The following is a 115,343-nucleotide window of genomic DNA, read 5'->3' as shown; positions in this document are numbered from 1 at the left end:
CGCCCCAATGTGATCGGGCGGCGTATTTATATCCAATACATCGGGGCTGTGCCCAAACAGGCGAGTATTGGGCGCGTGGGTTACCAGAGCGCGACCATCAATGCCGATCTGATGATCGATCCAGTCTTGCCTCTTGTGGGGCGTTATTTGTCCATGGGGTTTTTGCTGGGCATTGGGGTGGGTGTGGTCAGTCAGGGCGTTAATACCAACTCTTTTTTTGGCATGATGCTCAATACCGGGATTGCTTTTAGTGTCTTTGGGCATAACCGCGTGGAATTGGCCTTTAAGTTACTCGCCAATAAAGATGTGTCTTGGTGGGGCGGGATCGTAAATGTAGGTTACCAATATGTCTTTTAAGTTAGCCAAAGGGCTTTTATGGGGTATTTTGTTGGCCAATCTGTGCTTGGGCACAGCTGCACCTGACCCCCAAAAGCGCACCCTTCTTCAAGAAAAACAATTCCAAATCTACATGCTCAAGGGGCAATTATACGAAGTTGAGCAAGCCCAGCTAGACAAACAAGTTGCCAAGCGCAAGAGTGGGGTTTTTGTGGGCGTGGTCTTGACTGAATTGAATTTAAAGGTCGATGGGGTGAGCAATGGGAATTTTCCGCTTTTATATGGGGTGCGTGCCGGTTACCAACAATACCTCAAAGGCGGGGTTGGGGGTTTGCGCTACTATGGGGAGTATTTGGGGGGCGTGGCAGGGAGTGTTTTAAAAGACAACCAATCTAGCTCCTATCAGATTGCCAGCTTGAATGTGGATTTGGTGATGGACAAACCCATTGATGCGGAGAGAAAATACGCCGTAGGGGTTTTTGGGGGGCTGGGCTTGGGCTGGAATGGGTATAAAGATTACCCCAAAGCCACCAGAAACCCCAATGGTTTTGGGGTGATTGTGAATTTTGGGGTGGCCATCACACTCAACACCAAGCACCGCATTGAATTAGCCTTGAAAATCCCGCCTTTAAAATCCACCCATGCTTTTTCTTATTCCTTGACAAGCGGGAACATCTACTACATTAGTTATAACTTTTTACTCTAGGGAATATGATGAAGTCTTTGTTGGGTGTGGCTTTGGTGTTAGCAAGTTTGGGAGCCAATAGCGCACCAGACCAAGAGGGTGCTTTGGATCAAGAGATCAAGCGACTCCAAGAGCAGATTAAAGAAATGGGGATTACACCAGATACCCAGCGCACCTACCCCAAAGAATACGATGACTATTCAAAAAGCACCAAACCTTCCAAAAAGGCAAAGAAAATCAAGGACTACCAAATTGCCCAAGAAAAAAGCGGGTTTTTCATGGGGGGTGGGTATGCTTTGGGGCTCTTAAATGAGTCTTATAGCGGTTCGCAAGTAATGGATAGTCAGTTGGGGATTAAAGTGCCCAATGATGTTTTTAAGGGGGTTGTGGCTCTGCAAGGTTGGGCTAATATGCTCAATTTGGAGCTAGGCTACCAGCGTTTTTTTAACCCCTATTTTGGGACACGGCTTTATGGGGATTTGCTCTTTGAACCCGGACTAGGGAAACTCACATCTAAAAATAACCCTAAAGCTAAGGGGGGGCAATTTTTCTACGCACTAGGCTCATTGGACATGGACGCGCTCTTTGATGCTCCTTTAGATCGCCAAAGAAAGAATTTTTTGGGCGGGTATTTGGGCTTTGGAGTGGGCTTGATGTTGCTCAATGATAAGGGGCGTGGGGTCTTGCAACAGATGTTGCAAAATGGCTATGTGAGCCAAAATGCTCTTTGGAAAATGCTAATGCAAGTGGATTACACGATTAATTTTGGCATAGCCTTCACCTATAAACGGCATTGGCGCTTTGAGCTGGGGACTAAAATCCCTTTAACTTACTTGCGCTTAGGATTTGAAACACCCGCCACTTATAGCAACACACAAGGGAGTCGCACCCTCATTAGCGGGAATACGGGTTTTAAACGGAGCAGTTTTCTGGTGATGAATGTGTTGTATGTGTTTTAAGGATTATCTATGTTATTGCGTTTGATTTTAATCGTATTGGTTATGGGCGGGGGGTATTTGAGTTATAACTACGCGATTAGCCAAAAAAATGGGGCTGAAATTAGCCTCACCTTGCAAGTTCCAGCCAACCACAAGGCAGCCACCAAACAAGAATACATCTCCAACCCGACACATTGGAATCTCCAATATCCCCTGATTCTAACCCTCACCTCTAAGGTTAAAATCCGCTCTTACCACATCAAAGCCCTAACCAGCGATCACCTCGTTGTCTATGATCAGGAACAAATTGTTTTAGATGAGCCCACAACGCTGAGTTTCCAGCTCCCCAAGCCCAATATTAAGCTCAATAACCAAACCCGCTTACGCTATGAAATTGCCGTGCGTGATTGGAGTTATGCGAATTTTTTTAATGGCAACATCACGACTAAGAGTTTTGAAATCACCCTAGACACCACAGAGCCCAAAATCTACACCCTCGCCCAATCCAGTAGCATTAACTATGGCGGAAGTGCTTTGGTGATCTTCAAGGTCGAAGATGAATCGCTTAATCGTGTGTGGCTGAGTAATGGGCATCAGAGCTTTAAAGCCTTCCCCTTTATTAAAGACAAACATTATGTGGCTATTCTGCCATGGTCGATCTTGGAACGCACTTTCACCCCCCAAATCATTGCACAGGATAAAGCCTATAATGTCCATATCCTAACCTTAAAATTGATTAAAAACACCAAAGTCTATTATCCCAAGCGCACGATCGATTTGAGCAAGGAATATTCTAATAAAGAAATTGCCTTAAAAGACATAGGGATTTTGTTAGACTTAGAGAGAGCAGACGCGCGATCTGGCGTGCGTAAAATTATCCAAGATGATTTGAGAAACGTAGTCGCCTATAATACCTTCCAATTCCAACCCTTTAATCCCTTGAATAAAAAATCTAGGGTGTTGCTTGCCTTTGGGACTCAAAGGCAGTTTGTGTTCAAACGTGAAAAGGTGGAGCAACACCTGCATTTGGGGGTGGATTTAGCAGGCAAAAAATCTAAAGTTTATGCGAGTAATAGTGGCAAGGTGATCTTAGAAGAAGAGGTGGGTGGCTATGGCAAGAGCGTGTTGATCTCCAATGGCTTGGGGGTTTATGCACTCTATGGGAGCTTGTCAGAATTTAAGGCGAATATGGGAGATTTGCTAGAGCCTCAAGGCATGTTTGGGATCAGCGGGCATAATCTCACCAACAAACGCGACCATGTGCACTTTGAAATTCTGATCCAAGGCGTGGCGGTGCGCCCTTCTGAATGGATGGATAAAAGGTTTATACAAAAATTTAATGCTATTATACATGAGGCAGAACGCAAAATCCAAGCCGGTCAGGAGTGATGGGTTGTTAAGAACGCGGCAAAAACAGGTGCGCTGTTTTGAGCTAGGTGTCGCTAGTAGTGAGCAGTATTTGACTTTTATCCATAAGAATGCCCTGCTTTTGCAAGATTACTTGTTGTTGTTTAGAGCCCCTATAGATAGCGAAGTGTTAGGCATTTTGCAACATTACCAGTTAGCTTATAGCGTGAGTGCTAAAGAGCTCAAGGGTAGACCCAGCGATCAGGTCGTGGTCTATGAGGCACTGGATTTAGCTCCACCCCCCAAACCCCCCACCCCGACAAAGACAATGATCGATCGGGTACAGATTTTTGAGCGCAACATCCGGAGCGGGGAGGAGATTGATAGTGCTTTTAGTTTGGTGTTTTTGGGCAATATCAACCATGGGGCTAAAATCTATTCGGATCAAAATATTAGTGTCTATGGGCGTTGTGAGGGGATCATTATTTGCATGGGCGTGTGTATGATTATCAGAAATGTCCATTCTTCCCACATTGCTTTTCAGGGCGAGGTGCTCGATCCTGCCAAGTTGGCGCGCATCAACGAAAACACCAAATTAAAATTGATTACCAAGAATGACGATATGATCACCATAAAGGATATACTATGAGACAAAGAACAATCGCAAGAAGTGTAGAGTTAATCGGAATTGGCTTGCATAAGGGTGTGCCGGTGAAAATGGTACTAGAGCCCTTAGGGGTTGGTGCTGGCATCGTGTTTGAACGCGCCGATTTGGGTGTGCAGATCCCCTTAAATAGCCAAAATGTGTTGGACACTAAAATGGCGACCACGCTAGGCTTAAAAGAACGCCCCGAAGCGCGGATTTCCACCGTGGAGCATTTGCTTTCAGCCGTGAGCGCATATGGAATCGATAACCTTAAAATCTCTGTGGATAATGAGGAGATTCCCATTATGGATGGCTCATCCATTGCCCATTGTATGTTGCTTGATGAGGCGGGCATTGCCGAGCTAGAAGCCCCTAAGTCTTTCATGCGCATCACTAAAGAAGTCCAAGTTCAAGAAGGGCAAAAGTTTGCTAAACTTAGCCCCAGCACGCGTCTTTCCTTTGATTTTACAATCTCTTTCCCCCACCCAGTCATCAAGGAACAGCATTATCGCTTTGATTTTTCACGCCACCAGTATAAGGAGCAAGTGGCTAAAGCTAGGACTTTTGGCTTTCTTCAAGAGGTCAATTATTTGCGCTCTATTGGGTTGGCCAAGGGGGGGAATCTCAATAACTGCATTGTTTTAGATGAACATGGCATTGTGAATAAGGAGGGTTTGCGTTATGAAGAGGAATTTGTGCGCCATAAAATCTTAGATGCAATGGGAGATTTGGTCTTTTTGGGCATGTCCTTGATTGGGGATTACCAATCTTACATGGGGAGTCATAAGCTCAATGCCATGCTCGTTCAGGAAGTCTTAGCCACAGAGGCTTTTGAAGTGATCCACCTAGCTCCTAAAAATCAAGAGAGCGAAAAATCTTTAGAAATGGTCTTAGCTTATCACTAGTTGATGCGCGGGTGCTGTATATTGGTGTTGGCTTTGCAAAGTCCCATAAAAGTGGGTGTTTATGATCATCGGGGTTCTTTTTTACACGCCTTCCAGTCCTCCAAACAAGCTAGTTTTGCGTTGGTAGAAGTCTTTGATGCCCTCTTGGCTTGGACCAAGGATCACCAACTCGCCTTGCAGGCGATCTATTATGCCAAGGGTCCGGGGAGTTTAATGGCGATGAAGCTTACCCATGTATTTTTGCACACCCTTAGTCTAGCGCGATCCCTTGAACTCTATTCGGCTTTGGGTTTTGCCTTCAACAACAACGCCCCTATTAAGGCGTTTGGGAAGATGGGCTATGTGCTTAAAGGCGATCAAATGCACTTGGTGCCCTGTGATTCAGAACTGCCCCCCTTAGATTTGCCTGCCCATTTGGATCGCTCCGTTTTTACGCAAGACAACCAGCCCATTTATCTTTTACCGCCCGTTTAAAGTGAGTGTTTATAATTGGACACAATGGTAAAATATAGGAAGCCGATTGGTTGTTAGCGTACCTGCCACAAGTGCGAACTTAGGACCGGGTTTTGATTGCTTGGGGCTTAGTTTGAATCTGCGGAATCGTTTTAGTGTGATCCCCTCCGTCTATACCAGCATTAAAATACAGGGTGAGGGTGAGGGCTTTTCAAAGTTCTTGGTGGATAATATCTTTGTCAAGCTCTTTAAAGAGGCGTTGCAAGCAAAGGGCATCCAAGAGAATTTTGAATTTTCATTCACCAATGCTATCCCCATTTCTCGGGGGCTAGGGAGTAGTTCGGCGATCATTGTCGGAGCTTTGAGTGCCATTGACTATTATTTAACCCACACACTGGATAAAGAAGAGATTTTGCATGCGAGTTTGGTGCATGAGTCTCACCCAGACAACATCACACCCGCTGTCTTTGGGGGGTTTAATGTGGTAGCTGTTGAGAGTTTGCCCTATAAAGAAAACAAACAAAGGCGCAAGCAAATTTACCACCTCAAAACCTCCATACCAAAAAATTTAAAGGCAGTGGTGGTGATTCCTTCACACTCCATTTCTACCAAGTTCTCGCGCATGGCATTACCCAAACGCTATGGCAGTGCCGATGTGATCTACAATCTATCCCGCGTGGGCTTGATGAGCATGATTTTTATGCAAGAAAAATGGGAGCTTTTAAAGGCGATCTCTAAGGATCGCTTACACCAAGATCGGCGCATGAAGCTCTACCCTGTGCTCTACGGGGTGCAAAAATTAGCTTTAGAAAATGGGGCGTTGATGAGCACTTTGTCGGGGAGTGGGTCGTCTTTTTTTAACATGTGCTATGCAGAGGATGCGGCGCGTTTGCAAGCAAAATTGCAAAAAAAATATTATAATTTTAGGGTTTTGATCTTAGACTTTGATAACCAAGGAGTGCAGATTGAGGAGTAATGCCTTTTTTTCTAAAAAAGCCGTGCGCATGTGTGTGTGTTGTCGGGAGCGTTTCTTGCAAGAAAAACTCTTGCGTTTTAGTGTTTTGGATAATGTGATCATCACCTTTCAGGGGAGCGGGCGGAGTTTTTATTTATGCCATGCGTGCTTAAAAAGCAAGCATGTCACTAAACAGGTGCTTAAAACCAAGAATACCCCTAATAACAAACACTATATTGAGGCATGGTTAGAGGAGATCAAGGCATGAGTGATTTGACGACATTGAAGGATTTTACCCTAGAATTGGGCTTAAAGGACACCAAGAAGGTGATCGAAGCGGGTAAAGAAATCGGGCTAAATCTCAAAAGCAATTCCAAGCTAGACCCCGAAACAGCGCATACGCTGTATGAGTACATCATCAATAAAGTCAAGCCCGCCACAAAACCTCCCAAGAGCAAAGAAAGCAAGAGCAAGGAGACTCCCAAAAAGGACACACCCCCAGCCAAGAGCCAAGAGCCCCAAGCAGAGCCCCAAAAATCCACCCCTACAGATTGCCCAGCCCCTAGCATGCCCACTAAACCCGTTGTCAAAAAGTGTAACATTGAGATTATCAGCACAGGAGAAAAAGAAGCCCCTAAGCCCAAAAAACCAGAGACACCCAAAGCCCCACCCAAACTAGAGCCCAAACCCACACCTCTCCCCACTCCTATTGTAGCGACACCTCCTCAACCCCAAGCCTCACCAACTAGTACGCTTAGCACGCGCACACGTGGGATTCGCATTGTCCGGCGCACCGATCAAGAAGAGGCGGCTTTGGCAAGAGCCCTAGAGGCAAGCAAGAGCATAGATACCCCAGAAAATAAGGAGGAAAAAAAGCCCAAAAAGGTCCCTAAACAAAAAAGTGTCCAAAAACCCAGCCCTAAAAACCGCACCCATAAGCTAGACTTCTCCCATAGCCGGGATTTTAATGACATCTATGAGGACGAACAAGATGAGGTGATGCTCTTTGATTTCCATAGCCAAGATTTGGAAGAAAACCCGCCTGAAGAAAGCATGCCCAAAATGATCACCGATCGGGTCAAAATCCAAAAGAAAACGCCTTGGATGAGCGAGGGGGGTATTCGGCGCTCGAGCCGTAAAAAGCGCGTATATCGTAATGAGAATACCCAAAAAAGCGTGCAGAGTGTCATTAGCGTCTCTGAAGAAGTGCGGGTTTATGAGTTTGCGCAGAGTGCTAATCTCAACCTAGCCGATGTGATCAAAACCCTTTTTAATCTGGGTTTAATGGTTACCAAAAACGACTTTTTGGATCGCGATGCCATTGAGATTTTGGCGGCTGAATTTGGTTTAGAAGTCTCCATTGAAAGCACGCAGGTGTTTGTGGAGGAGACTCAAGAGGAAGAGAACCAAGTTTTGAGCGAACGCCCGCCCGTGGTAACGATCATGGGGCATGTCGATCATGGTAAAACCTCTTTGCTGGATAAAATCCGCAACCAACGCGTGGCAGGCAGCGAGGCAGGGGGGATCACCCAGCACATCGGGGCTTACATGGTGCAAAAAAACGATAAGTGGATTTCCTTTATTGACACACCCGGGCATGAGGCGTTCAAACAAATGCGCGAGCGGGGAGCCAAGGTTACTGATATTGCGATCATCGTGATCGCCGCTGACGATGGGGTCAAACCCCAAACCATTGAGGCACTCAAACAAGCCAAAGATGCGGGTGTGCAAATCATTGTAGCGATGAATAAGATCGATAAAGAAAATGCCAATGTGGATAAGCTCAAGGCCGAATGTGCGGAATTGGGCTTTAATGCACGTGATTGGGGCGGGGAATATGAGTTCATCCCCATTTCAGCAAAAACGGGTCAAGGTATCGACACGCTTTTAGAAACGATTTTGATCCAAGCAGAGATTATGGAATTGCGCGCGGGTGTAGAGGGGAATGGGCGTGCGGTGGTCTTAGAGGGGAGCGTGGAAAAAGGGCGCGGGGCGGTGGCGACCATTATTGTGCAAAATGGTACCATCAAAGTGGGGGATGCGGTGGTGGCCGATGTGGCATTTGGGAAAGTGCGCACCATGAGTGATGATCAAGGTAAGAGTATCCAAAGCTTAAGACCCTCTCAAGTTGCGCTCATCACCGGACTTAGTGAAGTGCCCATGGCGGGCTCGAGTCTTATGGTGGTGGAAAATGAGAACACTGCTAGGAGCTTGGCGCATAAAAAGGCAACCTACCTGCGCCAAAAGGCGTTGAGCAAGAGCACCAAGGTGCATATTGACGAACTCTCTTCCATGGTCGCCAACAAAGAGTTCAAAAATATCCCGCTGGTATTGAAAGCCGACACACAGGGTAGTTTAGAGGCGATCAAACACAGCTTACTAGGCTTGAATAATGACGAGGTGGGCGTGCAGATTTTGGGTGCAGGCGTGGGGGCAATTAGTGAAAATGATTTGAGTTTGGTGGCTAATAACTCCCATGCCTTGGTGCTAGGTTTTAATATCCGCCCAACAGGCAATGTGCGCAGCAAGGCTAAGGAATTGTGCGTGGAGATTAAGACTTATAGCGTGATTTACGCGCTTTTAGATGACATGAAAGCCTTGATGGGTGGACTGATGAGCCCAATTGTTGAGGAAGAGGATACCGGTCAAGCCCAAGTGCGCGAAACCTTTGTGATCCCCAAAGTGGGCACGATCGCTGGGTGCATGGTGGTCGATGGGGTGATCAACAAGGGGATCAAGGTGCGCTTGATTCGCGATGGAGTCGTGGTGCATGTGGGTAAAATCGTGTCCTTGAAACGCTTTAAAGATGATGCCCAAGAGGTTTCTAAGGGTTATGAGTGCGGGATCATGCTCGATCATTACAATGATGTGCGCGTGGGCGATGTGTTTGAGAGTTTTAAAGAAATCCAAAAAAGTCGGGTGTTATGATGGACAATATCCATGCGATGCGCTTAGATGCGGTGTTGTTGGAGTATTTACAAGAGTGTTTGGGCATGTTGGGCGATGTGCGCTTAAATGGGCTAGCCTTTAGCCGTGTGCATTGCTCTAAGGGCAAGCACCATGCCCATGTCTATATCGATGCGCAATCTATCGAGCCCAACACGCAACAAGAGGTGCTGGGGGCTCTTAAAAAAGCCACGCCCTTACTAAGAGCTTATGTTTTGCAGGTGAGCGGATGGTTTAAATGCCCCCATTTTAGTTTTCATATCGATACCGCCCTAGAGCAAGAACAACGGCTACAAAAAATCTTAGAGAGTCTGTGATGGATTTACAGAAATTAGAAAGTCTCTTAGAAAACACACTTAAAAGCATTGGTTGCGCGCTCTATGATGTGGCTTTGCTCAAGGAAAACCAACAAGACATTTTACGTATCAGCATAAAAGCCCTGCAGGGTCCCACTAGCCTAGAGGTCTGCGAACAAGCCAGCTTGCTTATCTCCCCGCTTTTAGATGTGCATGATTTTATGCCCAGCTCCTATACCCTAGAGGTCAGCTCAATGGGCTTGGAACGTACGCTCACCAAACCTAGGCATTTTGAACTCTCTATGGGGGATTTAGTCGAGGTGCGCACGCTGGAGAAAGAGAGATTTAAAGGATTGATCGCCGGTTTAGAGGGTGAAAATGTGATTTTAAACATAGAAGGGACGCTCAAAAGTTTACCTCTCAGCCAGCTTAAAAAAGTCAAAAGCGTGTTTGAATTGGGGAAGTGGGGGGGTGCAAAGGGCAACTTTAAACAAAATTAAAGAAGTCTTAGTCTATCGTCTTATAAGTAATTTTAATCTGAGGATCGACTGTGTGTGATACTCCTTTTATCTCTCCCCCCAAGGAATAGCACAGAATTAGGGGGCTTTAATGCCATAAAATAACAAGATCGCTCCTATTAAGGAAGCAACAGAAAACTCCCTCTTTTTCATTGGGCAAACAAATTGTTGCGTTGTGGTTGCTCACCATCGTTGATGGCAACCACCCTCTTGCTCTTTGTGCATAATAATAAGGAATCTGTCCAGCGCGTGGATAAATTGGTCGGCACAGATTTGAACGCCATGTTGGGTGAAAAGCTCAAGCTATCTGTGGATGCGATGAGTTTTGTCCTCTCCAATGCGATCAAAAACGCCCCCACCCTTGAAGCCAAAAAGCAGATGATTGAGCACTTGCTTAAAGGTTTTCGCTTTGAAGAAGATCACTCAAGTTATTTTTTCGTCTATGATCTTTACACCGCTATCTCTACGGGCAACCCCAAATTCCATGTGGGCACAAACATGGAAAACTTTCACGATAAAAATGGGGTGTATTATGTTAAAGAACTCTACAGGGTGGCCATGGCGGGGGGCAGATTTGTTTATTATATCGTGCCCAAACCCCTCCCAGATGAGAGTACTCGCCCCGTGCAAAAGATTTCCTATGCACAAAAAATCGAAGGGGTGCCCAATTTGTGGATTGCAACAGGGTGTATATGGACAATGTGCAACAACGCACACACATGATCACCTCCGATATTAAACACGATTTGAGTCAAAAATTTTACCTCTATGTCTTGATCATTGCAATCTTTTTGCTAGTAGTGGTCATGCCCCTATATTACCTCTTTTACCACAAAATCACGGGGAATATCCGCGCGCTTAACAAGGGGTTAAAAGACTTCTTTGCTTTTGTGAATCACAAAAATCAAGAAGCCCCCCAAGCAATTGTTTTGCGTTCCAAAGATGGGCTAGGCGAGATGGCGCGCGCGCTCAACCACAATATCCAAGAGGCACTAGAGCACTTCCAAGCCGATCAAACCCTCTCTAAAGAAGCGTTGGTGGTCCTCAATGGGGCGCGCACAGGGGATTTTACCCAAAATATCCAAGCCCAAGCGATCAACCCCGCACTCCAGCACTTGGGGAGCAATCTCAACGATTTTTCCCATTTTCTAAATTCCATTTTCCGCAACATTTCCAACACCATTGAAACCTATTCGCACAATGACTTTAGGGGCAATATGGACACCTCCCAGTTGCAAGGGGGTTTTTTACAGCTGGAATCCTTAGAACAAACAACCAGCGCGCTAGATAAGATCACCAAGTCGATGCAAAATGTCAATACCAAGAGTCAGGGGGTGATCGAGCAGTCTAAGGGCATTTCTAATATTGTCGTGATCATCGATGAGATTGCCGAGCAGATTGGTTTGTTGGCCCTAAATGCCACTATTGAGGCCGCCCGAGCGGGCGAACACGGGCGGGGCTTTGTGGTGGTGGCTGATGGAGTGCGCAAACTGGCTGAACGCACCCAAAAGTCTTTGAACGAGATTGAGGTGAATATCTCCGCGCTCGCCCAGTCCATCAACCAAACCGCTACGATGATTGAGGAGCAGACCGAAAACATTGCCCAAATCAACATGGCGATGGAATCTTTAGAAAAAACAATGGCGCACAACACCCAGATAGCCCAAACTTCTTCCACCATTAGCCAGAATGTCCAACGCATCGCCCAAAACATCTTGGATGAGGCTAACAGCAAGAAATTTTAGGGGCATCACTAGCGGTTAGGACCTTGATTTTTAGAGAAGTCTTGTTGCCCTTGATGGGGGGTTCTCATATCTGGGTGAAAACCGCTTTGGGGTCCAAAATGGGCTTGGGGGTTAAAGTGCTGGGGCATGGGGTGGAAACCAAAAGGCACAAAACCCATCACAAACATGCCAAAGTATGGGAATGGGGTAAAACCAAAGGGCATGCCCCAAGGCCCATAACTACCATTGAATCCACAAGACGTATTAAAAGGGTGTTGTCCAGCAAAACCGCCCGCTTGGGGACCAAAATATCCCTGATGTCCCCAGTTCCCCGGATTCCCTTGAGGGCCAAACGAACCTTGAGCTCCCGATCCAAAATGGTTTTGTTGGTGTTGGTTTTCTGTATGGCAAGATTGATAAGAATCGGAGACATTAGAGGCATCTGGACCTAAAAGGGCGATGAGCGCATCGCGGATTCCCTCAAAGCTATCAAGTGGGTAGGGGAAGGCTAATCTAAAGACCTCTTGTTTGCCCTCTTTAGTGTAAGCAATTTCCATTTCGCTGAGACTAATGTCTTGCACATGCACATTACTAGCCCATTGCACCGATGCGTATTTCTCAAATAGTTTTAGCACATTATCAAGCTGTTTGCTATTTAAAATGTCCAACGCATGCTGTTTATCCATAAAGACTCCTTATTCTGGGTATTTGTCCTAAAGACATAGAGAGTCCAGCGGTTTTAAACTGAATTAGAACTTAATCTATATATTTTTTTGTAAAAAAGTTGATAGTATCATTGATAACTTTATTAAAAATATAAAAATAAGTTAGAAAATATGAGCCTACTAGACTAATATTTTATGGTATTAGTTATGGTGGGGTTAGAGACTCACACTTGCGTTTTAATTTGGGTACATTTATTGTATAATCAGTCTCTCCCTTAGTCTAAATTTTGTCTGTTTGTGAGGATGGTGCTTGAAACTCTCTTTTCAAAGCGTGGTTTTTCAAATTTTATGTGTGGGCTTGTCTTGTTTGCATGCCTTTGATTACCAGCTAGGGGGCAAGGTGGGTTCTTTTTCACGCATTGGTTTTAACAACGCGCCCATTAATTCCCAAAAGGGGCTTTACCCCACAGGGAGCTATGTTACTGCTGTGGGGGCTTTGCAAATTGATGCCAATTTGTTACCCAAGTGGGTGAGCAATCACAAGCTAAGGGCGGGCATTGGGGGCGAGCTGGGCGGGTTGGCTTACGATTCAACCAAAACTTTAAGAGATACTAGCGGGGTAGATCCGGGTTACCAGCCAGCCAACTGGTATTATATGGGGCGTTGGGAGGGGTATTTGATGGACGCGCCTTGGACCAAAACGCCCTATGCACGCTACCAAGATTCTGTACATGCCAAAAATTACATTCTGTATAATCTCTATTTGGATTATAGCTACAAGGATATTTTTGGGATCAAGCTGGGGCGTTATAAGAGCAATGCGTTGTTTTTGCGGGGTTATAATCAGGGCTTTGAAGCATTTTTCAAGTTGTCTCATTTTAAGTTCGAGTGGTTTAGTACCTATGGGAGGGGGTTAGCCAATATCCAATTCATCAGAGAGTTTTATGCGCCTGTGAGTTATGAGTTTGCCAGCGGGAGGCGAGTCAATTATGGCATGCATGCTTTTAGTGTAACTTGGAAATCCAAGCATTTTTTGCTCATGCCCTTTATTTGGTTTTATCCTAAAAACTTCAATGCGCCCGGATTCCAAGCCAATGTAGGCTTTGCCTTTTCTAATTGGAGTGTTTCAACCCAAGTCTATGCGTGGTTCCCCATTTATAGTGCCACTCTGGCTAAAACCTATTATCGGGGGAATTTGGTTGGCAGGGACACCGCAAGCTTATTAGTGCGGCAACGCTTTGATATTAAAGATTACCATGTGGGTTGGTTGGTGTATAAGAATTTTGGCAATGCCAATGCCCAACTGGGCTGGAATGGCTCACCCGTGCCCTTTGATACCACCGATGACACCCCCTATGAAGATGCTTATACTAATCTTTACAATGCTAATTCGGTAACCATTGCGGGCATTGTTGGGGGGAAAATCAAACAATTTTCATGGCAACTTTTAGGCAAATTGATCTATTCGCCTAGGGCTAATTCGCAAAGTTTGGGTTTGACCCTAGAATACCATTGGAGCAAACGCATTAATCTGATGCTCCGCATTAATGGCTATGAAGTTTCTATGCATAGGGGTTATAAGGTGGGGTATTTCCACGCTGGCTATAACCCTAAATTTGCCCCCACCACTCAAGATCGCAGTTACTTAATGACTTCCATGAGTTATGATTTATAGATTATAATAGCGCATTTAAAAGGACATTTATGATCATCATTCCCGCTAGATTGCAATCGGTGCGTTTCCCACGCAAATTATTAGCCACCATCCACCAAGTCCCCATGATTGTCGCCACCGCACGCAACGCCCAAAAGGTTGATGAAGTGGTGGTCGCCTGTGATGATGCGCTCTTGCTTAAAGTCTGTGAGGATTTTGCGATCCCAGCGATTTTAACGGATAAAACCCACACCAGCGGGACCGATCGTTGTGCGCAAGCCTGCCAAATCCTCCAACTAGACCCGCAAATGCCCGTTGTGAATTTACAAGGCGATGAGCCCTTTTTAGAACATGAAGTGATCGCCACTCTGCTAAAAGCCTCTCAAGATACCCCCTTCATGCACACATGCGCTAAGATCATCACCCAACAAGAAGCCAGCGACCCTAACTGGGTAAAGGTGGTTTTGGGTGATGAAAACCGCGCCCTTTATTTCTCCCGAGCACCCATTCCCTACGATCGCGATCAAAAGGGGCACCCTTTTTTAGGGCACATTGGCATTTATGGTTTCCAAGTCCATCATCTGTTGGAATTTTGTAGCTTGCCCAAAAGCCCTCTAGAGGAGATCGAAAAGCTCGAACAACTCCGGGCACTCTACCACCAAAAGCCCATCCAAGTAAGTTTGGTGCAAAGCCATAGTCTAGGGATTGACACGCCACAGGATTTAGAAAATGCCTTGAAGCGATGCTAGAGTTTAGCACCCACAAAGTCTTAAAAGCCCAAATTGACACCCTACGCCCCTATTTAGAAAGCGGGATTACTGAGCTTATTAGCAACACCCCAAAAGAGTTGTGGCTTTATCGCCTAGATGGCACGCGCGCGCGTGTCTGTGATGGGAGTTTGGATCAAGAGTTTTTATTGCGCTTTTGTGAACAATTAGCCAGCTATTACGCCCTACCCTTTGGCTTGCAAGCCCCTACGCTAAATTGCTCTTTACCCTTTAGCCGTTACCGTGTGAGTGCTAATCATTTTAGCATCACGACCAATAACCAAATTAGTCTGAATATCCGTGTGCCTAGCACACGCAAATTCGAGCTAGAGGAATTTAGCCTATTGCCCACTTGCAAGCTTGACTATGAGGGGATCAAGGCTTTAGCGCATGAAGAATATAATATTTTAATTAGTGGAGGTACGGCTAGTGGTAAAACTAGTCTGTTAAATACGTTGTTAGGTTATATACCCAAGCAAAGCCGTATTGTGAGCGTGGAGGATAGCTTGGAGTTGGATTTACGCGCCTTTGGCAATAGTGTGGGGTTATTGGTGGGTAAGGGGGAGCGGGGTTATTTTAGCTATGAAGATGCCTTGAACATGGCGATGCGCATGAGCCCGGATCGCTTGATGGTGGGTGAGATCGACACACGCAACGCCCTTTTATTTTTAAGATTTGGCAATACCGGACATAAGGGCATGATCTCTACCTTGCACGCTAATAGCGTCCATCAAGTTTTAGAGGCAATCGCCCTTAATATTGAGATGAGCCAAAAAAGCCAACTAGATTTGGCTTTGGTGGCGCGCTATTTTAAAAGTGCCATTGATGTGGTGATTCAAATGGGACAGAAGAGCCAAAAAGAAGCGTGTATCCAAGAGGTAGTTTTTACACGGGATTTTGGGGGATGGGAGAAGATGAGGGTTCTGGGCTAGGCTCTTTGGGCTCTGGGTCTTCCTCGATTTTAGGCTTGAGGCTAGCACTCACAAAAATATCTTTGGATTTTAAAAAGGCTTGTAAAACTTGCAAGGAGATAACCGAGCGCAAAGGCAAGGCATTGTAGGCATCGGCAAGATAAGAGATAAACAAACGCATCCCGTCTTTTTCAGGCATGATAAAGACTTTAGGGCTGGCATCCACATTGCGGAAGGCGTATTTGGTGCGCATTTTGCTAAATTGGGCTTGTGCCATTTGGCTATAGGTTTGCGCGCAGGTGGTGGCAATCTGTGTAGCGATCTCTACTGCCTTTTGGTGGTTGGAATCAAAGGTTAAAAAGAACTCTAGGCTATCCCAAATGGTTTTGCTCCCCAAATGGCTACAATTAGACAAAAGCCCGGTGAAGATGTAGTTATTGGGTACAAAAATAATCCGCCCCGCACGCCCATTGTTTTTAAGATAGGTCATCATGGTCACATCTTCAAAAATGGTGATGTAGAGCATGGAAATATCCAAGACATCGCCCACATAGGTATTCCCATCTTTAGAGACTTGCACGCGATCGCCCACATGCAAATTGCCCCTTAAAATCAAGGTCATCCAGCCTAAAACACTCATAAAAAGGTCGCGCATCGCAATGGCAAAACCCGCACCCATAAAACCGATAGCCGTAACAAGATAGGAGACGTTTTCTAGGTAGGAAAACAAGAAGATCAAAACAATCACATTGGCATTAACAAAGTTAATCGCCTTATTAATACTATAAGATCGTTCATCATCGTATAAATACTTGTGGCTGAGTTTTTTGAGTCCCCAAGCCAATAACACGCTACACAACGCCCCTAACAAGACATATAAAAGTTTGAAAAGCTGATCTTTGATTTGGGTTTTGATGCTTTGATCGGCTTCTTGGATGTCTTTGGCGTAAGTGTCTAGGCTGGCTTTTAAAAGACTTTGGGCATTTGAAAACTCAATGATTCTGATTTGCTCCTGGTAGAGCGGAGTCGCCCATTTTTTGGGTTGCAAGGCTTGTAATTCCTTGAGAATCTCTAATTCTTGGGCGAGTAACTCTAAGACTTGGTGCAAGCTCTTTTGATGCCCTTGCATGGTGGTGTATTTGATCTTTAAAGATTTGATAAAGGAGAGCGCACCGATGATTCCAAAAGGGCTAGTAACATTGGGCATGTTGGTGATGGTGGGTTTTTCAACCAAATCTTTAAAGGGGTGGGTTTTGTAGAGATCTAAAAGTTTCTCTTGGTGCTGGAGGGCTTGGAGGCTATGCTTAAGCGCGCTGATCTCTAAGGGGTCGCCTTTTTCCTCTTGGAGTTTCTTTAATCTCTCTTGGATTTTCTGAATCTCCACAGAAATCTTGCCATAGCTCTCAAAATTCTTAAACTTTTTGAGCCAAATATTATCGCTGGTTTCTAGCTGGTGTTGGAGATGGGAGAGTTTGGTTTGCAAATCGGCTATATTTTCTGCCTCCAGCATGCCCAAAAAAATCCCCACAACCAAAAGTCCTCTTAGCATTAACTCCATGTTTTTAAAACCTCCATAACCATGTTTTGTGGAATATCCTCTATGAGCCTAAAGTCCCCTATTCTTGTAGGCAACACAAATCTAGGGCGATCCATATTTTTTTTATCCATACATAAAATTTTGTAAAAAGCCTCTATATTGGGCACTTGGTAGTCAAAGCGCAGATCGTAAATCTCTAGCAGGGCATCAATTTGCTCGCTGGCATGTGTATCTAGTAGCCCCAATTTCACTGCTAGGGCATTGGCCATTTGCATCCCCACCGCCACCGCCTCACCATGCAAAAAGCCTTGATAGTTTTGTTCTTTCTCAATGGCATGCCCAAAGGTGTGTCCGTAATTGAGCCCCATACGCAAATGCGCTTCTTTTTCATCTTGGGCGACCACTTGTGCCTTGATCGCCACGCTTTTAGCGATGCCTAACTCTAGGTGTTGATCTAGGGGGTAGGTTCTGAGCCACTCAAAATAATCTCGATCAAAGCACACCGCTTTTTTAATCATCTCAGCAATGCCCGCTTTAAACTCCCTTGTGGGTAGAGTTTGTAAAAAATTGGGGTCAATATAAACCGCCTTGGGGGGGTGGAACGCCCCGATTAAATTTTTGCCATAGGCGTTATTAATGCCCGTCTTGCCCCCGATGCTCGCATCCACTTGGGCTAAAAGCGTGGTGGGGACAATCTCAAAGCTAATCCCCCGTTTATAAATGGCACCCGCAAAGCCCGCTAAATCGCTCACCACACCCCCACCCAAAGCCAACATGCAATCAGCACGACTCAAATTGGCCTCAAAGGCGGATTCTAAAACGCCCTCTAGGGTGGCTTGGTTTTTATGCACCTCGCCAGCGGGGATCACATGGCTAAAAACTTGAGATGCGTTGATTTTTTCTAGGAGTTTGTCTAAATACAAGGGGGCGACCACGCTATCACTCACCACCAAAACCTTACCCGTATGCGTGATTGGGGGCAAAGCACCGATATAAATGGGATAATTAAGGGTGTTGATCAACATCATTCCACCACCGGGATAAACATTTGGGGATGTGCATCACTTAAGAATGCAATCTGTTCAACTTTGGTTGAGAACATCCAAAAGAGATGGTTTTGGGCAATGCAAGATTCAAAGGGCAAAAAATGCACAACGGGGGTTTCCAGCTTGTTGAGAAAAAGCACGGGATTTCTAGTGTAAGTGCGGATCACCTTAATTTTACAGTTGTAAATATGCGAGAGATGTTCATAATTTTTAATTACTTCGGTTTTGTAGCGTTTGTCGGGGTCAAAATCGTATAAGAGCATGTCTAAATTCATCTGCCCACATACGTCAAACATCACCGAAGAGATGTCCTCATTTTGCTCCATATCTTCATTTAAAACCACCATGCTTTTTTCCACGCCTTTAAGTCCTCTAGCATTGGTTTTAAAAACCGGTGTGGCGATCTCAAAAAGAGCCCTACGCCTATGGCGGCAACTAAAAAGTTCTTTGCCCACAACGGCTAGACCAATTTTTTTTTGGCTATCAGCATGGAGCTTCTCAATAAAATGCATGCCCTTAAAATCCACCACCACGCGGATATCTTGGCATTCAATATTGCGGATTTCTTGCATGGCGATCCCATCTGTGGGGTTGAGCACTTGGATATAAAGCATGGCACTCTTGAGCTTTTCATGCAAGATGAGGGCTTGATCGATGTCGCGTTTAAGGGCGTGCGTGTCTTGCAAACCCATATCCACATACAAATAAATATCCCGCCCAAAGGGTACAGGGAATTGCCCTACATTGCTTTTAACCTGCAGATACAAACTATTGAGCGCATCGGGATTGCCCACGACCAAGAGTTGATCGCGAGGTTGAATCACCATGGAGGAATGGCTGAGGTGGAACTCGTTTTTACGATAAACACCCACGATCTTATAATCTTTTTGGCGCAACGATCCCAAGTGTCGGTAGGCAAAGACACTCCCAAAGGGCACGCCAATTTCCATCACCTCACCTTGTCCTAGCCCAAAGCCTTGTGGGACACTGGGGACATTGGGTAATTTGGCGATGAATTTTTGGGCAATAAACTGGGTGCGATCGATCACCAAGAGGCGATCGTCCTTGATGTCCTTAAATGCGTTGCTATCTTCCAAACTCAAAATCATGCGGATTTCTTTGGTTTTATTGCGGATGATTTCATAGAGCGCGCGCTGTTCTTTGACATCTTCCATCACAATCAAAATATCATTCACATTGGCATCTAAAAAGGGATAGAGCTTGTAGGCTGAGGTGGGGTCAAACAAATGCACCTCAAACGTGCTCGGCAAGCTAGCAGGCAGACAAGTTTGATCTTTGGTGATCACTAAGTAAAAATTATTGCTAAAATACTTAGAAACCACCACTTCCATAAACTTTTTGGCCACCTTGCCCTCTAAAATCAACGCAACTTTCTTCATGCCTTTTCCATGCTATGATCTCTAGCTTTATTATATAGTAAAAAAGGTGATCCAATGGATTTTTGCTTAAAGGGGCAAGAGGGGTGTGCGCGCGCGGGCACTTTGAAACTAGCACATGGCATTGTGCAAACCCCCATTTTTATGCCCGTAGGCACGCAAGCTAGCGTGAAAAGTCTAGATGCACGAGACTTACAAGTGCATTTAAAAGCCTCCATTATCTTGGGCAACACCTACCATTTATATTTGCGGCCCGGAGCCAGCGTCATTAAAAATCTAGGCGGACTGCATGGTTTTAGTGGCTTTCAAGGTAATTTTTTAACCGATAGTGGCGGATTTCAAGCATTTTCTTTACACACACACACCAAAGAGCACTCTAAGGGTATTGTCTTTAAATCCCACATTGATGGGAGCACCCATCTTTTCACCCCCCAAAAAGTCCTAGACACCCAATACGCCCTTAATAGCGATATTTGCATGGTGCTAGATGATTTGGTGGGCTTGCCCGCCCCACTTGAACGCTTAAAGTTGGCGGTGCAAAAAACCACAGAGTGGGCTAAAGAGAGCCTTACACACCATAAAAGCCACGCGGGGGCGACAAATTATATTTTTGCCATCGTGCAAGGGGGGATCAGCCATGAATTGCGTAAAATCAGTGCGCTGGATTTATGCGCTTTGGATTTTGATGGGTATGCCATTGGGGGGTTAGCCGTAGGCGAGAGTGCCCAAGAGATGTATGAAATGATCAGCTACACCACAGAGTTTTTGCCCACCCACAAACCCCGTTATTTAATGGGTGTGGGCACACCCCAAGATTTGTTAGAGGCTATCGAGCGGGGCGTGGATATGTTTGATTGTGTGATGCCCACAAGAAACGCGCGCAACGGCACGCTTTTTACTAGTTGTGGCAAAATCTCGATTAAAGCGCAAGCGCATAAAGAGAGTGAAGAGCCTTTAGATAAAAATTGCGCGTGCTACACCTGCCAGCACCACTCTAAAGCCTATTTGCACCACCTTTTTAAAGCTAGGGAATTGAGTTACTTTAGGCTAGCCAGCTTGCATAATTTGCACTTCTACTTAGAGCTAGTGCGGGGGGCTAGGGAGACGATTTTAAAGCAAGAGTTTAGCACTTACAAGCGTGCTTGGCTGGAACGCTTGGGCTAATCCTTTTGGTTGCGTAAAAAAGTGGGCTTGTCCAAATCCACACCATTAAAGGTCTCCCCACTGCTAGCCATTTTCAAATTCTCTAACGCACTCTTAGAGAGGCTAAAGGAGGGTTTGGACTCTGTCTCGTCCTTATTTTCAACGGGTTTTTCAAAACCGGTCGCCACAATGGTTACCTTGACATGATCGGTGGGCGTGTTAGTGGAGGTGCATTTCCCAAAGATAATGTCAGCATCCTCATCGGCCATCGACTCCACGATGCTAACCGAATTGGTGATCTCTAAAAGCGGATAATCTGGGTGGCATTCAAAATTAATCAACACCCCCATTGCGCCATTGATAGAAACATTGTCAAACAAGGGGGAGGCAATGGCATTCTCCACCGCCACGGTGGCGGCATTCACCCCTGTAGCTTCGCCTATGCCCATCAAAGCCAACCCGCGGTGATTCATCACCGTTTTTAAATCCGCAAAATCCACATTAATATCATTCTCTCCATAGTTAATGATCATGCTCGAGATGCCATTAACTGCCTTAGCTAAGATGTTATCCACCTCTTTAAAACTCTCTTTAATCCCCGCGTTCTTGTCAATAAAGCCGATGAGTTTTTCATTGGGGATCACCACAATCGAGTCGCTCACAGCCTTGAGTTCTTTTAAGCCCTCTTCAGCGATGCGCGCCCGCTTTCTGCCCTCAAAGCTAAAGGGTTTGGTTACCACAGAAACCGTGAGCGCACCCGAATCCTTAGCAATTTGAGCAATCACAGGGGCTGCTCCTGTGCCCGTACCCCCACCCAAGCCCGCTGAGATAAACACAATGTCCGCACCGGTTACCATGTTTTTGATCACTTCCACACACTCTTGGGCGGCTTGTTTGCCCACCTCTGGTTTCATACCAGCTCCCCTGCCCCCTGTGATCTTTTCTCCCAAGCGGATTTTATTCTTAGCCGTAGAGGACTTGAGGGCCTGTCCATCTGTGTTGGCCACAATTAACATGATGTCCTTATAAGTGCCCGTTGCTATCAAATGGGCGATCATATTTGACCCACCCCCACCCACACCGATCACGACAATCTTTGCCCCATTGGTCTCAAAGATTTCTTCTACGCCTATCTCCATTTCATTCAACATCGCCACAACCCTTCTTCAAAATAACTTAGAGCCCCATTCTCTGATTCGTTGGAAAAATCCCACTTCTTTAGGCGTTTCATAGGGATACATTATATCCTTTTTCCGCTCCTTTATCTCCTTGTTTGTCTCCCCCGTATGTTTCAAATTTGTCAAATCGGTTTCAATATAGTTACGTTCAGGCGTGTAGGTAAAAGCAGGTTGGGCATTCTGTTTGATCTCTTTGTAGCGGATTGTTTTCTCCGAGTCTTTTTCATAGTTGGTATGCCCCCCGGCTCCATATAAGATCAAGCCAATAGCCACCGAACTTGTGGGGTCTTTGAGCTCCTCAAATAAGCCACTCACCTCTATGGGTTTAGCAATGCGCACCGGGACATTCCCAAAGATTGCGGAAGCTACATGTCTAATACCCTCCATGTGAGTCATACCCCCGGTTAAAACTACGCCCCTCCCTAAGCTATCTTTGAGCTTGCTACTGATGAGGGCATTATTGAGCAAGTTAAACACCTCTAAAACACGGGTGTTGATGATCTCATGGACAAATTTTAGCGAAAAGCGGTTTTTTTTATTCTCAGCTCCTACAGCCGGGACCTCAATTTCTTGATCGCTCTCCTCAGCCATCAAGTTGCCATACTCGCGTTTGACATATTCTGCCGCACCTAGTGGCGTGTGTAGTCCAATGGCTAAATCATCCCGAATGTGTTCAGAGCCCACCGGGACATAACTATTAAAGCGCATCGAAGAGCCCTCATAGACCATGATATTACAAGTGCTCCCCCCAATATCAATACACGCCACGCCTAAAGCGCGTTCATCTTCACTCAAAGTGGCAATAGAAGCCGCATAAGCACTCAAAACGATGTTTTCAATCTTAACCCCGGCTAGCTGGATCGTGCGCCGTAAATTTTCCAAACTGCTGTGTTGCACGGTAACAATGTGGGTAAAAACCTCCAGCCTAGATCCGCTCATGCCCATCGGGTCTTCAATATTGTCCTGATTATCCAATTTGAATTGGTAGGGCAAAATATGAATCACTTCATGCCCGCTAGGGATAGCTGCATTGTGCAAGGCGGTATCCAGCGCGCGGTTGATTTCTTTCAAGGTGATCTCGTTGTTGGGCACATTGATAATCCCCGAGCTATTCACACTTTGGGTATAAGCCCCCGAAATGGACACAATCGCCTTTTCCACAAAATCCAAACCAGCCATGCGCTTGGCATCCTCAATAGCTTTTTTAACAATCTCGCCCGCTTGGCTAATATTGCTGATGCTCCCCTTACGCACACCCTCAGATTTTTGCACACTCGCTCCGATCACCTGTGGTGCGCCGTCCTTGATCTCAGCGATGATGGCGCAAATCTTGCTAGAGCCAATATCCACACCTAGTATGATCGGATTCAAGATCTACTCCTGCAGATTCTTAGAATAGAGGGTAACGGGGTATTGCGCCCTTAGCATGGACACCAGCACTCCATCAAAAGATTGTGCCTTGAGATTGCCAAAGGCTTCTTTTAAAGTATGCGTATCCTTGAGGGCGTGTTTAAAATCTTGGGCGTAAATTTGATAAAGCACCGCCTTGGGCCCCTCTAAGATCATATACCCCTGCTTGTAGGGTTGGTTAAAAATATGGCGCACCAGCTTTTTGGATTGTTCGGGACTCAAATCGTGAATCGTACCTTGAAAATCTGAGGTGATGGTGCCGATGTCCTCTCCTTGGAAGTTTTTAACCTGCTGGCTGGCTTCCTTTTCTAATTGCTCTTTTTGTTGGATCGCACCCAAAGCCACACGCACCTGAGCTTTAGCCTCCTCAAAAGTTTGGATTTGGTTACTATCTTTGGCACGCAATTTCACCACCAACCACCCGTCCTCATAATTCTGTGGCTTGAGTACTTCGCCCACCCGTAAGGTCTCTATTTTTTGGTTGATTTCCCCTGAATAGGGTAGGCTGGTCAAAGTTTTGGCGTTAAGCTTGAGGGTGTTTTTTTTGAGTGCCAAATATTTTTCTAGGGCGACCTCTTGGGCTTTGTGGAGCAAGTAGGCCTGTTGCACCTTGTCTTTAACATGTTCAAAATCCTCTAACTTACCCCCTTTGCTGTAGGCACTTCTATTTTTTTGGTAATAATCTTGTAGCTGCTGGGTTGAAATACCCGCTTTCAGTTCATCGGGCTTAACCTCTACACTCTCAAGGGTGTAGCTGGTGGGCTTCTTATAAGTGTTCTTGTGTTGCTCGTAATATTTTTTCAGATCGTCTTCTTTTAAGGCCACCGCTTGGGGTTCTAAAATCTTAATGCGCACCTTGTCTTGGAGTTGCAATGCCCATAAAAATGAGTCAAACTCTAGGGGGGTGGTGGCTTTAGGGAAGAGGGCAGAGATTTTTTGCAAGATGAGGGCATTTTTGACATTGTCTTCAAAGGCACTAGGGCGGTAGTGGTTCTCTTGAAGGATTTTTTTATACAAGTCTTCATCAAAATGCCCGTCTTTTTGGAACATACTACTCTTTTTAATTTCGGCGATAATCTCATTAGAACTCACACCCAAGCCCAAATCTAGGGCGAGATTTTTCAGCAAGGCTTGGTTAATGAGCACTTGGAGTGCGCTACGCTCTAAGCCCATCGCCTTAATTTGCTTTTCATCTAAATCTTTGAAATTGGGGATGGATTGGCTATAAGCATCTACAAGTTGCTTGTAAGCCATATCTAGCTCTTCTTGGGTGATCAAGATACGCCCGACCTTAGCCACACTCCCGCTTGCAAAAGAAAAATTATACTGCCCCCAACCAATCATACCCGCTGCCACAAAAGCAATCGTGCTGATCCAAATGGTAACCACCAAGTATTTTTTGTGCTTTTGCATCCACGCGATCAAGCCCTATCCTTTGCCCTAAAATTGCCCTAAATGTGCTATTCTAATGAAAACTGACTAAAAGCATGCTTTAATTTTAGCCTAAAAGACCGATGTAGCACTTTATGAATAATGCCAAGTGGAATACCCTAGACCTCAAATATATCTGGCATCCATGTAGCCAAATGCATGACCATGAAAGCCTGCCCCTAGTGCCCATCAAGCGGGCAGAAGGTGTCTATCTTTACGATTTTGATGGGCGTGCCTATATTGATGGCATCAGTAGTTGGTGGGTGAATCTCTTGGGGCATAGCCACCCCTATATTAACAAAAAACTCCAAGAGCAACTAGAAAGTTTAGAACATGTCTTGTTGGCAGGTTTTACCCACCCCCAAATTATCCGCCTCTCTGAACGACTTTGTGTGTTGGGCGGGTTTGAAAAATGCTTTTATGCGGATAATGGGTCTTCATGCATTGAGGTCGCCCTCAAGATGAGTTACCATGCCCACTTGCTAGAGGGGCAACATAGACCCAAATTTTTATCCTTAGAAAATGGTTACCATGGCGAAACTTTGGGGGCTTTGAGCGTGGGGGGTGTTGGGCTGTATAAGGACACCTACAAGGGGCTATTTTGCCAGCAACTACAAACCCCCGTGCCCCAAAATGATGCCGATGTTACAAATGCCCTACAAGCCCTAGAAAAGATTTTAGAAAAAGAACACAAAAATATCAGTGCTTTTGTTTTAGAACCCTTAGTTCAGTGTGCCGGGCAGATGCACTTTTATAGTGCCGACTTTGTACACCAAGCTAGCCAGATGTGCCAAGCTTTGGGCGTGCATGTGATCTTTGATGAAATTGCGGTGGGTTTTGGGCGCACGGGGACTTTATTTGCTCACCAGCAATGCCAAGTAAAACCCGATTTTCTATGCCTCTCTAAGGGGATCACGGGGGGATATTTGCCCCTAGCGGTGGTGCTCACCAAAAATGAAATTTACGATAAATTTTACGCCCCATACACAGAGAATAAAAGTTTTTTACACTCCCATAGTTATACAGGCAACGCCCTAGCCTGTGCGTGCGCCAATGCAACCCTAGACCTCTTAGAACAAGAGCAGGTTTTAGAGAAAAACAAGACCCTAAGTTTATATATCCAAGCCTGCATGCAAGATCATTTGGGGGGATTAAAGGGGGTAGCCAACCTACGCGCTCAGGGCATGATCTTTGCCTTTGAGTTGGAGGGTTGTTGCCCCTCTAAGCGCCTTAGCCTTGCCATTTTTGAAAAAGCCCTACAAAGAGGCTTGCTTGTGCGTCCTCTTAACAACACGATCTACTTAATGCCCCCCTATATTATTACTCCAGAGCAAGCCCTCATGGCAGTGCAGGCAATCCAATCCCTCGTCTTGGAGCTGGCATAACTTTTAAGCATCATTAGGGTATAATGGTGCATTTTATAGCGATTTTCTCACTAGAGCCTAAGGGAGTGCATGCAAAATAAGCAACATAAAAAGAAGCGTGTTTTGGTTAAATTTTCTGGTGAAGCCCTAGCTGGTGAGAGCCATTTTGGGATTGATATTCAGATTTTAAGCTATATTGCCAAAGAAATCAAGCAATTAGTCGAACATGGCATTGAAGTGGGAATTGTCATTGGTGGGGGGAATATCATTCGGGGTGTGAGTGCGGCTAAGGGGGGGATTATTCGGCGCACAAGTGGGGATTACATGGGCATGTTGGCCACGGTCATTAATGCGGTGGCGATGCAAGAAGCCCTAGAGCACATGGGGTTAGATGTGCGGGTGCAAAGTGCGGTTGAAATTAAGGAAGTCTGTGAAACCTACATTTACCGCAAAGCCATCCGACACTTAGAAAAAGAACGCATCGTCATCTTTGGAGCGGGCACGGGCAACCCCTTTTTCACCACCGACACAGCCGCCACGCTTAGGGCCATTGAGATTGGCGCAGATTTGATCGTTAAGGCGACCAAAGTTGATGGGATTTATGACAAAGACCCTAATAAATTTGAAGACGCTAAGAAAATCGACACCTTGAGTTATAACGATGCCTTGATTGGCAATATTGAAGTGATGGATGACACCGCTATCTCCCTAGCCAAAGACAATAAACTCCCGATCGTGGTTTGCAACATGTTTAAGAAAAATAATCTTTTGCATGTAATTAAGGATCAACAGGGTGTTTTTTCTATGGTAAAATAGAATACACTAGCCAAAAAGGACATATTTGAGAACCGAAGAAATTGTAGCCAAAGCCTTAGAAAAAGTGGATAGCGATCGTTATGTTTTATCAAACTTGATTTTTTCACGGGTCAAACAGCTAGGAGCAGGCGCGCACCCCCTAGTCCCCGTGGATACCAAGATTCACAAGCTGACAGACATCGCTATTTTAGAAATTGCTGAGGGAAAAATCAGTCTTGATCGCATTGATGGAAGATACTAAGCATGCCCCCTATGGTAGTTTGCTTGAAGTCTTAGAACTTTTAAAAGAGGTTGTTACTCCTAGCGAGGCCATCCGTGTTTTAAAGAACATCGCCCCCATCACGTCTAAGGTCGCCCAAGCTCTAGATTTAGCTACTCACTACCACACGGGACAAAAGCGCAAGGGCGGTGCTCCCTACATCACCCACCCTATCAGCGTGGCTTGTATTGTTGCCTTTTGTGAGGGCGATGAGGCGATGATCTGCGCCTCTCTCTTGCACGATGTCGTGGAAGACACGCCTTGCGAACTCTTGGAGGTCCGTGAGAAATTTGGCGAAGATGTGGCTAATTTGGTCGATGCGCTCACCAAGATCACCGAAATCCGCAAAGAGGAATTAGCATTTGACCCCCAAAACCCCCGCCTTGTGCTCTCGGCTTTGACTTTCCGCAAAATCCTCCTCAGTGCCATTAAAGACCCCCGGGCGTTGGTGGTTAAAATCAGCGACCGCTTGCACAACATCTCCACCCTAGATGCCCTCTCACGCGACAGACAAATCCGCATCTCCAAAGAAACTCTAGCTGTCTATGCACCCATTGCTAGCCGTTTGGGGATGTCCTCAATCAAAAACGAGTTAGAGGAAAAATGTTTTTATTTTATCTACCCCCAAGAGTACCAAAAAATCCGATCCTATTTGGACCAAAATAAACAATCCCTATCTTTAAAACTCAACCAGTTTGCCAGCAAATTAGAAAAGATGTTCTTTGAAGCAGGTTTTGGGGAGAGTGATTTTCAAATCGCTACCCGCATCAAACGCCCCTACTCCATTTACCTCAAAATGCAACGCAAGGGGGCGGTGAGCATTGATGAGATTTTGGATTTAATGGCGGTGCGTATCTTGCTTAAAAATCCCCTAGATTGTTATAAAATCTTAGGGATCGTGCATTTGCGTTTTAAACCCATTGTGTCGCGTTTTAAAGATTATATCGCTTTGCCTAAAGAAAATGGCTACCAGACGATCCACACGACTATTTTTGACGAGTCTAGCATTTATGAAGTGCAAATCCGCACCTTTGAAATGCACATGGCTGCTGAATATGGCAACTCTGCACATTGGAAATACAAGGCAGGGGGCACAGAACCCGATTCGCTCAAATGGCTCTATAACCTCAAATACCAAGGTCAAGACACCAAAGATAATCCTAGGGAGTTTTATGACTTGGTCCAAAGCGATCTTTACCGCGAGGACATTACGGTGTTTTCCCCACAAGGGGATACCTATACCTTGCCGGTGGGCGCGATTGTGCTAGACTTTGCCTACATGGTGCATAGCGAGTTGGGAGATAAGGCTGAAAAAGCCTTTGTGAATAACAAAAAAGCCCTACTCAACCAAGAGCTTAAAAGCGGGGATGTGGTGAAAATCATCAAGGGTAAAAAAAGTGTCCCACGCCACATTTGGATCGACCAGCTCAAAACCTCCCGTGCTAAGAGTCATTTAAAATTGCAGAGAAAAAACCAGCTCAAGGAGATCGATTCTAAAAGCATGGTCAATATTCTTAGCTCCATTTTTGAAACCCCGATTTTCAATGCCGACATGGGATCAAAAAACTACTTGAGTTTTGAAAAAAGGCTTTTGGAATGTGGCGTGGAGAACACTTTGAGCGAGGCAGCCAAGAGTGCCGATGGGTTGAAGAAATTAGTTGAAGAAATCCAAGAGAAGGTGAAGGAAGTCCCTCCCAAGAGTCGCAAAGTCCGCGAGCCCCGCCAGTTTGGCTTTTTGATGAAAAACTTGATGCAATTTAGTTTGGCTAGTCGGGTTTTACGGCTTTGGACACCCCACATCGGACTTAAAAAGTCCTACTTGGATAATTTTATTGTCTATACCAACCCGCATGTGTCCATCAAACAGGTCTTGTTTAACGATTGTTGCCACCCCAAACATGGCGATGAGATCGTAGCGATCATGCCCAATTACAAAGATCATAAGGTGATTGTGCATCATAAATTGTGCAAACAGGCGATCATCGATATTGATTTGAGCTTGCCGATGGTCTTTGTGGAGTGGAACAAGAAAAACAAAGAGATTTACAAGGGCATTTTTTACCTCGAAGACAAAAAAGGTGGGTTGCTCCAGTTGCTAAGTTTTTTAGCCAAAAATGATTGTAACATTGTGGGGATCAACTATGCAGGCTACAAAGATAGTTTTTCCTCTCATTGTGAGATTTTGTTTGAATATAATGACAAAGAGATCAGCACCTTTAAAGAGATTGTTACACGCAAATACCAAGAAAGATTAGTGGGTTTTTCAAGTTTAAAAGACGCTTATCAAGCCTAAAGGACAAACATGCAAGCACAGATCAAAGAAGCGATGGCTGACATCACTAGGGGCATGGGCGAGTGCATTGGACTAGAATACTTGCAAAACTTGGTGGAGCGTTTTTACACCACCAAACAACGCTTTTATGCCAAGGCTGGTTTTGACCCCACAGCCCCAGATTTGCACTTGGGGCATGCCGTGCTTTTAAATAAATTAGCCACCTTGCAAAGGCATGGCGCACGGGTGCAGTTTGTGATCGGGGATTTTACTGCCACCATTGGCGATCCTAGTGGTAAGAGCGAAACGAGGAAAACCCTAAGCTTTGAAGAGGTCTTGATCAATGCTAAGACCTACGAGCAACAAGTGTTTAAAATTTTAGATTCCACACTTACCGATGTGTGCTTTAATTCAAAGTGGTTACGCCCGCTGGGCGCAGATGGTTTGCTTGTATTGACTTCTAAATTTTCAGTGGCTAGAATGCTCGAAAGGGACGATTTTGAGAAACGCTATAAAGAAAATAAACCCATTAGCGTGGTGGAGTTCATGTATCCGCTCTTGCAAGGCTATGATTCAGTTGCCTTAGATTGCGACATAGAGCTTGGAGGCAATGATCAAAAGTTTAATCTCTTAGTGGGGCGGTTTTTACAGCGCGCCTATGGTCTGGACAAGGAACAAAGCGTGCTCACCATGCCCTTGTTAGAGGGTTTAGATGGGACACACAAGATGAGCAAGAGTCTAGGCAATTACATCGGCATCACAGAACCAGCAGAAAGCATGTATGCTAAACTTTTGAGCATTAGCGATGATTTGATGTGGCGTTATTACGAACTTTTGAGCGCAAAAAGTAGTGCCCAGATTGCCCAGCTTAAAAATGGCGTAGAAAAAGGGGAATTGCACCCCAAAGCCATCAAAGAAAACCTAGCCCTAGAGATCACCACCCGCTTACATACAGCCAAGCAAGCCCAACACGCTCAGGGCGAATTTGATCGCGTTTTTAGCCAAAAGCAAACCCCTAGTGATTTAGAACAAATGGCATTTGGTGCGGGGATTTGGGTTGCAGAATTGCTCAAACAGGCTAAACTAAGCCCCTCCACTTCCCAAGCACGCCGCGACATTAAAGCTAAAAGTGTCAAAATCAATCAAGAAGTGCTCTTAGATGAAAACTACCATTTTTCTCAAGGAAGTTATGTGGTGCAGGTGGGTAAGCGCCGCTTCATCCGCGCCATCATTAACTAAGCGGTAAAAACATGGCTTCTACACTAAAACCGCTCAAAATTGGCAAACACACCATCCAATACCCCATTTTTCAAGGGGGTATGGGTGTGGGGATTAGTTGGGACGAATTGGCCGGCAATGCCACTAAAGAGGGCGTTTTGGGCGTGATCTCGGCAGTGGGCACGGGCTATTATAAAAATATGCGCTTTGTGGAAAAAATGATCTCCAAAAAGCCCTTTGAAGCCCTTAACTTTTACTCCAAACAAGCCCTGAATGAAATTTTCAGAAATGCACGCAAAATCTGTGGAGCTAAACCCTTGGGAGCCAATATCTTGCACGCCATTAACGAATACGGGCGGGTGGTGCGTGATGCGTGCGAAGCGGGGGCAAATGTGATCATCACGGGGGCGGGTTTGCCCACCAACATGCCCGAATTTACCAAAGACTTCCCCCATGTGGCACTGGTGCCCATTATTTCCTCGATTAAAGCCCTGCACATCATCTGCAAACGCTGGAGTGCGCGCTACAAACGCGTTCCGGATGCGATCATTGTGGAAGGACCTTTGAGTGGGGGGCATCAAGGCTTTAAATACGAGGATTGTTTTAAAGAAGAATACCAGCTAGAAAATTTAGTCCCGGGCATTGTGGAAGCTTCTAAAGAGTGGGGGCATATCCCCATTATTGCTGCTGGGGGCATTTGGGATCGCAAGGACATCGATACCATGCTTAATTTAGGGGCTAGTGGGGTACAGATGGCGACTAGGTTTCTGGGCACTAAAGAATGCGATGCTAAAGTCTATGCCGAGATTTTGCCCTCTTTGCAAAAAGAAGACATCTTGCTAGTTAAATCCCCGGTTGGCTACCCCGCACGCGCCATTAATACTGGCGTGTTGCAACGCATTAAGGAAGGCAACGCCCCCAAGATCTCTTGCGTGAGTAATTGCGTGGGGCCTTGCAACCGGGGCGAAGAGGCTAAAAAAGTTGGCTATTGTATCGCCGATGGGCTGGGGCGTAGTTATTTGGGCAATCGCATTGAGGGGCTCTATTTTACGGGGGCAAACGGGTATCGCATTGATAAAATCATCAGTGTTCATGAGCTGGTGCAAGAATTAACACAAGACTGATGCGTTTTATTTGGCTATGTCTTGCGCTATGCTTAGGCTTAAGTGCCCATGCGCTTAAAATTACCCAAATTGTTCCTTTTGGCACTAGCAGTGTCCGCATTAGCTTTAACAAGGATTTCCACCCGAGTGCACTCAAAACAACCCACTTGAGTCCTGCCAAAGACCTTTTGGAGATCAAAGCCCAACTTTTAGGTCCTCCCAAGAGTTATCCCTTTCCCCATAACACTTTGATTAAAATTAGCAAGCATGGCAAATACACGATCAGGATATTGATCAAATTCCACAGACAAACCCCATACCAACTCAAAATCACTGCCAATCATCTTTATATCTCCCTTGCCAACAAACCCCCAGCCACTGCCAGCCTCCCATCCCCCCCACCAGAGCCAACCCCTAAGCGTTTTAAGATTGTCTTAGACCCCGGGCATGGTGGGCGTGATTGCGGGGCTATGGGGGCTAGCCATATATGTGAAAAGCACATTGTCTTGCATGTGGCCAAATACCTACAACAAGAACTTAAAGGACGCGGGTATATTGTCTATATGACCCGCCACAACGATCATTATATCGGTTTGAAGGAGCGCACCGAATTTGCCAACAACAAAGAAGCCGATTTGTTCATTTCTATCCACGCTAACTCAATCCCCAAGCATGCTACTTCTAACCCCCAAGGCGTAGAAACCTATTTTCTTTCACCCGCCCGTAGTGAAAGAGCGCGTAAAGTCGCCGAACAAGAAAACCAGGATGATGTGCGGGGTATGGATTATTTTTCAAAAATGTCCTTTTTAAACTCGCTCAACTCCCAAAGGCTCGTGATCTCTAACAAACTAGCCATTGACATCCAATTTGGTATCTTAAGTTTATTGCGCCAACATTATCAAGGTGTTGTGGATGGAGGTGTTCGGGAGGGTCCTTTTTGGGTGCTAGCCGGAGCACTCATGCCCTCTATCTTAATTGAGATTGGCTACAACTCCAACCCCAAAGAGTCTAAGCGCCTCCAAGACAAAACTTACCAACAATTTCTAGCAAAAGGGATTGCCAATGGCATCCAAAGCTTTTTTGAAAAAAACTATTGATCTCTCTATGAAAAAGCCCAACACCTATAAGTTGGTGCTCTCCTCAGTCTTTTTTGTCCTCTTTGTGATCACTGCTCTAGCCTTGATTCTCTCAGCATTCCAACGCAATTTCTCCCAACTTTTTGCCATTTTCAACGAACCCGGGCATTTTTACGCCATCTTGATCTCCATTTTTTATATCTGTGGCATTTTGATGTCCTTTGGGTATTTTATCGCCACTAGACGCAAGCACTCTTTATTTATTCCCAAATTACTAGCCCTAGCCGGCTGTGTTTTTTTTTGTTATCTCTTTTTGTTTAACCAGGTAAAGCCCAACAACGCACCCCCATTCTCTTTCTTCTTCTCTCTTTTTTTTTACCTAGCTTTTTTGGGTTTGGGGTTATGGCGTTTTTTGGCTAGATGGCATGCGCCTAGCTCCGCTTGGATCAAATATTTGATTTTTTTTGCACCCTCCATGAATGTCTGTTTGATTATACTCTTTGCCTCTAGCTTCCAACCCTATTTGCTCAAACACCATTGGCATGCATGGGTGGATTTTGCTCTTTTTGGTTTCAATCTTGCCTTTTTAATCGCCGTGTTAGCCAAAAGAAAAGAATATTTTGGAATCTACGAATATGCTAATTTATTGGTTCTCATCGCCGGCATTGTAACTTTTATGTTGAGCGCGCATGTGATCTGGCAAGTCGATCGTTACAATGATGCTAGATGGGCTTTTTATTTGTTGGGCTTTTTGGGGTGGTATGGGGAGTGGATGTATTTGAGCTTTAAAAACGGCGCACCTTCCTAATACCCTTAAAAAGAAGTTGTCTGTAAAAACAACGCAAAGAAAACTCTTCCTTAGCCCCCATTTTATAATGGATGTGTTTGAGGTAGTGTAAAATCTGTTGCCGATTAAGCTGACTCTCTTGGGCTTTTTGCTCTAAAATATAGTAGGGGATTTTTATAGGTCTCTTGTAAAAGGCATGCGCTATTTGTGTGTAAAACTCACCATGTGCTTGGTAACAAAAACGCCCAAAGACAAATGGCAAACTGGTTTTGGCATGCCAGAGCGCGGCTAAATCCACAAACTCTGCTTTTTCTTGGTAATAAAAGCGTAAAGCCTTATCCCCAATCAGCACTTGCCCCTTTAGCCCCAAAACTTGGCAGAGGGCATTCGAAGTTGCTGATTGTGTATCAATCCCTTCATCTTGTAGCACCACAAGTACACTTAAAACTTTCTTGTAGCCAATGATCGCACAGGGTGTAACTTGTTTTTTACGCCACGCTGCATAGCCGGCAATGGAGGAGATAAAGCCCGCATCTATGCGCCTAAAGAGAAAATCTTGATTGAGCTTAGCAGGATAAGTTTTTCTGTGATTTAAAAATTGTTTAAAACTTACAGGGGTCGGGTAGGCCTTGATAAAGACATCAAAGGGGAGCAAGTTCAAGTAATCAATCTTTCCAAAGCGCATTTTAAGACCTTTAAAGAATTAGCAAATCTTACACAAAAAACACAACGAAAAAAGGCGGGTTTTCATGTGTCTTGTCAAAAACATAGCCAAGTTATTATATACTAAAAGCCTATTTCAAAAGGAGTGATCATGCAAACATTCATCCAAGAATACAAAACCATCGAGCAGGAGCGCGCACAAGAGAATATCCCCCCCTTACCCTTAAACGCCAAACAGGTTAAAAGCGTGCTAGACATTCTTTTGCACTCTAAGGACATGCAAGAATGCGCTTTGGCTAAGGATTTATTGATTCAGCGCGTGAGCCCGGGCGTGGATGAGGGCGCACAGGTTAAGGCGCAGTTTCTAGGTCAGATTGCGCTTAAAAAAATAGAGTGTCCGCACTTTAGCCCCCTTGAGGCGGTGGAGTATCTAGGCACCATGCTAGGGGGCTATAATGTTGCGCCCCTAATAGAAGCCCTGCAAAGTAGCGATGTTGCAATCGCTAAGCAAGCCTGCAAGGCGTTAAAATCCACGCTTTTAGTCTATAACTCTTTTGAAACCATCGCTAATTTGAGTAAGAGCAACGCTCTAGCCAAAGAGGTTTTAGAGTCGTGGGCGAACGCCGAGTGGTTTTTGAATAAACCCGCCCTGCCTGAAAAGCTGGAGCTGTGCGTGCTTAAAATTGATGGGGAGACCAATACGGACGATTTGAGTCCGGCTAGCGATGCCTTCACAAGGAGCGACATCCCACTACACGCCAACGCCATGCTCAAAAACCGCATAGAGAATTACCAAGAGAGGTTAGCCAATATCAAGTCTAAGGGCGTGCCGGTGGTGTATGTGGGCGATGTGGTCGGCACGGGCAGTTCGCGTAAGAGCGCGACTAACTCTATCATGTGGCATTTTGGACAAGATATTCCCTATGTGCCCAATAAGCGCACGGGGAGCGTGGTGATCGGAGGGGTCATTGCCCCGATTTTCTTTGCCACTTGTGAAGATAGTGGCGCACTGCCCCTAGTTGCCGATGTGAAAGACTTGCATGAGGGCGACATCATTGAGGTGTATCCTTACAAGGGTGAGATTTACAAGCAGGGGCAGGTGGTGAGCACCTTTAAACTCGAGCCCACCACCCTAGCCGATGAATACCGCGCCGGGGGGCGTATCGCCTTGATCATTGGGCGGGGCTTGACCAACAAGGCGCGCAAATTCTTAGCGCTAGGTCCCTCAGAAGTCTTTGCCAAACCCCAACAACCCGCAGAGAGTCATAAAGGCTACACCCTAGCCCAAAAAATGGTCGGGCGTGCGTGCGCCCTTGAGGGTGTGCGCCCCGGGGCTTATTGCGAGCCCATCACCACCACTGTGGGCAGTCAAGACACCACGGGGGCGATGACTAGAGATGAGGTTAAAGAACTTGCCAGCCTTAGTTTTGAAGCCGATTTTGTCTTACAATCTTTCTGCCACACAGCCGCCTATCCTAAACCCTCCGATGTGAGCTTGCAAGCCACTCTGCCGGAGTTTTTTACCAGTAGGGGCGGGGTGGCGCTCAAGCCTAAAGATGGGATTATTCACTCTTGGCTCAATCGCATGGGCTTGCCCGATACACTAGGCACAGGGGGGGATAGCCATACGCGTTTCCCCATTGGGATTAGTTTCCCTGCTGGGAGTGGATTAGTGGCTTTTGCTGCGGTTACAGGCACCATGCCCTTGAATATGCCCCAATCCGTGTTGGTGCGCTTTAAGGGAGAAATGCAACCGGGCATCACCCTAAGAGACTTGGTCAATGCCATCCCCTATTATGCGATCAAACAGGGCTTGCTCACTGTGGAGAAAAAGGGCAAGAAAAATATCTTCAATGGCAAGATTTTAGAGATCGAGGGCTTGGGCAATATCAAGATTGAACAGGCTTTTGAGTTTAGCGATGCGAGCGCAGAGAGGAGTGCTGCCGCCTGCACTGTGCGCCTCAATAAAGAACCTATCATTGAGTATCTGAGCTCTAACATTCAGCTCATTGAGCAGATGATTGCCAGTGGCTACGAGCACAAAGAAACCCTCAAAAGACGGGCGCAAAAAATGCAAGAGTGGATTGACAACCCCGTGTTATTAGAGCCCGATCCAGATGCGGAGTACGCCGCCGTGATTGAGATCGATCTTAATGAGATCACAGAGCCCATTTTGGCATGCCCTAACGATCCGGACGATGTGGCGACTTTAAGTGAGGTGCTCAATAACCCCAAACGCCCCCAAAAGATTGATGAGGTCTTTATTGGGAGTTGTATGACCAATATTGGGCATTTTAGAGCCTTTGGCGAAATCGTCAAGGGAGCAGGGGCATCCCCTATTCGCCTTTGGGTGGTGCCCCCCACCAAGATGGACGAGCAACAACTCATCAAAGAGGGGTATTTTTCTATCTTTGGGGCTGCTGGGGCGCGCACAGAGGTGCCGGGGTGTAGCTTGTGCATGGGCAATCAAGCACGGGTGCGCGATAATGCCGTGGTGTTCTCCACTTCTACGCGCAATTTTGACAACCGCATGGGCAAGGGCGCGCAGGTGTATTTGGGCAGTGCGGAGCTGGGGGCGGTGTGTGCGCTTTTGGGTAAAATCCCTACCCCTAGCGAGTATCTAGGATTAGTGGCTGAAAAGCTAGAAGCGCGCCGCGAGGAGATTTATCGCTATATGAATTTTCACCTCATGGAGCCCATGGCACTTTAAAGAGCCTTTAAGCGCAACCTTAGCTATTTTCCCTAAGATAGGGGGTTTTTATGAAAGGGTTGCGTTGTGGATTTGGATTGGCAATTTATGTACCACGCCTTGCCTCTTTTTGAGCGTGGGCTTTTTATCACTCTTGAGATTTCCTTTTGGGGTGTTTTGGGGGCAACTCTTCTAGGTTTTGGCGTGGCTTTGTGTCTGTTCTTTAAGCCTAAGTTTTTAGCCAGCTTTGCTAAAATCTACACAGAATTAGCCCGAAACACCCCCCTACTCATCCAACTCTTCTTCTTATACTATGGTTTACACGAGGTGGGGCTTTCCCTTAGTGCCTTGCAATGTGCCGTGCTGGGCGTGATCTTTTTGGGTGGGGCGTATATGGCGGAGAGTTTTTTACTCGGACTAAAAGCTCTAAGCAAGGTGCAAATGGAGAGTTCCTTGAGTTTAGGGCTTTCTAAGTGGCAGAGTTTGTATTTTGTGCTCTTGCCCCAAAGTCTAGCGATCTCTTTGCCCTCACTTGGAGCCAATACGATTTTTTTACTCAAGGAAACTTCTGTGGTGAGCGCAATTGCTCTAGCAGACTTAATGTTTGTGGCTAAAGATTTGATTGGCATTTATTACAAGACCAATGAGGCTTTAATATTATTGGTATTTGCTTACTTGGTTGTGTTATTGCCCTTAAGTGGGCTGTTTGTGGCTTTGGAGAAATATTATAAGAAAAAGATATGTTAGAAATTTTAAATCTCTTTAATGCGGATAATTTAGCCCGCTTGGGCGAGGGGTTGGCAACGACTTTAAGCCTTGCCCTGATCTCTATTGTGTTTTCTTTAGTGGGCGGGGTTGGCTTGGGGGTGGTGATGGCTTTTGGGGGTAAAATCGTGCGCACTCTGTGCCGTGTGTATTTAGAGAGTGTGCGTATCATTCCGCTTTTGGTGTGGCTCTTTATTGTGTATTTTGGGCTGGCATCTGTATTTGATTTGCACATTGAGGCGTTTGTGGCGGGAGTGGTGGTCTTTGCGCTGTGGGGAGTGGCGGAGATGATGGACTTAACAAGGGGGGCTTTAACTTCTATCTCTAAACACCAAAGCCAAAGTGCAAAGGCCCTAGGTTTAACGGCCCTACAAACCACTTTGTATATTCTCTTCCCCCAAGCTTTTTTGGCGTTATTGCCTTCCAGCGTGAATTTATTCACCCGCATGATCAAAACCACCGCCCTAATCTCTCTCATCGGGGCGATTGACTTACTCAAAGTGGGGCAACAAATTATAGAGGTGCATGTAATCAGCATGCCCCATGCGAGTTTTTATGTCTATGGCTTGATCTTTGTACTCTACTTTGTGCTTTGCTATCCCCTCTCTTATTTGAGCCAACGCCTAGAGAGAAAATACCAACACCATCGAGGCTAAATGGCAATTTTGCAAACCATCCAATTACAAAAGTATTATGGCGATCATGTGGTGTTAAAGGGCATTGATTTTAGTCTCAACAAGGGGGAGGCGGTGGTGATTTTAGGGCCTAGTGGGTGTGGGAAAAGCACCTTTTTAAGGTGCTTGAATGGCTTAGAAGAAATCCAAGGGGGGCAGATTTTCTTTAATCATCAAGAGATCAGCGCGCCCAAGACCAATTGGAATCAAATACGCCAAAAGATTGGCATGGTGTTTCAAAATTACGAATTATTCCCGCATTTAAGCGTGTTGCAAAATATTTTATTAGCCCCTCTCAAGGTGCAAAAACGCGCCAAAGAGGAAGTGCAAGAGCAGGCGATCGGCCTTTTAAAGCGCGTGGGGTTAGAACACAAAAAGGGGGCCTACCCGCGGGAGTTAAGCGGGGGGCAAAAGCAAAGAGTGGCCATTGTGCGCGCGCTGTGCATGCAACCAGAAGTGATGCTTTTTGATGAGGTTACGGCTAGTCTCGATCCTGAGATGGTGAAAGAGGTGCTAGAAGTCATTTTAGAGTTGGCGCAAGAGGGGATGAGCATGGTCATTGTTACCCATGAAATGAAATTTGCCCGCAAAGTGGCGCATAGAATTGTGTTTTTTGATCAGGGCGTGGTGGTGGAGGAAAATGATCCAAATGCCTTTTTTGAAAATCCAAAGTCTGAGCGCGCGCAGAAATTTTTAGAAATTTTTAATTTCTTGGGGGGCTGTTAAATTTTTATTGCTAGAATGAACCCTCATTTTTTGGAATATGAGGAGCGGTCATGCGTGGTTTGAAAATTGCGGGTGTTTTGATGGCGTTGGTGGCGTTTCTTGTGGCAGGCTGTTCGGATCACAAAGCCCATGCCAAAGAAGATAGTCTAGCACTCATTAAAAAACGGGGGGTGTTGAAGGTGGGCGTGTTTAGCGACAAACCCCCCTTTGGTTATATGGACAGCAAGGGGCAGTTCCAAGGCTTTGATGTTTATATCGCTAGACGCATGGCTAAGGATTTGCTGGGCGATGAGAAAAAGATAGAGTTTATCCCTGTGGAGGCAGCTGCACGGGTGGAGTTTTTGAAGTCCAATAAGGTTGATGTGATCATGGCCAATTTTACCAAGACCAAAGAACGCGCGGTAGTGGTGGATTTTGCCAAGCCTTATATGAAAGTGGCTTTGGGGGTGGTGTCTAAAAATGGAGAAATTAAAAAGATTGAGGATTTGAATGGCAAGCAACCCTTAATTGTGGATAAGGGCACAACTGCTGATTTTTATTTTTCCAAGCACTATCCTAAAATCCCTCTGCTCAAATACGACCAAAATACCGAAACTTTTCTAGCACTCAAGAACAACCGCGGGGTAGCCCTAGCCCATGACAACACGCTTTTATTTGCTTGGGTGAAGAAAAACCCCGAGTTTAAAGTGGGTATCCCCTCTCTAGGCGATCAAGATGTCATTGCTCCAGCGGTCAAAAAAGGTGATAAGGCTTTGTTGGAGTGGCTTAACAAAGAGGTGGATACACTCACCAAGAGTGGTTTTTTCAAACAAGCTTACGATGCCACTTTGAAGCCTATTTATGGCGATGATGTCGATCCCAAGAGCGTGATCTTCGAGTAGATTTTAGCCCCTTCTTGGGGCAAGTGTTACCAAAAATTCTTTTCATATTAACTTCTGACAAAGCTGTATGTCGCTATCATTATCACTACTTTGACTTTGAGGAATGTTCATGTTGTTCAAGAAGAAAAAAGAAGATGATTCTGCCCAACTTTTAAATCAGGAGAATGAGGAGTTGAGGGCAATTTACAAGGCCGTAAATCGTTCAACCGCTTTGATTGAGTTTGATACGCAAGCACGGGTCATTAGTGCCAATGATAACTTTCTAAAGGTGATGGGTTATTCGCTAGAGGAGATTAAAGGCAAACCCCATGCCATCTTTTGTGATGCAGAGTATGTCAATGCCCCCGAGTATCGTAAAAATTGGGATCAACTCAGATCGGGGCAGTTCTTGCGGGGGAGATTTAAACGCTACACCAAACAGGGCGAGGCGGTTTTTTTAGAAGCAAGCTACAACCCTGTTTTTGATGCATCGGGCAAGGTGTATAAAGTCATCAAGTTTGCTCAAGATATCACAGCGCGATCTTTGGAATTTAATGACTTAAAGGCTATCCATGATGCGGTGAATCGCTCTATGGCATTAATTGAGTTTGATCTAGGCCTCCATGTCCTCACCGCTAATGAGAATTTTTTAACGCTTATGGGTTACACTTTAGACGAGATTGTGGGTAAACACCATTCAACATTTGTTGAACCAGAATATGCCGCCAGCTCCACTTACGCGCAAAATTGCAAAAAGGTTGTTTCGGGAAATTTTATCAGTGGTACTTTCAAGCGTCTCACTAAAAACAAACGCCTTGTTTATTTGGAAGCCACTTATAACCCCGTTTTTGATGAGAGTGGCAAAATTTATAAAATTGTCAAAATTGCCAACGATGTAACACACAAAGAGGACAGCAACCAAGAAAAATTTAATATGATTGTGGATCTCATCAAGGAAAACCAACAGCTCACCAGCAATGGGAGTGCGATGATTGAAAAAACGACAGATAATATCCAAGATGTAGCCGATGCCATGAAGAACAACACACATTTGGTGAATACCTTAAGCGCGCAATCTGAATCCATCTCTTCTATCACCCAGACCATTAAAGACATCGCCGATCAAACCAATTTATTAGCCTTGAACGCCGCCATAGAGGCCGCGCGTGCGGGCGAACACGGGCGCGGGTTTGCAGTGGTGGCTGATGAAGTGCGTAAACTAGCCGAGAGAACGGGCAAATCGGTCGCAGAGATCGGGGCGATCATCGGCTCGATTCGCGAGATCACTTCCCAAGTGGTGGTGAATATCACCGCTGGCATGGCATCTGCGGATAAAACTGTGGAATTATCCTATCAAAGCAAATCTTTAATGGATCAAATCAAAATTGCTAGCGACAATGTCGCGCAAAAAATGGGTGTTTAAAGGAAAAACATGGCAACTTCTCAAAAACCACTGACCGTAGTCTTAGAAGCTTTATCTTTGGGCAAACGCCATAAATTAGATGCGTTGGAAGAATTTGTTGATCTGGTCTCTTACCCGGGGACTCCTCAAGAACTAGTCTTGGAGCGCGCCAAAGATGCAGAGATCATCATTTTAAATAAAGTTAAGCTGAGTGGGGACATGCTCAAAGCCCTTAAAAGGCTCAAATGTATTTGTATCACCGCAACGGGCATGAACATGATTGATTTGGATGTGGCCAAAGAGTTGGGTATTCAGGTTAAAAATGTGGTGGGTTATTCCACCCATAGTGTTACCATGCACACCTTTGCGCTTGCCTTTAGCTTGCTCTCCAATATGCCCTACTACGATCACTATTGCAAGAGTGGGGAATATTGCAATAGCGAGCTTTTTTCGCATTTTAATAAGGATTTGATGTCCTTAGAAAACAAAGAATGGGGGATTGTGGGGCTGGGCAATATTGGCAAAAATGTCGCACGCTGTGCTAGTGCTTTTGGTGCGCACGTGAGTTACACTTCTACAAGTGGGCACAATTCTGATCCCACCTATCCCCAAAAATCCTTAGAGACCCTGCTCAAAACTAGCGATGTGATCAGCATCCACGCTCCGCTCAATGAGAAGACTCATAATCTCATCCACGCCCAACACTTCCCGCTACTCAAAAATAAAGCAATCTTGATCAATGTCGGGCGGGGGGGGATTGTCAATGAAGAGGAGCTAGCCCAAGCCCTTAAAACTCAGGACTTTTACTATGCTAGCGATGTCTTTGAGCAAGAACCCATGCGCGCTGATCACCCCTTTTTAGATCCCACAATACAGCCCAAACTTTTACTCACTCCCCACATCGCGTGGGGTTATGGCGACACCATTAAAAAACTCATCGCTGCCACGATTGAAAATGTCAGGGACTATTTAAAAGGGCGTGCTTAAGGGCTTGGGCACCAACTACCTTGTTGTATAACCCTTAATCTTGTTCTTAGTGCCCTTATACTATACTCTGAGCCAAGACTAAATGAGAGAAAGAGAGTGTGGTATTTTTCCAAATTTTCAAGGTTTGCTAGGGTTAGCGGGGGGTTTTGGCACTTTGTTTTAGGGCTTGGTATGGTGTTAGCAGTGGCACAGGGAGCAGACTCTAAAGTGGAATCTGTAACCGGTCAAGGAGGTTCTAGTGCTAAGAACCTAGACAAATACGTTAAAGAAGCTCTAGGCAAATCCAAGAAAGAACATCAAGAGTCCCCCAAACGCTCTCAAGATCAGGAGAAGGGCAAACAGGCTAACAGGTCAGGGTCTTCCAAAAAAACACCTAGCCAAGATTTAGCAGAAGGCAGGGCAGATAACATCGTGGGCGGGATTGCTATCACGGTCAATAACGATCCGATCACGCTTTATCAAATTGAAACCCAAGAGAGAGAACAGCATGTGAGTCGCCAACAAGCCATTAATGCCTTGATTCTCCAGCGTATCCAAGCCCAAGAGATCAAGCGCCTAAAAATTGACATTGAAGATGACAAGATCGATGCTGAGATTGAGAATATCGCACGGCACAATGGCATGGACACTCAAGATTTTATGCGGACCTTAGCCGGAGAGGGCATTAACCCAAGTGCCTACCGCGCCCAGCTCAAAAAACAGCTTGAGACACGGGAACTTTTGCGCAATATTTTGCTCTTTAATGTCAATACCAATAGCGAAACCAAAATGCGCGAGTATTACAACGCCCACAAAGATGAATTTAGCATCCCTAGTGAGATCATCACGATTCGCTACATGGCCAAGGATACTAAAACACTCACCCAAGCCCTTGAAAATAGAAATGTGGAAATTCCCGGGGTTACGCACAATGAAGAAAAAATCCATGTCAAATCTTTAAACCCGCAGATCGCCCAAATGTTTCTCTCCACCAAGGAGAATATGTTCACGCCAATTTTGAATGCGGGTGGGGGGAACTATGTTTCTTTTTTTATCAAACAAAAACTGGGCAAAGAAAATGTATCTTTTAATCAGGCTAGAAACTTCATTGCCGGCAAACTTATTGAGGACCAACAAGACAAAATTCTAGCCGAATATTATGAGAAGTTACGGGTTAAGGCAAAAATCAAGTTTTTACGCCAATAGAGCAAGTCTGTGGAGCAATTAGCGTTCATCTATAAAGACTCGCTCTTTAGTGTCGCCATCTTGGTTTTCATCATTGGGAGTGTAATCTTGATGGATTATTTCCGCTCTGCTCTAGCACACCGCCGTAACCTTAAAACCCTCAATGCGCTTTCTCTCTCCTATTCTCAAGTGGAATTAGCTTATGAGGTCCAACAACTCTTGGCTAAAGAGCAAGAAAATGCCCTAGAGGTCTTGGGTTTTAAGACTTGGATGTTTTTGGCTAAACATTATGCTAAATACGGCAATAGCGAACAGGCGATTAAAATCTATTTGGTTTTATTACCCAAATACCAAAACGATCGCATCGCCATTTTAGAGAGTCTAGCCAAAGCCTACATTGATATGGGCTATGTGCAAAAGGCGCGTGATATTTTAATCGAGGTTTTGCGTATCGATCCGGGTAACACCCACGCCCTACATGCCATGGTACAAGCTCATGAAATCATGTGCGAGCCCAAAAAAGCCTTGCAAGTCTTGGAATGCTTGGATGAGCTAGGGACCAGCGGTTTAGCCGACACCTATTATTACTTGCAAATGCAAATTTTGATCGAGCAGGATTTGGGTCTTGAGGATAAGAGTTTTGCCATTCTCACACTGGGACACCAACAACCCAAACTCTATAAGCTGGCACTCAGGCATTGCAAAAGCCACCACAAGCCTCTATTCTTACAAGAAATCACCTCCTTAGAAGAGGCAATGCCCTACATAGACCTCCTATGGGATATTAAAAAAGAAGAGATTCAACCTTTTTTAGAGAGTTTGCACCCCAAGCTTTTAGAGGTGTTTGTGGCAAAGGGGTATGTGGAGGGGGTGTGCGATACGCTAGAGTTAGAGATTTTTAAAACTTTCCATGCCAAATACCAAATCAATTTGAATTTTAGTTACCAATGTTCTTTTTGTAAAAGTCTCTCCCCCTTTGAGAGTTACCGCTGTTTGGTTTGCACACAGATAGGCCCCAAAGAGGTGATTTTGGGCATTGAAAAACACCCCAATGACTATAGCAAGAATAGCAATTTGAATTAGGAGGTTCGATGAAATGTATTGAGCTTTTTTGTGATGGGTCGTCTTTGGGTAATCCGGGCTTTGGGGGTTATTGTGCCATCTTGCGTTATCAGGGTGTGGAGAAGATCATTGCCGGATCAGAGAGCTACACGACCAATAATCGCATGGAACTTAGGGCCGTGAATGAAGCTTTAAAAGTCCTTAAAGAACCATGCCAAATTGCCCTTTATAGTGATTCGACCTATGTTTGCTATGGGATTAGCCGTTGGCTAGTAGCATGGGTGCTTAAGGACTTCGCTAAGGTCAAAAACGCCGATCTGTGGCGTGAATTTGTGAGCTTGCGTGCCCCGCATGAAATCAGCACCCATTGGATAAGAGGGCATAGCGGGCATGCTCAAAATGAAAAATGCGACAGGCTGGCTAGGGAACAAGCCTTGCAGCACAAAATCGCCAATAAGGGGCAATGAGATGTTACAAACACTTCAAGAATGCTTGGGTTATGTTTTTAAGGACGCAGAGTTGCTCCAACAAGCCTTAACGCACAGGAGTGCCAAAGCCCACAAAAATAACGAACGCTTGGAGTTTTTGGGCGATGCGGTGTTGGATTTGGTGGTGGCTGAGATTTTATTTGCGCGTTTTGAGGATTTGCAAGAAGGCGATCTCTCTAAAATGCGCGCCTCGTTGGTCAATGAAAAGGCTTTTTTTAAACTAGCCTTACTTTTAAATTTGCAAGATCACATTTTAATTTCAGCCGCTGAAGCCAATAACCACGGACATACTAAACCCTCCATTCTTGCCAGTGCCTTTGAGGCTTTGATGGGGGCGATTTACCTAGAAAGCGGACTAGAGCCCGTTAAAACCTTGATGCAAAAGCTTTTTAGGCAAGCCTACCCCAATCTTTCTCTTCAAGAGCTTTTCATGGACTATAAAAGCGCATTGCAAGAACTCACCCAAGCGCGCTTTAAGGTCGTACCCACTTACACGCTCAAAAATGAGAGCGGTCCTGATCATGCCAAACAATTTGAGATGCAAATTTTTATCTTAAATAAACTCTATGGCACCTGCAAGGCTAGTAGCAAGAAGCAAGCCGAACAGCTTTGCGCCCAAGTGGCTTACCAGCAATTAAAGGAAATGCCATGAATACTTTGGGTCGGGTCTTAAGACTAACCACCTTTGGCGAATCGCATGGGCTAATGGTGGGGGGCATTTTAGAGGGCGTGCCTGCAGGGCTGGTGTTGGATATGGATTTGATACAAGTCGAGGTTGATCGGCGTAAAAGCATGCATGTCTTCACCACACCCAGACAAGAGCCAGATAGGATTGAATTGGTGAGCGGGGTTTTTGAGGGCAAGAGCACGGGCGCACCCATCGCCTTGCTGGTGCATAACCACAATATCAAAAGTAAAGACTATGACAACCTCAGAGAGAGTTTTAGACCCGGGCATGCTGATTTCACCACTTTTTCCAAATACGGACTTAGGGATCACAGAGGCGGGGGGCGTAGCTCAGCTAGAGAGAGTGTCATTAGAGTGGGTGCAGGTGCGATTGCCAAACTTTTATTACAAGAGTTAGGGCTAGAGGTGGTGGGGGGGGTTTTTAGCATAGGGGGTATTGAGGCTAAGGCGATTGATTTTGATTTTGCCAAACAGAGCGTGATTTTTTCTTTAAGCCCTGAAGTGGAGGCACAACAAAAACAAGCCATCTTGGAAGCCAAACAAAAAGGGGATAGCCTTGGAGGCGTGGTGTTGGTGCAAGCTAGAGCACATGCCAATTTGCTAGGTTTGGGGCAACCGCTGTATGACAAGCTCGATGCGCGCATTGCGGGCGTGATGATGGGGCTTAATGGGGTCAAAGGAGTTTTTATAGGTGATCCGCATGTCTCTAGCATGCAAGGGAGCCACTATAACGACCCGATCAGCCCACAAGGGTTTAAGAGTAATCATAGCGGGGGGATTTTAGGGGGTCTTGGCAATGGATCGGATTTGGTGGTGTGGGTGCATTTTAAACCTACTTCCAGTATCGCACACCAACAAGAGAGTATCAACACGCAAGGGCAAGCCGTGCATTTGGAGCTTAAGGGCAGGCATGACCCTTGTATTGCCATTCGGGGGAGTGTAGTGTGTGAGAGTTTGCTAGCCTTGATCTTGGCAGATTTCTTGCTTTTAAACTTGGGATCGCAACTAAACACGCTCAAGGGCTTTTATCGCAAGGCTTGAGTTTTGTTGTGGATTTTGTGCTACAATAGATGAAACCATCCAAAAAGGGGATCGCATGCAGGAGATCAATTCCCAAACCTCTAGAACTAGGAGGACCCGGGCTAGAAACAACCAGAGTAGCACGCAGGGTATGTATCAAAGCTTAGAGTCGGGAAAAAATCGTGTCCAAGCAAAATCTCTTGATTCTAAGCAAATGCTCTTAGAGCTAGAAGAGGGGGCGTTTGATCCCAAAGAGGCATGGTTTATGCAAGATGAGCAAAATCACCGCTATGTGGTGATCCCAGAAGCTTTGCTCCAACACATTGTACGCATGATCCAAAAAGCCTATGAAGATAAGATCGTGGTGGAGCTTGAAAGGGATATGGCAACCCTTACGCCGATTGATTTTGCCGATGCAATGGCGGTTGTTTTTAAAAAGCTAGAAGCCATGCGTGGGAGTGATGGGAGCTTGCCTAAGATTTCCTCGCTTGATTTTGTCAAACAGGTCAAAAAGCAACACCCCAACCTCTTTTTTAATTTCTCTGAATTTTTAGAGGAGAAAAAGCAAGAGGGTTTGGACTTAGATAATCTACAAATTCCCTTTTAAAATGCCAGCCCCCCAAACCCTTGATTTCCAAAAATACGCCTCTTACTCCAAACCCGGACCCCGCTACACCAGCTACCCTACGGCAGTGGAGTTTTCTAGCCAGTTTCAAGAGATGGACTTGATCCAAGCCTTCCAAAGAAGCGATCCGCAAATCCCCCTATCACTTTACTTCCATTTACCCTTTTGCAAGAGCGCGTGCTATTTTTGTGCGTGCAATGTGATCTACACCAATAGCCAGCGTAAAAAAGAACGCTACATCGGCTATCTTGAGAAAGAATTGGCACTTTTAAAGCGGTATTTAGACACGCATAAAGAAGTGGTGCAGTTACACTTTGGCGGGGGCACGCCCACTTTTTTTAGTGCCACGCAATTAAAACGCATTATCCAAGATATCTTCCACACCTTCCCTAATTTTGCCCCCCATGCCGAATTGGCATGCGAGATCGATCCGCGCCATTTTGAGCGCGCCCAAATGGAGGTTTTACACCAATACGGGTTTAACCGCCTAAGCTTTGGGGTGCAAGATTTTGATTTACAGGTGCAACAAGCGATCAACCGCTTGCAGAGCTTTGAGTTGGTACAAGAAAAAGTCTCTTTGGCTCGGGAATTTGGCATCAATTCGATCAATTTTGATCTCATCTATGGTCTGCCCTTCCAGACTTTGGCTAGTTTTGAGCAAACGCTTGTAAAAACCCTAGATCTCAACCCCGATCGCTTGGCGATTTTTAACTACGCCCATGTGCCTTGGGTCAAGCACACCATGAAAATTGACCCCACCACCCTGCCCAGCCCAAAGCAAAAATTAGAACTCTTGCAGTTTTTAATTGGGTTTTTAAAGGCACGGGGCTATGAGATGATTGGCATGGATCACTTCGCCAAAAAAGATAATGAACTTTATCTTGCCTTGCAAAACAAACAGCTCAGACGCAATTTTCAAGGTTACACCACCCAGAAATTTTCCCAAACCATCGGCGTTGGGGTTACTAGCATTGGTGAGGGGTTGGATTATTACACCCAAAACTTTAAGGATTTAAAACGCTACGAGCAGGCTTTGGATAGCGGTCATTTGCCTGTGGAGCGGGGTTTTAGACTGAGTAGAGAAGATGAGCTAAGAAAAGAAGTCATTATGCACTTGATGAATAATTTAGAGCTCAATTTTAGTGCCATTGAAAGGAGTTTTGGGATTGATTTTAAAGAGCACTTTAAGCAAGCTTTGGAGGCTTTAAAACCCTACGAGCAAGAGGGCTTGGTTATTTTGGATCAAGACGGGCTGAAAACCAGCGCAACGGGGGCGATGCTGGTGCGCAATATTGCTATGTTCTTTGATGCCTACCTAGGGGATCAACATAAAGACAAACGCTTTAGCCAAACCCTTTAATGTTGCGCCCACAGAGTTATTAGAAGAAATCAAGAGGGTAACGCAGGCTTGCGTGAAGTGCGGGAAATGTGTCCCTAGTTGCACGATTTATCGCATCCATAAGGACGAGACCACCTCTCCACGTGGGTTTTTGGACTTGATCGCCCAAGTCAAGCAAGAGAGTTTGGAGTTTAGCCCCGATGTGAAGGGCATTTTTGATACTTGTTTTTTGTGCACCACTTGCGTGCAAGTCTGCCCCTTGCATTTGCCCATTGATGTGATGATTGAAAAGGTGCGCTATTTGAGCACCGCCAAACACCCCATCAGCTGGCATAAAAAACTCTATTTTTTCTTGTTGCGCCACCCAAAGCTGATGGATTTTGTCTTTTCTTTTTGCCATGTCCTAGCCCCGTGTGCCTTCAAACAAGAAAATGACAAGCTCAAATGGCGTTTCAAATGGCGCGCTAAAAACCCCAACTTAAGCCTCTTGCAAAAACGCGCCTTTTTCCCCTTTGCCTCCAAGAGTTTTTTAAACAGCCACCCACCAGAAATCACGCCCCAAAACCCACCAGATCGGCCCGTTAGAAAAGTAGGGATCTTCATTGGGTGCTTGGGGAATTACAATTACCCCAATGTGGGTAAAAGTTTGCTCTCTTTGCTGGACAAACTAGGAATTGGGGTGATCTTACCCCAACAAGTTTGTTGCGGTGCGCCAGCCTATTTTAGTGGAGATGCCAAGAGTGCCCTTTTTCTAGCCCAAAAAAATACCGCCTCTCTAGCTAACATCGCTCCCCAAGTAGAAGCAATCTTGGTCCCTGAAGCCACTTGCATTAGCATGCTCAAAAAAGATTACCCCCATGTGTTCAAAAATATTCCCGATCTTAGGGATCGTCAAGAGTGGCTAGACAAATTCAGCACCATTCAGGACAAGCTACAACTAGCCTCTGCATTTCTAGCCCAGTACACCGCCCTAATAGATTTACTCAAACAACGCCCCAAAAGCCCTTTGAGCTTGACCTATCACGATCCTTGCCATGCCAAAAAGGTTTTAGGGGTTTATGCAGAGCCGCGCATGCTTTTACAAACCAACCACCAAATCATTGAAATGCAGGAGAGCGATCGCTGTTGTGGCTTTGGGGGGGTGAGCATGCAAAGCGAGCACTACTCCTTGACTCTCCAAGCTGGTCTGCCCAAAGCCCGTGATATTGTGAGCACCCACGCCCAAATTGTGAGTGCGGAATGTTCGGCGTGTCGGGTGCAACTCAATAACGCCCTAGAGCAAATTGACGCGCCCACGCAATTTTTGCACCCCTTAGAACTCTTGGATCGGGTTTTGGCATAAAATTTTTCTCTTTAAACGGCAAATGCCCAAATCTTAAAAAAAATATGCTAGAATAAGGGGAAATCATTAACATTCATTGAAAAGAGGATTATATGAGAAAAACATTCTACGCCTTAGTATCCAGTGCTGTAGCACTGAGCGGTTCGCTCACGACTCTGAGCGCAGAGAGGAGCGCATGGTATGTGGGTGCGAGTTATCAAGTTGGGCAAGCGGGGCAGACGATCACGAACAAGAGTGGTAATCCTTTGTTGCAGATCCATACTCTCCCTACTGGGACTTACCATTATTTGGCCGTGATGCAGGGATTGGGTGTTAGCGTGGGCTATAAGCAGTTTTTGGGTAAGAAAAAATGGTTTGGTCTGCGTTATTACGGGTTTTTTGACTATGGACATGCCGTTTTTGGGGCTAATGCACTAACTTGTCCATCAGGCACAACGATGAGCAGTGTCAATACTCCTACTGCTGGTGGTGCTTCGCCTTGTCCAGCTGTTGCTAACCTCTCAGACATGTTCACCTATGGTGTGGGAATCGACACGCTTTACAATGTGATCAACAAGCAAGATGTCACTTTTGGCTTTTTCTTTGGAGCGGCCATTGCGGGTAACTCTTGGGGCAACACAACAAAACACTTCATGGTCGAGCGGGGTCTAGGAGGCAAAATCGATCCAGCGATCTTCCAATTTTTGTTCAACGCCGGTTTACGCACCGCCATTGGCAAGCACCAAGAATTTGACTTTGGGGTCAAAATCCCGACCATCAACGACTACTATTTCTACAGCAAAGAAGGCTTGGCTTTCACTTACCGCCGCCAATACAGCCTCTATGCTGGGTACCGCTACAACTTCTAACTTGCCTCTTGGCTAGCCCTCTTGCTAGCCAACCTCCCTTCACACCTTAGAATCTAAAAATCCGGGACGATAAAAACGCTCTCTTGCGTGGAAGTGATGCTGGGATCATCTGTGCTGTAAGCTTTGATCGCGATGGGCAAAATTCCGCGTTTGGCGTGGGTAACATCGTGTTTGCCGTAGGCTTGTTTGGCTGCCTCCATAGGCATGCGCAAAACTACCACAACCTTCATTTTACCCCTTGCGCCAATAGAGAGGGGGTTTTTGGGGCGCACAATGCTAATATGCGGATCGTCGATGCTAAAAGTGTAGGTGTGGGTTTTGCTACTGGTGTTTTGGAAGAGAAAAATATAGGTGTTTTTGACATACCCATTTTTAACACTATATAAACGCCCGCCATGCGTGATGTCTAAAATCATCGAGGCCTTCTCTAAAGACCCCACAATCAACGCCCCGATCACTAAGACCAGCACCCCAATGTAGGCGATGGTTTTGGTACGCCACAATCTGACTTTCTGCTTGGTGCTCGTGGCATTACTTGAAGACCAATTAATCAGACTGGGCTTGTTTAATTTCCCCATCGTCATGGTGCAAGCATCTACGCATTCCAAGCAATTAATGCATTCTAATTGCATACCTTTTCTAATGTCAATGTGTGTCGGGCAGACCAAGACACAATGGTTGCAACTCACGCATTCATTAGCCGGATTGCGCTTTTGGGGGAGGGCAGGGATTTTCATATCCTTCTTGTCATAGATGAGCCCCCCACGTTGGGTATCGTAAATGGGGTTTAGGGTGTCATCATCAAAAAGCACGCTTTGCACCCGTGCGTAAGGGCATAGATAAATACAAAAGCGTTCTTGCACAACCACAATATCAAAGAAAACTACCGCGCTTAAAGCTGCCCAAATGCCCAGTAACAACATGTGCTCTTTAGGTGCATTGATCCCCTCTAAAAACTCATAGGGGGGGACAAAATAAAATAACAACACTGCCATCGCTGCAATCGGGACGGGCAAAAATAAAATACAACTCGCGATCTTTTTGAGCCAATTTTTCAGATCTGAACGCACAGGGCGTTGTTTATTGTTAATCTGGGTGCGCAAACCTAAAATCTTAGTTTCAATGAGATCGCGATGGATTACCCTAAAAATAGTCTGTGGACACCCCCACCCGCACCACACCCGCCCCAGCATGGAAGTCATGAAAAAGATAAAGACAAATAAGAAAATTACCAAGAGGGGCAATAAATACATCTCTTGTGCGCTGTAAATATTGCCTAACAAGTGGATTTGCTTGTGCTCAAAAGAGATGAGAAACACCTGCCCCTCACCCATATGCACAAAGGGCAGACCGATAGCTAAAATGGTGATTAAAATATAAATGATGTAGCGCTTAAAGCGGAAAGACTGGTAAAAATAGTAACTCTTGTCCTTGATTTTCTGAAAACCATGCGTGTCCATGAACACCCTTGTATGTTGGATGCTGGCATGGTAGCAAATTTTATTTAAGGCTCTTTAAACCCTGCTGGAGGTCTAAACCCTCACAGTGTGATGAAATCCATCTCCATAGGCCGTTGGTGTTGCAAGATAAAAGTTTTGGATTTTTCCACGCCCTCAGAAGTGCCGATTATTAATAACTTAGACTCGCTAGCAATGATGGCTTCCCCATCGGGCATGGGGATATAACGCCCGTCCTTTTGGATGATCCCAATAATAAAAACTTTCGTGATCTCTCTAAAATGGGCTTCTTTGAGCTTGCGCTGGACTAGCCAACTCTCTTTGGGCACAATGACCTCTTCTAGGTCTAATAGCGTATCTTTTTTATAGATGAATTTTTCAAGGATATTTTCCATATCAGGGCGAATTGCCATCGCGCTCACCCGTTGTGCCATCAGCTTTGTGGGCGAAACTACACTATCAGCCCCGAGTTTTTTGAGCTTTTCCAAGCCTTCATCACTATGTGCGCTGGCAATCACATAGTAGGGCTTGCGTTTGAGCTCCTTTTCAAAGAGACGCACGCTCACAATCAAGGCGACATTCACTGGCAAAATCTCTGAAAAGGTTACCACGCCCCTAGCACTACTCAAATGGGTTTTGAGCATGGCTAAGTTGGTGTGGGGATCGCCGGTGATGTAGTAGGGGTATTTGTGCTTGATGGCTTCTTCCTCAAAGTTGGGCGCATTATCCACCACCACGAAAGGAATCTGCGCGCTTCGAAATTGCTTGCTGAGCTCAATGGTGTATTCGTTATGATAACAGATCACATAGTGGTTTTTAAGTCTGGCTATTTTGTAAATCATTCTCTTCTCCCGAATTAATCCTGCTAGTACGCCCTTATTGATCACATTGATTAAAATTGCCACGCTAAAAGTTACTACCCCCGTCCCGCAAAACATGATAATGGAGGTGAAAAAAATACTGATAGTATTAAATTCATGCTCGTTGAGCGCACCAAAACCCGTTGCAGTAAAAGTGTAGGTGGTTTGAAAAAAAGCCTGCATTAGGCTGTAGTCTTGCAGGGCCAAATAACCCAAAGTGCCCGCCAAAATAAAACACTGGATCAGCACTAAAGGCAGTCTAAAAACTTCAAATTGGGCGTAAATCTCGGCGTTGAGATTGTAGTCGGCTTTAACCTTTTTCTTTTTAACCGAAAATAGGAAGGCCTTGATCTTTTTAAACATCACGTGGGCATAAAACCCTACTTGCTCTTACGCATGGTCCTTAGCGTGGAAGCCGCCACCTTGAGTTTTTTGCGTGTGCCATCTTCTAGGCGGATGTGGATGGTGTGTAGATTGGGCAACAACCGCCTTTTGTTTTTATTATTGGCATGGCTTACGCGGTTACCCACCATCGGACCTTTATTGCTCACTAAACATCTTCTTGCCATAAACTCTCCTTGTTTTTAAAATAAAACGGGCATTATACCCAAAAACTAATGCGAAGGAGCTTTAGGCTTGGGGTTATCGCCTTCCATGATCCCCTCGGGTTTAGGTGTAGTTGCTGTGATGGTGGGCAGATCAGGATAAACAATCGTGGGTTTTTTGCCAGTGAGCGCACCAAAGAAAATTGCGATCTTTTTAGCCTCTTCATCATTAATAGTAATGCCTAACTGGATTGCTCCCATCTCTTTAATCGCGTCTTTAACATCCCAATACTGCCCATTGTGGAAATAGGGCATGGTTTCTAGGATATTGCGTAGAGTGGGCACTTTGACCATGCCATCTTTATTCCCCTTAAAGTCGCCCACATTGGCAAATTTGTAAGGTGCCGCCACTTGGAAGGGTTGCATAGTCCCCCCTAGATTGATTCCATTGTGGCAAGCAATACAGCCCTTATCTAAAAAGAGTTTCAAGCCTTCTTTTTCTTGTGGACTTAGGGCTTTGACATTGCCCCTTAAGAAGTCGTCATAACGGCTAGGCGTGTTTAAAGTCGCTTCAAACATGGCGATGGTATCTGCAATGAGGTTAAAATCGATCTTGACATGGTTGCCATAAGCCCGTTTAAAAGCTTTGACATACCCGGGCATAGAATTGATCTTGGCTTCCACCACTTTAGGATCAGCATTCATCTCAACAGGACTGCTAATGGGTCCTTTTGCCTGATCGCCCAAGTGTGCCGCACGCCCATCCCAAAATTGCACCGAATTAAAGACAGAGTTATATACTGTGGGCGAATTGAGAAAGTGTGGATTGGGCTTCCAGCCTTCACCTACTGCCCTAGAGACTAAATCCACACCTGCCAACCCCAAATTATGGCAGGTGTTACAAGAGATCAAATAAGAGGTCGAAATTCTAGGGTCTAAATAAAGTTTCTTGCCCAATTCCACCTGCGCCTTAGTCATCACTGGCCCCTTATGAGAGAGTCCCAAATCGGTAACCTTTTTGACCAGATATTTTTGCAAATCCTTACCTTGGGGCATGGGCACTAAATTAGCCTCTAATGCCCGCTTGATCAAGGCAAAATCCGCTTGGGTTTTGTTTTTGGCACCCAAGCCTGCTACAGCCAACGCCCCCACCAACACACCAGACAAAACACGATTTTTTTGGAATACACACAACATAGACACCCCATTAATAAAAAATAAAAGTTTATTGTATAGCCAATTGACTTACTATTAGCTTACTGCTCTGGGCATGGAGTGATCTAGAGGCACTTTAAAAGGCGTTGTTCTTTCAAAGAGGCATAATCAGGAGTGGCGTAGTTGGCAAAGGGGGTGATGGTGATCCCTCCACGCGCGCTAAAATGGGCTTGCACTTCTAGGTATTTGGGCGCTAAGAGGGCGACTAGGTCGTTTAAAATCTTGCCCACACAATCCTCCCCAAAAACCCCCTCATTGCGAAAACTGAATAAATAGAGTTTGAGCGACTTGCTCTCTACCATTTTCAAATGCGCGATATAGGCAATGCGCACGCGCGCAAAATCCGGCTGGGCGGTGATGGGGCAGAGGCTGGTAAATTCTTGGCTCTCTAAGCAGGTAAAAATGTCCTGCCCCGGGTGGGGGTTCTCAAAGGCTTCTAGCAAATGGGGGCTATAGTGTTGCGCGTAGTGCGTCTTAGCCCCCAAATGGCTAAGAGTGCTAGGCATGCAAAACTTCTTCACAGCGCTCACACAGATCGTCTTTAGGGGCTAGAAAGCGCCAACAACGCGGGCACTTCTTCAAAGAAGCGCGTGCCAAAACAAAATCCGGGGTTTCTAACAACACATCCACCCCGCTGCCCTCCCAAAGCCCCACGCAACTCACCATCAACCACTCCGCATAGTGGGTAAATGCCATGTCCTTAGCGTCTTTGAGGTACATTTGCACTTCTAGGGAGGTTTTCACCCTTTTATCCTTTTTGAGCCCGTCCAACGCCTCACTAAAGCGCGCGCGCAACTCTAGGGGGCGCTCAAATTGGTCTAACACGCTTTGAGCAGCCACCCCCTCCAATAAAAAGGGCATTTGCAGATCAAAGACCCCGCCCCCAGCTAAAGCCACTTCTTTAAATAGAGGGCTGGCGTGTTCTAACACCTCTTCAATGGTGTAGGTGAGAATGGGCGCGAGCGCAAAACTCAAATGGTGGGCTAAATAGAGCATGGTCGTTTGGATCGCGCGCCGTTTGGGGCTCTCTTTGGGATCACAATACAAGCTGTCCTTGCAAATATCCATGTAAATCCCGCTCAAGTCGTTAGCCACGAAGCTAAAGAGTTTCTGCAAGCCCTTGACGAAGTCAAATTGCTTAAAGTGTTCTTGCACTTGGTTAAAGACTTTGGAGCTTAGGGCTAAAATCCACGAATCTATCAGGCTCAAATCTTGCAGGGGGGTTAGGCGTTCTAACCCCGCCGTGTTGGCTAGCAAAAAGCGCAAGGTGTTGCGCACCTTTTTATACCCTTCAGCAGTTTGGGCAAAAAACTCATGAGAGACGCTCAAATTGTCTTGATAGTCATTCATCACCACCCACAGGCGCAAAATATCGCTCCCATAGGTGTTGAGCACTTCATCTAAAGAAAAGACATTCCCCTTAGACTTGCTCATCTTATGCCCCTTAGAATCCACGGTAAAGCCATGGGTTAGCACCCCTTTAAAGGGCGCGCGGGAGTGTTTGATACAGCTTAAGAGTAAGGAGCTTTGAAACCAACCGCGGTGTTGATCGCTGCCCTCTAGCACCAAATCGCTAGGATAAACCCCCAAACGCTCTTCACACACCGCCTTAAAGGTGCTCCCACTATCAAACCACACATCTAAGATATGGGTGTTCTTTTCTAAATTGGGGGCTAGGTGCTTAAACCCCTCTGGCAAGAGATCTACCACGCTTTGCTCCCACCACGCGTTACAGCCCTTTTCTTTGAACATCTGGTAAATATGTTCTAAGATGGGTGCGTCAAACAAGGGCTCTTGAGTGCGTTTGTCCAAGAAAAACGCCATGGGCACGCCCCAGTTGCGCTGTCTGCTCACGCACCAATCGGGGCGTTGCTCTAGCATGGCTTTGAGGCGGTTCTTACCCTGTTTGGGGTAAAAGGCGACATCCTCAATCGCCTCTAGGGCAACTTGGCGCAAAGTTTTATAGCTACCATCTTCTTGTAAAAAAGGCTCATCCATCATGATAAACCACTGGGTGGTGGCGCGATACAAGACGGGTTCATGGGTGCGCCAACAATGCGGGTAGGAGTGCGTGATGGTGCTGTGGTGCAAGAGGCTTTGATCGAGCAATTCTAAAATCTTGGGTTGGATTTTGAGCACATGCTGACCTAAAAACTCTTCAGGCAAGAGCTTTTTTTGCAAGATCTCTTCATTGTAACGCCCGTAATCATCTACAGGCACTAAGACCTCTAAATCATATTGTAGGCATAAATGGTAGTCTTCTTCCCCGTGTCCGGGGGCAGTATGCACCGCCCCGCTCCCCTCTTCTAAGCTCACATGATCGCCTAGCAAAACCACAGAATCGCGCTGGTTTAGGGGGTTAGTGGTTAAAGCCCTCTCTAACAATTCGCTCTCAAAGCTCCCCACAATCTCCCCTTCTAAGATACCCTTTTCTAGCAACTTTTGGGCTAAAGAAAGCGCGACCACATGCCCTTTAGAAGTGATCGCATAGGTTGTCTTGGGTTTGAGCGCAATGCCCACATTAGCCGCTAGGGTCCAAGGGGTGGTCGTCCAAATCACAAGGGCAAATTCTTTAGGGGTTTCTTGGGTGCTAAAATGGGCTTGTTGGCTGAGAAGTTGGGCGCTTTGTGGTTGCAGGGCAAAGCTGACAAAGATTGAATCGGACTGCTTATCTTTGTATTCTACTTCGGCTTCAGCCAGCGCGCTCTGGCATGCCCAGCTCCAATAGACGGGTTTAAAGCGTTGCTTGAGCAAACCTTTTTGTGCGGCGATACAGAGCATTTGATAAATGCTGGCTTCAAAATCGTACTTATAGGTTTCATAGGGTTTTTCATAATCCCCCACTACCCCTAAGCGCAAAAACTCTTCGCGTTGGACATCAATAAACTTTTGGGCATGCTGGTAGCAACGATCGCGAAACTCCAGCGCGTCCAAAGCGTGGCGTTGCTCTGCGGGCAATCTGTGTTGCTCGGCTTTAAAATCCTTTTCAACTTGTTGTTCAATGGGCAAGCCATGGCAATCCCACCCGGGCACATAATCCACCTTTTTGCCTAAGAAATATTGGTGTTTGACGATCACATCTTTTAAAATCTTGTTGAGCGCGTGCCCGATGTGCAAATGCCCATTCGCATAGGGCGGTCCGTCATGCAAAACAAAGCCCTCTGAGGCGTTTTGGCGTTTGTCCAACATATGGGCATAAACCGCTTGTTCGCGCCAACGCGCATAAAGCTTGGGAGCGTTGGCAATGGCATTCGCTTTCATGGGGAAGGAAGTTTGGGGGAGAATCAGACTATCTTTGTAATCTTGCATAGCAAACCTTTCTATTGGGATTTATTCTAGTTCTTGTATGTACAAATGACTTTGAGTTTTGGGGATAGTTTTAAGTGTGGGGATGGCCAGCACGCGGTAAGATTTCAGGCGATCCAAATACTTAATTTGGAGCACATCGCCCACCTTCACCTCTTTACTGGGTTTAACACAGACCCCATTTAAGTGCACCACACCCTCTTTGAGCATATCTAGCGCAATCGCGCGCCTTTTGGTGATATTGGTCGCATTTAAAAATTTATCCACACGCATGCGCCAGTCTAGCATGTTATGCTTTAATTCAGGCTAAGTCTAAAAATGGATATTTTGAGACATATTGCCCAAACCACATATCCTTGTACTATAATAGGCAGAGTTTCATGGCGATTAACCTTTAACTAGCATACAACTTATGAGGAGAAATCATTGAGTAAATTAAGTGTATCCCAAAAACTCTATGGGGGTTTTGGCGTGATCATTTTTTTAATGGTGATTGTCACGATTGTGGGTGTGTCCAGAGTGCATAGCATCAATCACATTTTAACGGAATTGACAGACTTTAATGCGGTCAAACAACGCTATGCGATCAATCTCAGAGGTAGCGTACATGATCGATCCATTGCGATTCGGGATGTGGTGTTAGCACAAGATGATGCCTATATGCAGAAGCAAATCGATTTGATTCACAAGCTCTATGAGGATTATCAGAAAAATAAAGCTCTCATGCGTGGGATTTTTACCCAGCTAGCCGATCATATCAGCGATCAAGAAAAAAAGTTAGTCGAGAATCTCAACCACATAGAAGCCATCACTCTCCCCCAAATCGAAAAAACCATTGCTTTAAAACGCCAAGATGAAAAAAAGGCAGCGCAATTTTTAAGTCAAGAAACAGGGCCTAATTTTGTCAAGTGGTTGGCCGCTGTCAATGCCTTGATTAATTATGAGGAATATCTCAACAGACAGCTCACACCAATGGCGCGTGATATTGCCAGCAGTTTTAGCACATTGATGATCCTTTTAACTTTGCTGGCTGCACTTGCAGGCATGGGACTTGCCTTTATGATTGTGCGCAACATCATGTGTGCTTTAGGCGCAGAACCCTTGCAACTCAAACAGATCATCGCTCTGGTGGCAAAGGGCGATCTCTCTAAGCCCGTCCAAACAAAGTTTGAGGGCAGTGCACTTGATGCGCTGGGGGACATGCAACACTCCATGATTGAGATCATCACGCAAATTAGCCAATCTTCTAGTGATATTTCAGATAAATCTAGTCTCATTGCCAATTTGTCCCGTCTCTCTCAAGAAAATGCCAACAAACAAGAGGACATGACTAACCAGCTCACACAATGCATGCAAAAAGTCCAAGATAGCGTCAAATGCGTGCGTAACATTGTCGAGCAAACAGAGGCCAACTCGCTCCAAAGCGTGGAATTGAGTCAAAAAGGCAAAGAGGCTATGGAGGAGACCGCTCAAAGCATGGTGGGTATTAGCCGTGGTGCTGAAGACTCCGCTACCCAAATCCAATCTCTAGACCAACATGTGCAAAACATTGGCAATAGTGCTGAATTGATTCAAGACATTGCCGATCAGACCAATTTGCTAGCTTTGAATGCTGCTATCGAAGCGGCACGGGCAGGTGAGCATGGGCGTGGCTTTGCGGTGGTAGCTGATGAAATTCGCAAGTTGGCCGAACACACGGGCAAGGCCACTCAAGAGATTAACCACATCATCCGGCTCATTCAAGAGGAGACTAAAAGATCGGTGGGTAGCATAGAAAACATGGTCGCTGAGATCAAAAAAAGCAAGGACAATGTCGATGGCGCATCCTATGCCCTAGAGGCCATTTATGACAAAGCCACCCATTCCTTAAAAGATGCCAAAAATGTTGTGTCTTATTCCAAAGATCAGCACCAAAGCATTGAGGATATCGCCGATAAGGTCAATCAAATCGCCCGCATGGCGCATGAGGTAGCAGCATCGATGTTAGGCAACACCAAAGAAATTAGCACTCTGGAGGTTACCGCCCAAAATCTCCAAAAGATTGTCCATAATTTTACACTCTAGACCTGATCAGAATGGGGGTGGCTATTTTGGGCTTTAAACCTAATTTTATGCTATAATGACCTCTTTAATCTTTAACTTAGTAAGGAGAATGGCATGAAAATTTTGGTGATTCAAGGACCTAACCTCAATATGTTAGGGCATAGAGACCCTAGACTCTATGGCCCCATTACTTTGGACCAAATCCATGACAACATGGAAGATTTTGCCAAACAAAATGATTTGGAGTTGGAGTTTTTCCAAAGCAATTTTGAAGGTGAGATCATTGACAAAATTCAGGAGTGTGTGGGGAGCGACTATGAGGGCATTGTGATTAACCCCGGGGCTTTCTCCCACACTTCGATTGCAATTGGCGATGCGATCATGCTGGCGGACATGCCTGTAATTGAGGTGCATTTGACCAACATTTTTGCGCGCGAGGACTTTAGGCGAACAAGTTACACTGGCATGGTGAGTGCGGGCGTGATCACGGGGTTTGGGGCTCTTGGTTACCACATGGCTTTAATTGCAATGAAACAAATCCTCATTGAATTCAAAGCCCTTAAGGAAAGCCAAGCCAACCAAAACCCTTCGCTTGAGTCTAGAGGGCAGTAGTGGCGCATTTTACCACCAACGAGAGTGCCCAATATTTTGCATGTGGGTATAGCTGTGATCATGCGATTTTTTTACAACTTGAAGATCGTGCCTTTTTCATCACAGACTCCAGATACACCCTAGAGGCGCGCGCGCGGGTGCAAGGGGGGGTTGAGGTGGTGGAGGGCTCAGACTTGTGGGCACATATGATCGATTTGGTGCAAAAAACCCCACCTAACAAACTCTATTTTGACCCCGCCCAAATCACTTTGCAAAATTACCAACGCCTAGAGGCGCGTTTGGGTGAAAAGTTAGTGGGGGAGCTAGATTACCACCGCAAACAACGCGTGGTGAAAACTCCCGAGCAGATCGCCTTGCTCAAGCAATCTCAACACCTTAATGTACAGGCCTTAAAGGAGTTTGCTAGTTGTGTGCCGGATTTGCAAGAACCTAGCGAGGCGTTTTTGCAATTCAAGGTCAAGGAGTTTTTAACCCATCAAGGGGTTTATGATTTGAGTTTTGAGCCTATTGTTGCCATTAATGCCAATGCGGCTAAACCCCATGCCCTCCCAGACTCGCAAACCCACCTCAAAAAGGGCGATTTGCTCTTAATGGATATGGGCTTAAAATACCAGCGTTATTGCTCGGATCGCACCCGCTGTGCCCTTTTTAGTGGAGAGCTGGGCTTCGATCGACCCCAACACTTTGGCGATCCAGAATTGCAAAAGATTTATGATATTGTGCGCCAAGCTCAAGAGAGCACGATTGAACAGTTGAGAGCAGGCATGACAGGCCAGCAAATCGATGCTATTGCGCGGGGCGTGATTGAAAAAAGCGGGTATGGGCGTTTTTTTGGACATGGTACCGGGCATGGGATTGGATTAGATATCCATGAGTTGCCCTTTATTTCGCCCAGAAGCCAAATGGTGATTGAGGAGGGCATGGTATTTTCCATTGAACCTGGGATTTATATTCCGGGCAAGTATGGGATTAGGATTGAGGATCTCGTGGTTGTGCAAGATTCAAGGGCGCAGATCATTTGATGGACTAGATGCGTACGCTGGTCTATTCTCCATTTTTCCCCAAAAAATGTGGGCGTGCGTGGGATTTGAAGAATACAGCGACACTGGGCATAGGGAGCAATGTGGGCGACTCTAAAAAGATTTTTGAACGGCTTTGGTTATGGTTTGCTAAACACCGCGCCTTTTCTTTATTGACCTCTTCACCCCTTTATCTCAATCCGCCCTTTGGTTATCATAACCAGGCCCATTTTTACAACGCAACCCTTTCTTTTAAAACAGCATTAAGTGCCCTAGAATTATTCAGTCTCATCTTTTACTTAGAGAGACGCTGGGGGCGCACTAGAAAACGCGCCTTTAAGAATGCGCCCCGCACCCTTGATATTGATGTGATTTTTTTTAACCGCCTAGTATCTAGGCAAGCACACCGCATGTTGCCACACCCCGAGTGGAGTCGGCGCGAATCGGTTCTTGTGCCCTTGATCTTGGGGCATTTGGCTTGGAGAGAAGCATGAAACTTTACACTTATAGCGGGGAGACCACCGCTGAAGCACTCAAATTAGCCCAAAGCGAGCATGGGCACAATGCTTTAGTGGTGAAAGCAAAGGAGATTCGCAAAAAAACCCTAACAGAACCCGGACTGTATGAAGTAGTGGTCGCTGTGGATAAACCTGCTGAGGAGAACAAACCCCCCAAGAGCAATAACATGCAAGAACGCTTGGATCAAGCCCTGCAGAGTGCGCGCCCTGAGCCCCCCAAAGCACCCCCCCAAGAGGCAGTGGATTTGGAACTCTCTGAGGCCATTAAGGAGATGCGCAAGTTGGCCGGTGTAGAGAGTCAAGAAGAATCTCCGCCCGTACTAAGCGTACCCAAGGGCTTGACCCAAATTGCCCAAAGTAGCTTAAAAGATGCCCAAGCTAGAGAACAGCAAGCCAAAAGCCCCCCACACCAAGCTAACAAATCTGATGAGGGCTTGCACTCCATTAAAGGTGAGTTGAATAAGATCAACGATAATTTAAAGCTGATCCAAAACATGGTGTGGAGCGAGGAAAAGGAGCAAGGACTCTTCATCCCCCAAGAGTTTGCCGAGATTTACCGCTTGGCTAAAAATAGTGGCATGCATAAAGTGCATTTAGATGAGATCATGCGTTTGAGCTTGGAGCTGATGCCCGTTAAAATGCGGGAGAACTCTGTAACGGTCAAGCGTTATTTTAGAGAGGTCTTGCGCAAAATGATCTATTGCCGTCATGAGGGCTTGGATCCCAATTATAAAAAGATTTTAATGTTGGTGGGTCCTACGGGTGTGGGCAAAACCACAACTTTAGCCAAGCTGGCCGCGCGTTACTCCAAGTTGTTAAACCAAAAGTATAAGGTGGGGATTTTGACCTTAGATACCTACCGAATTGGGGCAGTCGAACAACTTATGTGGTATGCCAAAAAGATGAAAATTAGCATTGAAACCGTGATGGATTCGGAGGATTTTGCTAAAGAGATGGAAGCCTTGGAGTATTGCGATGTGATTTTGATCGATACCACCGGGCACTCCCAGCATGACAAGAAAAAGATTGAGAATTTGAAGAAATTCACTGAACATGACTATAAAATCGATACAACATTAGTTTTGTCGCTCACCACCAAATACGAAGATTTAAAGGACATTTACAACGCCTTTAGCCCCTTAGAGATTGATAGCCTGATCTTCACCAAGCTAGATGAGAGTCGGGGGTTTGGGAATTTATTTTCGTTGGTCTATGAGAGCAAGAAACCCATTAGTTACCTCTCTATCGGGCAGGAAGTCCCAGCGGATTTATTGGTCGCCAGTAATGATTATTTGGTGGATTGCATGTTGGATGGGTTTTCCCACCCGGGTAGGAAAAATCCATGAAGCATAATCAAGCAAGTGGCCTAGAAAATATCATGGAGCCTAGAAGTATTTTTAACAACAAGGGCAAAACAAAGTTTGTAGCCATCACTAGCGGTAAGGGAGGGGTGGGCAAAAGCACCATTAGCGCAAATCTAGCCTATTGTTTGTTTAAGGCTGGCTACAAGGTGGGCGTGTTGGATGCGGATATTGGGCTAGCCAATTTGGATATTATTTTTGGGATCAAGACCACCAAAAACATTTTACACGCTCTAAGAGGAGAGGTGCGCTTTAGCGATGTAGTCTATCCCATTGAAGAGGGGTTTTATTTGGTGCCCGGAGATAGCGGAGAAGAGATTTTTAAATATGTCAGCCAAGAAATTTTAGATAGCTTTGTGGATGAACAAAACATTTTGGACGATTTGGATTACATGATTATTGATACGGGAGCAGGGATTGGCGAATTTACCCAAGCTTTTTTGCGCGCCAGCGATTCGGTGGTGGTGATCACCACTTCTGATCCAGCCGCCATCACCGATGCCTACACCACGATCAAGGTCAATTCCAAGACAAAAGATAATGTGTTTGTTTTGGTCAATATGGTAGACTCGGCTGAAAAGAGTTTGCAGATTTTTGGAGGAATCCAGAGAGTGGCAAAAGAAAATATCCCCAACATGACCTTAAACTACTTGGGCTATATCCAAAATAACAACGCCATCAAACAATCGATCAAAAACCGCAAACTTCTGTGCAAAAGCGAACCTTTTAACGCCTTTTCGTTTGCTATGAACCAAATTGTTAAAATTCTAACCCTAAAATTGGAACAGGGCGTGCTGGAAACCCCCAAAGATAATTTTATCGGGTTTTTTAGACGCTTGTTGCGCTATTTGTGAGGTGCGAGATGAAATTAGAAAACTTTATCAACTTCTCCATTGTGGGCGGGTTTTTCATCGGCTTGATTCTCTCTTTGTTAAAATTTGATCAGCCCGAATTTGTGTTATTTGGGACTTTGGTCGCCACCGTGGGCTTTTATCTCATCATTTTATTTTTTGCGTCCATCTATATGGGCTTTGTCAATCCACGCAAGAAGTTTTTAAACAAAGCGGAATTAGAACGCCGTTTGGTTTATTTTAATAAAGAATTCACCCAACGTGAAAAAGAGATTGACGATTTGCTAAAGTATGTCCATACTTACGAGTTTGATGAGGGGTAACCCGTGAGAGCGATCCGCCAAAAGGGGTCTTCTTACGATGACCAGATCCAAAACTCCCAAGATGAGTTAGCGATCCAGTATTTGCCCGCCGTGCGCTCGATGGCTTTTCGGCTCAAGGAACGCTTGCCCAGCTCAGTAGATTTTAATGATTTGGTATCTGTAGGCACAGAGGAGCTCATCAAACTCTCTAGACGCTATGACATCTCGTTAAACGATTCGTTTTGGGGGTATGCAAAAACCCGCGTAAATGGAGCGATGTTGGACTATTTGCGCTCTTTAGATGTCGTTTCGCGCTCCTCTAGGAAACTTATTAAGAATATCGATTATGAGGTCTCCAAGTATTTTAATGAGCATGGCGAAGAGCCCGATGATGTTTATTTGGCGCAGGTGTTACAAGAGGATATTAGCAAGATCAGAGATGCTAAGATCGCCTCTGATATCTATGCGCATGTGCCTATGGATGAGCAGTTTAACGCCATCGAACAAGATACCATCACCAAAAAGTTAGAGTTTGAGGAGTTGGTGGGCGCGATTCAGGCGATTTTAAAGACCATGTCCAAGCGTGAACAACTGGTTATCCAGCTTTATTTTTTTGAAGAACTCAATCTCAGTGAGATCAAAGATGTCTTGGGGATCACCGAGTCGCGAATCTCACAGATCATCAAAGAGGTGATCAAAAAGATTAGAAAATCGCTAGGAGGTGTGCATGGCTGATATTCTAAGCCAAGAAGAGATCGATGCGCTTTTAGAGGTGGTCGATGAATCTGATGATGTCAATACCCTCCAAAAGCACGAGATTCTCCCCCAAAAACAGATCACCCTCTATGACTTCAAACGCCCTAATCGGGTGAGCAAGGAGCAGTTACGCTCTTTTAGAAGCATACATGACAAGATGGCGCGTAGCCTCTCTAGCCAAGTTTCAGCGATCATGCGCTCTATCGTGGAGATTCAATTACACAGTGTGGATCAGATGACCTATGGGGAATTCTTAATGAGCTTGCCCAGCCCCACAAGTTTTAATGTCTTTTCGATGAAACCCGTGGGGGGCAATGGGGTTTTAGAGGTCAATCCTAGCATTGTTTTTCCCATGATCGATAGGCTTCTAGGGGGCAAGGGGAGCACCTATGATCAAACCCGTGAATTTAGCGATATTGAATTAAATTTGCTAGACACGGTCTTAAAACAAGTGATGCAGATTTTAAAGGACATTTGGAGTCCAGTAACCGAGTTTTTCCCCACGATTGATGCCAAGGAATCAAGTGCTAATGTCGTGCAAATTGTGGCGCAAAATGAGATTGTGATCATGGTGGTGATGGAGATTGCAATCGGGCATTCTCGAGGGATGATGAACCTGTGCTACCCAGTGATCTCCATTGAGGGGATTTTATCCAAAATGGGGAATCGCGATGTGATGCTTACAGAGACCAGCTCTAAAAAAAGCCGTAATAAAGAGTTGCAGGCCCTAGTGGGGGGGGCGAGTGTAGATGTGTCTGCATTTTTAGGGGGGGTTAAGCTCACCTTGCGCGAAATTTTAGATTTGAATGTGGGGGATACGCTCCGCTTAAATAAAGTGGCTAATGATGTCGTGGTGGTGAGCATTGATAATAAAGAGCGTTATTATGCCACTGTGGGCTATCGGGGGTATCGCAAGACCATCCGCATTAAAGAGGTGATCCAAACTGAGAAAGACCGCGTCAAAGAGGTTTTAGAAGTCTTGGAAAACCAAAGAAAAGTCAAAATTGGCAACATTAAGGAGGAAGAAGAATGATTGCAGATTTTCTAAAACTCTTTGTGCGAGAATTTACCGCAACCGTGGGGGGGTTGCTAGGCAAAACTCCCGAAGTGGCGTTGAAAAGTGAAATCTCCGTGGGGGACTTTATCTTTATCGAACATGCCTCTGTTACCATCCAGATCAATTCCAAATCCAATCTCACCATCACGCTAGCCATACCCGTGCCCATGGCGACCGCTTTGGCAGATTTGATGGTAGGGGGGGAGGGAGCAAGCAAGGAGGCTTTAGAAGCCGATGACTTGGATGCCATTAAAGAAATTGGCTCCAATGTCTTTGGCGCGCTCACCACTGCCCTTAGTTCTCAAGACATCATGCCCAAATTGAATTTTGAAGCCAAACAAGCCATTTTTGCTCACGATGCTGCCTTGCTCGATCCCTATAGCGATGGGTATGAATTTAGTTTCGCGCTAGATAAGATTGAATCGAGTTTTTTTATTTTTTGTGGGGGAGTCTTCATTGACATTTTTAATAAAAAGGAAGCCCCCCAAAATATCCCTAAAGGCAGACCCGCTCCGTCAATGCCCAGTATCCCCGTGGTGCAAAGAAGTGAGCGCGTGGAGGGAGATCACCCCTTAGAGCAAGTTGAAGCGCGCAATATCAACATGCTTTTAGATGTCAAGCTGAATGTGCGCGTGCGGATCGGGCAAAAGAAGATGATCTTAAAAGATGTCGTATCTATGGATATTGGCAGTGTAGTCGAGCTCAACCAGATGGTCAATGACCCGCTCGAAATCTTGGTTGATGACAAAGTGATTGCCAAGGGAGAGGTGGTGATTGTGGATGGTAACTTTGGTATCCAAATCACCGACATTGGAAGCAAAAAAGAGCGTTTAGAGCAACTCAGGAATTCTTGACCAAGAGTTGTTCGTATGGCTCCTCTCTTTGGTATAGAGAGAAAAACAGATCAATCTATCTTAAAGATTCCCAAAACGCCCCGAGCGCATGTCCTCTATGGCCTGTGCAATTTCTTGTTGGGTATTCATCACAAAGGGTCCGTATCCAGCGATAGGCTCATTTAAGGGTTCGCCTGTGAGCACAAGTACCTTAGCTTTTTCAAGGGTAGAAAAATTGATCTGTGATCCCCCTTTTTGGAAGGTCACGAGCTGTTCACGGTGAGCAAGATACCCTTCTAATTCCACCACACCATCCAGCACCAACATCAAGACATTGTGATTTTCTAGGACCTCTAAGCGCAAAGCATCGCCCTTATGCGCCTCTAGATCCCATAGATTGATGGGAGAAAAGGTTGTTGCCGGGCCTTTAACACCCCTTAACTCCCCTGCGATGATCCGTGCTTTGCTTGTGCCCTCTAAGGGTACGCTTGGGATATCCTGTGCGCTAATCGCTTGGTATTTAGGAGAGGTCAATTTATGGGCTTTGGGCAAATTCACCCAAAGTTGCACCATTTCAAACACCCCGCCCTCTTTGGAAAATTTTTGGGAGTAAAATTCTTGGTGGATGATGCCAGAACCTGCCGTCATCCATTGTACATCCCCGGGGGTGATAACCCCACCTCCCCCATGCGAATCGGCATGTTCCACTTCGCCACTATAGGCAATCGTAACCGTCTCAAAGCCCTTATGCGGGTGCGATCCCACGCCAAACTCCCCCCCACCGCCTTTAAAATGATAGGGTGCGTTGTAATCTAAAAGCAAAAACGGATCGCAATTCTTGTGCGTATCGTGGTAACTAAACATGGAGGCGACATAAAACCCATTGCCCACCCAATGCTTAGAGGGTGCATCATAAATCTTATCGACTTGTTTCATCTGTTCTCCTTACAACAAAACTTGGTAGCCATTTCAACCACTCTCCAAAACTGATATTTATTGACACGCACAACCCAAGACAACCAAAAACAAGACACGATCGTTAGTTTAAGATTCATGCCCCAAAACACAGAACTCCAAAAAACCTTAGCCCCTCCCATGGCTACCCCCACCCCTCCTAATTTTGCCCCGCTCCTCACAAATGTGCGATAATCACCTCGCCAAATTCTGAGCTAGAAACTTCGGTTGCGCCCTCCATCAAACGCGCAAAGTCATAAGTTACTTTTTTGCTCTCGATGGCTTTTTGCATGCCTTTAACAATCAGATCGGCTGCTTCTACCCAGCCCATATGGCGCAACATCATCTCCGCGCTCAAAATAATGGACCCCGGATTGACCTTGTTTTGTCCGGCGTATTTGGGTGCAGTCCCATGTGTAGCTTCAAACATTGCCACGCTGTCATTCATGTTGGCTCCCGGAGCGATTCCAATCCCTCCCACCATTGCGGCCAACGCGTCTGAGATATAATCCCCATTTAAGTTCATCGTGGCGATCACATCGTATTCAGCCGGGCGCAACAAAATTTGTTGCAAGAAAGCATCGGCAATCATGTCCTTGATCACAATTTCTTTACCCGTTTTAGGGTTTTTAAGCACACACCATGGACCCTTGTCCAGCAATTTTGCCCCAAACTCTCTTTGGGCTAGGGCATAACCCCATTTCATAAACGCCCCCTCCGTGTATTTCATAATGTTACCTTTGTGCACAAAGGTGAGACTAGCGCGATCGTTGTCGATGGTGTATTGGATCGCCTTGCGCACAAGTCTTTCTGTGCCCTCTAGGCTAATGGGCTTAATGCCTATGCTACTGGTTTGGGGGAAGCGGATTTTAGAAACTTTAAGTTCTTCTTGTAAAAACTTGATGAGCTTTTTAGCCTCGGGGCTGTCTTGGTTAAATTCGATTCCTGCGTAAATATCCTCGCTATTTTCGCGAAAAATCACCATATCCACCTTACCCGGCTCTTTAACCGGGCTAGGGCTAGAATACCAACGCACGGGGCGCAGACATACATACAAATCCATTTTTTGGCGCAAAGCGACATTTAAAGACCTAAAGCCTTCACCCACAGGTGTCGTCAAAGGTCCTTTAATAGAAACTTTGAAATGGTTGATTGCCTCGATGGTGTCTGGCAAGAGCCATTGTTCTTCAAGACTCAGTTCTGCGTGCTCTTTGAATTTATTGTAGCATTTTTCCCCCACAAAGACCTCATACCATGCGATTTTTTTCGCACCCTTATAGGCTTTTTGCACAGCCGCATCCACCACTTTACGCATCACCGGGGTAATATCTACGCCAATGCCATCACCCTCAATAAAGGGAATGATGGGGTGGCTTGGGACATGCAATTTGCCATCCTTGACACTGATTGCTTCCCCCTCTGTGGGCAAAGACAAATATTTAGGCTTGTAAGACATTTGATGTTCTCCTTAAAAATTTTTTAACATTCTAGCACAGAAAATCTAATATTGCATGTAGGTCATTTTTACATATTAAAACAAGCTTAAGTGGGCAAGCATTCTTTGGTGTGTGGGACTACTTCAATGTTTAATAATATTTGATCTTGTATAATGGGACAAAAAAGGAAATCTATGTCAATTACACTAACTAACAATGAAACCGGCGAAAAGTTTGAGTTTGGAACGATCGCTAGCACAAGAGGTCCCCTAGCCATTGATTTTTCTAAACTCTATGAAAGCGCGGGGATGGTCTCTTATGACCCGGGTTATTCTTCTACGGCGGGGTGCAAATCCACCATTAGTTACATTGATGGCAAAAAAGGCGAGCTTTACTACAAGGGACACCCCATTGAAGAGCTGGTTGCCAAGTATAAATATGTCGATGTGTGTAAGCTTTTGCTAACTGACGAACTGCCCAAAAATGAAAGCGAGTCCCTGGAGTTTGAGCTAGAATTGCGCCACCGCAGTTTTATCCACGGGACTTTGATGAACATGTTTGCCGCCTTCCCCACCAATGCCCACCCGATGGCAAAGCTCAGTAGTGGAGTGTCTATTCTCTCCACCTTCTATTTTGATCACGCCGTGATGAACACCGAAGAGGATTACCAAACGATGGCTAGGCGTATTGTGGCTAAAATGCCCACCTTAGCGGCTATTTGTTATCGCAATGAAATTGGCGCACCCATTATTTACCCCGATGTGGGGCGTAGCTATATTGAAAATATTTTATTCATGCTAAGAGCCTATCCACATGGGCGCTTAAAACACGAATTGCATGGCGAAAGTGAAATCACCCCCTTAGAAGTGGAAGCCTTTGATAAGATTTTGACCCTACATGCCGATCACGGGCAAAACGCCTCTTCAACCACCGTGCGTAATGTCGCCTCTACGGGTGTGCATCCTTATGCGGCTATCAGTGCGGGCATCAGTGCCTTGTGGGGGCATTTGCATGGCGGTGCTAATGAAAAAGTCTTGCTCCAAATGGAGGAGATCGGAGATGTTAAGAATGTTGAAAAATACATCGCCCGCGTGAAAGACAAAAATGACCCCTTTAAGCTTATGGGCTTTGGGCATCGGGTCTATAAAAGTTACGATCCCAGAGCGCGGATTTTAAAGAAACTCAAGGATGACCTACAAGCCAAGGGCATTAAAATGAATCCTAGACTAGATGAGATTGCCGCTAAAGTTGAAGAGGTCGCCCTGAAAGATGAATATTTTATCTCCCGCAACCTCTATCCTAATGTAGATTTTTACTCGGGCACGATCTTAACCGCCTTGAAAATCCCCACGCGTTTTTTCACCCCCGTGTTTGTGATCGGGCGCACGGTGGGCTGGTGTGCGCAACTTTTAGAACATGTGAAAAACTCCCAAGCTCGAATCACAAGACCCAGACAAGTCTATGTAGGCAAATAAAAGCGGTTGTTAGGAATTTGATGGGGTGGGGCTTTAGGAGTTGGTGTTGTTAAGATTTTTTAAAAAGCCCTTACCTTTTTTTACCGTTCTTTTATTTTATAGCCTTGTCTCTTTGTTACTCTTCCATAAGCCTCTTTTGGATTATATTTTAAAACACGGAGGTGGGGTGGGGATTGTCATCAGCGTAGCGATTGCCTATGTCTGCACCACCAACATGATTTTAACTGTGTTCTCTTTGTTAGGCAATAAATGCATGCAGGCTGTTCTTGCTTTTTTGACTCTGTGCAATGCCCTTGCCTTTTATTTTATCCACACCTACCATGTCTTTTTGACTAGGGCGATGATGGGGAATGTTTTTAACACCAACACCCACGAGGCGGGTGCATTTTTGGGGGGGAGTTTGTGGCTCTATGGGGTGCTAGGCTTGGGGTTAGCTATGTTGTTTTATGCCATCCCCATTGCCAAACCAAAATTAAAAACCAAAGCGAGCATTTTTCTAGGCTCGGCACTTGTGTTTTTTATTTGGAGCTTCACGCATGCCAAACAATGGCTCTTTTTGGATCACCATGCCAAAAATATCGGTGGGTTGGCTCTGCCCTATAGCTATAGCGTGAATGCCATCCGTGTTGCCTTGCATGCGATACATCAAACCCCCCCCAAACTCTTAGAAAATACCCCCATCCATGCCCACAATACGATCGTGGTCTTAGCTATAGGCGAGAGTGCTAGGCGGGCTAATTATGGCATTTATGGCTACCCTAGAGCCACCACACCCAAATTACAAAAACGCATGGATAAGCATGAAATCTTAGCCCTCAAAGCCACCTCTTGTGCCACCTACACCACCGCCGCGCTGGCATGCATGCTAGCCCCCAAATCAGGCTATGAAAATCTGCCCTCATTTTTGCAAAGACAAGGCGTTAAGGTGGTGTGGTTGAGCTTGAATGATGCCGAACCCCCCATGAAGATTGATTGGAAACCCCCCTTACCCCTTTGGCAAGATTGGCTCAAACAAAAGGGTGTTGATCCCCAAATTTTAAGCTTTGATGAAGCCCTAGCCCTTGCCTTGCCCCATGTGTTGGAGCGTTACCCTAAGGATAATGTTTTGATCATCTTGCACCTCAAGGGCTCACATGGTCCGCTGTATGTGGATAAAGTGCCCCCCAATTTTGCCCCCTTTAAGCCCCTTTGCACCCATAGCGAGCCCAACACTTGTAGCCTAGAAAGTTTGGTGAATGCCTATGATAACACCATCGCCTATAACGACCAAGTGCTCGATCACATGGTGGATACCCTGCAACACAGCCCCAAACCGGCGTTGTTGTTGTATATGAGCGATCATGGGGAGAGTTTGGGCGAGCATGGCATGTATTTGCACGGCACGCCCTACCTCATCGCCCCCGATTTGCAAAAACAAGTCCCCTTTATTGTCTATGCCAATGATGCCTTTAAAACCACACACCATTTTAAAACCATTAAGCAAGACTACCAGCAAAGCGTGATTTTTTCTAGCATTTTAGGGGCTTTTGGCGCACAAAAACCTTGTAATGCCTATACCCCCGATTTAGACATTTTTAAAGCCCATGAACAGCACTAAATTTAAAGCCCTCTACCCCCAAAGTTTCCCCAAACAATTCCCTTTTAAAAGCATTGCCTTTTTTGTTTTGCTCTTTATAATCGGGGCGATCACCCCCTTCCCCAAGATCGCCAAGCAACCCCAAGTTCCCCTAGTTTTTAGCACCACCGAACATTATGCCCGTTTTGTGCCCACCATCGCCTCTTTTGCCCTGCCCTTAATCAAACGCGATCCGATTGGTTTGATCCAAATTATCCATGTGAGTATCGCTACGACCATTGCCACGCATTCCCTCAAATGGGGGCTAAATAATGTCGTGCTTTCTGGGCGGCGTTTGGGTGAGCGCCCCAATGGGAGTTCTAAAAACATGCCCAGCGGGCATTCTTCAATGGTTGCTTGCGCCCTAGCTTTTTTGGTGCGCCGTTATGGCTGGGTGTGGCTGATCTTTTTGCCCCTAGCATTTTTGACTATGGGGGCGCGCATCTATTACAATGCCCACACCATCGGCGCGCTCATAGCTGGTTTTAGTGTCGGCGTGCTGTGCGTGCTATTTTTAACCAGCCCTGATCAAAATAAGAAAAAGGATTTTTGATGTTTAGACGCTTAAGACGTTTGCGATCTACAGAGAACTTACGCGCATTAGTGCGTGAAACAAGGCTTAATATTGCTGATTTCATCGCACCTTTGTTTGTACTAGAGGGGGCGGGTGTGGCTAACCCGATTGCCTCTATGCCCGGGGTTTTCCAAATGAGCGTGGATGTGATCTTAAAAGAATGTGCCTTATTGGAAGATTTAGGCATTCAAGCCGTGCTGTTATTTGGAATCCCCGGCCACAAGGATGCGCAGGGCTCTAGTGCCCTCAATGCCGATCACATAGTGGCTAAAGCCACACGCGCCATTAAAAAAGAGTTTAGCTCTTTAGTGGTGATCGCCGATCTGTGTTTTTGTGAATACACTGATCACGGGCATTGTGGCATTTTGCACGATCAAAGCGTGGATAATGACAAAACCCTAGAGATTTTGGACAAGCAAGCTGTTATCCTAGCCCAAAGCGGGGTAGATGTGATCGCGCCTAGCGCGATGATGGATGGCATGGTCTATGCGATTCGCCAAGCTCTTGATCGACAAGGATTCACCCACCTACCCATTATGAGTTACTCCACTAAGTTTGCCAGCAGTTATTATGGCCCCTTTAGAGATGTAGCGCAATCCAGCCCCAGTTTTGGGGATCGCAAGAGCTACCAAATGGATTATGCCAACCCCAGAGAGGCGATCTTAGAGAGTCTAGAAGATGAAGTTCAAGGGGCGGATATTCTCATGGTTAAGCCCGCTTTGGCTTACCTAGACATAGTGCATGCCATTAGGAAGCGCACGCTTTTACCCCTCGCCCTTTACAATGTGAGCGGAGAATATGCGATGTTCAAACTAGCCCAAGCCCACAATCTTATGGATTACGATCGCTTGCTTTTAGAAACCATGACCGCTTTTAAGCGTGCGGGGGCGGATATGATCATTAGTTACCACGCCAAAGAAGTGGCGCAACTTTTACAGAAAGGATTTTAATGGGACGTGCTTTTGAATACCGCCGCGCGGCCAAGGAAAAACGCTGGGATAAAATGAGTAAGATTTTCCCCAAATTAGCCAAAGCCATCACGCTAGCAGCCAAAGAGGGTGGGGGCGATCCAGCCAGCAATGCCAAATTACGCACCGCCATACTCAACGCCAAGGCCCAAAATATGCCCAAAGACAACATCGAAGCAGCCATCAAGCGCGCCAACAGCAAAGAGGGGCATTTAGTAGAGGTCAATTATGAGGGCAAGGCTAACCATGGGGTTTTACTCTTTATGGAATGTATGACTGATAACCCCACACGCACAGTCGCCAATCTTAAAAGTTACTTCAACAAGACCCCCGGGGCTAGTATGGTGCCCAATGGATCGCTAGAATTTATGTTTGGTCGCAAAAGCGTTTTTGAGGGCTTACTAGCTAATCTGCCCCTCTCACTAGAGGACATGGAATTAGCCTTAATTGATTATGGGCTAGAATCCCTAGAGATCATCGATCAAAGCTTTTTGGTGCTGGGGGATTACCAAAACTTCAAGCAATTACAAGAGGGCTTTGAGAGTTTGCAAATCCCGATTCAAAAGGCTTGCTTGCAACGCATCCCCACATCGCCCATTTCTTTAAGCCAGCAAGCCCTAGCCGAGATTGAAAAACTCTTGGATCGCATCGAAGAAGATGAGGATGTGATCGCACTTTATAGCAATATTGAAGGTGTAGAAGCCACATAACGCCTTAAGATTTCACAAGCAGCCAAACTATCTAGCATGCCGTTTTTGCGGGCTTGTTGGCGTTGTTTGTGGCTAAGGTGGGCGATCTCCTCTAAGGCTAGCTCGCTACTACTGCTCTCACCCACATAGACAATGGGTGCAAAATCGAGCAAACCCACAAAGTGTAGGATGCGCGCACGTGTGGTGGCGTAGTGTTCATCGGGCAAACCCACGATAAGTGTATCAGGCTTTTTGAGCTCTAAAAACGTTTGGAGTTGTTGGCTGGCTTGTTGGCGGTTATGGCGTAAAATGGGCTCTAGGGGCAAGATGACCCCTTGCACACACATAGCAAGCCCGATGCGCTTCAAGCCAATATCTGCGGCTAACAAGATCATTAAGCTAAAATCACCCGCCCATCTTGGCGTTTGATCACCCCTAAAAGCTCTTGTTCTAAGAGAAAATCCCCGTAAATCGCATAAGCCTCTTCAAAACTAGGTCTTTGGCTACAAAAGCGTAAAAAATCGCTTGATTCTGGCTCTCTTGGGGGTTTTAGACCATAATCTTGAGCCAAGCGGGTACAAAAGTGTTCCAAATCATAAATCGCTTGGGCCTTGTTTTGCTCTAAAAGCCCTTGAGTGCCTAGACTCTCACCTAAGCGTTGGGGCAAGACAAAGAGGGGTTTTTGTTGCTCTAAGGCTAGCCTAGCACTCACCATTGACCCGCTATGCATGTTTGCCTCAGCAATCACCACCACATCGCTTAAAGCCACCACTAGGCGGTTGCGCTCCAAAAAAGAATGCCTGTAGGGCAGAAAATTTTTTGCATACTCACTGATGATCAAGCCTTCCTGAGCGATTTGGCGGATAATGGGCGCATTGGAGGGCGGGTAGATATAGTCCAAACTGCAAGGGGCGAGCATGATCGTGGCGGGCAGGGCATTTTTTTGGGCACTAATATCCACCCCCAAAGCCCCACCGCTCACCACCACGCCCCCCATGCGTGCAATTTGTTTGGCAAGCTGGGCAGTGGTGTGGCGGGTATAAAGACTGGGTTTGCGCGTGCCCACAATGGCGATCTTGCAAGGTGCGTCTAATAAACGGGTGTTGCCCACACAATAAAGGGTTTTAGGGGCATCTTTAAGCCCCTTAATCTCCAAAGCTAATGGTTCAAAAATAAAACCGCTAGCAAGAGCCATCGCCCTGACTTAGTACAATTTCAACTTCTAGGGTATTGGTGTTGTGGCTAGAATTGGTGCGCACATTGATCGTTGTGCTGTGGGTGTATTTTTGCACGACAGCTAGGATTTCTTTTTTCATCTCCTCAATGTAGGGCAAACGCATGCTACGCTCATAGGCTAGCACCAAAGTCAAGCGATCCTTAGCGACATTGGCACTGCTCCCCCCCTTAAACCACTTATCCAAAAAGGCACTCATGCAAACCAACCCTTGAGCGTACCCACCAAGCCCTTTTTACTCTTAAATTGTGCAAATTCCACTTCTTGCCCCAAAAGTCTTTGCGTGATCCGTCTAAAGGCTAGGGCACTAGGGCTTTGGGTATAGATAATAGGCTCACCCGTGTTGGTCGCTGAGATGATCTTATCATCTTCGGGCACAAGCCCAATCAAGGGCAAGGCTAGGATTTTAAGCACATCTTCATTAGAAAGCATTTCTTGTTTTTCAACTAAATTAGGCTTGATGCGGTTGATCAAAATGTGCTTGGGCATTTCCTGCCCCTCTTGAATCCTTTGGCTTTTGGCATCAATAATGCCAATCACCCGATCGCTATCCCTAACACTGCTCACCTCTGGGGTTACCACGATAATGGCGCGATCGGCAAAGAGCATGGCATGTTCAAACCCGCTTTCAATGCCCGCAGGCGAGTCGATCAACACAAATTCAAATTGGGCTCTTAACTCTTGGATCAAGGCCTGCACCTTACTTTTATCCAAGATATTTTTATCCTTGCTTTGGGAGGCGGGCAAAAAATGCAGGTTTTTGGTGCGCTTATCTTGGATCAAGGCTTGGGATAACTTGCAATTGCCCTCCATCACATCCACCACATCATAAACAATGCGGTTTTCTAAGCCCAAAATCATGTCCAGATTACGCAAACCAATGTCAAAATCAATCGCCACGACTTTTTTATCTTGTTGGGCTAGCCCGATGGCTAGATTTGCCGTTGTGGTGCTCTTGCCCACCCCTCCCTTGCCACTTGTGATGGTGATGATCACAATCTCTCCTTATGCCTTGAATAAATGCGCGCGCAAATGCGCCCCCACTTGTTCTAAGGGCTGGTTAGCTAGCTGGCTTTTATTTTGTGTTAGCATTTTATGCCCCCCTTGTGCCTCCTGCATAAAGGCGCGCGTAAATTCCCCACTCTCAATTTGGCTCAAGAGTTCTTGCATGCGCGCTTTGCTCTCCAAGTTGATGAGTTTTTGGGCGGCTAGTAGCCCTCCGTATTCGGCGGTGTTGGAGATATGCTCTTGCATGCTAACCAGACCCTTGTTGTAAATCAAATCCGCAATGAGCTTGATCTCATGCACGCATTCAAAATAGGCTAACTCCGCTGGGTAACCCGCCTCCAGCAAAGTATTAAAGGCATTTTGCAACAAGCCCACCAGCCCGCCACACAAAACAGCTTGTTCGCCAAAAAGATCAGCGCATGCCTCATGTTTAAAAGTCGTCTCTAAAATCCCCACCCGCCCTGAGCCAATGGCGATCGCATAGCTTAGAGCCAGATCACGGGCATTGCCTTGTTGGCTGTCTTGTTCCACCCCCACAAGTGCAAATAATCCGCTATTTTGCTGGTACTTTTCCCTGAGTGCATAACCTGGACCCTTGGGGGCACACAAGATCACCCCCACCCCCTTTGGGGCTTGAATCTGCTTGAAATGCACACTAAAGCCATGGGCAAAGAGTAAGGTTTGATTAGGTCTTAAAAAAGGAGCGATCTCTTGGGTATAAACTTGTTGGTGAATCTCATCAGGGAGCATCACGGCTAGTAGATCGCACTCTTGGGCACATTCAGAGACACTGCAAACCTCAAAGCCCTCTTGTTGGGCTAGAGAGGTGCTGTTGCTATGTGCATATAACCCGATTTGCACATCTACGCCACTATCACGCAAATTGAGCGCATGCGCGCACCCTTGTGCCCCATAGCCCAAAACACCCACGCGTTGGGATGTGATCAAGCCCAAATCGCCATCTTGATCCGTGTAAATGGGTAAAAAACCCCCAAACCCCGCCATGCATTACCTTATTTGTATTATAATGGGCACTATTGTAAATAAAAACAACTTAAGGTTTGTTTGTATCGGGGGCACGGTGAATCAACAAGTCCATCAAGAATTAGCCTTTTTAGACCACATGATACTAGAAATTCTCCAGGAATTTAGCCCCACCACCACGCATTATTTTTTGACCCTCAAAAGCCTATTTGAAGGCAATTTGAAGGGGCAAGAGCAGATCACCCAGACATTGGAAAAAATCGCCTCTTCAGACCAGATTTTGGGCGTAATCAAAGCCTTTTCGCTTTACAACATCTTGATCAATATCCTAGAAGATCGCCATAAAACCCCCACACTAGGCGTGCGCCAAGCTTATAGGGCTCTTATGCAAGAGGGTTTCCAAGCAGATTTATTAAATCAAAATGCCACCCACACCACTTTTTATCCCGTGTTCACTGCCCACCCCACCCAGTCCATGCGCCGCACCTTTTTAGAGGCGATTCAAGAGATTTACCAAGATTTGGCGATCCTCTTTGATCACACTTGTAACCCCACAAGTACGCATGGAGCTAAAACCCGTTTAGCCTATCGCTTGCGTTTGCTGTGGAAAAGCCATTTGGTGCGTCAAGAACGCCTAGAAGTGCTCTTTGAGCTGGACAACTTGCTGTATATCTTAGAAAATTCCTTTTTGCCCAGTTGTCAAGACCTTTTTCAAGAAATCCAAGACATGTTAGGCAAACCACTGGATCGCGCACCTATTTGTCTGGGGAGCTGGATCGGAGGTGATCGGGATGGCAACCCCTTTGTGAGTAATGCCCTCTTGCACCAAGTCGTGTTGATCCAACATGAGTTTATTATTAATCTCTATCTCAAGCACACTGCCCAACTCCAACGCGAACTCTCCATCTCCAGCGATTTTTGCACAATATCACAAGCCTTGCAAGCCGACTTACAAGCCCATTACCACAAACTAGACCCCACCAGTGCGCGTTTGCACCCCAAAGAGCCCTTTAGAGCCAAGTTGGTTTTAATGCAAACCAAGCTTAAAAACCGCCTCATCGCGCTTAACTCCCCCTTGCCCATAGACTTTGCCTACCACAATGCCCAAGAATTACTCACCGACATTGATTTATTGTTAGATAACCTAGAACCCAGTTTGCAACCATCTTTGTGGCACTTTAAGCATTTGGTTTTACTCTGTGGTTTCCATCTGTTGCGTTTGGATTTTCGCGAGCACCGCGAGGTGTTTTTGCATAGCCTCAGTGAGGTGTTTTGCTTGTTAGGATGGGCGACTAATGATTTTCACCGCTTAGATGAATCCCAAAAGTTAGAGATTTTAAACCACGCCCTAGACTTAGAGCCCGTGCATTTGTTAGACTTGATTCCTAAGGTCAGCGAAAGCACCAAGCGGTTATTAGAGGCGTTTTTAAACATGGTTTGGGCTAAATCCCAAATCGCCCCCGAAGTTTTTAGCTCTGTGATAGTCTCCATGACAACCCAAGCAAGTGATTTATTATGCGTGCTGTGGCTAGCTAAACAAGCAGGCTTGGCGATCAAAAAAGGGGTCAATACCTTAAAAATTGCGATCACACCCCTTTTTGAAACCATCCATGACTTGCAGAACGCCCCACATATCATGCAAATCCTGCATGCTAATCTCCACTACCAAGCCTATTTAGAGTGCATGGACTCCCAACAAGAGATCATGATTGGGTATTCGGATTCGAGCAAAGATGGGGGGATTTTTGCGAGCAATTATAATCTCTATGGGGCTATTAGCAATTTGATAGCCTTGGGGCAAAAATTGGGTATCCGCTTTTTGCTTTTCCATGGTCGGGGTGGGAGTGTCAGTCGTGGGGGGGGGAATTTAGAAGATGCCTTGCTGAGTGCCCCCGTGCAAAGCGTGCAGGGTGCATTGAAAATCACAGAGCAAGGCGAGATGATCAGCACGCGTTATCTGAACGCCACCAGTGCGCGCCACAACCTCTCTAGCATGATGGGTGCATTGCTCAAAAAAAGAGGCTACGATCAAAATAACCCCAGTGTGAATCACCCCCAAAACCCCACCATGCAAGCCATTTCCAACATTTCTTACCAAACCTATAGAGAACTCTACACCCACCCGGATTTTTTGGATTATTTTAAAGCCGCCACGCCCATTAGCTTTATCCAAGAACTCAATTTAGGTTCGCGCCCCTCCAAGCGTAAAGAGAGTAGCCACATTGAGGATTTGCGCGCCATCCCATGGGTCTTTGCTTGGACGCAAAATCGGAGTATTTTACCGGCATGGTATGGGGTGGGCAGTGGGTTAGAAAGTGTGGGGGATTTGCCCCTTTTGCGCCACCACTACCAAAGGGGTGGTTTTTTTAAAGTGGTGCTGGATAATATCTCCCAAGTGCTTTTAAAGGTAGATTTGCAAATTGCCTCCCAATACCACGCCTTTGCTAAAGATAACCCCAGTGCAACGTATATTTGGGCAAAAATTGTGGGCGAATTTGAAAAAACCATGCGCTGGATTTTAGCAGTGCGCTCAGAAGAGAGCCTTTTAGAGAGCGATGGTATGGTGCAACAAAGTATTTTGTTACGCAAACCCTATATTAATGCGCTCAATTATCTCCAAATTGAGCTCATCAAGCAATTCAAGCAAGCCACCCAAGCTGAACACGCCCAACTTAAAACCTATATCCAAAGCACTTTAATTGGCATCGCCCAAGGCATGCGTAACACGGGGTGATGATGCAAAAATGGTTTCTTTTATTGTTGTTGGTGGGCAGTCTGCAAGCTTTGGTGATCCAGACCTCTGAGGATTTGGATTTAAAAAAAGCGGTGGGTACTTTTCAAGGTGCTGTGTTTTACAAAAACGCCCCCCAAAAGCATTTGATCATTCAGGGCGTGTATAAACTGCAAGGTGCCAAGCTCATCTTAGAAGCGACCCATCTTCAAAAAATCCCGCCCAATAAAAAGCTCAAACCCACCACCCATCCCCTCTCCCAAGTCCAAGCCACGCAAAATTTAGGCACTATGCGTCTAAAGAAAATTGCCAAGGGGAGCAAGATTTACTTTAAAGAACCTAACTTGCAAAAAATGGCAAGTCTTTTAGGCGTGGATTATGCCCAGTACGTGGCTAGCCAAAAAGTCCCGGGCATTTTAAACCCAACTACCCCCACCCCCTCACAAAGCCCAACTTCTGCTAACCCCCCAACCACACAAACTAACCCAACTAACCCCAAGACTTTGAGCAGCACCCCTAAAACCAGCACCCCTAGAAGTTACCAACGCTCCACCCGCAAAGTTGGGACAAGAACTAGGCGGAGTCCAACTAGGTCTAAAGGCACCAGTAGGCGCACCTATACCTCTAAAAGCACAAGAAGTAGGGGCACAGCCATTAGAACTGGTCGGACAAAAACACCAAGTCTTACAAGCACCAAAACCCCCCAAAGCACCCCAGTAGCCCAAACTCACCCCCAAACTTCTTTAGTGCAAAGCAACCCCGCCACACCTCCGGCACCCCCTCAAGCTTACCAACCTAGTCCCCCTAGCTCCAGTTATACCCCTAGCTACATCCCCATGCCCCTACCTGAGAGTAATTTTGTCCCCTCAAGAAGCCCTAGCCCCACTACCCCCCAAACAACCCCCACAACTAAACCCCCCCAAGAAGCCCTCGTAGCCGAAAATGGAATCAAGAAAGAAAATTTGGCTAAAGAAGCAGAATCCAAACAAGTGCCCTCAAGCGAGTCTCCTAAAACCTCTATGGAATCCACCACCATCCAGCATGGAGCGGGCATGGGAGAGATGCAGGAGTTTGCATGCGGGCATTGGACTTATGATGATGGTAAGTTAGAGGCTTATCGCCCCAGCGTGATGCGCGGTCTAGACAAAGCTAGCGGGCAGTATTTGGATTTAAGCCCGTGCAATTTAGAAGCCGACCCCACAAGTGGCAAGGGTGGCAAAATTGTGCTTGCCTATACCCAACTTCCCGACAAAATAGAAGTGTTAGGGCCCACCACAACTATGCACACTTTTAAACTGAGCAAGGCTAATTATTCTGAAGGGCGTTGTTATAAGGCACGGACACGCCAATGTTTGCATATTGAGCCTAGTAGTAACCAAGAATGGAGTAGCACTTATAGCACCACCACAACCAAGATCACCAAAACCTACAAACGCCCGCCCCAAGTGGGGAGTGCCATTTCTACAGAATATATTAAAGTCCTAGAGGAAAACAAGGCAGAACGCAAGAGTGCCATCAAGGATAACGGATTGGGTTTGAGCGATCAATTCATGGAATTTGTGGAAATCTATCAGGGGCAGTATTTGGACGATCAGATCAAAAATTCACCTGAGTATGTGGCGTGGAAAGAGCGTTTTGTGCGCCCCGGTCATGGCACATGTAGCCAATATGAGATCGAAAAACTCATCACCAATAAAAAAGTGCTCCCCAGCATCCACAACACCCGCATTATATGCGTGAAAAGTGGGGATTTTTTACTAGAGAACAAGCAACCTTAGTCAAAATAGCATGCAATATTTTAAACAATCTCCCAAGTCTATTGCGGGGTATTGCTGGTTTTAGATCGTTTTTTTACAGAGTTATATCAATGATTACCATTTTTTTGGTAGAATGGGCCACCTGATTTTATCATTCAGGAATACTTTTGTTTAAGGAGACAGCATGTCAGGACATAGCGAAGAATGTTGCCACGGGCACGACAACGAGTGTAGCGAACACCACCATCACCACCACCACCATTATCATGGTGGCACACACCACCACCACCATCACCATCATGGCGAACACCACCACCACCATGATGGGGATCACCATCACCACCACAAAGATTAAGGTGCATCAGCCCCGGTCACGCCGGGGTGGCGCGGATACATCCCATCTTCTCGCTTTATTTAGTTTAGCCTTTTGAACCTATTTCTCATACAGCCGATCCCCACAATAAATTCTCTTTCTCTTGATATCAAACTGGGGGCTAAAGAGATTTTTAGATTCTAGATTATCTTTAGTGTGAATCCCCACGATGGGCAAAAGAGAGTGGATTAAATCATCGCTCATGAAGGGTTTATTGATAGCCTCTGCGATTTGTTTAACCTTTTGGGGATATTTTTGCTTGAAGGTGTCGGTAACATAAACTACAAATGGAATCTCTACGCCATAGGTTGAACAGCGGTGCGCATAGGTTGTGGAACTCTCAAAATTATCTTGGGCATGATCGGAGATGTAGAAAATGATCGCGTTTTTATCTTTGAAAAGATTAAAAATCTCTTTTAAAATATGGTCAGTGTAGTAGATTGAATTGACATAGTCAGCGACAATTTGCTTATCTTTGTCATTTTGGACATGCAAACCTTGATAGGGGATGTCTTTGGGAGTGAATTTGGCAAAGTCTTTGGGAAAGCGTTCATGATAATAAATATGGTTACCATATAGGTGGAACAAAATAAAATTATGCTCCTTTAATTGGGGTTGGATCTGGGCTTTAAACACATCTATGAGCACTTGATCGTATTCTTTGAGTTCAAAATTAGTCCATATATGCGCGGTGAAAACGGTTGGATAGATCGTATAAAAATTTGTTAATAAGGGTCTTTGTTGGTTGTCTAGCCAAAAGGTTTGGTAGCCAGCCGCATTAAACACTGCCCCAAAACTTTTTTGTTCATACCACGGGGTGCTACGGTTTTCCACATCGCTATAGTTCAAGAGAACTTTAAGCGCGCGGTCTGTCCAGCCAAAAGGCGCAATGGTGTCCCGAAACACGAACAAATTGCGATCTCTCTCTCTCTCTCTCTCTGCTAAGCCACTTAAAAAGGGCGTATTGGGGACCGGATAGCCATAGAGATGCATAAAATTACGCGAGGCGCTCTCGCCCACAATCAAAACCACATTGGGCACGCTGTCGCTATCCACTTTAAGGTAATCTTTAGGTAGTGGTTCTCTGATGGCTTGCAAAATAGCTTGGTTATTGCCATATTCTTTCAGACTAGTATAAATGGCATGGCCCTCACGCATCAAGGGGATCACCCGCTCAATGGCTTGACTCGCACCATAGGCGAGTTTCATATTGACAGACTTGATTTTAGTCATATGCGCACCAATCCCCAACACAAACATGGTGATTAAAGCGATATGGATTTTCCGATTTAAACACACATTGACACGCACCACATAGAGAAACAGGACATAAGCCACCACCACTCCTAAAATCACCCCACCATGGGGGAGCACCATACTTGTTAAAAAATCATGACTCTCTTTAAGATTGGTGGCTAAGATCGTGTCGATGGTGCTAGGAGTCAAGAGCATATCAAAATAACGGGCCAAAAAGAAATGCAAAAAGGCAAAAAAAACGCTGATGAATACAAGTGTATTTTTAAGGATTTTGACCACAAGGGGGGATTTGATCAAAGCAAACAGGGCATAAAAAAGATAGAGCACCAAAAACCCATAAAAGGCAATTTTACTCTCAAAGGCGACCAAATGCTTAAACCCCTGCGCATAAGGAGAAAATAAGCCTGCAACAATGGGGGCTAGCCAGCAGAGTAAAAAGCGGTTGTCTAGAATCATGCAAAATCCTTAGACTAATTGAATCGTGTAGGGCTTGGAATCGGTGTAAAAATGGCTAAAATAACGCCAAAATTGGGCCTCATAAACATTGGGTGTACGCTGGATACGGCAATGAAAGCCCCTTAAAATCTCCTCAAAGGGTAAATGGTTTTCAACCACGCAAGCCAAAATCTCGCCCCTAACTTTGAGCACCATCACGCGGTAGCCTTGTTGCTTAGTGATGATGGCATTTGCCTCGATAATTTTAAAACTTTGGGTGGCAAAATCGGCCTGCACGATGGGGCCCACCACCTTTTCAAAAGAGCCATCAGTGGGCACAAAGGCTACGATCTGCTGGGCTTTATAGCCAGATAATTTCAGATAGTTTATGAGTTTGTTGGCATCATAAACAAAGGTGCGGGTGTAAAAATCCACATACCTTTGGGGCACATCTCTTTTGAGCACATGCACATCTTCACGCCACTGGATCAAATCGTTTTCTTTAAACTCTAAGGTCAAGGTGTAGTCCGGTTGTAGCCACACAACTGGGCTTTCTCTGTGGCTACGGGTGTAGGTGTCGCAAATTTGCTTACCATAATCAAGGGCATTTTTGGCATTGGCGTTTTGAACCTCCTGATCGCGAGCGGCCTCTTGGATGTAGGGCGTGGCGATGGGCATGACATAGGAGGCATTGGTGCTTTCTAAGAGCAACTCTAGTTGTTGCTTGAGTCCCTCTAAATGGTTGGTGTGCAATGCCTTTTTTTGTTCGCTATTGTAATTGTCGATACAAAAGGGGAACCCCGAGGTCGCGCCCGCAAAGGAGGTGCAAAGCAAGGTGAGATCGGTGGGGAGATTAAAGGTGTTGAGGTAATTCCCATAGGCATTGATGATCACATCATGCCCAGATAAGCACAAGTATAGCCCGCTCTCTTCTGAGCCATCGCCTGCCTTGAGGATACTGAATTGGAAAAAGGAGCTAAATTCATAGATTTCTTGGAATTCTAGGGTATAGATTTCGGTAAAGCCCAAACCTCTTAGGGCTTTTTCAATGCTCTTAGAGGCAAAGTTGCCGATTAAAAAGGGCTTGCTTTTGGGCACAAAGGCTAGGGTCTGGGGGTGCAGGCAACTGGAGCGATTAGAGGAGATAAAGATAAAATCGGCATTCACCAAGCAATGCACCGCTTCTTTACAGCTTGCCGTCTCTAAGTAGCCACTGCCCAAAAAGCTGGGACCTAGCAACCATGGATCGGTGACACACTTGATACCCCCAGCCTCAATGTGCAAACAAGCGTGGTTGAGCCAACGGATTTTAAAATCGCCCTTAAAGCTGGATTGGTAGGGGTTGGAGAGATCGATAGAAGTTTGGACATGCAAGGAACGCCCCTCGATGTGATATTTGAGGGGTTGTTTTCTATAGCCATTGTGGTAGGTCAAGGTCTTTAAATCCAAAGCCCAGTTACAATGGGGACAACCAGCAATCCCCTTGTTGTGCAGGAGTTTGTCACCTCTGTGGTTACAGGTTTTATCAATGATCCATTCCACTTCGGGTTTCTCGCCCAGTTTAACATGCTTTTTCATACTGACAATGAACTTCCCAATATCATTAATGCCCTCTAAGAGCCCCCGAACCGGGATGACCTCTGTATTCACCGAAGTTTCAAAAAGACCCACACGGCGTAACTTGATAGGGGGTTGGGGACTTTTTGCATCCTTAGGGGGATTGGCAGACATTATCGCTCCTATTTTTAGCAAGATGGGTAATTATACATCAAAACCTTTAGATATGGTGATTTTGCGCCAAACTTATTAAATTTTGGCTACACTTGCACCATCTCAAGCAAGAAGGATTTAGGGTGCTTTTAGTGGATAGCAGAAACCCCCAACAAACCAAGAGTTTTACACAGGCTTTATTAGAGCCCAGTAGCCCCACGGGCGGGCTTTTTAGCTTTCAAAATGTCCCTAATTTGGATTTTCAGGCTTACTTGCATTTGGATTACACTCAGCTAGCCCAAGCCTTGTTTGGGGTGCTTAGTTTAGATGTTGCGCCCGCAATTTTGCAAGAAGCCTTGAAGCGTTATGAGGGTTTTTCAGATATTGCCCCCCTAAAACATCTAAGCCCTACCCTCTATGTCCAAGAACTTTTGCATGGCCCCACTCTGGCTTTTAAAGACATGGCACTCCAGCCCTTTGGAATCTTGCTCTCACAGCTAGCCCAACAACGCCAAGAAAAATATTTAATTTTAGTGGCAACAAGTGGGGATACGGGGCCAGCCAGTCTGGCTAGCTTTGCCTCTTTGCCTAATACCTATGTGATTTGCTTCTACCCCGCTAGCGGAACAAGCCTAATCCAGGCCTTGCAAATGCAAACGATGGACGCGCCAAATTTAAAAGTCTTTGGAATCAAGGGCAATTTTGATGATGCTCAAAGTACGCTCAAAGTCTTACTCAAAGATACGGGTTTTAAAGCCATTTTGCAGAAACAAGGCTTTTTGCTCAGTGTGGCTAATTCGATCAATATTGGGCGCATTGTTTTCCAAATCATCTACCATGTGTGGGGGTATTTGGAATTGGTGCGCCACCACGCCCTGCACTATGGGCAACCCTTGAATATTCTTGTGCCTAGCGGGAATTTTGGGAATGCTTTGGGAGCTTTTTATGCTAAACAAATGGGCTTACCCATTGCTAAAATCGGGATTGTGTCCAATGCTAACAATGTCTTAGAGGAGTGGATCAAAACGGGGGTCTATGATATTAGGCAAAGAAGTTTGCTCAAAACCTACGCTCCAGCAATGGATATCTTAAAAAGCTCCAATGTAGAGCGGCTTTTATATGCCCTCTTGGGCTCCCAGCGCACCCTAGAGTGCATGCAAGCCTTAGAGCAAGAGCAAATCTACACCCTGCAACCTCAAGAACTACAAATCTTGCAAAAGCATTTCGAGAGTTTTAGCTGTGATGATGAATCTTGTTTAAAGAGTATTTTAGAAACTTACCAAAAATATGGCTATCTAGTCGATCCACACACGGCTACAGCATTGCATGCCTACCAACAACTCCAAACAGATTTGCCTTGCGTAGTGGTTTCTACAGCTTCATGGAGCAAATTTGCCCAAACCACGCTTTTAGGGCTTCAAGGCGTGGCTAGCACAGATGACAGACAAGCCCTAGAAATCCTAGCCACTCAGGGCATCACTCCACCCCAGCGTGTCAAAGAACTCTTAAACCGCCCCAAAATCCACACGGAGGTTTTAGAAACAGCCAGTGTTGCTAGCCAAATCCAAGTCTGGCTAGAAAAGCACTAATGGACTTCTCTCCACACCTTTTGTTTCCACAAATAAGCCAAGAAAGCCAAAACGGCAAAGAAAATCATGATCTTGATGCCCAATGCATCTCTTTGGGACTTTTTGCTATCCCCAGTCTTCTCTAGGTAGTGGATAATTTGCTCTTGGGCAACTTTGGTTAAGCCCACTCGAGGCATCGCCGTGCCGGGCAAGATTTTTTGTGGATCGTTTAGGAAAACTTCTAGCTTTTCATGCCCCATACTGCGGATCATCATCGATAAATCTGGTGCATTTGAGCCCAAATAGCGGTGTAAGTCTTTGGCATCTGTGAGCGCATAAATCTTGTCGTATTCGATGTTGTGGCAACGCTGGCAAGCCTGCGCAAAAACCTCTTTATCATCTAGCTTTTTGGGGGCGATGGACACCAAGTAAGCCACAATGTCAGCTAAATCTTGATTGCTAAACTGGGCAAAGGCGGGCATGGGATAGGGGTTAGCATCTTTGTATTTATGCGTGAGTTTGGTAGCTTGTGTGGGGTCTTTGATAAAATGGGCGATAAATTGGGGGTCTAGGACACTACCCACATGGGAGAGATCGGGGGGTACGACTCCAAAACTCGCCCCGGCACTGGCTACATCCATCGGGGCCGGTATTTTTTGATTCTCAATGCCATGGCAAGCTACACAATTTTGTGCCACCAAGTCCTTACCCTTACTCGCATCACCCTTGCTTAGATCAATGGGCTTTAAATCTTTAAAGCTAAAGTCAGCTGGGGCAACTTTGGGCTCCATAATGCTATGGGCATAAGGCTCAACCCCCCAGTAAAGCACGCCAATCACCACGATCAAAATCGCTAAGATCTTGAGTTCTTTCACTGGGCACCGCCTTTCTTCTCAGCCTTAGCAATTAGGGGCAAGACGACAAAGAAGAGCACCAAAAAGACAATAGAAGCCACAAAGCCTACATATTTGTTATTACCCACGGGGGGGAGCTTGCCATAAATGGTGAGCACGATCATATCCACGACCAAAACCCAAAACCAAATATTAAAGGCTTTGCGTTTGTGGGCGGGCTTGACAACCGGGCTATTATCCAAAAAGGGCAACAAGAAAAAGATCACCTGTGCGATCCCAAAGGCGACCAACCCCAAGTTACCATTAAAGAAAAAGCCTCTTAAAACCTCATAGCTCCATAAAAAATACCATTCAGGATAAATGTGGTGCGGGGTTTTGAGACTATCGGCACGCTCAAAATTGATCGGATCCATCGCAAACTCATAGTGATAGCACACGAGGTAAAAGAAAAAGACCATGAAGGCACAGACGACAAAAATATCTTTAGATAAAAACACGGGCCAAAAGGGAATGACTTTAGACTCCTTTTTTTGCCCCTCTTTGTATTTTTTCTCCTCAGCTTCAAAGTCAAGCACCTCGCCTTCTTGGTTATTGACATGGGGGATGCGGAGCGAATAAAAATGCAGACCGATGAGCATGATGATCACCACGGGTAACAAAAAGACATGTAACATGAAAAAACGGGTCAAGGTTGCATCGGCGACAACATAATTACCCCGAATCCACACCAAGAGATCGGGACCGATGAGAGGGATTTTGCCAAAAAGCTGGGTGATAACCGAAGCTGCCCAATAGCTCATCTGCCCCCAAGGTAGCATATACCCGCTAAAGGCTTCTGCACTAAAGGTAACAAACAAGAGCATGCCCCCAATCCAAATCATCTCCCGCCCCTTTTTATAAGAGCCATAATAGATCGCTACGAACATGTGGATATAGATGATCACAAAAATCATGCTGGCAGCTGTGGCGTGGATATGCCGCCACAACCACCCGAAAGCCACTTCTTGCATGATGGTGAAATTCACACTATCATAAGCTAATTTGGCATCGGGTTTATAATACATGAGCAAGAAAATCCCTGAGATCACCAGAGTTGCAAAGAGGGTGAGCAAAATCACCCCCATTGCCCATAAAAAGTTAATATTCTTGGGAATCCAATATTCTGTCATCAACACTTTAGCGAGTTTTTTAACCCCCAAGCGTTGATCCAACCAATCCACTACACCATCTGCTTTTTTGATTTCTGCCATCACCTCTCCTTTATGCGTGCGCCATCATGGCTTTGTATTCTGGACCCACTTCCCCAAAGGTGATCTTAGTGCCCTCTAGCTTAAAAGGGGGGATTTCAAAGGGGCGGGGCGGGGGCGTGCCAGGCACATTCACCCCATCAGGGGTGAAAAGACCCCCATGGCAGGGGCACAAAAACCCCTTATCAATGGACTCAAAATTGGGGATACAACCCAAATGCGTGCAAATTTGCACCCCTACGGTGAAAACCCCATCATTGACTTTAAAATCACGTTTGGCATCAAATTTCATAGCCGCTTTTTTCTTGATAATATAAACAGGCTTGCCCCGCCATGCCACGCTGGAAAACTCCCCCTCTTTCATCCCCCCCACATCCACGGTGGTAAAACCCGCCGACACCACGCTAGGCAAGGGGTCCCAAGTCTTTTTCATGGCGACCAAACTAGCAAGTGCACCCACACCAGCCACACCCGCAAGTGCCATGCCTAAAAAATCCCGACGATCTATTTCAGCCATCATCTCTCCTCTATCTATTTTGCAAAATGTGATTTTACAACGAAAAACTTAATCTTATCCCTTTTTAAGCTCCCCCAAGATTGGCTAAAGGCATGTTAAAATGCCAATAAAAAGGTTAGCATGTTGTCTATGAGTCTTAAGCACAGAATCGGGGTTTTGGAGAGGATAGTCAAGTTAACCAGAGTGCTCATGGGGATCATGTTGTCTAGCCATATCTTGCTCGCCTTAAAACAAGATCGCGTGCCAGAGTGGTTTGATGTGTGTTATGCGTATTCAAAGAATCAATGTGGACTGTGGGATAAGGGCTTTGATCGCATCCAAAACATCGTTGTAGGGCATGGTCGGATGTCTGATTTGGAGGACAAGCAATTTGAACAGGCATGCATAGCATGGAAACTAAGCTCCCAGAAACTCCAAGCATTTTTTAAGGTAAGTGAAACCTATGAGGTTTCGCCCTTTGAAGATTATGATGATCTCCCTTGCCACTTAGAGGGTAGCTTTATGCTAGAGGGGCAAAAATACACCTTTGACATCAATGCAGGAGGGAGTTTCGAGATTCACGATGACAGGGGCAAACGCTATTATTTGGGGTGCAACCCCTTACTTTATGGCGCAGCTTCTGCCATTGATATGATTGATCCCAAATGCGCCCAGTTTTTGCCCTATTTGGGTCAGTTTGCACCCTATCTTTAGGAGAACGCCATGCCAAGCCTCACACCCGATGCACCCCATAGACTCAGTGTTTTTTTGCAAGAACAGAGCGCACAAAGGGGGTTTAACCGCGTGGTGGTGGGTTTGAGTGGGGGATTAGATAGTGCTGTAGTGGCTCTCTTATGCCATAGGGTTTTTAAGCAAAATTGCCATGCCCTTATCATGCCAGCACTCACCTCTAGTCCCCAATCTCAAGATCATGCCCTTTTACTCTGTGAGCGTTTTAACATCTCCTTTAGCCTAGCTCCCATCCAAGCCTACCACCAACTTTTTAATCAAGATCACCCCCAAGCCAGCCTGACACGGCAGGGCAATTTTTGCGCGCGCATGCGCATGATCTGCCTCTATGATCACTCTTTAACCCACCAAGCCTTAGTGGTGGGTACGAGCAATAAAAGCGAACGCATGCTAGGCTATGGGACGATCTTTGGGGATTTGGCATGCGCAATCAACCCCATTGGGGATCTCTTTAAAACCCAAGTCTATGAACTAGCGCGCATGCTAGATGTCCCCTTAGAGATTTTAGAGAAAAAACCCAGTGCGGATTTTTATGTCGGGCAGAGCGATGAAGCCGATTTGGGTTTTAGCTATGTACAAATCGATCCGCTTTTATTTGAGATCAGCCAAAGATGGGCGCATACCAAACAGATCGATTGTGCTTTATTGGTGCAATTAGGCTATGACCCACTCTTGGTAAAAAAAATAGTGGGGCGGGTGCAACAAAATGCCTTTAAGCTAGAGCCTCCTTTGATCTGTAAGCTGTCATGACTTGGCTAGAACGCTACTTTTATGCGCCCAGCCTGTCCCAAAAAATTTTGGCTTATTCTCTTTATCCCATCTCTTTGATCTATACCCAAATCGCCACGCTCAAACGCACATTAGCCCATTATGAAGATTTGCATATCCCCATTATTAGCGTGGGTAATTTGATCGCTGGAGGCAGTGGCAAAACCCCCTTTATTTTGGAGATCGCCCAAGATTTAGCCCCCCATTACCATGTGGGGGTGATCTCTAGGGGGTATGGGCGTGGCTCTCAGGGTTGCCAAGTGGTGAGCCTTCAAGGGGAGGTGTTGATCCCCCAGATTCAAGCAGGTGATGAGGCATTTTTGCTAGCCACCCAGTTAAAAAAAGCTAGCGTGATCGTGAGCGTGGATCGCAAAGAGGGTATTTTGCAGGCTAAACAATTGGGCGCGCAAGTAGTGCTTTTAGATGATGGCTTCCGCTTTGCCTTTAAAAAATTAAATATCGTGCTCAAGCCAGCACACAAGCCCTATTTTGATTTTTGCTTGCCCAGTGGGATTTATCGCGAGCCTGTTAGCTGTTATGATTTAGCCGATTTGCTCATTGAGGAGGGGCTAGATTACCGGCGGGAAGTCAAATTGCTCTGCCCTAGCCCTAGAATGCTCTTAGTGAGCGCGATTGCTCACCCCAGTCGCTTAGACCCCTATTTACCCCCAGTTGTGGGCAAACTCTACTTCAAAGATCATGCCCGCTTTGATCTCTGTTTATTGCAAAAAGCCTTTAAGGAACACGGCGCAACCTCTTTGCTAGTAACCTCCAAAGATGCGGTCAAATTGGCTGATTGTCCCCTGCCCCTAAGCGTGCTGGACTTGCGCTTGCTAATTGAGCCTGCTATTAAGGCCAAAATTTTAGGGTATGTCAAAACGCAACTCAAATCTCTTTGATTTCCAAACATTTTAATTCCCGATCCACATAGTCATAAGTGCCAACCACACAGATTTTCCCCCCAACAATTAATCTCTCTTCGGGATTTTTAAGCTTGTGAAACCACCACTTACACACCAAAGAGGCACTAGTATCGGCTAGCTCCAAATGCAAATGCGCCTTGGAACGCTTCCCCACATAACTCCAATGATTCAAAGTGGCGCACACCTCAAATAAAGGTTCGGCATTCCCCACGCCATAAGGTTCGCCCTGCTGGTAGAGCTGGACAAAGCGTGGGTGATAGAGGGTGGCGATCTGATCCACTCTAAAGCATGCCATGATCTAAAAATTCCAATGCTTTTTCAAAATCCCCCATGCCCTCAAAGACCACCCCACAAGCCAGCTTATGCCCCCCGCCATTCACCCCAATACCTGCTTGTTTCATGCCTGCTAACAAGGCGATCAAATCGGGTTCTTTAGAACGCAAGGAGGCCTCAATCTCTGTGCCTTGATAACGCCAACACAAGGCAAGCAAGCAATCTTGCTCTAAAATTTGATTAGCAATCACGCCTAAAATCCCCCGTGGCACAGCACCGCCCGCATAAAAAAGGCGTTTTTGGCGCACAATTTGTAGGCTTTGCTTGATCTGGGTGACTAATTCTTTACGCCTTTGGTTAGTTTCTAGGAGTAATTGGGCGTAGTAGCCATTGGGCATATTTTGGGAAAGAAAATCCACCACCAAATTACAATGGCAAAACCCCTCAATCCCATCTAAACGCCCAACTGCATTGATGAGCGGGATCACATCCCATGCCAAAGCCGCTAGTTTGTAGGGGTTTTTATAGAGACTTAGGGCATAGAGTTGTTGGAGATTAGCAGGCATGCCCTTTTTCAAGTTAGCATCCATGCGTTGGACGAGTTGCCGGTTATAGGGCATGGATAAATCCATTAAATCCCCAATCGTACTAATACCAGCTAAAATCTGCATGTAGTGCAGGTGATCTAAACGCATTTTGATCTGGTAATGTTTGGCATAAGCAAGCATGAGCAAGTAAGCCACACATGCCCCACTAATGCCCTTAAAATTATGCTGGTCGCCTAGCAAAGGATGCACGAAAGCATCGCATTTTGGCACGCGCCCCTCTAAAAATTCATGGTGATCGCTTAAAATCAAGGTGCTTTGATAAGACTTGAGCATTTCATGCACCTCATCGCCAATCCCCGCGCCATTATCAATACTCAAAAATAGGCTATTGTGCAAATTGAGGGCTTGTCCCCCTTGAATGCCGCCTACAACATACACCTCGCCCACCAAACGCCTTTTGGTAGTGTATTCCTCCAAGAGGGGCACACTCACGCCATAACTATCCACATTGCGGCGGGGGATAATATAATGCACTAAGGGGTAGCCTAGCACCTCCCTAAAAAAATACAGCACAAGGGCTGTCCCGCTCATGCCATCACAATCATAATCGCCCACCAAGATAATTTGTTGTTGATTCTGTATTGCCTTGTGCAACAACTCAAGGGCTTTGAGTCCATCGCCCATCAACAAGACATCATCTAGACTAAACTTATGCTTGCCATCCTCGTGGCTAATCCTCTCAATATAGGCTTTAAACTGCGCTAACATCAACGGCCCTTGGCATTGTCCCACAAGTGGATATGCAGCCGATCGCTCAAGCCATAGCCATGTTGCAAGCACACGGGGGCGAGGGCTTTTAAGTTGGCTTGGACTTGGGCGTGGGTGATGCCCATGGGCATTAAATAAATGGGGGGCAGAGTTTTGAGGCTTAAAGAATCCATGAAGGCTTGGATTTCTTGGATGCCTTGATCGATATAGGGTGCGCCTAACACGAATTTAAAGACTACAGGGGCGTGATCCAAGATATTTTGAACTGCCCTTAAATTTAATCTTTTAGGCGCGCTCTCAATAAAGCTTAGCTTGACACTCAGGGTAAAATGCAGGGACTCTAAGAGGGAGTCAAAAGCAAACAATACGCTTCCATTGCTCTCAACCCAAATTGTAAAGCCCTCTTGCACCCACACGCTCAAAGCCTCTAGCAAAATCGGGTTTTTAAAGTGCAAACTAGGCTCACCCCCGGTTAGCACAATCAGGGGCTTTAAAGATTGTGGCATGAGGGCATAGACACGCTCTAAAAGTGTCTGACTCTGTGTGATCTCTTGCCACTCTGCATTAGGATAGACCGCATAGGCACTATCACACCCGATCACCTCTTGTTGGTCAAGCTTGTTTTTAACTCCAAAGCCCATACAACGCAAATTGCACCCCCCCAAGCGCACAAACACGCTGGGCACACCCACGCATGCCCCCTCACCCTGCAAACTATAAAAGGTTTCTACAAGAGGTAAATGCATTTAAATTTGTCTTAGGGGCGTGGGGCTTTTAAAGGGCTTTAGGGCTTTAGGGCTGGCATGGTAGTTTTGGAGTTGCTCTAATAAAAGCGGGTTGGGCAAGTCTTGCAAAATAGCCGGGGAGAATTGCACGCTGTGCAAGCCAATACCTGCCATCAGATCGGGGTTACGCAAATCCTTTAAAAAACTTTGGGCATAGCCATAATCAGTTTCATGCACGCGCACCGAACTCACGCTTAAGGGAGCTTCCTCGTTTTGCAAAGCGGTGGCTTGTAAAATGGCATTGAGGAAAAAATGGAACATCAAAGCATAACCTTCCGCACTGGGGTTAAAACTGAGCCTGACATAGCGCGCGCTGTGGGTGGTGATAAAATCTTGAAACTCTGGGCTTTCTTGATCCCAAAAATGGTGGGCGTGATCGAAAGCATCGATGAAACTAGCGATCTCTTGCTTGAAAATGCCAAAATCTAAAAGCATGCCGGCACGATCGAATTTGTGGGCTTCAATGAAGACCTCTAGGGTGTAGTTATGCCCGTGTATGCTGGTGGCGCAACGCTTGGAAGTGCAATTGCGCACAACATGGCTGGCACAAAAGCCAAAGGATCGCCTAATTTGCATTTTAACGCTTATAGCAGGGAAGATACACGGGTAATTGCTCAAAGTAGCGGTAATGCTCTGAGCGGGTAAAATCAATGCGCCGAATGGTGTTGGCGATCAAATCTTGATAAAGCGCATTGTAACCGCAAGTGTTGCCCGTAACGCTCCCATCGATGTAAAGCACGCGTTTTTGCAAGACATTGTCCCACCAATCCAAGATAAAATGCGATCCGGCTAACATTTTGCTATAGGCAGAAAACCCATTAATGGCGTAGTAATCTGTGGGGACATTGGTGCAATAAAACTGCCCGCCATGCCAATAGCAATGATTGCCCCGTGCGCGATCGATCAAAGTATAATGGTAGGCATAGACGGGCAAAGCCGCAATATTGCGCACCACATGGACATAAATGGTGTTCTTGGCTTGGGAGACTGGGTAATCTTGCATGGAAAAGACATTGTAAAAGCCTAATTGTTGCAACTCCAAGATAATCAAAGAAATATAAAAGGAGCTGACCATGTCCTCTTTGTCATAGACCACCACAATAGGGGCTTTGGCATTAAAGGTATATCCCCCTCTCACTTCTGAGAAATAGCCCATATTCAACCGGTGACACCCACCCAACAACAACAACGCTAGCAAAATCCAAACTTTCATGGGGGCTATTCTACTATGTTTTGGCATTTTTGCGGTTAAACCCACTCTTGCAAGGTCTTTAAATCTGCGTAGCTTGTCATGTCTAGCGTGATCGGCGTGATAGACACAAAGCCTTGAGAAATAGCTGTAAAGTCGCTCATAGTCTCTGCACTACGCTCCTCCCATTTTAAAGGGTTGAGCCCTAGCCAGCAGTATTGCTTGCCCTTGGGGTCTTTTTTGAGATGGACATTATTTTCATAGAGGCGCACACCTTTTTGGGTGATGGCAATTCCCTTGCACGCCTCGAAGGGAATTTGGGGGACATTCACATTGAGCAATTTTCTTTGCCCTACAAAGGGAAAACCCTTTTTAAAAATGAGCCCAACCAAATGGCATGCCACTTTTTTGGCCAAACTGAAATCATGGCTACCAAAGTTAGCGCGATCTTTAATGCACTGGGAGAATGCGATTGAGGGGATTTTGTGGATTGTGCCCTCAATGGCACCGGCTACCGTGCCCGAATAGAGCACATCTTCGCCCATGTTAGAGCCATGGTTGATCCCAGAGATGAGCAGATCAAAGGGTTTTTGATACATAGGTATTGCCAAACACACACAATCACTGGGCGTGCCATCATCTACGCGGTAATAATCCGGACCCACTTGTTCGATGCGTAAAGGGGAACTGATGGTGATCCCATGCCCGCAAGCGGATTTCTCATTCTTGGGTGCGACCACCACCACTTGGGCGATCTCGCTCAAAGCGTCTCTTAGGGCTAACAAGCCTCTAGATTCATACCCATCGTCATTGGTGAGCAAAATAGAAGGTTTCATGCTAACTCCTCTAAGAGTGCGGTGAGATTGGAGGTTAGGGGGGGCGGGAGCTTTTGTAATTTCTTTAAGATTTGGGTTTTAAGCTGGGCTAGGTAATCTTGGGCTTTTGCTAGCCCCAAGAGATTGACATAATTATTTTTAAAGGTGTCTAAATGCGTGCTCTTGCCCGATTCTTGCGGGCTTTGGGTGCAATCAATGATGTCATCTCTAACTTGGAAAAATAACCCTAATTCTAGTCCCAAATCAAAGAGGGTTTGGGGGAGATTGGGGGGGGCAAGTGCGCCCACACACAGCGCACCCATTTTGAGGCTACCAGCAATGAGTTTAGCGGTTTTGAGTGTGTGCAGGGTTTCTAACTCTTTAAGTTCTAAATGCTGGCACTCAAAGTAACAATCTAGTGCCTGCCCTAAGACCATGCCATAAATCCCGCCACAATGCGCTAGTGTGGCGATGAGTTCTACTTTGAGATCACTAGCTAGGCGGGCTTGGCTGATCAAATAAAAGGCATGCGTGTTGAGCCCATCGCCCACCAGTACCGCACTGGTTTCATCATAGTGTTTGTGTAACGTCAGTGCCCCCCGCCTCAAATCGGCGTTATCCATGCAAGGCAGATCGTCATGGATTAAAGAATAGGTGTGCAACACCTCTAGGGCGAGGGCAATGGGGAATAGGGATGTTAAAAAACTCTCTTGGGGCTTGAAGGCATGGGCGGTGGCTAATAACAGCTTGGGTCTAAAACGCTTACCCCCATTCTCTAGCATTTCCCAAAAGGCATGTTCGAAAAAGGGGTGGAAGGTGTTGAGCTGGGGTTTAGATTCTTGTAAATAGTGCTCAAAGGCCTGATAGAGATGGGTGGTTGTCATAGGCGGATATAAAACTCCAAACCTCTTCTTAAGAGCAAGAGCTCGATACGCCCTTGCATGCGTGCATGGCTTAAGGCTTCTTGCAAAGCGCGTAATTTATCGGCGTGGTTGGCACGCTTGGGGGCGATGGGCTTGTGGTTGATCCAAACCAGCTGATCGCCCACTCTAAGTGTATTGAGCGGGGCAGGGAGATGCTCTAAGCGTGCCGTGATCACCAAATCGCTATCTAACACGACCCCAAAGCGTTCTAAAAAAGTGTCTGGCAGTAAAAACCCGCCATGTCTTTTATCCACACGTACATGCAAGGTTTGGGACACGCCCTTGCGCTTGATTGTAACGTGCGCCTCGCTCTGATAAGCCAAATTGCTCACCACCCACTCAAAGCGCGCGCTATTGGGGATGGCTTGGCCATTAATGTGGGTGATCACATCGCCCTCCAAGAAGGGGTTATTTTTAAAGAAAGGATCGACTAGCTCCACCACTAAAGCCCCGTGTGAGCGCACCCGCACGCCAATATCACCATAATAGGGAGTATTTTGGGATAAAAAACGGCGGATATATTTACTCTCGATGAATGCATGGGGGTCTTTGCTTTTAAAGCCCACGCCATAGATTTGGTAGCAAATATTGCCCACTACCCCATTAGGGGCAATGGGAACTGAAAAGCGCGCATGCCCTAAAAAGCGTTCCTGTCTCTTGGTGATTGTGCCCACCCTAGCATAGGTTTTAGAAACGCTGGCCATGGGGTATTTAAACGCTTCGGGGCTAATGTCTAAAAGGTGGTAGGCAAATTTGGTATGGGGAGCTTGGATCAAGTAGAACCCGATGAAGGGGTCTTTTTTGAGGATACGCACGCCCTTGGGGGGGGTGGTGGAGTGTAAAAAGGAGACCTGCCCCTTTTGCCAAAAAAGAGAGACGCTATTAGAACGGCTGGCCAGCTCGTAGTATTTTTGGCAATGCGAAAAGTCATAGGCATGGGTGGTGCTGACCAATAAGAACCATAATCCAACCCACCTTTTATTTCTCAAAGGGATTAAAGCCTCCCAGCATGCCCAAAGCTGAAGATTTGCGGTTGTCCTCCACACTCTTATAGACCTCGTTTAACGCGCTCATCAAGTAAATTTGTAACGCCTCTTTGTCCTCTAGCAAGCTATCATCAATTTGGATATCCAAAAGCTCACCGGCACCATTCATAGAAACCTTGACTAACCCACCCCCACTTTTGGCACTAAAACAAGCACTCTTGTTCTTTTCCTCGATGCTTTTGAGCTGTTCTTGTAAATTAGAAAATAGCCCGCCTAGTTGGTTGAGATCAAACATCATTCTCCTTGATTTGGTTATTGTCCCCAACGAAGACAATAAAGGGTTCGTGCTTAGAAACTTGTTCTAAGTCCATCAGAGAATAGGCGACAATGATCACCACATCGCCCACCTGTACTAAACGACTCGCTGCTCCATTGACACAAATTGTGCCCTCTTCTTCGCTCACAATGACATAGGTTGTGAAACGCGCGCCATTATTGACATTGAGCACATCGACCTTCATCCACGGGTGCAACTTGGCTGCTTGTGCTAAAGATTTGCCAATGGTGATCGAACCTTGGTAGTTGAGGTTGGCATCTGTAACCTGCGCGCGGTGAATCTTGGAATAGAGCACTTCCACAGACACGGGCATGCAACTCCTTAAGGGGTATTGGGGATTTTTTGGCGTTTGGCGCGTTTGAGTGCGGGGGGTTTGCAAATAATTTGGATTTCTTGGTTGCGTAAAACCACCTTCACACTCCCGCCCTCTTTGAGTCCGCCAAATAAAATTTCATCGCTCAGTTTGACCTTGATTTGATCGTGAATGAGTTTTTCCATCACCCGCGCACCCAAAGGGTCTTTAAAACATAAAGAAGCCAAGTGTGAGGCAACTTGCTTCTCCACGCTCAAACTGATATTCTTAGGACTTAAGAGGGCTTCTAATTTTTTGCACTCTTTGAGTGCGACACTCTCTAGGTCGTGCAGACTGAGCGGGCTAAAGGTCAAGATGGCATCCAGACGTGAGCGTAACTCCGTACTGAGGAGTTCTTTTAAAGCCTTATGGTATTTTTGGGTGTGATCATCTAAAAAACCCACATGCCCTAGCGCATTGCTCCCAGCATTGGAGGTTAAGATCAACACGGCATGCCTAAAATCGCTTTTTTTACCGCTATTATCGGTCAGTGTGGCGTTATCGGTGATTTGCAGGAGCAAATCATAGACATTGGGGTGGGCTTTTTCAATTTCATCTAAGAGCAAGACACAGCGGGGGTGTTTGCGAATCGCATTGACTAACAACCCGCCCTGTTCAAACCCCACATATCCTGAGGGTGCACCGATGAGTTTAGAAAGGCTGTGGGGTTCTTTATACTCGCTCATATCAAAGCGTTCTAAGTGCAAATGCATGTGCTTGGCTAGGGCTTTGGCTAGCTCAGTCTTGCCCACGCCACTAGGACCCACAAATAAAAAACTGGCGATGGGCTTCTGACTAGAGATGAGTCCAGAAGCATGGATTTTAATGGCCTTGACCAAGCGTTCGACTGCCTCATCTTGGGCAAAGACTTCTTTTTTGAGTTTGTCCTCTAAACCTTTGAGGTGGTTTTTCTTTTCTAAGCTGATACGGGACTTAGGGATGTCTATCTTAAAAGAGAGCACATTTTCAATGTCTTGTTTTAAAATGGGTGCGCTACTCTTGCCCCCATAGATTTTTCTAAATGAGCCTGCCATATCCATTAAATCAATGGCTTTATCGGGCAAAAAGTTTTCGGGCAAGTAATGTACCGAAAGATCCACGCAAGCTCTCAGCGCCTCCTTGCTGTATTTAACCTGGTGGTGGCGTTCATAGTGGCTAGAAAGATCGTCTAAAATCTCATAACAATCCTGCTTGGAGGGTTCTAAAATATCAATCTTGCTAAAGCGGCGGCAAAAGGCTTTGTCTCTCTCTAACACGCTCCTAAATTCCTCAAAAGTGGTCGCGCCAATGCAACTCAAACTCCCATCAGCCAGCATGGGTTTTAAAATATTGGCTCCATCTAAAGCCCCCGCACTAGAAGCCCCCGCACCCAAAATCGTATGGATTTCATCGATGAATAAAATACTCTTGTGATCCTTATGCAACTCTTTTAGGGTCTTTTTTAAGCGTTTTTCAAATTCCCCGCGGTATTTACTCCCAGCTACCATTGCGCTCAAATCTAACGAATAAATCGTGTAGTTGAGCAAAAAATCCGGAACATCTTTTTGCACGATCCTTAGAGCCAACCCTTCGGCAATGGCGGTTTTACCCACACCGGGCTCGCCCACCAACAAGGGGTTATTCTTCTTGCGCCGCCCCAAGATTTCGATCACCTTTTGGATTTCTTTATCCCGATGAGAAACAGGATCGATAGCATCTTCTTTGGCTAGGGCGTTGAGATTTTTAGCAAATTTCTTGAGCGCAGAAACTTTTTCTTTGGAAAAAGAGAGAGGGGGGTGTTCTAAAATTTTAATGGAATCAACCCCAAAGGAACTTAAAACCTGCGTGCTATAACAGCCACTCTCTTGCAACATCACCAAGAGAAAATCTTGCACATCTAGGACCTTGTGGTAACTCTCTTTGGTATAGTCGCCCAGTGCATAGAAAATTTGGGTTAATTCCTTATCATAGACGGGGCGTTTGCTCTGTGCATCCATCGGAGGGACATTCTCTACTAGGTAGGTTTGTACCATTTGCTTGGCTTCCAAAATATCCACATCCATTTGCCTTAAAAAGCTTTGGATCTCCTTATCATTGAGCATGATCAGCAAAAGATGCTCGGGGGTGAGGTATTTGTGGGATAGTTTTGTGGCTAGGGCTAGAGCGGCGTTTAAGATGCGGTGTAATCGGGTGGTGATAGAGGACATGGCAATCCTTACTTGGCAACCAAGACTGGGATGGGGGAGTTGTCAATAAAACTATTTTGGTGGGAGCCAAAGATTTTATAAAATGTAGAAGACTCGCTAGCCCCAATTACAAGAAGATCAAAACTGGGTGCCATTTCTAAGATCACATCTACGGGACTCCCTGTTTTGAGCACGCTCTCGCACACAATGCCCTCCTGATTGAAGAGCTGGATAAACTCCTCTAGAAGCTGGCTGGATTGTTCGTTAGCAATGAATTCGGTTTGACTATAATTCATGATTCCACTTTCAGGATAGACCAACACTTCGGGACTCACATGTACCAAGGTCAAATGCACATCTTTAAACTTAGCAAACAATCTAATCGCCACATCCACACCGCTCCGGCATTCCTGCGTTTGGCTGATCCCAAAAAGCACTCTAAGCATGGGCATCCTTAAGAATTTTACAAGCATTATAAAAAAGTTAAGCTAAAAGTATTGTTAGTTTGGGGTATCATATCTAGGATCAAAGAAAAATACCAAAAGGATAACCATGTATGTGCCTATTTTTGTGAGTGCCACTAACACAGGGATTGGAAAAACCACGATCGCCAAAGAGCTAGCTGGACTTTGCAATAATCAAGGGATCAAAACCCTCTTGGTCAAGCCCATTGAAACGGGTATCAATGCCAAACAAGAACACAGCGATGCGGCGATTTTCCTAGAAGAGAATCTAAAGATCGATAACACTTTGGAACTTGCCGATATTAGCTTTTACCGCTATGTTTTGGGTGCAAGCCCCTTTGTGGCTACGCGTTTTGAGCCCCACCTCCCGCCCATTGATTTTAAAGTGATCGAACACAAATTAGACAAACTACAAGAGCGTTGCGATTTGCTCATTATTGAGGGTGTTGGCGGGTTATTAGTGCCCTTAGATGAAAAAACAAAAGTGGTGGATTTGGTGTTGCATTTAAAGGCTAAATTATTGTTAGTTGCCAGCGATCGGCTAGGCACTCTTAATGATCTCTTGCTCAATCATAGCTACCTCACTGGCCACAAAATCCCATGCCACACCACCATTAATATGCAGGATAAACGGCTTTACTACCAAATCAATAAGCCCTTTATCGATCACTACAACGCCACGCTCAAAGAACCCATTTCGATCTTTCAAGAACATGCCCAAATACTCTTGGATCGCTTGCTAGCTTAGTGTTATAATGACTCAAACTAAAATTAAAGGGCTGACATGGGTTTGAAAGCAGATACTTGGATCGCACAGATGAGCACGGAGCATGCCATGATCACTCCCTTTTGCCAAGAACAGGTCAATCGGGGGATTATCAGCTATGGCTTGAGCAGTTATGGCTATGATATTCGGGTCGGCACGGAGTTTATGCTCTTTGAATTGGGGCCGGGCGTGATCGATCCTAAGAACTTTGATCCCACACTGGTAAAGAGCATCCACACCCAAGATTTTATCACCATCCCCCCCAATGCCTTCGCCCTAGCGCACAGCGTTGAATACATTAAAATGCCTAAAGATGTCCTCGCCATTTGTCTAGGCAAAAGCACTTATGCAAGGTGTGGGATCATCGTCAATGTTACCCCCTTTGAGCCCGAATTTGAAGGGCACATCACTATTGAGATTTCCAACACCACCTCCCTACCCGCCAAGGTCTATGCTAACGAGGGCATCGCCCAAGTGGTGTTTTTACAAGGCGATAGCGTGTGTGCCACCAGTTACAAGGACAAACAAGGCAAATACCAGGGCCAACAAGGCATCACCTTACCCAGAGTGGGGCTATAAATTTTTAAGATAAAATTTCTTAGGGTTTGGTAGAGATCCCCGTTGTGTCTTTCGATGTCGGCTTTGAGCCAATCGCTTTTGTCTGTGCTAGCAAGAGCACCATGATTTTTGAATGTATATTTTGGTAACTATCTACTCATTTCTTTGTGGAACAAATCCGCTTATTAATTTTATCTTCAATCACATAAGCACAAAATGGGGGTCAGCGATAATGATTCGCATTTAGATATTTACAATAAGGATTTAAGCGTTGATACAAAATTACCCAACTAAGGAAACTGGTGCAAAAGATTCTCAAAGCTTGGAACAAGATACACAAGGTAGGACTATCCAAGATCTCACATCATTTCACGAAGAATTATGTTCTCAAATAGAAACGTTCCATGATATCAACACTCAGAATTCTCACTGCTATGAATGTGGGATGGCCCGTAGCGTTTTACTATCGGGAAAATGCATGCACTGCGAAAAATTCATTAAATAGCATGGTCGCGTTGATCTCTTAGCCATTCTATGTAACTCCTGCGGGCGTTGGGTGCGGATGCAGGCAAAGCATTAGCTACAGTCAAGCACTCCGTCTGTACATAGTCTTTATCTAGCCAGTTGCTCAAGTCGTGCTGACTCAAACCTTGACAATATGCGCCCGGGCTTGGGCGTAGCCATAAAGAATCTTAGACTTGTTAAGGTGGTGCTGTCGCAGAGTTGGTGTATTTTACTTGCCCCTCCTACAAAGCCCGCCCGCCAAAACTGCTAGAGTTTTGGATCGGGAAGATGATCTGCTTGGACAAAGAGGCATATTCCTTACCCCCTTCCCCAAAAGCCCGCTAAAGCCGCTATCTTCCTCTTGGGTGTGTTCGTCCGTGCGCTCGATCTCCAATTGTAGCACTTAGCCAGCTTTTCCACAGCATCATCAACCCCTAGCTTGTTATATCCATTACAAGATTGATCGGCCACTCACGCCACAGCCATAATATCTAAATGTGTTCCTAGCTGGATTTTTATACAGGGACTTTCTTAAGAATGCCATTAAAAAGCAACTTAAAAGTCGAATAGAAACGATGAGCCCCTCATACCTTCACTATCGCCAAAGTGTCCAACTTGCAATATTCTAAAAGGACTTTTTTAGTTTTTTCTTGCCCCTCTTTTGGCATTAAACATAAGCCTGCATCGCTTCCTCGCCATTATACACCAAGTCCAAATCTTTATAAGCCCTTTCAAAGTCGGGCACTAAAGCGGGCAAAACGCTTTTAATAGAGTAACTACCATCCATTTTTGGATCGTAGTAATGGAATCATTATCTAGTACATTGCTTTTGATTTGCGATCGATCTTTAGCTATTTGGGGGAACTGTGTATCAGAAAAATTGACCAAATCCTGCAATTTATCCTCAAATCCTCGCCCCGCCACCCTGCAGGGGCTAAACTGGAGGCATCAACGATGTAATAGGGAATGTTTGTGGTTTTTAAATTGTGGTGGTCGTGAAAGTTTTATTAGAGTATTAAAAGCATGTTGGTTTAGGTACACACAGTTTGTCTTGAAAGCGCGCATAGTGATCGCTAAGAATAACACAAGTGCCTCTTGACTTTTTCATACCCACTCACACCACTCAAGTATTGGTATAGTATCTTGGGAAGTTTTAAGAGTTTGTGGGACATAATCAAAGGGGTTTGTGCCCTCTTCTAACATCTTGAAAACAATTTTTTATTCTCTTTAAGACAAGCCATATTTTGCCTGTATTGCCATTCCTCAAACTCTTCTGGTGTCTTGAATTCCTCGGGTTCTTTTGGAATGCTCTCAAGTACTGGAGGAATTTGTGCTTTTGTGCGGGGCGGGTGTTGTTAGTTTCAAACTATCGAGCGGAAATTGAATACACAATGGGACGATAATCTTATTGTACTGGCACAATTGGTGTCTTGACCTTTGGTTTATCTAGGTTTTCCTAGAACCACTAGCATTAACAACAATTAAAATTCCTGTAGTCATTTCCCTGTTCGCTTGTGGATCGCTTCCAGCGAAAAACTTTTTAGAATCCTTTGACCGGGAATATTGGAGATGGACACGAGGGTGTTGAGCATCACGATGGGGATGAAAGATTGTTGGTAGAGATCACATCTCAAGTCTTTCAAAATTTCTAAAATATGTTTGAGGGTTAAAAAATCCTCAATATGGGGGCTTTCCAAATAGTGCTGGTATGTCCTATTCAAGCCAAAGGGAATGGCTACATCCAACACGAAAGCGCGATCGGATTTAACCAACATCTTCATGCCAAAATAAGTGTTGTGTCCAAAAATAGAACCCGTATCGCCGGTGATATACTTTTTGATGTAGGCAGAGTCAGGCAACACAAGGCTTTCTGCGGGGATTTTATGCTCCAAGTTTTGTAGATGATCCACGAACAAACCGCTTTTATCTAAACCGATCCAATTCACATAGCTGACACGATCTTGTAGCGATCGATCGTAGAGATATTGCAAAAACACCCGCACCACTTTAAAAGCAAAATCATCTAACCGGCTAAAAAGAGCTAGGGGACCATCTTTGATAAAAAGAATCTTGGGCAACCATCCCCACTGCTTAGCTTCTATTAAAAATCTAAACATGGAGAGCATGAGCACCACCTCAAACACGCTCATCACATAGGACTCTATAGCTCCGGCCCCTAAAATTTCATCAACCAAAGTGTGTAGCTCAAAACAATCGGTGATATAAATTTTTGCCCCACAAGCACAGGTTAAAAAATCGTTTTGTAAATCCTTATAAGACGCGCTTTGTTTTTTAAAAATGTGCCTATCCCCACAACCCGCACATGCGATCTCTATAAACCCCCCTCCCCCTCTGTATTCTTGAAACACAAGCCATTTAATAGTGTTTAATAAAGAATCGCCATCCTCGTTAAGGCTATTGTCTCTAAAAATTTCATAGAGTCTTTCTCTAGTGGTGGTGATAAAATCTTTTTGGTCATGACAGTAGCCTTGGATGGAGAGCACAAAAGAAAAGCGTTGGAAGTCTTTTTCTAGTCTCCCCAAATCATCGGGGTTAATGATCTGCTGTTTTACCAGAGATTTTAAGTCTTGGAGCGAAAAAGTCAAAATCCCCACATTGTAGAAACAAAGCCTCTTGGAGGGAAACCTGCCATCTATGCACACCTCTTCATACCCTCCATCCACCACAACAAGGCGTTCGATCTGAGAATCCACTCGGTTTTGGATTGTGGATAAAGCGGTGGCAACACTGTCAAAATCTATATCTAATGGTGTATCTATCACCCCACACCTCGCTAAATACGCCTTCACTTTTTCATTTTCAATAATATATTGGTGGTTGATCTTAGATGCTCTCTCCTTGCGATAACCCATACTAATTCTTATCTTTAAACTTATCGATCTGCACGGGGATAATAAAGTTGTTGGAATAGGTTTTGACCCGCGCAAAGCCAACATCATTATTTTTGATAATGCTTTGGGAAAAGTCGCTAAAGTCGTAGTATTTTTCCAAAACTTTAAGTTCATCCTTATTGTTGAGGTGCGAGATGAACCAGTTTTGAGTATTTTTCAAGATACTAGGAGCGATGGAGCTGACCTCTTGGGTGGAATAGCTAATGCCTATATTGAGCTTTGCCCCCTCTTTGGCAAGGCGGTTATAAATGTTTTTTAAGTCCTTGTCGTCTTTGGGGAAGATGTTGTGCGCCTCTTCAAAATACATTTGGATAAACTCCGGTGCTTTGTCGTTGGTGAATTTCTCCATAGACCTAGCAAAAATATGCGCACAAAGTCTCGTGATGTATTTTTCTTGCACCTCTGTAGATGCACTAGATAAATCCACTAAAACAACCTGCCCAGCGCGCAGGGCAGAATCTATTTCTTGCTTATAATCCTCGCTCCCCTGCGTAGAATGCAAATGTCTTAAGTCCATCAAAGCTTTATACCCACTTACACGAGTAGCTTGCAGAACTTTTAATAAGGCCTCAAAGTCCTTGTCTTTCTCGTATTTTGTATCCAACTGATCCAACCCTTCAAAATACAAACACGCCACTTCAAGAGAAACACCCTCATGGTATTTAGGCTCATTGCTTGTTAGAGTCTTGTTGCTCTGACGTGTAAATCTCGTAAATTTAACTTGGTAGTTCTGCCCATGCAAAAACTTGGCTCTATGCAAGATACACTTGTAAATCGCCCTTTTTCTTTGCTTGTGCCTTTTGACTTCCTCATCATCTCCTTCTCGATCGAACATATCCACAGCCTTGAACGCCCTAATATAATCTGATGACTTCAGTAAGGCAACTTCATCACAAAATAAGCCAAAGGATTCCTCCAGTGTCTTGTCGTTGTAAAAATCGTATCGAATCGCTTGGACATCCTCATACCCCTGTGTCTTAGACAAAGAGAGGCTAAAACGCCTGACCTTGTTGGTGTCTTTGAGCTTGTCGTAAATACAGGTATTATCTTGTTGGTTAGCAAAGGTGTATTCTCCATTCACATCAAAGATAATCTGCCCAATTTGTGATTCATTGCGTTCTTGGTTGAGTTTTTCAATTGCCATGACCACAATCTTGATCGTGTTGGATTTGCCCATGCGAGTCATCCCAAAAAAAGCACTTCTGCGCGCCACAACATCCTCTACACGCAAATAAACATCGGGCGCGTAATCCCCCTCTTTGTCGTAAGATTGGCTTGAGGCGTATCTCAGTTTGCCTATTTTTTGGCGCAAGTAATCGCTATCTTTGGTATTTTCATTAACAATCACACTAAGCTCGGTTTTTTGGGGTTTATACACCCTGTAATGGTGTGCCCCTAGAAAATTTTCTATATCGGTCCCAAAGACAAGTTTGTCTCGCTCCATATAAAAGGTCCCCAAAACACGGCACAGCAAACCTGAAAACTGGTAAAAGTATTTAGTGATTGTATCGGGCTCTAAGATCTCTTTTCTATTTTCTTTTCTGTCAATGTGGGCGTTAGTGAGGGTCTCTGCGATCTGTTTTGTCTGTGGGATTTCAGCCGTCCCTACCACCCTAAGTAAAATCCCCTCCATCTGCCCTGCACGCAACACATTGCTATAAATTGCCATTAAAAAGCAGCCTAAAGGCACTCCCTTGACATTGTTTTTATCGTAGTCGTTAAGCAAGACTTTAGCCTGTGTGTAGTCTAGCTCGTAGAGATTGCCCACAAAATTTTCTTCTTGCTTGATTTTTTCAAAAAAATCCAAGTTTTTTGCCGTTGCAAAATCTGTGAGCGCCATCTACAACTCCTTTTTTAAGATTAAAATCCGATCGGTTTTTGTGGCTTGCCCCTTTTTAGCCCCCCAAATGCGTGTTGTCTTGGCATTGCTCTTAGCTTGATCCTCTAAAATCTCCTCTAAATGCAACGCACACCCTCCATGGGCTTGTATCCAATCCCAAGTTTTTTGAGCCAAATTAAGCGCGTGTAAATCACCAATCACCACCACCGCGCGCCCACCCGGTTTTAGCACCTCTGCCCAGCTATTAAAGAGCTCTTGCAGATAATGGGCATATTTTTCAAAAGTTAAATTGTCTTTGAGTCCCTCAAGTCTGTATTGGTTCTGCTTAAACCCCTCAAAATCCTTTTTGAACAACCAAAAGCGAATCCAGTTGTATTTGCCATAGGAGATATTTTTCAGATAGGGGGGGCTGGTGATGATCAGAGTGATAGAGTTTTTGCCATATTTTTTCACGACTTTTTGGGAACACTTTATAGCATCGGCATTGAAACAATATCCCCTTTGATAGCGGCTCATATCCTGCTGGGGGTATTTGGCAGGCGCAAACAAAGAGTCTATTCTATACTCTAGTGATTGAAACACATCTTGGCGCAATTTTTTAAGACCGTGTTTGGCAACAAAACCTCTAATGTAGTTGGCAGACATGCTAAAAGTGTTGGGCATATCAATGCTACAGTATATAGAAGTGCCGTCTTTGCGGTGTTTGCCATGCATAATGCCCGCTAGAGTAGCCATGATGAAGTTATCTACAGGCCTAGAGAGTTTTAAGCTTTGCTTGAGATAGACTAATTGCGGGAGAGTCAAATTTTCATCAAACAACATCCTAATATCCATATCCACGCCTGCAATGTCTGGAGGCTGGTAGTGGCGTGCCAAATCATTCAAGCGTTTCTTAATTTTGCTAATCTTTGGGATATTTGTTTTGGCTTTGATCAAACAAAAAGCCAGCGGACTTAAATCATTGCCAATACCAATGCGCCCCATTCTACAGGCTTCAAAGGGGGCTGTACCACGCCCAGCGAAGGGATCATAAACTAAATCATTTTCTTGGGAATATCGGGTAATAAAAGAATGGGGTAATACGGGAGGGAACATTGCTAGGTAGGAAGCCATAGAGTGGATTTTTGAAAACTCTTTATAAGAGCGTTGTTTGTAGGTTTTGTAAGCCTCAATGCAGGAGCTTTGCACGGCCCACTTTCTTGTTAATATTCATCGACACGGTACTCCCGGTCTTTTTGAGTATTTTCAGAGCGGTGAGTATTCTATCGAAAGATATTTAACGAGGTGCTGAAAAATGAGCCAGTACAGATAAGAGACTAAAAAATTCTCCAGAGACTTTGCCAACGAATCAGTCAAGACTCATTGGAGTGTTAATAATTCTGATGAGATCCAAAACCAAAACAATCATCGCTTAAACAGATAGTCTCAATATAGATAGCACCAAGAAATAGAAAGAGTATGGGGACACTCTCTTCTATAGATTCCAAACTCACTAGACTCAGTATCCAAGCAAACCACAACAACCGCAGTATTGCAACAGAAATACTTTAGAGATTAGAGTCCTAAGAAAATAGTTTAGTCGGGCAAGTCAAGACAAACTACAAACAGCATTTTAACCAACGCTTCCAAGCTACGCGTTACCTTTGGAGTGCTGTTGTCAATCTCAAAAAGTCTAGTAGCATGCAAGACCTAGGAGAGCTAGCCGACCACTTCAAAATAAATATTTTCCAATGCTACTAAATCGCAATCCATAGAAATGGGGGACACACTGACGTCTGGGCTACGGATAATATACACCACAATGACACATACTAAAGAAAGGAGAAGTAATGAGAAAGCTGTTTGTTTCCGGATGGTTGTAAGATCACATAATTAAGCTGGTCTTGGGATTTTATTGCAAAAAACAAGGTGTGTCGGTGTGATATTATGACAAACGATCAACGCAATCAACACAGAAAGCTTATTGGAAGGTCATTAAAGCACATCAGAAAAGCGCACGATGAAAGTTGCTTAAGTATTTTTGCGGGTGCTGGAATCAGTGCTGGTTCTGGGTTGCCATCATGGGAAAAATTGATAGATACCTTAAAAGAGAATCTTCGTGGCAGTACAGAAAAAAATGAGGATTATCTCATCTGGTTGAAAAGTTTTTTAATCAATTTGGGAAGGAAGGCTACCACCAAAGATTAAGAGAAAAATTAAAGCTTCGGGATGGTAATTGCCGAGCCAAACTTGCACTTAGAGATTGTCAAACCCAATCTTAACAATCTCATTACAACTAACTGGGATGACTTATTTGAAAGAGCCATTGATAAAGAAGGCATGTTTTTTATATTATAAAAACGGACGCAGATATTAAAAATTCTGGTGGTTTTTCAAAACTCATTAAGATGCATGGGAGCTTGGATAAAGAGAATATTATTTTCTGCGAAAAAGACTATTCATAGTATAGCCAAAATTTCCCGCTCATTGAAAATTATGTCAAAGGAGTTTTTTCAACAGATACTGTCATCTTGGTTGGCTATTCTTTAGGTGATCCAAATGTCAAACAAATCATCTCTTGGGTAAATTTTTACTCAAACAAAGTGCGACAAAATCTAAATAGCGCGAAAACAATTTATTTTATTAAGACAAGCGCCATGTTTAATTCGACTGAATTTGAATTTTACAAGAAAAAAACATCCATGTCTTGTACATCCATGAATTCTTCAGTGGGAAAGTGAAGAATGGAAAATCAAAAAATGAAAAAGAACATAAGTGCAAACAAGACGAGGATGGACTAAGACTATTTTTTAAAGAAATCAAGAAATACGACACATTAACACTCGTAAATAAAGAAGATATAGGGAAGATAAGGCGCATTCTTATATCTTTTAATTTTAATGCACCGGAGAACAAAATTAATACTTTACCAGTGCCTCCAAAATATCACTTAAGAATAAACTTTTAAAGTATTTTTTTACTTTTTGAAAGCCATATCAACGATGGCAATACAGGCAAAGTTATATTAAAAATCTATCAACAATGTGAAGAAGTCTCAAAAGAAGCTTTTAAAAAAAGAGAATTTAAAATATGGTTCTTTAGCGAATTAAACAGACGTTGGGGACTTCACCACTATAAACATGACGATGGCGTGATCTATACTGATTGGCAGGAATTACTATCAACATTGGCACTAACTTCAAGCGGAAGAAGTAGGCTAGAGTGCTCGATTTGAGAGTTACTTTGAACAACAACTTACGCAGATTGCACAGAATCGTTCACATTGGGAAAATAGAGAATACTCTAGTAGCAACTTCGAACAAATATTTGAAAAACTTCAAGAGTTCGATCGGATCAGAATTGGCAACTGTCTCATCACTCCTATATTTAAAAACCTCATAACGACTTGTATAACAAGATTTTATATAAACGCACTTGAATGCTGTTGGCATGAAATAAGTAGCATTCTAAGAACAAGGAAGAAGGCATTATCTCCTTTGCCACTGAATCAAGAAATTTTTAGCCACAGTGTTAAATACTTTCAAACTGGAAAACTAGAGAATATTTTCTAAACTCGTTTCTCTGATATCACATTTCAATTTAAGATTAATGAAGAATTTTTAGAAATAATTTTCACAAATATTTGTTCAAAACCCAAAGAATATGGAAATTCAATGACCACGAGTGGTCGTTGGATTAACAACTTTCTCATATTGGCATCACATTGTTTGCTTCAGCAGGGCACCCATGACAAAATATCGATAGAATGTTTAGACTTAGTATTATATTTTCCTCAATCTCTTTATTGAAAATAAAGCTGACTATATGAATTTTTTAGATCATATCCACCAAGAACATAAATATGTCAATACCTATGTAGATGATCATAGAGAATCCCACCTCACCTCATTGTTTTCTACAACTCTTTGCACCTCAACTTCCCTCATCAGATTAATAAGAAGGATAAGCGAACAACATTCGTATAACTGAACTTTCCTTCCTCTCATAAAAACACTCTATCAATCTAGCGATAAAAATCTTAAGCAAGCAATTAGAAAAAAATTAAAATATATCCTACGCCATAAAAAAGAATACGAACAAACTAAAATAAGTCAAACATACTGTCTATGGCTTAAAGAGTTGTGGAATTGGACAGTTAGCTAGATCTGCGCATACCGTCTTAATATACCTTGTTTTCTATCCAATAGGCATTTTGAGACGGTGAGAACGTTGCCCCTTTTATGTTATGCTAGGTCATTGAATATCCATGTGCGTACAACAACCAAATGAGAAAAACGACTACAATGGGCAACAAATTTATGTAAGAGTTCAACACTTACACTATAATTTCGCACCCTTCTAGCATTCTTGGTGATCTTTCTAGGTTCAATCTGAGTCAAAAAGTGAGAATAATTTTGAGCACTCCGTTAAGTCTGCTTAATTTCCTAAGCACCTCTTGTAGGAAACACCACTTGATAATACTATGAGAATTGCAGAGGGCATTAAAGCCCATTTAAACTTGCCAACACAAAATAAGCACAAGAAGCTTGAAAAATTAATCTTTATTCACTGTCATCTAAAGATTTTCCAAATTTTATGCTTGATTATGATCTTCGGCTTCATGGGTTTTATTTCCCATATCATTGCACCGACTGCCATCTGCCCATGGTGTGATGGTCTTTGGGCGTTTTGATTATCCTAATGCCGTGTGTTGTAACGGGCTGGGCTTTAATATCTGGCTAAGGTGCAGGAACACCTAATGCGCATTTGGGGGATAGTGGTGGAAAGCCTCTAGGTGGAGATGATGTAGGTTTAGAGGGGCCAAAGGGTGAAGATGGGGGAATGGGGGAGGCAATAAACCGCCTAGTGGCACAGAACCCCCAACAGGGGCTAGCAATAAGGGAGAAGAGCCCAAGCGTTTAAGTTTAGAAGAGATTAAACGCTTGATTGATGAGAGTCCTTCTAAGGGGCGAGATATGGTGCTCATAGGGCGGGTCAATTTCACCCCAGCAGTGGTGGATTACTTGCTAGAATTTAAAGAGACAAATTAATGGGCATTATGTGGTGGTGGAGCAAATCCGCAAGGGGCAGAATGAACTGGCTTTTAAAACGATGTATTTTGAGCGGGGGGATTTACGCAAGAATCCCATCTTTACCTTGGAAATGTCCGAAAGACACCCCAAGCACCCTAGTTACGAGCTAGGACTTGGGCAAGCGTCCAACGCAAAGACGGAATCTAACCCTACCACCCCAGAACTTAAAAATCAAGCTAAGACACTTTACACCACCGCCCAAGAGCAAGAAGGGGGGTTTAAGGAGCTTTTGCAGAGCATACCCGGGCAATATAGCCTAGAAGCGGGTAATCTGCTTAAGAGCGAGCAGAGTCTAGAGCGTAAATTAGCCAGCAAACAGGTGGATATTAGCGCAATTGGGGATGTTTTAAGAGCGGCCATTAGGGTGGAGGATAGGGGACATCTTAACGGGCAATTGACCCATGTTGAGGATAGTTTAAGA

109 protein-coding genes and 2 pseudogenes (1 of these 111 running past the window's edge) are annotated in these 115,343 nt (G+C 45.3%); 68 read left to right on the top strand and 43 right to left on the bottom strand.

Annotation, left to right across the window (positions count from 1 at the left end; all coding sequences use genetic code 11):
- The 14 genes from FNE76_RS02250 to FNE76_RS08505 all read left to right on the top strand — a co-directional run.
- Positions 1–357: the 3' portion of a hypothetical protein gene (locus tag FNE76_RS02250; RefSeq protein WP_407925307.1), read on the top strand. It extends 342 nt beyond the left edge of the window; 357 of the gene's 699 nt are visible here — the last part of the coding sequence; its start codon lies beyond the left edge, outside the window; the stop codon is at positions 355–357.
- Positions 347–1,042 (top strand): outer membrane beta-barrel protein, encoded by a 696-nt coding sequence (locus tag FNE76_RS02245; RefSeq protein WP_143928357.1) that lies wholly within the window; start codon positions 347–349, stop codon positions 1,040–1,042. Before FNE76_RS02250 ends, FNE76_RS02245 begins: the two co-directional genes overlap by 11 nt.
- 8 nt (positions 1,043–1,050) lie before the next feature.
- Positions 1,051–1,980, top strand: a complete 930-nt coding sequence (locus FNE76_RS02240; protein WP_120947421.1) for an outer membrane beta-barrel protein — start codon at positions 1,051–1,053, stop codon at positions 1,978–1,980.
- Between the two features lie 9 nt (positions 1,981–1,989).
- On the top strand, positions 1,990–3,348 hold the full coding sequence (locus FNE76_RS02235) for a M23 family metallopeptidase (protein WP_120947420.1): 1,359 nt from the start codon (positions 1,990–1,992) through the stop codon (positions 3,346–3,348).
- Between the two features lie 4 nt (positions 3,349–3,352).
- Complete coding sequence (locus FNE76_RS02230) at positions 3,353–3,955, top strand: septum site-determining protein MinC (protein ID WP_185962964.1); 603 nt, start codon at positions 3,353–3,355, stop codon at positions 3,953–3,955.
- Complete coding sequence (gene lpxC, locus FNE76_RS02225) at positions 3,952–4,857, top strand: UDP-3-O-acyl-N-acetylglucosamine deacetylase (protein ID WP_120947418.1); 906 nt, start codon at positions 3,952–3,954, stop codon at positions 4,855–4,857. The genes FNE76_RS02230 and lpxC overlap by 4 nt, the downstream gene beginning before the upstream one ends.
- A 3-nt stretch (positions 4,858–4,860) precedes the next feature.
- Positions 4,861–5,331: a hypothetical protein gene (locus tag FNE76_RS02220; RefSeq protein WP_235852164.1), complete on the top strand. Its 471-nt coding sequence runs from the start codon at positions 4,861–4,863 to the stop codon at positions 5,329–5,331.
- Positions 5,332–5,377: 46 nt separating this feature from the next.
- Positions 5,378–6,286: a homoserine kinase gene (gene thrB, locus FNE76_RS02215; RefSeq protein WP_120947417.1), complete on the top strand. Its 909-nt coding sequence runs from the start codon at positions 5,378–5,380 to the stop codon at positions 6,284–6,286.
- Positions 6,276–6,533 (top strand): DUF448 domain-containing protein, encoded by a 258-nt coding sequence (locus tag FNE76_RS02210; RefSeq protein ID WP_120947416.1) that lies wholly within the window; start codon positions 6,276–6,278, stop codon positions 6,531–6,533. The genes thrB and FNE76_RS02210 overlap by 11 nt, the downstream gene beginning before the upstream one ends.
- Positions 6,530–9,193, top strand: a complete 2,664-nt coding sequence (gene infB / locus FNE76_RS02205; RefSeq protein WP_120947415.1) for a translation initiation factor IF-2 — start codon at positions 6,530–6,532, stop codon at positions 9,191–9,193. The genes FNE76_RS02210 and infB overlap by 4 nt, the downstream gene beginning before the upstream one ends.
- Positions 9,190–9,528 (top strand): 30S ribosome-binding factor RbfA, encoded by a 339-nt coding sequence (gene rbfA, locus FNE76_RS02200; RefSeq protein ID WP_120947414.1) that lies wholly within the window; start codon positions 9,190–9,192, stop codon positions 9,526–9,528. The genes infB and rbfA overlap by 4 nt, the downstream gene beginning before the upstream one ends.
- The gene (locus FNE76_RS02195; RefSeq protein ID WP_120947413.1) at positions 9,528–10,007 is read left to right on the top strand and encodes a ribosome maturation factor RimP; all 480 of its coding nucleotides are present in this window, start codon (positions 9,528–9,530) and stop codon (positions 10,005–10,007) included. Before rbfA ends, FNE76_RS02195 begins: the two co-directional genes overlap by 1 nt.
- Positions 10,008–10,220: 213 nt before the next feature.
- Complete coding sequence (locus FNE76_RS08215; protein ID WP_185962963.1) at positions 10,221–10,748, top strand: cache domain-containing protein; 528 nt, start codon at positions 10,221–10,223, stop codon at positions 10,746–10,748.
- The gene (locus FNE76_RS08505) at positions 10,718–11,770 is read left to right on the top strand and encodes a methyl-accepting chemotaxis protein (RefSeq protein WP_185962962.1); all 1,053 of its coding nucleotides are present in this window, start codon (positions 10,718–10,720) and stop codon (positions 11,768–11,770) included. The genes FNE76_RS08215 and FNE76_RS08505 overlap by 31 nt, the downstream gene beginning before the upstream one ends.
- A gap of 8 nt (positions 11,771–11,778) precedes the next feature.
- Here the strand turns inward: FNE76_RS08505 and FNE76_RS08500 are convergent, their stop codons facing one another.
- Complete coding sequence (locus FNE76_RS08500; RefSeq protein ID WP_120947412.1) at positions 11,779–12,435, bottom strand: DUF2470 domain-containing protein; 657 nt, start codon at positions 12,433–12,435, stop codon at positions 11,779–11,781.
- A gap of 289 nt (positions 12,436–12,724) precedes the next feature.
- Between FNE76_RS08500 and FNE76_RS02180 the strand changes: the two genes are divergently transcribed.
- The 3 genes from FNE76_RS02180 to FNE76_RS02170 are packed head-to-tail and all read left to right on the top strand — an operon-like array spanning position 12,725 to position 15,767.
- A complete protein-coding gene (locus tag FNE76_RS02180; RefSeq protein WP_407925306.1) occupies positions 12,725–14,089 on the top strand; it encodes an outer membrane family protein in 1,365 nt (454 codons plus the stop codon).
- A gap of 29 nt (positions 14,090–14,118) precedes the next feature.
- Complete coding sequence (gene kdsB, locus FNE76_RS02175; protein WP_120947411.1) at positions 14,119–14,817, top strand: 3-deoxy-manno-octulosonate cytidylyltransferase; 699 nt, start codon at positions 14,119–14,121, stop codon at positions 14,815–14,817.
- A complete protein-coding gene (locus FNE76_RS02170) occupies positions 14,811–15,767 on the top strand; it encodes an ATPase, T2SS/T4P/T4SS family (RefSeq protein WP_120947410.1) in 957 nt (318 codons plus the stop codon). Before kdsB ends, FNE76_RS02170 begins: the two co-directional genes overlap by 7 nt.
- On the opposite strand, the gene FNE76_RS02165 is transcribed toward FNE76_RS02170, so the two are convergent.
- The 3 genes from FNE76_RS02165 to FNE76_RS02155 are packed head-to-tail and all read right to left on the bottom strand — an operon-like array spanning position 15,721 to position 19,729.
- Entirely contained in the window at positions 15,721–17,304 is a 1,584-nt protein-coding gene (locus FNE76_RS02165; RefSeq protein ID WP_235852163.1) for a mechanosensitive ion channel family protein, read from the bottom strand. The genes FNE76_RS02170 and FNE76_RS02165 overlap by 47 nt on opposite strands.
- Positions 17,295–18,308 carry a 3-dehydroquinate synthase gene (gene aroB, locus FNE76_RS02160; protein ID WP_120947408.1) on the bottom strand — a complete coding sequence of 338 codons (1,014 nt, stop codon included), beginning with the start codon at positions 18,306–18,308 and terminating at the stop codon, positions 17,295–17,297. The genes FNE76_RS02165 and aroB overlap by 10 nt, the downstream gene beginning before the upstream one ends.
- Positions 18,308–19,729 carry a COG3400 family protein gene (locus FNE76_RS02155; RefSeq protein WP_120947407.1) on the bottom strand — a complete coding sequence of 474 codons (1,422 nt, stop codon included), beginning with the start codon at positions 19,727–19,729 and terminating at the stop codon, positions 18,308–18,310. The genes aroB and FNE76_RS02155 overlap by 1 nt, the downstream gene beginning before the upstream one ends.
- Positions 19,730–19,783: 54 nt before the next feature.
- On the opposite strand from FNE76_RS02155, the gene tgt reads away from it, so the two are divergent.
- Positions 19,784–20,890 carry a tRNA guanosine(34) transglycosylase Tgt gene (tgt, locus tag FNE76_RS02150; RefSeq protein WP_104641200.1) on the top strand — a complete coding sequence of 369 codons (1,107 nt, stop codon included), beginning with the start codon at positions 19,784–19,786 and terminating at the stop codon, positions 20,888–20,890.
- Here the strand turns inward: tgt and ftsZ are convergent.
- From ftsZ to FNE76_RS02135, 3 genes are read right to left on the bottom strand one after another with little or no spacing between them, the layout of a single operon-like run.
- Positions 20,887–22,020, bottom strand: coding sequence for a cell division protein FtsZ (ftsZ, locus tag FNE76_RS02145; RefSeq protein ID WP_120947406.1), 1,134 nt, complete (start codon positions 22,018–22,020; stop codon positions 20,887–20,889). The genes tgt and ftsZ overlap by 4 nt on opposite strands.
- 15 nt (positions 22,021–22,035) lie before the next feature.
- Positions 22,036–23,418, bottom strand: a complete 1,383-nt coding sequence (gene ftsA / locus FNE76_RS02140) for a cell division protein FtsA (protein WP_120947405.1) — start codon at positions 23,416–23,418, stop codon at positions 22,036–22,038.
- Positions 23,419–23,421: 3 nt separating this feature from the next.
- Positions 23,422–24,882, bottom strand: a complete 1,461-nt coding sequence (locus FNE76_RS02135) for a peptidylprolyl isomerase (protein WP_120947404.1) — start codon at positions 24,880–24,882, stop codon at positions 23,422–23,424.
- Between the two features lie 101 nt (positions 24,883–24,983).
- Here FNE76_RS02135 and FNE76_RS02130 point away from each other — a divergent pair, with 101 nt between their 5' ends.
- From FNE76_RS02130 to FNE76_RS02095, 8 genes are all read left to right on the top strand, one after another.
- Positions 24,984–26,273, top strand: a complete 1,290-nt coding sequence (locus FNE76_RS02130) for an adenosylmethionine--8-amino-7-oxononanoate transaminase (protein ID WP_120947403.1) — start codon at positions 24,984–24,986, stop codon at positions 26,271–26,273.
- A 69-nt stretch (positions 26,274–26,342) separates the two neighbouring features.
- On the top strand, positions 26,343–27,068 hold the full coding sequence (gene pyrH, locus FNE76_RS02125) for a UMP kinase (protein WP_006017111.1): 726 nt from the start codon (positions 26,343–26,345) through the stop codon (positions 27,066–27,068).
- 25 nt (positions 27,069–27,093) lie between these two features.
- Positions 27,094–27,309, top strand: coding sequence for a DNA-directed RNA polymerase subunit omega (locus tag FNE76_RS02120; RefSeq protein WP_013890065.1), 216 nt, complete (start codon positions 27,094–27,096; stop codon positions 27,307–27,309).
- Complete coding sequence (locus FNE76_RS02115) at positions 27,296–29,620, top strand: RelA/SpoT family protein (protein ID WP_185962968.1); 2,325 nt, start codon at positions 27,296–27,298, stop codon at positions 29,618–29,620. Before FNE76_RS02120 ends, FNE76_RS02115 begins: the two co-directional genes overlap by 14 nt.
- A gap of 9 nt (positions 29,621–29,629) precedes the next feature.
- Positions 29,630–30,838: a tyrosine--tRNA ligase gene (gene tyrS, locus FNE76_RS02110; RefSeq protein WP_120947402.1), complete on the top strand. Its 1,209-nt coding sequence runs from the start codon at positions 29,630–29,632 to the stop codon at positions 30,836–30,838.
- Between the two features lie 11 nt (positions 30,839–30,849).
- Positions 30,850–31,941: a nitronate monooxygenase gene (locus FNE76_RS02105; RefSeq protein WP_120955716.1), complete on the top strand. Its 1,092-nt coding sequence runs from the start codon at positions 30,850–30,852 to the stop codon at positions 31,939–31,941.
- Entirely contained in the window at positions 31,941–33,017 is a 1,077-nt protein-coding gene (locus FNE76_RS02100; protein ID WP_120947400.1) for an N-acetylmuramoyl-L-alanine amidase family protein, read from the top strand. The genes FNE76_RS02105 and FNE76_RS02100 overlap by 1 nt, the downstream gene beginning before the upstream one ends.
- Entirely contained in the window at positions 32,983–33,804 is an 822-nt protein-coding gene (locus FNE76_RS02095) for a hypothetical protein (RefSeq protein ID WP_143928356.1), read from the top strand. Before FNE76_RS02100 ends, FNE76_RS02095 begins: the two co-directional genes overlap by 35 nt.
- Here the strand turns inward: FNE76_RS02095 and FNE76_RS02090 are convergent.
- A complete protein-coding gene (locus tag FNE76_RS02090; RefSeq protein ID WP_120947397.1) occupies positions 33,782–34,468 on the bottom strand; it encodes an MqnA/MqnD/SBP family protein in 687 nt (228 codons plus the stop codon). The genes FNE76_RS02095 and FNE76_RS02090 overlap by 23 nt on opposite strands.
- Before the next feature lie 129 nt (positions 34,469–34,597).
- On the opposite strand from FNE76_RS02090, the gene acnB reads away from it, so the two are divergent.
- The 17 genes and pseudogenes from acnB (at position 34,598) to FNE76_RS02010 (ending at position 51,124) form a co-directional block, all read left to right on the top strand.
- Positions 34,598–37,156, top strand: a complete 2,559-nt coding sequence (acnB, locus tag FNE76_RS02085; protein WP_120947396.1) for a bifunctional aconitate hydratase 2/2-methylisocitrate dehydratase — start codon at positions 34,598–34,600, stop codon at positions 37,154–37,156.
- Positions 37,157–37,222: 66 nt separating this feature from the next.
- The gene (locus FNE76_RS02080; protein ID WP_185962961.1) at positions 37,223–37,882 is read left to right on the top strand and encodes an amino acid ABC transporter permease; all 660 of its coding nucleotides are present in this window, start codon (positions 37,223–37,225) and stop codon (positions 37,880–37,882) included.
- On the top strand, positions 37,876–38,556 hold the full coding sequence (locus FNE76_RS02075) for an amino acid ABC transporter permease (RefSeq protein ID WP_120947395.1): 681 nt from the start codon (positions 37,876–37,878) through the stop codon (positions 38,554–38,556). Before FNE76_RS02080 ends, FNE76_RS02075 begins: the two co-directional genes overlap by 7 nt.
- Positions 38,557–39,300, top strand: coding sequence for an amino acid ABC transporter ATP-binding protein (locus FNE76_RS02070; protein WP_120947394.1), 744 nt, complete (start codon positions 38,557–38,559; stop codon positions 39,298–39,300).
- A gap of 50 nt (positions 39,301–39,350) precedes the next feature.
- The gene (locus tag FNE76_RS02065) at positions 39,351–40,181 is read left to right on the top strand and encodes a transporter substrate-binding domain-containing protein (RefSeq protein ID WP_120947393.1); all 831 of its coding nucleotides are present in this window, start codon (positions 39,351–39,353) and stop codon (positions 40,179–40,181) included.
- Positions 40,182–40,284: 103 nt separating this feature from the next.
- Positions 40,285–41,073 (top strand): annotated as a pseudogene (locus FNE76_RS08670) (PAS domain-containing protein); the annotation flags it as partial.
- A gap of 21 nt (positions 41,074–41,094) precedes the next feature.
- Positions 41,095–41,583, top strand: coding sequence for a methyl-accepting chemotaxis protein (locus FNE76_RS08665; RefSeq protein ID WP_328588039.1), 489 nt, complete (start codon positions 41,095–41,097; stop codon positions 41,581–41,583).
- A gap of 9 nt (positions 41,584–41,592) precedes the next feature.
- Entirely contained in the window at positions 41,593–42,549 is a 957-nt protein-coding gene (locus tag FNE76_RS02055; protein ID WP_120947391.1) for a D-2-hydroxyacid dehydrogenase, read from the top strand.
- Between the two features lie 171 nt (positions 42,550–42,720).
- Entirely contained in the window at positions 42,721–43,734 is a 1,014-nt protein-coding gene (locus FNE76_RS02050; RefSeq protein WP_120947390.1) for a SurA N-terminal domain-containing protein, read from the top strand.
- A 9-nt stretch (positions 43,735–43,743) separates the two neighbouring features.
- Complete coding sequence (locus tag FNE76_RS02045; protein ID WP_120947389.1) at positions 43,744–44,796, top strand: tetratricopeptide repeat protein; 1,053 nt, start codon at positions 43,744–43,746, stop codon at positions 44,794–44,796.
- A gap of 8 nt (positions 44,797–44,804) precedes the next feature.
- Positions 44,805–45,242, top strand: a complete 438-nt coding sequence (gene rnhA / locus FNE76_RS02040) for a ribonuclease HI (protein WP_120947388.1) — start codon at positions 44,805–44,807, stop codon at positions 45,240–45,242.
- 1 nt (position 45,243) lies between these two features.
- Entirely contained in the window at positions 45,244–45,915 is a 672-nt protein-coding gene (rnc, locus tag FNE76_RS02035; protein ID WP_120947387.1) for a ribonuclease III, read from the top strand.
- A complete protein-coding gene (gene aroC, locus FNE76_RS02030; RefSeq protein WP_120947386.1) occupies positions 45,912–46,991 on the top strand; it encodes a chorismate synthase in 1,080 nt (359 codons plus the stop codon). The genes rnc and aroC overlap by 4 nt, the downstream gene beginning before the upstream one ends.
- A 55-nt stretch (positions 46,992–47,046) precedes the next feature.
- Entirely contained in the window at positions 47,047–47,577 is a 531-nt protein-coding gene (locus tag FNE76_RS02025) for a DUF2603 domain-containing protein (protein WP_120947385.1), read from the top strand.
- 1 nt (position 47,578) lies between these two features.
- On the top strand, positions 47,579–48,955 hold the full coding sequence (gene hemN, locus FNE76_RS02020; RefSeq protein ID WP_120947384.1) for an oxygen-independent coproporphyrinogen III oxidase: 1,377 nt from the start codon (positions 47,579–47,581) through the stop codon (positions 48,953–48,955).
- 52 nt (positions 48,956–49,007) lie between these two features.
- Positions 49,008–50,276 (top strand): (Fe-S)-binding protein, encoded by a 1,269-nt coding sequence (locus FNE76_RS02015; protein WP_120947383.1) that lies wholly within the window; start codon positions 49,008–49,010, stop codon positions 50,274–50,276.
- Between the two features lie 92 nt (positions 50,277–50,368).
- Complete coding sequence (locus FNE76_RS02010) at positions 50,369–51,124, top strand: outer membrane protein (RefSeq protein ID WP_120947382.1); 756 nt, start codon at positions 50,369–50,371, stop codon at positions 51,122–51,124.
- Positions 51,125–51,177: 53 nt separating this feature from the next.
- On the opposite strand, the gene ccoG is transcribed toward FNE76_RS02010, so the two are convergent.
- The 7 genes from ccoG to FNE76_RS01975 all read right to left on the bottom strand — a co-directional run bounded on the left by ccoG (position 51,178) and on the right by FNE76_RS01975 (position 58,780).
- On the bottom strand, positions 51,178–52,560 hold the full coding sequence (ccoG, locus tag FNE76_RS02005) for a cytochrome c oxidase accessory protein CcoG (protein ID WP_162983043.1): 1,383 nt from the start codon (positions 52,558–52,560) through the stop codon (positions 51,178–51,180).
- 104 nt (positions 52,561–52,664) lie between these two features.
- A complete protein-coding gene (locus FNE76_RS02000; RefSeq protein ID WP_120947380.1) occupies positions 52,665–53,804 on the bottom strand; it encodes a potassium channel family protein in 1,140 nt (379 codons plus the stop codon).
- 17 nt (positions 53,805–53,821) lie between these two features.
- On the bottom strand, positions 53,822–54,010 hold the full coding sequence (gene rpmB / locus FNE76_RS01995; protein WP_120947379.1) for a 50S ribosomal protein L28: 189 nt from the start codon (positions 54,008–54,010) through the stop codon (positions 53,822–53,824).
- Positions 54,011–54,055: 45 nt separating this feature from the next.
- On the bottom strand, positions 54,056–55,042 hold the full coding sequence (locus FNE76_RS01990) for a cytochrome-c peroxidase (RefSeq protein WP_235852175.1): 987 nt from the start codon (positions 55,040–55,042) through the stop codon (positions 54,056–54,058).
- 224 nt (positions 55,043–55,266) lie between these two features.
- A complete protein-coding gene (gene queF / locus FNE76_RS01985; RefSeq protein WP_185962960.1) occupies positions 55,267–55,707 on the bottom strand; it encodes a preQ(1) synthase in 441 nt (146 codons plus the stop codon).
- Complete coding sequence (gene ileS / locus FNE76_RS01980) at positions 55,700–58,510, bottom strand: isoleucine--tRNA ligase (RefSeq protein ID WP_120947377.1); 2,811 nt, start codon at positions 58,508–58,510, stop codon at positions 55,700–55,702. The genes queF and ileS overlap by 8 nt, the downstream gene beginning before the upstream one ends.
- Positions 58,511–58,531: 21 nt before the next feature.
- Positions 58,532–58,780, bottom strand: coding sequence for an RNA-binding S4 domain-containing protein (locus tag FNE76_RS01975; RefSeq protein WP_120947531.1), 249 nt, complete (start codon positions 58,778–58,780; stop codon positions 58,532–58,534).
- A 153-nt stretch (positions 58,781–58,933) separates the two neighbouring features.
- Here FNE76_RS01975 and FNE76_RS01970 point away from each other — a divergent pair, with 153 nt between their 5' ends.
- From FNE76_RS01970 to fliY, 10 genes are all read left to right on the top strand, one after another.
- Positions 58,934–60,571, top strand: a complete 1,638-nt coding sequence (locus tag FNE76_RS01970; RefSeq protein WP_120947376.1) for a methyl-accepting chemotaxis protein — start codon at positions 58,934–58,936, stop codon at positions 60,569–60,571.
- Between the two features lie 93 nt (positions 60,572–60,664).
- Positions 60,665–61,162 carry a type II 3-dehydroquinate dehydratase gene (gene aroQ / locus FNE76_RS01965; RefSeq protein WP_104640761.1) on the top strand — a complete coding sequence of 166 codons (498 nt, stop codon included), beginning with the start codon at positions 60,665–60,667 and terminating at the stop codon, positions 61,160–61,162.
- Positions 61,162–62,184, top strand: a complete 1,023-nt coding sequence (locus FNE76_RS01960; protein ID WP_120947375.1) for an aminopeptidase P family protein — start codon at positions 61,162–61,164, stop codon at positions 62,182–62,184. Before aroQ ends, FNE76_RS01960 begins: the two co-directional genes overlap by 1 nt.
- An 8-nt stretch (positions 62,185–62,192) precedes the next feature.
- On the top strand, positions 62,193–62,675 hold the full coding sequence (gene folK / locus FNE76_RS01955) for a 2-amino-4-hydroxy-6-hydroxymethyldihydropteridine diphosphokinase (RefSeq protein WP_120947374.1): 483 nt from the start codon (positions 62,193–62,195) through the stop codon (positions 62,673–62,675).
- Positions 62,672–64,045 (top strand): flagellar biosynthesis protein FlhF, encoded by a 1,374-nt coding sequence (gene flhF, locus FNE76_RS01950; RefSeq protein ID WP_143928355.1) that lies wholly within the window; start codon positions 62,672–62,674, stop codon positions 64,043–64,045. Before folK ends, flhF begins: the two co-directional genes overlap by 4 nt.
- A complete protein-coding gene (locus FNE76_RS01945; RefSeq protein ID WP_013890028.1) occupies positions 64,042–64,914 on the top strand; it encodes a MinD/ParA family protein in 873 nt (290 codons plus the stop codon). The genes flhF and FNE76_RS01945 overlap by 4 nt, the downstream gene beginning before the upstream one ends.
- Positions 64,915–64,922: 8 nt before the next feature.
- Positions 64,923–65,234, top strand: coding sequence for a hypothetical protein (locus FNE76_RS01940; RefSeq protein ID WP_006017866.1), 312 nt, complete (start codon positions 64,923–64,925; stop codon positions 65,232–65,234).
- 3 nt (positions 65,235–65,237) lie between these two features.
- Positions 65,238–65,948 carry an RNA polymerase sigma factor FliA gene (locus FNE76_RS01935; RefSeq protein WP_120947372.1) on the top strand — a complete coding sequence of 237 codons (711 nt, stop codon included), beginning with the start codon at positions 65,238–65,240 and terminating at the stop codon, positions 65,946–65,948.
- Positions 65,941–67,002 (top strand): flagellar motor switch protein FliM, encoded by a 1,062-nt coding sequence (fliM, locus tag FNE76_RS01930; protein WP_120947371.1) that lies wholly within the window; start codon positions 65,941–65,943, stop codon positions 67,000–67,002. Before FNE76_RS01935 ends, fliM begins: the two co-directional genes overlap by 8 nt.
- Positions 67,002–67,880 carry a flagellar motor switch protein FliY gene (fliY, locus tag FNE76_RS01925; RefSeq protein WP_185962967.1) on the top strand — a complete coding sequence of 293 codons (879 nt, stop codon included), beginning with the start codon at positions 67,002–67,004 and terminating at the stop codon, positions 67,878–67,880. The genes fliM and fliY overlap by 1 nt, the downstream gene beginning before the upstream one ends.
- Before the next feature lie 60 nt (positions 67,881–67,940).
- Here the strand turns inward: fliY and FNE76_RS01920 are convergent, their stop codons facing one another.
- Together FNE76_RS01920 and icd are read right to left on the bottom strand one after the other, a co-directional pair.
- A complete protein-coding gene (locus tag FNE76_RS01920; protein ID WP_120955708.1) occupies positions 67,941–68,795 on the bottom strand; it encodes a pirin family protein in 855 nt (284 codons plus the stop codon).
- Positions 68,796–68,991: 196 nt separating this feature from the next.
- A complete protein-coding gene (icd, locus tag FNE76_RS01915; RefSeq protein WP_120955707.1) occupies positions 68,992–70,269 on the bottom strand; it encodes an isocitrate dehydrogenase (NADP(+)) in 1,278 nt (425 codons plus the stop codon).
- Positions 70,270–70,443: 174 nt separating this feature from the next.
- On the opposite strand from icd, the gene FNE76_RS01910 reads away from it, so the two are divergent.
- From FNE76_RS01910 to FNE76_RS01890, 5 genes are read left to right on the top strand one after another with little or no spacing between them, the layout of a single operon-like run.
- Positions 70,444–71,724: a citrate synthase gene (locus FNE76_RS01910; protein WP_120947368.1), complete on the top strand. Its 1,281-nt coding sequence runs from the start codon at positions 70,444–70,446 to the stop codon at positions 71,722–71,724.
- A 46-nt stretch (positions 71,725–71,770) separates the two neighbouring features.
- Complete coding sequence (locus FNE76_RS01905; RefSeq protein ID WP_120955706.1) at positions 71,771–73,321, top strand: sulfatase-like hydrolase/transferase; 1,551 nt, start codon at positions 71,771–71,773, stop codon at positions 73,319–73,321.
- Positions 73,308–73,892: a lipid A 1-phosphatase LpxE gene (lpxE, locus tag FNE76_RS01900; protein WP_120947367.1), complete on the top strand. Its 585-nt coding sequence runs from the start codon at positions 73,308–73,310 to the stop codon at positions 73,890–73,892. Before FNE76_RS01905 ends, lpxE begins: the two co-directional genes overlap by 14 nt.
- Complete coding sequence (hemB, locus tag FNE76_RS01895) at positions 73,892–74,863, top strand: porphobilinogen synthase (protein ID WP_120947366.1); 972 nt, start codon at positions 73,892–73,894, stop codon at positions 74,861–74,863. The genes lpxE and hemB overlap by 1 nt, the downstream gene beginning before the upstream one ends.
- Entirely contained in the window at positions 74,863–75,591 is a 729-nt protein-coding gene (locus FNE76_RS01890) for a YebC/PmpR family DNA-binding transcriptional regulator (protein WP_120947365.1), read from the top strand. The genes hemB and FNE76_RS01890 overlap by 1 nt, the downstream gene beginning before the upstream one ends.
- On the opposite strand, the gene ruvX is transcribed toward FNE76_RS01890, so the two are convergent.
- From ruvX to ilvC, 5 genes are read right to left on the bottom strand one after another with little or no spacing between them, the layout of a single operon-like run.
- Entirely contained in the window at positions 75,558–75,962 is a 405-nt protein-coding gene (ruvX, locus tag FNE76_RS01885; RefSeq protein WP_185962966.1) for a Holliday junction resolvase RuvX, read from the bottom strand. The genes FNE76_RS01890 and ruvX overlap by 34 nt on opposite strands.
- 2 nt (positions 75,963–75,964) lie before the next feature.
- Positions 75,965–76,765: a DNA-processing protein DprA gene (dprA, locus tag FNE76_RS01880; protein ID WP_120947363.1), complete on the bottom strand. Its 801-nt coding sequence runs from the start codon at positions 76,763–76,765 to the stop codon at positions 75,965–75,967.
- Entirely contained in the window at positions 76,752–77,003 is a 252-nt protein-coding gene (minE, locus tag FNE76_RS01875; RefSeq protein ID WP_120947362.1) for a cell division topological specificity factor MinE, read from the bottom strand. The genes dprA and minE overlap by 14 nt, the downstream gene beginning before the upstream one ends.
- Complete coding sequence (minD, locus tag FNE76_RS01870) at positions 77,000–77,800, bottom strand: septum site-determining protein MinD (protein ID WP_120947361.1); 801 nt, start codon at positions 77,798–77,800, stop codon at positions 77,000–77,002. The genes minE and minD overlap by 4 nt, the downstream gene beginning before the upstream one ends.
- Before the next feature lie 9 nt (positions 77,801–77,809).
- Positions 77,810–78,817, bottom strand: coding sequence for a ketol-acid reductoisomerase (gene ilvC, locus FNE76_RS01865; protein WP_120947360.1), 1,008 nt, complete (start codon positions 78,815–78,817; stop codon positions 77,810–77,812).
- 76 nt (positions 78,818–78,893) lie between these two features.
- On the opposite strand from ilvC, the gene FNE76_RS01860 reads away from it, so the two are divergent.
- Together FNE76_RS01860 and FNE76_RS01855 are read left to right on the top strand one after the other, a co-directional pair.
- Positions 78,894–81,530, top strand: coding sequence for a phosphoenolpyruvate carboxylase (locus FNE76_RS01860; protein WP_120947530.1), 2,637 nt, complete (start codon positions 78,894–78,896; stop codon positions 81,528–81,530).
- Between the two features lie 2 nt (positions 81,531–81,532).
- Entirely contained in the window at positions 81,533–83,305 is a 1,773-nt protein-coding gene (locus FNE76_RS01855) for a hypothetical protein (RefSeq protein ID WP_143928354.1), read from the top strand.
- A 166-nt stretch (positions 83,306–83,471) separates the two neighbouring features.
- Here the strand turns inward: FNE76_RS01855 and FNE76_RS08210 are convergent, their stop codons facing one another.
- The 3 genes from FNE76_RS08210 to FNE76_RS01840 all read right to left on the bottom strand — a co-directional run bounded on the left by FNE76_RS08210 (position 83,472) and on the right by FNE76_RS01840 (position 87,080).
- Positions 83,472–83,621 (bottom strand): hypothetical protein, encoded by a 150-nt coding sequence (locus FNE76_RS08210; RefSeq protein WP_162983019.1) that lies wholly within the window; start codon positions 83,619–83,621, stop codon positions 83,472–83,474.
- Positions 83,622–83,717: 96 nt separating this feature from the next.
- Complete coding sequence (locus FNE76_RS01845; protein ID WP_143928353.1) at positions 83,718–85,370, bottom strand: phosphoethanolamine transferase; 1,653 nt, start codon at positions 85,368–85,370, stop codon at positions 83,718–83,720.
- Between the two features lie 9 nt (positions 85,371–85,379).
- Complete coding sequence (locus FNE76_RS01840) at positions 85,380–87,080, bottom strand: MBL fold metallo-hydrolase (protein WP_120948548.1); 1,701 nt, start codon at positions 87,078–87,080, stop codon at positions 85,380–85,382.
- Positions 87,081–87,202: 122 nt separating this feature from the next.
- Between FNE76_RS01840 and thrC the strand changes: the two genes are divergently transcribed.
- Positions 87,203–88,648 carry a threonine synthase gene (thrC, locus tag FNE76_RS01835; protein ID WP_120948549.1) on the top strand — a complete coding sequence of 482 codons (1,446 nt, stop codon included), beginning with the start codon at positions 87,203–87,205 and terminating at the stop codon, positions 88,646–88,648.
- On the opposite strand, the gene FNE76_RS01830 is transcribed toward thrC, so the two are convergent.
- From FNE76_RS01830 to petA, 3 genes are read right to left on the bottom strand one after another with little or no spacing between them, the layout of a single operon-like run.
- The gene (locus FNE76_RS01830) at positions 88,645–89,502 is read right to left on the bottom strand and encodes a c-type cytochrome (protein ID WP_120948550.1); all 858 of its coding nucleotides are present in this window, start codon (positions 89,500–89,502) and stop codon (positions 88,645–88,647) included. The two genes, thrC and FNE76_RS01830, sit on opposite strands and share 4 nt — an antisense overlap.
- Entirely contained in the window at positions 89,499–90,731 is a 1,233-nt protein-coding gene (locus tag FNE76_RS01825) for a cytochrome b (protein ID WP_120948551.1), read from the bottom strand. Before FNE76_RS01825 ends, FNE76_RS01830 begins: the two co-directional genes overlap by 4 nt.
- Positions 90,732–90,741: 10 nt before the next feature.
- Entirely contained in the window at positions 90,742–91,245 is a 504-nt protein-coding gene (gene petA / locus FNE76_RS01820; RefSeq protein WP_120948552.1) for a ubiquinol-cytochrome c reductase iron-sulfur subunit, read from the bottom strand.
- Between the two features lie 201 nt (positions 91,246–91,446).
- Here petA and FNE76_RS01815 point away from each other — a divergent pair, with 201 nt between their 5' ends.
- From FNE76_RS01815 to FNE76_RS01805, 3 genes are read left to right on the top strand one after another with little or no spacing between them, the layout of a single operon-like run.
- Positions 91,447–91,938: a hypothetical protein gene (locus tag FNE76_RS01815; RefSeq protein WP_143928352.1), complete on the top strand. Its 492-nt coding sequence runs from the start codon at positions 91,447–91,449 to the stop codon at positions 91,936–91,938.
- A gap of 9 nt (positions 91,939–91,947) precedes the next feature.
- Complete coding sequence (locus tag FNE76_RS01810; RefSeq protein ID WP_120948554.1) at positions 91,948–92,724, top strand: NAD+ synthase; 777 nt, start codon at positions 91,948–91,950, stop codon at positions 92,722–92,724.
- A complete protein-coding gene (locus tag FNE76_RS01805; protein ID WP_120948555.1) occupies positions 92,721–93,641 on the top strand; it encodes a tetraacyldisaccharide 4'-kinase in 921 nt (306 codons plus the stop codon). The genes FNE76_RS01810 and FNE76_RS01805 overlap by 4 nt, the downstream gene beginning before the upstream one ends.
- Here FNE76_RS01805 and FNE76_RS01800 read toward each other — a convergent pair.
- Genes FNE76_RS01800 through FNE76_RS01745 form a run of 12 tightly spaced genes read right to left on the bottom strand, consistent with a single transcriptional unit; the run spans position 93,628 to position 103,252 of the window.
- Positions 93,628–93,960: a hypothetical protein gene (locus FNE76_RS01800; RefSeq protein WP_120948556.1), complete on the bottom strand. Its 333-nt coding sequence runs from the start codon at positions 93,958–93,960 to the stop codon at positions 93,628–93,630. The genes FNE76_RS01805 and FNE76_RS01800 overlap by 14 nt on opposite strands.
- The gene (locus FNE76_RS01795; RefSeq protein ID WP_185962959.1) at positions 93,947–95,254 is read right to left on the bottom strand and encodes a DHH family phosphoesterase; all 1,308 of its coding nucleotides are present in this window, start codon (positions 95,252–95,254) and stop codon (positions 93,947–93,949) included. Before FNE76_RS01795 ends, FNE76_RS01800 begins: the two co-directional genes overlap by 14 nt.
- Complete coding sequence (locus FNE76_RS01790; protein WP_120948557.1) at positions 95,254–96,000, bottom strand: 7-carboxy-7-deazaguanine synthase QueE; 747 nt, start codon at positions 95,998–96,000, stop codon at positions 95,254–95,256. Before FNE76_RS01790 ends, FNE76_RS01795 begins: the two co-directional genes overlap by 1 nt.
- The gene (locus FNE76_RS01785) at positions 96,001–96,615 is read right to left on the bottom strand and encodes a 6-pyruvoyl trahydropterin synthase family protein (protein WP_120948558.1); all 615 of its coding nucleotides are present in this window, start codon (positions 96,613–96,615) and stop codon (positions 96,001–96,003) included. It abuts the gene before it with no gap.
- A gap of 1 nt (position 96,616) precedes the next feature.
- Positions 96,617–97,279, bottom strand: coding sequence for a hypothetical protein (locus FNE76_RS01780; RefSeq protein ID WP_185962958.1), 663 nt, complete (start codon positions 97,277–97,279; stop codon positions 96,617–96,619).
- Positions 97,280–97,287: 8 nt separating this feature from the next.
- A complete protein-coding gene (gene surE, locus FNE76_RS01775) occupies positions 97,288–98,064 on the bottom strand; it encodes a 5'/3'-nucleotidase SurE (RefSeq protein WP_143928351.1) in 777 nt (258 codons plus the stop codon).
- Positions 98,061–98,927: a polyprenyl synthetase family protein gene (locus tag FNE76_RS01770; RefSeq protein WP_120948560.1), complete on the bottom strand. Its 867-nt coding sequence runs from the start codon at positions 98,925–98,927 to the stop codon at positions 98,061–98,063. The genes surE and FNE76_RS01770 overlap by 4 nt, the downstream gene beginning before the upstream one ends.
- Entirely contained in the window at positions 98,924–99,919 is a 996-nt protein-coding gene (locus FNE76_RS01765; RefSeq protein WP_235852283.1) for a DUF7488 domain-containing protein, read from the bottom strand. Before FNE76_RS01765 ends, FNE76_RS01770 begins: the two co-directional genes overlap by 4 nt.
- Before the next feature lie 25 nt (positions 99,920–99,944).
- Positions 99,945–100,247 (bottom strand): YbaB/EbfC family nucleoid-associated protein, encoded by a 303-nt coding sequence (locus FNE76_RS01760; protein ID WP_120948562.1) that lies wholly within the window; start codon positions 100,245–100,247, stop codon positions 99,945–99,947.
- Positions 100,240–100,602 (bottom strand): aspartate 1-decarboxylase, encoded by a 363-nt coding sequence (gene panD, locus FNE76_RS01755; RefSeq protein ID WP_328588048.1) that lies wholly within the window; start codon positions 100,600–100,602, stop codon positions 100,240–100,242. Before panD ends, FNE76_RS01760 begins: the two co-directional genes overlap by 8 nt.
- An 8-nt stretch (positions 100,603–100,610) precedes the next feature.
- Positions 100,611–102,827: an AAA family ATPase gene (locus FNE76_RS01750; RefSeq protein WP_120948563.1), complete on the bottom strand. Its 2,217-nt coding sequence runs from the start codon at positions 102,825–102,827 to the stop codon at positions 100,611–100,613.
- Positions 102,828–102,835: 8 nt separating this feature from the next.
- Positions 102,836–103,252, bottom strand: coding sequence for a universal stress protein (locus tag FNE76_RS01745; protein WP_120948564.1), 417 nt, complete (start codon positions 103,250–103,252; stop codon positions 102,836–102,838).
- Between the two features lie 106 nt (positions 103,253–103,358).
- On the opposite strand from FNE76_RS01745, the gene bioD reads away from it, so the two are divergent.
- Together bioD and dcd are read left to right on the top strand one after the other, a co-directional pair.
- Positions 103,359–104,018, top strand: a complete 660-nt coding sequence (gene bioD, locus FNE76_RS01740) for a dethiobiotin synthase (RefSeq protein ID WP_120948565.1) — start codon at positions 103,359–103,361, stop codon at positions 104,016–104,018.
- 36 nt (positions 104,019–104,054) lie between these two features.
- Positions 104,055–104,615, top strand: coding sequence for a dCTP deaminase (gene dcd / locus FNE76_RS01735; protein ID WP_120948566.1), 561 nt, complete (start codon positions 104,055–104,057; stop codon positions 104,613–104,615).
- 1,979 nt (positions 104,616–106,594) lie between these two features.
- Here the strand turns inward: dcd and FNE76_RS01725 are convergent.
- From FNE76_RS01725 to FNE76_RS01715, 3 genes are read right to left on the bottom strand one after another with little or no spacing between them, the layout of a single operon-like run.
- The gene (locus tag FNE76_RS01725; RefSeq protein ID WP_120948567.1) at positions 106,595–107,971 is read right to left on the bottom strand and encodes a DNA double-strand break repair nuclease NurA; all 1,377 of its coding nucleotides are present in this window, start codon (positions 107,969–107,971) and stop codon (positions 106,595–106,597) included.
- A 1-nt stretch (position 107,972) separates the two neighbouring features.
- The gene (locus FNE76_RS01720; protein ID WP_120948568.1) at positions 107,973–109,850 is read right to left on the bottom strand and encodes an ATP-binding protein; all 1,878 of its coding nucleotides are present in this window, start codon (positions 109,848–109,850) and stop codon (positions 107,973–107,975) included.
- A complete protein-coding gene (locus tag FNE76_RS01715) occupies positions 109,851–111,038 on the bottom strand; it encodes a DNA methyltransferase (RefSeq protein ID WP_120948569.1) in 1,188 nt (395 codons plus the stop codon).
- Positions 111,039–112,360: 1,322 nt separating this feature from the next.
- On the opposite strand from FNE76_RS01715, the gene FNE76_RS08735 reads away from it, so the two are divergent.
- Together FNE76_RS08735 and FNE76_RS01705 are read left to right on the top strand one after the other, a co-directional pair.
- Positions 112,361–112,570 carry a hypothetical protein gene (locus tag FNE76_RS08735; protein WP_328591489.1) on the top strand — a complete coding sequence of 70 codons (210 nt, stop codon included), beginning with the start codon at positions 112,361–112,363 and terminating at the stop codon, positions 112,568–112,570.
- 2,320 nt (positions 112,571–114,890) lie between these two features.
- Positions 114,891–115,343: pseudogene (locus FNE76_RS01705) on the top strand (hypothetical protein); the annotation flags it as partial.

Origin of the sequence: Helicobacter mehlei (genome assembly GCF_007280785.1) — a bacterium.
Taxonomy (GTDB): Bacteria; Campylobacterota; Campylobacteria; order Campylobacterales; family Helicobacteraceae; genus Helicobacter; species Helicobacter mehlei.
Note: the sequence above shows the minus strand (reverse complement) of the source record. Positions and strands in the feature narration are given on the sequence as shown.

Coding starts and splice junctions, on each gene's coding strand:
- FNE76_RS02245 (WP_143928357.1), top strand. CDS start 347: ATGTCTTTTAAGTTAGCCAAAGGGCTTTTATGGGGTATTTTGTTGGCC.
- FNE76_RS02240 (WP_120947421.1), top strand. CDS start 1,051: ATGAAGTCTTTGTTGGGTGTGGCTTTGGTGTTAGCAAGTTTGGGAGCC.
- FNE76_RS02235 (WP_120947420.1), top strand. CDS start 1,990: ATGTTATTGCGTTTGATTTTAATCGTATTGGTTATGGGCGGGGGGTAT.
- lpxC (WP_120947418.1), top strand. CDS start 3,952: ATGAGACAAAGAACAATCGCAAGAAGTGTAGAGTTAATCGGAATTGGC.
- FNE76_RS02220 (WP_235852164.1), top strand. CDS start 4,861: ATGCGCGGGTGCTGTATATTGGTGTTGGCTTTGCAAAGTCCCATAAAA.
- infB (WP_120947415.1), top strand. CDS start 6,530: ATGAGTGATTTGACGACATTGAAGGATTTTACCCTAGAATTGGGCTTA.
- rbfA (WP_120947414.1), top strand. CDS start 9,190: ATGATGGACAATATCCATGCGATGCGCTTAGATGCGGTGTTGTTGGAG.
- FNE76_RS02195 (WP_120947413.1), top strand. CDS start 9,528: ATGGATTTACAGAAATTAGAAAGTCTCTTAGAAAACACACTTAAAAGC.
- FNE76_RS08215 (WP_185962963.1), top strand. CDS start 10,221: ATGGCAACCACCCTCTTGCTCTTTGTGCATAATAATAAGGAATCTGTC.
- FNE76_RS08505 (WP_185962962.1), top strand. CDS start 10,718: ATGGACAATGTGCAACAACGCACACACATGATCACCTCCGATATTAAA.
- FNE76_RS08500 (WP_120947412.1), bottom strand. CDS start 12,435: ATGGATAAACAGCATGCGTTGGACATTTTAAATAGCAAACAGCTTGAT.
- kdsB (WP_120947411.1), top strand. CDS start 14,119: ATGATCATCATTCCCGCTAGATTGCAATCGGTGCGTTTCCCACGCAAA.
- FNE76_RS02170 (WP_120947410.1), top strand. CDS start 14,811: ATGCTAGAGTTTAGCACCCACAAAGTCTTAAAAGCCCAAATTGACACC.
- FNE76_RS02165 (WP_235852163.1), bottom strand. CDS start 17,304: ATGGAGTTAATGCTAAGAGGACTTTTGGTTGTGGGGATTTTTTTGGGC.
- aroB (WP_120947408.1), bottom strand. CDS start 18,308: ATGTTGATCAACACCCTTAATTATCCCATTTATATCGGTGCTTTGCCC.
- FNE76_RS02155 (WP_120947407.1), bottom strand. CDS start 19,729: ATGAAGAAAGTTGCGTTGATTTTAGAGGGCAAGGTGGCCAAAAAGTTT.
- tgt (WP_104641200.1), top strand. CDS start 19,784: ATGGATTTTTGCTTAAAGGGGCAAGAGGGGTGTGCGCGCGCGGGCACT.
- ftsZ (WP_120947406.1), bottom strand. CDS start 22,020: ATGTTGAATGAAATGGAGATAGGCGTAGAAGAAATCTTTGAGACCAAT.
- FNE76_RS02130 (WP_120947403.1), top strand. CDS start 24,984: ATGAATAATGCCAAGTGGAATACCCTAGACCTCAAATATATCTGGCAT.
- pyrH (WP_006017111.1), top strand. CDS start 26,343: ATGCAAAATAAGCAACATAAAAAGAAGCGTGTTTTGGTTAAATTTTCT.
- FNE76_RS02115 (WP_185962968.1), top strand. CDS start 27,296: ATGGAAGATACTAAGCATGCCCCCTATGGTAGTTTGCTTGAAGTCTTA.
- tyrS (WP_120947402.1), top strand. CDS start 29,630: ATGCAAGCACAGATCAAAGAAGCGATGGCTGACATCACTAGGGGCATG.
- FNE76_RS02105 (WP_120955716.1), top strand. CDS start 30,850: ATGGCTTCTACACTAAAACCGCTCAAAATTGGCAAACACACCATCCAA.
- FNE76_RS02100 (WP_120947400.1), top strand. CDS start 31,941: ATGCGTTTTATTTGGCTATGTCTTGCGCTATGCTTAGGCTTAAGTGCC.
- FNE76_RS02095 (WP_143928356.1), top strand. CDS start 32,983: ATGGCATCCAAAGCTTTTTTGAAAAAAACTATTGATCTCTCTATGAAA.
- FNE76_RS02090 (WP_120947397.1), bottom strand. CDS start 34,468: ATGCGCTTTGGAAAGATTGATTACTTGAACTTGCTCCCCTTTGATGTC.
- acnB (WP_120947396.1), top strand. CDS start 34,598: ATGCAAACATTCATCCAAGAATACAAAACCATCGAGCAGGAGCGCGCA.
- FNE76_RS02075 (WP_120947395.1), top strand. CDS start 37,876: ATGTTAGAAATTTTAAATCTCTTTAATGCGGATAATTTAGCCCGCTTG.
- FNE76_RS02070 (WP_120947394.1), top strand. CDS start 38,557: ATGGCAATTTTGCAAACCATCCAATTACAAAAGTATTATGGCGATCAT.
- FNE76_RS02065 (WP_120947393.1), top strand. CDS start 39,351: ATGCGTGGTTTGAAAATTGCGGGTGTTTTGATGGCGTTGGTGGCGTTT.
- FNE76_RS08665 (WP_328588039.1), top strand. CDS start 41,095: ATGATTGTGGATCTCATCAAGGAAAACCAACAGCTCACCAGCAATGGG.
- FNE76_RS02055 (WP_120947391.1), top strand. CDS start 41,593: ATGGCAACTTCTCAAAAACCACTGACCGTAGTCTTAGAAGCTTTATCT.
- FNE76_RS02050 (WP_120947390.1), top strand. CDS start 42,721: ATGGTGTTAGCAGTGGCACAGGGAGCAGACTCTAAAGTGGAATCTGTA.
- rnhA (WP_120947388.1), top strand. CDS start 44,805: ATGAAATGTATTGAGCTTTTTTGTGATGGGTCGTCTTTGGGTAATCCG.
- rnc (WP_120947387.1), top strand. CDS start 45,244: ATGTTACAAACACTTCAAGAATGCTTGGGTTATGTTTTTAAGGACGCA.
- aroC (WP_120947386.1), top strand. CDS start 45,912: ATGAATACTTTGGGTCGGGTCTTAAGACTAACCACCTTTGGCGAATCG.
- FNE76_RS02025 (WP_120947385.1), top strand. CDS start 47,047: ATGCAGGAGATCAATTCCCAAACCTCTAGAACTAGGAGGACCCGGGCT.
- hemN (WP_120947384.1), top strand. CDS start 47,579: ATGCCAGCCCCCCAAACCCTTGATTTCCAAAAATACGCCTCTTACTCC.
- FNE76_RS02010 (WP_120947382.1), top strand. CDS start 50,369: ATGAGAAAAACATTCTACGCCTTAGTATCCAGTGCTGTAGCACTGAGC.
- FNE76_RS02000 (WP_120947380.1), bottom strand. CDS start 53,804: ATGTTTAAAAAGATCAAGGCCTTCCTATTTTCGGTTAAAAAGAAAAAG.
- rpmB (WP_120947379.1), bottom strand. CDS start 54,010: ATGGCAAGAAGATGTTTAGTGAGCAATAAAGGTCCGATGGTGGGTAAC.
- FNE76_RS01990 (WP_235852175.1), bottom strand. CDS start 55,042: ATGCCCCAAGGTAAGGATTTGCAAAAATATCTGGTCAAAAAGGTTACC.
- queF (WP_185962960.1), bottom strand. CDS start 55,707: ATGCCTAGCACTCTTAGCCATTTGGGGGCTAAGACGCACTACGCGCAA.
- ileS (WP_120947377.1), bottom strand. CDS start 58,510: ATGCAAGATTACAAAGATAGTCTGATTCTCCCCCAAACTTCCTTCCCC.
- FNE76_RS01975 (WP_120947531.1), bottom strand. CDS start 58,780: ATGCGTGTGGATAAATTTTTAAATGCGACCAATATCACCAAAAGGCGC.
- aroQ (WP_104640761.1), top strand. CDS start 60,665: ATGAAAATTTTGGTGATTCAAGGACCTAACCTCAATATGTTAGGGCAT.
- folK (WP_120947374.1), top strand. CDS start 62,193: ATGCGTACGCTGGTCTATTCTCCATTTTTCCCCAAAAAATGTGGGCGT.
- flhF (WP_143928355.1), top strand. CDS start 62,672: ATGAAACTTTACACTTATAGCGGGGAGACCACCGCTGAAGCACTCAAA.
- FNE76_RS01945 (WP_013890028.1), top strand. CDS start 64,042: ATGAAGCATAATCAAGCAAGTGGCCTAGAAAATATCATGGAGCCTAGA.
- FNE76_RS01940 (WP_006017866.1), top strand. CDS start 64,923: ATGAAATTAGAAAACTTTATCAACTTCTCCATTGTGGGCGGGTTTTTC.
- fliM (WP_120947371.1), top strand. CDS start 65,941: ATGGCTGATATTCTAAGCCAAGAAGAGATCGATGCGCTTTTAGAGGTG.
- FNE76_RS01920 (WP_120955708.1), bottom strand. CDS start 68,795: ATGAAACAAGTCGATAAGATTTATGATGCACCCTCTAAGCATTGGGTG.
- icd (WP_120955707.1), bottom strand. CDS start 70,269: ATGTCTTACAAGCCTAAATATTTGTCTTTGCCCACAGAGGGGGAAGCA.
- FNE76_RS01910 (WP_120947368.1), top strand. CDS start 70,444: ATGTCAATTACACTAACTAACAATGAAACCGGCGAAAAGTTTGAGTTT.
- lpxE (WP_120947367.1), top strand. CDS start 73,308: ATGAACAGCACTAAATTTAAAGCCCTCTACCCCCAAAGTTTCCCCAAA.
- hemB (WP_120947366.1), top strand. CDS start 73,892: ATGTTTAGACGCTTAAGACGTTTGCGATCTACAGAGAACTTACGCGCA.
- FNE76_RS01890 (WP_120947365.1), top strand. CDS start 74,863: ATGGGACGTGCTTTTGAATACCGCCGCGCGGCCAAGGAAAAACGCTGG.
- dprA (WP_120947363.1), bottom strand. CDS start 76,765: ATGGCTCTTGCTAGCGGTTTTATTTTTGAACCATTAGCTTTGGAGATT.
- minE (WP_120947362.1), bottom strand. CDS start 77,003: ATGAGTGCCTTTTTGGATAAGTGGTTTAAGGGGGGGAGCAGTGCCAAT.
- ilvC (WP_120947360.1), bottom strand. CDS start 78,817: ATGGCGGGGTTTGGGGGTTTTTTACCCATTTACACGGATCAAGATGGC.
- FNE76_RS01855 (WP_143928354.1), top strand. CDS start 81,533: ATGCAAAAATGGTTTCTTTTATTGTTGTTGGTGGGCAGTCTGCAAGCT.
- FNE76_RS08210 (WP_162983019.1), bottom strand. CDS start 83,621: ATGGTGATCCCCATCATGGTGGTGGTGGTGTTCGCCATGATGGTGATG.
- FNE76_RS01845 (WP_143928353.1), bottom strand. CDS start 85,370: ATGATTCTAGACAACCGCTTTTTACTCTGCTGGCTAGCCCCCATTGTT.
- FNE76_RS01840 (WP_120948548.1), bottom strand. CDS start 87,080: ATGTCTGCCAATCCCCCTAAGGATGCAAAAAGTCCCCAACCCCCTATC.
- FNE76_RS01825 (WP_120948551.1), bottom strand. CDS start 90,731: ATGGCAGAAATCAAAAAAGCAGATGGTGTAGTGGATTGGTTGGATCAA.
- petA (WP_120948552.1), bottom strand. CDS start 91,245: ATGGCTGAAATAGATCGTCGGGATTTTTTAGGCATGGCACTTGCGGGT.
- FNE76_RS01810 (WP_120948554.1), top strand. CDS start 91,948: ATGCCAAGCCTCACACCCGATGCACCCCATAGACTCAGTGTTTTTTTG.
- FNE76_RS01805 (WP_120948555.1), top strand. CDS start 92,721: ATGACTTGGCTAGAACGCTACTTTTATGCGCCCAGCCTGTCCCAAAAA.
- FNE76_RS01800 (WP_120948556.1), bottom strand. CDS start 93,960: ATGGCATGCTTTAGAGTGGATCAGATCGCCACCCTCTATCACCCACGC.
- FNE76_RS01795 (WP_185962959.1), bottom strand. CDS start 95,254: ATGTTAGCGCAGTTTAAAGCCTATATTGAGAGGATTAGCCACGAGGAT.
- FNE76_RS01790 (WP_120948557.1), bottom strand. CDS start 96,000: ATGCATTTACCTCTTGTAGAAACCTTTTATAGTTTGCAGGGTGAGGGG.
- FNE76_RS01785 (WP_120948558.1), bottom strand. CDS start 96,615: ATGCAAATTAGGCGATCCTTTGGCTTTTGTGCCAGCCATGTTGTGCGC.
- FNE76_RS01780 (WP_185962958.1), bottom strand. CDS start 97,279: ATGCCAAAACATAGTAGAATAGCCCCCATGAAAGTTTGGATTTTGCTA.
- surE (WP_143928351.1), bottom strand. CDS start 98,064: ATGAAACCTTCTATTTTGCTCACCAATGACGATGGGTATGAATCTAGA.
- FNE76_RS01770 (WP_120948560.1), bottom strand. CDS start 98,927: ATGACAACCACCCATCTCTATCAGGCCTTTGAGCACTATTTACAAGAA.
- FNE76_RS01760 (WP_120948562.1), bottom strand. CDS start 100,247: ATGTTTGATCTCAACCAACTAGGCGGGCTATTTTCTAATTTACAAGAA.
- panD (WP_328588048.1), bottom strand. CDS start 100,602: ATGCCCGTGTCTGTGGAAGTGCTCTATTCCAAGATTCACCGCGCGCAG.
- FNE76_RS01750 (WP_120948563.1), bottom strand. CDS start 102,827: ATGTCCTCTATCACCACCCGATTACACCGCATCTTAAACGCCGCTCTA.
- FNE76_RS01745 (WP_120948564.1), bottom strand. CDS start 103,252: ATGCTTAGAGTGCTTTTTGGGATCAGCCAAACGCAGGAATGCCGGAGC.
- bioD (WP_120948565.1), top strand. CDS start 103,359: ATGTATGTGCCTATTTTTGTGAGTGCCACTAACACAGGGATTGGAAAA.
- dcd (WP_120948566.1), top strand. CDS start 104,055: ATGGGTTTGAAAGCAGATACTTGGATCGCACAGATGAGCACGGAGCAT.
- FNE76_RS01725 (WP_120948567.1), bottom strand. CDS start 107,971: ATGGGTTATCGCAAGGAGAGAGCATCTAAGATCAACCACCAATATATT.
- FNE76_RS01720 (WP_120948568.1), bottom strand. CDS start 109,850: ATGGCGCTCACAGATTTTGCAACGGCAAAAAACTTGGATTTTTTTGAA.